The 115,343-nt window shown below is 46.1% G+C and carries 101 protein-coding genes and 3 pseudogenes (2 of these 104 running past the window's edge); 56 read left to right on the top strand and 48 right to left on the bottom strand.

The features are described from left to right. A protein-coding gene (locus OSC7112_RS10580; protein WP_015175891.1) for a Ppx/GppA phosphatase family protein crosses the window boundary here: on the bottom strand, positions 1–295 show its start. The gene continues 1,322 nt to the left of window position 1, outside the view; only the first 295 of its 1,617 coding nucleotides appear in the window; its start codon is at positions 293–295; the stop codon falls past the left edge of the window. A 216-nt stretch (positions 296–511) separates the two neighbouring features. Here OSC7112_RS10580 and OSC7112_RS10575 point away from each other — a divergent pair, with 216 nt between their 5' ends. Beyond that, complete coding sequence (locus OSC7112_RS10575; RefSeq protein WP_015175890.1) at positions 512–1,396, top strand: 4-hydroxybenzoate solanesyltransferase; 885 nt, start codon at positions 512–514, stop codon at positions 1,394–1,396. 124 nt (positions 1,397–1,520) lie between these two features. Here OSC7112_RS10575 and OSC7112_RS10570 read toward each other — a convergent pair whose 3' ends face one another. Then, positions 1,521–2,057 carry a WD40 repeat domain-containing protein gene (locus OSC7112_RS10570; RefSeq protein WP_223300871.1) on the bottom strand — a complete coding sequence of 179 codons (537 nt, stop codon included), beginning with the start codon at positions 2,055–2,057 and terminating at the stop codon, positions 1,521–1,523. A gap of 230 nt (positions 2,058–2,287) precedes the next feature. On the opposite strand from OSC7112_RS10570, the gene OSC7112_RS36970 reads away from it, so the two are divergent. Beyond that, positions 2,288–3,014, top strand: a protein-coding gene (locus OSC7112_RS36970; protein WP_223300806.1) for an IS1 family transposase whose coding sequence is annotated in 2 segments (ribosomal slippage) — positions 2,288–2,668 and positions 2,670–3,014 — 726 coding nt in all. Because the reading frame shifts where the segments join, the coding sequence is not laid out codon by codon here. A gap of 195 nt (positions 3,015–3,209) precedes the next feature. Here the strand turns inward: OSC7112_RS36970 and OSC7112_RS36965 are convergent. Together OSC7112_RS36965 and OSC7112_RS10560 are read right to left on the bottom strand one after the other, a co-directional pair. After that, the gene (locus tag OSC7112_RS36965) at positions 3,210–3,365 is read right to left on the bottom strand and encodes a type II toxin-antitoxin system PemK/MazF family toxin (protein WP_223300805.1); all 156 of its coding nucleotides are present in this window, start codon (positions 3,363–3,365) and stop codon (positions 3,210–3,212) included. Next, a complete protein-coding gene (locus tag OSC7112_RS10560) occupies positions 3,355–3,528 on the bottom strand; it encodes a toxin-antitoxin system, antitoxin component, Xre family protein (RefSeq protein WP_223300804.1) in 174 nt (57 codons plus the stop codon). Before OSC7112_RS10560 ends, OSC7112_RS36965 begins: the two co-directional genes overlap by 11 nt. A gap of 224 nt (positions 3,529–3,752) precedes the next feature. Between OSC7112_RS10560 and OSC7112_RS10555 the strand changes: the two genes are divergently transcribed. The 3 genes from OSC7112_RS10555 to OSC7112_RS40910 all read left to right on the top strand — a co-directional run bounded on the left by OSC7112_RS10555 (position 3,753) and on the right by OSC7112_RS40910 (position 6,448). Beyond that, complete coding sequence (locus OSC7112_RS10555; protein ID WP_015175888.1) at positions 3,753–4,250, top strand: TIGR00725 family protein; 498 nt, start codon at positions 3,753–3,755, stop codon at positions 4,248–4,250. A gap of 8 nt (positions 4,251–4,258) precedes the next feature. After that, positions 4,259–4,780, top strand: coding sequence for a thioredoxin domain-containing protein (locus OSC7112_RS10550; protein WP_015175887.1), 522 nt, complete (start codon positions 4,259–4,261; stop codon positions 4,778–4,780). A gap of 282 nt (positions 4,781–5,062) precedes the next feature. Further along, positions 5,063–6,448 (top strand): TPM domain-containing protein, encoded by a 1,386-nt coding sequence (locus tag OSC7112_RS40910; protein WP_015175886.1) that lies wholly within the window; start codon positions 5,063–5,065, stop codon positions 6,446–6,448. A 109-nt stretch (positions 6,449–6,557) separates the two neighbouring features. Here the strand turns inward: OSC7112_RS40910 and wecB are convergent, their stop codons facing one another. Further along, positions 6,558–7,670: a non-hydrolyzing UDP-N-acetylglucosamine 2-epimerase gene (gene wecB, locus OSC7112_RS10535; protein WP_015175885.1), complete on the bottom strand. Its 1,113-nt coding sequence runs from the start codon at positions 7,668–7,670 to the stop codon at positions 6,558–6,560. 258 nt (positions 7,671–7,928) lie between these two features. On the opposite strand from wecB, the gene OSC7112_RS10530 reads away from it, so the two are divergent. Next, the gene (locus OSC7112_RS10530; protein ID WP_015175884.1) at positions 7,929–8,498 is read left to right on the top strand and encodes a pseudouridine synthase; all 570 of its coding nucleotides are present in this window, start codon (positions 7,929–7,931) and stop codon (positions 8,496–8,498) included. A gap of 47 nt (positions 8,499–8,545) precedes the next feature. On the opposite strand, the gene OSC7112_RS10525 is transcribed toward OSC7112_RS10530, so the two are convergent. After that, a complete protein-coding gene (locus tag OSC7112_RS10525; protein WP_015175883.1) occupies positions 8,546–9,391 on the bottom strand; it encodes a hypothetical protein in 846 nt (281 codons plus the stop codon). 196 nt (positions 9,392–9,587) lie between these two features. Between OSC7112_RS10525 and ctpB the strand changes: the two genes are divergently transcribed. Then, positions 9,588–10,907 (top strand): carboxyl-terminal processing protease CtpB, encoded by a 1,320-nt coding sequence (gene ctpB, locus OSC7112_RS10520; RefSeq protein ID WP_015175882.1) that lies wholly within the window; start codon positions 9,588–9,590, stop codon positions 10,905–10,907. A 92-nt stretch (positions 10,908–10,999) separates the two neighbouring features. Here ctpB and OSC7112_RS10515 read toward each other — a convergent pair whose 3' ends face one another. From OSC7112_RS10515 to OSC7112_RS10500, 4 genes are all read right to left on the bottom strand, one after another. Continuing rightward, positions 11,000–12,304, bottom strand: coding sequence for an Nramp family divalent metal transporter (locus tag OSC7112_RS10515; protein ID WP_015175881.1), 1,305 nt, complete (start codon positions 12,302–12,304; stop codon positions 11,000–11,002). A gap of 196 nt (positions 12,305–12,500) precedes the next feature. Next, complete coding sequence (locus OSC7112_RS10510) at positions 12,501–14,492, bottom strand: heavy metal translocating P-type ATPase (protein WP_015175880.1); 1,992 nt, start codon at positions 14,490–14,492, stop codon at positions 12,501–12,503. A gap of 218 nt (positions 14,493–14,710) precedes the next feature. Further along, complete coding sequence (locus tag OSC7112_RS10505) at positions 14,711–15,145, bottom strand: VOC family protein (RefSeq protein WP_015175879.1); 435 nt, start codon at positions 15,143–15,145, stop codon at positions 14,711–14,713. Between the two features lie 215 nt (positions 15,146–15,360). Next, complete coding sequence (locus tag OSC7112_RS10500) at positions 15,361–15,870, bottom strand: TIGR02652 family protein (RefSeq protein ID WP_015175878.1); 510 nt, start codon at positions 15,868–15,870, stop codon at positions 15,361–15,363. Positions 15,871–15,976: 106 nt separating this feature from the next. On the opposite strand from OSC7112_RS10500, the gene OSC7112_RS10495 reads away from it, so the two are divergent. Both OSC7112_RS10495 and OSC7112_RS10490 read left to right on the top strand, forming a co-directional pair. Further along, positions 15,977–16,522 carry a gamma carbonic anhydrase family protein gene (locus tag OSC7112_RS10495; protein WP_015175877.1) on the top strand — a complete coding sequence of 182 codons (546 nt, stop codon included), beginning with the start codon at positions 15,977–15,979 and terminating at the stop codon, positions 16,520–16,522. A 190-nt stretch (positions 16,523–16,712) separates the two neighbouring features. Then, positions 16,713–17,168, top strand: coding sequence for a Uma2 family endonuclease (locus tag OSC7112_RS10490; RefSeq protein ID WP_510836810.1), 456 nt, complete (start codon positions 16,713–16,715; stop codon positions 17,166–17,168). 356 nt (positions 17,169–17,524) lie between these two features. On the opposite strand, the gene OSC7112_RS10485 is transcribed toward OSC7112_RS10490, so the two are convergent. After that, positions 17,525–18,385 carry a hypothetical protein gene (locus tag OSC7112_RS10485; protein WP_015175876.1) on the bottom strand — a complete coding sequence of 287 codons (861 nt, stop codon included), beginning with the start codon at positions 18,383–18,385 and terminating at the stop codon, positions 17,525–17,527. Positions 18,386–18,505: 120 nt separating this feature from the next. Here OSC7112_RS10485 and OSC7112_RS10480 point away from each other — a divergent pair, with 120 nt between their 5' ends. From OSC7112_RS10480 to OSC7112_RS10460, 5 genes are all read left to right on the top strand, one after another. Next, complete coding sequence (locus OSC7112_RS10480) at positions 18,506–19,078, top strand: hypothetical protein (RefSeq protein WP_015175875.1); 573 nt, start codon at positions 18,506–18,508, stop codon at positions 19,076–19,078. A gap of 114 nt (positions 19,079–19,192) precedes the next feature. Continuing rightward, a complete protein-coding gene (locus OSC7112_RS10475) occupies positions 19,193–22,429 on the top strand; it encodes a CHAT domain-containing protein (RefSeq protein WP_015175874.1) in 3,237 nt (1,078 codons plus the stop codon). Positions 22,430–22,735: 306 nt separating this feature from the next. Continuing rightward, positions 22,736–23,311 carry a Uma2 family endonuclease gene (locus tag OSC7112_RS10470; RefSeq protein WP_015175873.1) on the top strand — a complete coding sequence of 192 codons (576 nt, stop codon included), beginning with the start codon at positions 22,736–22,738 and terminating at the stop codon, positions 23,309–23,311. Between the two features lie 98 nt (positions 23,312–23,409). Further along, positions 23,410–25,839 carry a GH116 family glycosyl hydrolase gene (locus OSC7112_RS10465; RefSeq protein ID WP_015175872.1) on the top strand — a complete coding sequence of 810 codons (2,430 nt, stop codon included), beginning with the start codon at positions 23,410–23,412 and terminating at the stop codon, positions 25,837–25,839. 363 nt (positions 25,840–26,202) lie between these two features. Further along, positions 26,203–27,636: a protein adenylyltransferase SelO gene (locus tag OSC7112_RS10460; protein WP_015175871.1), complete on the top strand. Its 1,434-nt coding sequence runs from the start codon at positions 26,203–26,205 to the stop codon at positions 27,634–27,636. A 187-nt stretch (positions 27,637–27,823) separates the two neighbouring features. Here OSC7112_RS10460 and OSC7112_RS10455 read toward each other — a convergent pair whose 3' ends face one another. Together OSC7112_RS10455 and OSC7112_RS10450 are read right to left on the bottom strand one after the other, a co-directional pair. Beyond that, complete coding sequence (locus OSC7112_RS10455; protein WP_015175870.1) at positions 27,824–30,238, bottom strand: serine/threonine-protein kinase; 2,415 nt, start codon at positions 30,236–30,238, stop codon at positions 27,824–27,826. Then, a complete protein-coding gene (locus OSC7112_RS10450) occupies positions 30,195–32,393 on the bottom strand; it encodes a tetratricopeptide repeat protein (RefSeq protein WP_015175869.1) in 2,199 nt (732 codons plus the stop codon). Before OSC7112_RS10450 ends, OSC7112_RS10455 begins: the two co-directional genes overlap by 44 nt. 506 nt (positions 32,394–32,899) lie before the next feature. Between OSC7112_RS10450 and OSC7112_RS10445 the strand changes: the two genes are divergently transcribed. Then, entirely contained in the window at positions 32,900–33,109 is a 210-nt protein-coding gene (locus OSC7112_RS10445) for a hypothetical protein (RefSeq protein WP_015175868.1), read from the top strand. A gap of 50 nt (positions 33,110–33,159) precedes the next feature. Next, positions 33,160–34,545, top strand: coding sequence for a tRNA uridine-5-carboxymethylaminomethyl(34) synthesis GTPase MnmE (gene mnmE, locus OSC7112_RS10440; RefSeq protein ID WP_015175867.1), 1,386 nt, complete (start codon positions 33,160–33,162; stop codon positions 34,543–34,545). A gap of 351 nt (positions 34,546–34,896) precedes the next feature. Here mnmE and OSC7112_RS10435 read toward each other — a convergent pair whose 3' ends face one another. Beyond that, entirely contained in the window at positions 34,897–36,435 is a 1,539-nt protein-coding gene (locus OSC7112_RS10435; protein WP_015175866.1) for a SagB/ThcOx family dehydrogenase, read from the bottom strand. Positions 36,436–36,662: 227 nt separating this feature from the next. Between OSC7112_RS10435 and OSC7112_RS10430 the strand changes: the two genes are divergently transcribed. The 5 genes from OSC7112_RS10430 to OSC7112_RS10410 all read left to right on the top strand — a co-directional run bounded on the left by OSC7112_RS10430 (position 36,663) and on the right by OSC7112_RS10410 (position 41,792). After that, positions 36,663–37,184 (top strand): pentapeptide repeat-containing protein, encoded by a 522-nt coding sequence (locus OSC7112_RS10430; protein ID WP_015175865.1) that lies wholly within the window; start codon positions 36,663–36,665, stop codon positions 37,182–37,184. Positions 37,185–37,365: 181 nt separating this feature from the next. After that, the gene (locus tag OSC7112_RS10425; RefSeq protein WP_015175864.1) at positions 37,366–37,698 is read left to right on the top strand and encodes a hypothetical protein; all 333 of its coding nucleotides are present in this window, start codon (positions 37,366–37,368) and stop codon (positions 37,696–37,698) included. Between the two features lie 33 nt (positions 37,699–37,731). Next, positions 37,732–39,810 carry a dynamin family protein gene (locus OSC7112_RS10420; RefSeq protein ID WP_015175863.1) on the top strand — a complete coding sequence of 693 codons (2,079 nt, stop codon included), beginning with the start codon at positions 37,732–37,734 and terminating at the stop codon, positions 39,808–39,810. Between the two features lie 14 nt (positions 39,811–39,824). Continuing rightward, positions 39,825–41,495 (top strand): dynamin family protein, encoded by a 1,671-nt coding sequence (locus OSC7112_RS10415; RefSeq protein ID WP_015175862.1) that lies wholly within the window; start codon positions 39,825–39,827, stop codon positions 41,493–41,495. Positions 41,496–41,549: 54 nt separating this feature from the next. Further along, positions 41,550–41,792: a hypothetical protein gene (locus OSC7112_RS10410; RefSeq protein WP_015175861.1), complete on the top strand. Its 243-nt coding sequence runs from the start codon at positions 41,550–41,552 to the stop codon at positions 41,790–41,792. Positions 41,793–41,798: 6 nt separating this feature from the next. Here OSC7112_RS10410 and OSC7112_RS36955 read toward each other — a convergent pair whose 3' ends face one another. Next, positions 41,799–43,091, bottom strand: coding sequence for an endonuclease/exonuclease/phosphatase family protein (locus OSC7112_RS36955; RefSeq protein WP_015175860.1), 1,293 nt, complete (start codon positions 43,089–43,091; stop codon positions 41,799–41,801). A gap of 118 nt (positions 43,092–43,209) precedes the next feature. After that, positions 43,210–43,596 (bottom strand): SMU1112c/YaeR family gloxylase I-like metalloprotein, encoded by a 387-nt coding sequence (gene gloA2, locus OSC7112_RS10395; RefSeq protein WP_015175859.1) that lies wholly within the window; start codon positions 43,594–43,596, stop codon positions 43,210–43,212. Positions 43,597–43,980: 384 nt separating this feature from the next. On the opposite strand from gloA2, the gene ilvC reads away from it, so the two are divergent. Both ilvC and OSC7112_RS10380 read left to right on the top strand, forming a co-directional pair. Then, a complete protein-coding gene (gene ilvC, locus OSC7112_RS10390; RefSeq protein WP_015175858.1) occupies positions 43,981–44,979 on the top strand; it encodes a ketol-acid reductoisomerase in 999 nt (332 codons plus the stop codon). Positions 44,980–45,496: 517 nt separating this feature from the next. After that, positions 45,497–45,703: a hypothetical protein gene (locus OSC7112_RS10380; protein WP_015175856.1), complete on the top strand. Its 207-nt coding sequence runs from the start codon at positions 45,497–45,499 to the stop codon at positions 45,701–45,703. Positions 45,704–45,917: 214 nt separating this feature from the next. On the opposite strand, the gene OSC7112_RS10375 is transcribed toward OSC7112_RS10380, so the two are convergent. The 4 genes and pseudogenes from OSC7112_RS10375 to OSC7112_RS10360 form a co-directional block, all read right to left on the bottom strand. Further along, positions 45,918–47,576, bottom strand: coding sequence for an alpha/beta hydrolase (locus OSC7112_RS10375; RefSeq protein ID WP_015175854.1), 1,659 nt, complete (start codon positions 47,574–47,576; stop codon positions 45,918–45,920). A 930-nt stretch (positions 47,577–48,506) separates the two neighbouring features. Beyond that, a pseudogene (locus OSC7112_RS10370) lies at positions 48,507–50,208 on the bottom strand (IS1634 family transposase). 240 nt (positions 50,209–50,448) lie between these two features. Continuing rightward, positions 50,449–52,452: a cation:proton antiporter domain-containing protein gene (locus tag OSC7112_RS10365; protein WP_051041503.1), complete on the bottom strand. Its 2,004-nt coding sequence runs from the start codon at positions 52,450–52,452 to the stop codon at positions 50,449–50,451. A gap of 269 nt (positions 52,453–52,721) precedes the next feature. Then, the gene (locus OSC7112_RS10360) at positions 52,722–54,119 is read right to left on the bottom strand and encodes an amidase (protein ID WP_015175852.1); all 1,398 of its coding nucleotides are present in this window, start codon (positions 54,117–54,119) and stop codon (positions 52,722–52,724) included. 306 nt (positions 54,120–54,425) lie between these two features. On the opposite strand from OSC7112_RS10360, the gene OSC7112_RS10355 reads away from it, so the two are divergent. Together OSC7112_RS10355 and OSC7112_RS10350 are read left to right on the top strand one after the other, a co-directional pair. After that, positions 54,426–55,694 (top strand): type IV pilus twitching motility protein PilT, encoded by a 1,269-nt coding sequence (locus tag OSC7112_RS10355; RefSeq protein ID WP_015175851.1) that lies wholly within the window; start codon positions 54,426–54,428, stop codon positions 55,692–55,694. Positions 55,695–55,762: 68 nt separating this feature from the next. After that, positions 55,763–56,563, top strand: coding sequence for a circadian clock KaiB family protein (locus tag OSC7112_RS10350; protein WP_015175850.1), 801 nt, complete (start codon positions 55,763–55,765; stop codon positions 56,561–56,563). A gap of 341 nt (positions 56,564–56,904) precedes the next feature. Here the strand turns inward: OSC7112_RS10350 and OSC7112_RS10345 are convergent, their stop codons facing one another. Then, entirely contained in the window at positions 56,905–58,545 is a 1,641-nt protein-coding gene (locus OSC7112_RS10345; RefSeq protein WP_015175849.1) for a thioredoxin-like domain-containing protein, read from the bottom strand. Positions 58,546–58,839: 294 nt separating this feature from the next. Here OSC7112_RS10345 and OSC7112_RS10340 point away from each other — a divergent pair, with 294 nt between their 5' ends. Continuing rightward, entirely contained in the window at positions 58,840–59,520 is a 681-nt protein-coding gene (locus OSC7112_RS10340) for a hypothetical protein (RefSeq protein WP_015175848.1), read from the top strand. Continuing rightward, positions 59,520–59,999 (top strand): DUF2726 domain-containing protein, encoded by a 480-nt coding sequence (locus tag OSC7112_RS10335; RefSeq protein WP_015175847.1) that lies wholly within the window; start codon positions 59,520–59,522, stop codon positions 59,997–59,999. Before OSC7112_RS10340 ends, OSC7112_RS10335 begins: the two co-directional genes overlap by 1 nt. A 150-nt stretch (positions 60,000–60,149) precedes the next feature. Here OSC7112_RS10335 and arsM read toward each other — a convergent pair whose 3' ends face one another. The 3 genes from arsM to OSC7112_RS39570 form a co-directional block, all read right to left on the bottom strand. Continuing rightward, positions 60,150–61,118 carry an arsenosugar biosynthesis arsenite methyltransferase ArsM gene (gene arsM / locus OSC7112_RS10330; RefSeq protein ID WP_015175846.1) on the bottom strand — a complete coding sequence of 323 codons (969 nt, stop codon included), beginning with the start codon at positions 61,116–61,118 and terminating at the stop codon, positions 60,150–60,152. An 83-nt stretch (positions 61,119–61,201) separates the two neighbouring features. Next, the gene (locus OSC7112_RS10325) at positions 61,202–62,833 is read right to left on the bottom strand and encodes a hypothetical protein (protein ID WP_015175845.1); all 1,632 of its coding nucleotides are present in this window, start codon (positions 62,831–62,833) and stop codon (positions 61,202–61,204) included. A 24-nt stretch (positions 62,834–62,857) separates the two neighbouring features. Continuing rightward, positions 62,858–63,004, bottom strand: coding sequence for a hypothetical protein (locus OSC7112_RS39570; RefSeq protein WP_190274361.1), 147 nt, complete (start codon positions 63,002–63,004; stop codon positions 62,858–62,860). Positions 63,005–63,475: 471 nt separating this feature from the next. Here OSC7112_RS39570 and psaA point away from each other — a divergent pair, with 471 nt between their 5' ends. The 6 genes from psaA (at position 63,476) to OSC7112_RS40905 (ending at position 70,424) form a co-directional block, all read left to right on the top strand. Next, positions 63,476–65,770 carry a photosystem I core protein PsaA gene (gene psaA, locus OSC7112_RS10320; RefSeq protein WP_015175844.1) on the top strand — a complete coding sequence of 765 codons (2,295 nt, stop codon included), beginning with the start codon at positions 63,476–63,478 and terminating at the stop codon, positions 65,768–65,770. A 110-nt stretch (positions 65,771–65,880) separates the two neighbouring features. Continuing rightward, a complete protein-coding gene (psaB, locus tag OSC7112_RS10315) occupies positions 65,881–68,106 on the top strand; it encodes a photosystem I core protein PsaB (RefSeq protein ID WP_015175843.1) in 2,226 nt (741 codons plus the stop codon). A 105-nt stretch (positions 68,107–68,211) separates the two neighbouring features. Then, the gene (locus tag OSC7112_RS10310) at positions 68,212–68,544 is read left to right on the top strand and encodes a hypothetical protein (protein WP_015175842.1); all 333 of its coding nucleotides are present in this window, start codon (positions 68,212–68,214) and stop codon (positions 68,542–68,544) included. Further along, a complete protein-coding gene (locus tag OSC7112_RS10305; protein ID WP_015175841.1) occupies positions 68,541–68,750 on the top strand; it encodes a hypothetical protein in 210 nt (69 codons plus the stop codon). The genes OSC7112_RS10310 and OSC7112_RS10305 overlap by 4 nt, the downstream gene beginning before the upstream one ends. 246 nt (positions 68,751–68,996) lie before the next feature. After that, the gene (locus tag OSC7112_RS10300; protein WP_015175840.1) at positions 68,997–69,713 is read left to right on the top strand and encodes a DUF1877 family protein; all 717 of its coding nucleotides are present in this window, start codon (positions 68,997–68,999) and stop codon (positions 69,711–69,713) included. Between the two features lie 369 nt (positions 69,714–70,082). Continuing rightward, entirely contained in the window at positions 70,083–70,424 is a 342-nt protein-coding gene (locus OSC7112_RS40905; RefSeq protein ID WP_015175839.1) for a hypothetical protein, read from the top strand. Positions 70,425–70,595: 171 nt separating this feature from the next. On the opposite strand, the gene OSC7112_RS10290 is transcribed toward OSC7112_RS40905, so the two are convergent. Next, positions 70,596–72,287 carry an IS1634 family transposase gene (locus OSC7112_RS10290; RefSeq protein WP_150111640.1) on the bottom strand — a complete coding sequence of 564 codons (1,692 nt, stop codon included), beginning with the start codon at positions 72,285–72,287 and terminating at the stop codon, positions 70,596–70,598. A 242-nt stretch (positions 72,288–72,529) separates the two neighbouring features. On the opposite strand from OSC7112_RS10290, the gene OSC7112_RS10285 reads away from it, so the two are divergent. Further along, positions 72,530–72,877 carry a group I truncated hemoglobin gene (locus OSC7112_RS10285; protein ID WP_015175838.1) on the top strand — a complete coding sequence of 116 codons (348 nt, stop codon included), beginning with the start codon at positions 72,530–72,532 and terminating at the stop codon, positions 72,875–72,877. Position 72,878: 1 nt separating this feature from the next. Continuing rightward, positions 72,879–73,220, top strand: a complete 342-nt coding sequence (locus tag OSC7112_RS10280) for a hypothetical protein (protein WP_015175837.1) — start codon at positions 72,879–72,881, stop codon at positions 73,218–73,220. Positions 73,221–73,329: 109 nt separating this feature from the next. On the opposite strand, the gene OSC7112_RS10275 is transcribed toward OSC7112_RS10280, so the two are convergent. From OSC7112_RS10275 to OSC7112_RS10250, 6 genes and pseudogenes are all read right to left on the bottom strand, one after another. After that, positions 73,330–73,524: a hypothetical protein gene (locus tag OSC7112_RS10275; protein WP_015175836.1), complete on the bottom strand. Its 195-nt coding sequence runs from the start codon at positions 73,522–73,524 to the stop codon at positions 73,330–73,332. 224 nt (positions 73,525–73,748) lie between these two features. Continuing rightward, complete coding sequence (locus OSC7112_RS10270) at positions 73,749–73,961, bottom strand: helix-turn-helix domain-containing protein (protein WP_006631308.1); 213 nt, start codon at positions 73,959–73,961, stop codon at positions 73,749–73,751. Positions 73,962–74,047: 86 nt separating this feature from the next. Further along, complete coding sequence (locus OSC7112_RS10265) at positions 74,048–74,260, bottom strand: helix-turn-helix domain-containing protein (protein WP_015175835.1); 213 nt, start codon at positions 74,258–74,260, stop codon at positions 74,048–74,050. A gap of 215 nt (positions 74,261–74,475) precedes the next feature. Then, positions 74,476–74,598: pseudogene (locus OSC7112_RS10260) on the bottom strand (helix-turn-helix domain-containing protein); the annotation flags it as partial. A gap of 15 nt (positions 74,599–74,613) precedes the next feature. Beyond that, positions 74,614–75,825, bottom strand: a complete 1,212-nt coding sequence (locus OSC7112_RS10255) for an RNA-guided endonuclease InsQ/TnpB family protein (protein ID WP_015175834.1) — start codon at positions 75,823–75,825, stop codon at positions 74,614–74,616. Between the two features lie 355 nt (positions 75,826–76,180). After that, positions 76,181–76,399 (bottom strand): helix-turn-helix domain-containing protein, encoded by a 219-nt coding sequence (locus tag OSC7112_RS10250; protein WP_015175833.1) that lies wholly within the window; start codon positions 76,397–76,399, stop codon positions 76,181–76,183. Positions 76,400–76,530: 131 nt separating this feature from the next. Between OSC7112_RS10250 and OSC7112_RS10245 the strand changes: the two genes are divergently transcribed. Further along, entirely contained in the window at positions 76,531–77,001 is a 471-nt protein-coding gene (locus tag OSC7112_RS10245; RefSeq protein ID WP_015175832.1) for a hypothetical protein, read from the top strand. 41 nt (positions 77,002–77,042) lie between these two features. On the opposite strand, the gene OSC7112_RS10240 is transcribed toward OSC7112_RS10245, so the two are convergent. From OSC7112_RS10240 to OSC7112_RS10195, 10 genes are all read right to left on the bottom strand, one after another. Further along, positions 77,043–77,249, bottom strand: a complete 207-nt coding sequence (locus tag OSC7112_RS10240) for a hypothetical protein (protein WP_015175831.1) — start codon at positions 77,247–77,249, stop codon at positions 77,043–77,045. 256 nt (positions 77,250–77,505) lie between these two features. Further along, positions 77,506–78,828 carry a CO2 hydration protein CupA gene (locus OSC7112_RS10235; protein ID WP_015175830.1) on the bottom strand — a complete coding sequence of 441 codons (1,323 nt, stop codon included), beginning with the start codon at positions 78,826–78,828 and terminating at the stop codon, positions 77,506–77,508. A gap of 102 nt (positions 78,829–78,930) precedes the next feature. Then, a complete protein-coding gene (locus tag OSC7112_RS10230; RefSeq protein ID WP_015175829.1) occupies positions 78,931–79,317 on the bottom strand; it encodes a hypothetical protein in 387 nt (128 codons plus the stop codon). A 194-nt stretch (positions 79,318–79,511) separates the two neighbouring features. Beyond that, positions 79,512–81,026, bottom strand: coding sequence for an NADH-quinone oxidoreductase subunit M (locus OSC7112_RS10225; protein ID WP_015175828.1), 1,515 nt, complete (start codon positions 81,024–81,026; stop codon positions 79,512–79,514). Positions 81,027–81,130: 104 nt separating this feature from the next. Next, a complete protein-coding gene (locus OSC7112_RS10220) occupies positions 81,131–81,850 on the bottom strand; it encodes a carbonic anhydrase (protein WP_015175827.1) in 720 nt (239 codons plus the stop codon). Positions 81,851–81,954: 104 nt separating this feature from the next. Then, a complete protein-coding gene (locus OSC7112_RS10215; RefSeq protein ID WP_015175826.1) occupies positions 81,955–83,814 on the bottom strand; it encodes an NAD(P)H-quinone oxidoreductase subunit F in 1,860 nt (619 codons plus the stop codon). A gap of 499 nt (positions 83,815–84,313) precedes the next feature. Then, a complete protein-coding gene (locus tag OSC7112_RS10210; RefSeq protein WP_015175825.1) occupies positions 84,314–85,321 on the bottom strand; it encodes a glycosyltransferase family 2 protein in 1,008 nt (335 codons plus the stop codon). 66 nt (positions 85,322–85,387) lie between these two features. Further along, entirely contained in the window at positions 85,388–86,095 is a 708-nt protein-coding gene (locus tag OSC7112_RS10205) for a L,D-transpeptidase family protein (protein ID WP_015175824.1), read from the bottom strand. 175 nt (positions 86,096–86,270) lie between these two features. After that, on the bottom strand, positions 86,271–87,386 hold the full coding sequence (mraY, locus tag OSC7112_RS10200; protein ID WP_015175823.1) for a phospho-N-acetylmuramoyl-pentapeptide-transferase: 1,116 nt from the start codon (positions 87,384–87,386) through the stop codon (positions 86,271–86,273). Between the two features lie 130 nt (positions 87,387–87,516). Next, a complete protein-coding gene (locus OSC7112_RS10195; protein ID WP_006631296.1) occupies positions 87,517–87,756 on the bottom strand; it encodes a DUF3134 domain-containing protein in 240 nt (79 codons plus the stop codon). Between the two features lie 410 nt (positions 87,757–88,166). Between OSC7112_RS10195 and OSC7112_RS10190 the strand changes: the two genes are divergently transcribed. Further along, the gene (locus tag OSC7112_RS10190) at positions 88,167–89,843 is read left to right on the top strand and encodes a glycosyltransferase family 4 protein (RefSeq protein WP_015175822.1); all 1,677 of its coding nucleotides are present in this window, start codon (positions 88,167–88,169) and stop codon (positions 89,841–89,843) included. Between the two features lie 158 nt (positions 89,844–90,001). Continuing rightward, positions 90,002–90,586 carry a PAP/fibrillin family protein gene (locus OSC7112_RS10185; RefSeq protein WP_015175821.1) on the top strand — a complete coding sequence of 195 codons (585 nt, stop codon included), beginning with the start codon at positions 90,002–90,004 and terminating at the stop codon, positions 90,584–90,586. Between the two features lie 117 nt (positions 90,587–90,703). On the opposite strand, the gene OSC7112_RS10180 is transcribed toward OSC7112_RS10185, so the two are convergent. Continuing rightward, the gene (locus OSC7112_RS10180; RefSeq protein WP_015175820.1) at positions 90,704–90,943 is read right to left on the bottom strand and encodes a helix-turn-helix domain-containing protein; all 240 of its coding nucleotides are present in this window, start codon (positions 90,941–90,943) and stop codon (positions 90,704–90,706) included. Positions 90,944–91,107: 164 nt separating this feature from the next. On the opposite strand from OSC7112_RS10180, the gene OSC7112_RS10175 reads away from it, so the two are divergent. The 10 genes from OSC7112_RS10175 (at position 91,108) to OSC7112_RS10125 (ending at position 104,721) form a co-directional block, all read left to right on the top strand. Continuing rightward, entirely contained in the window at positions 91,108–91,368 is a 261-nt protein-coding gene (locus tag OSC7112_RS10175) for a hypothetical protein (protein ID WP_015175819.1), read from the top strand. Positions 91,369–91,530: 162 nt separating this feature from the next. Next, positions 91,531–92,673 (top strand): RNA-guided endonuclease InsQ/TnpB family protein, encoded by a 1,143-nt coding sequence (locus OSC7112_RS10170; protein WP_015175249.1) that lies wholly within the window; start codon positions 91,531–91,533, stop codon positions 92,671–92,673. A gap of 137 nt (positions 92,674–92,810) precedes the next feature. After that, on the top strand, positions 92,811–93,479 hold the full coding sequence (locus OSC7112_RS10165) for a Uma2 family endonuclease (RefSeq protein ID WP_015175818.1): 669 nt from the start codon (positions 92,811–92,813) through the stop codon (positions 93,477–93,479). A gap of 185 nt (positions 93,480–93,664) precedes the next feature. Further along, a complete protein-coding gene (locus tag OSC7112_RS10160; protein WP_015175817.1) occupies positions 93,665–93,919 on the top strand; it encodes a type II toxin-antitoxin system ParD family antitoxin in 255 nt (84 codons plus the stop codon). Beyond that, a complete protein-coding gene (locus tag OSC7112_RS10155; protein ID WP_015175816.1) occupies positions 93,916–94,221 on the top strand; it encodes a type II toxin-antitoxin system RelE/ParE family toxin in 306 nt (101 codons plus the stop codon). The genes OSC7112_RS10160 and OSC7112_RS10155 overlap by 4 nt, the downstream gene beginning before the upstream one ends. 212 nt (positions 94,222–94,433) lie before the next feature. Beyond that, complete coding sequence (locus OSC7112_RS10150) at positions 94,434–95,249, top strand: PD-(D/E)XK nuclease family protein (protein ID WP_015175815.1); 816 nt, start codon at positions 94,434–94,436, stop codon at positions 95,247–95,249. Positions 95,250–95,566: 317 nt separating this feature from the next. Then, positions 95,567–98,122 (top strand): single-stranded-DNA-specific exonuclease RecJ, encoded by a 2,556-nt coding sequence (locus tag OSC7112_RS10145; RefSeq protein ID WP_015175814.1) that lies wholly within the window; start codon positions 95,567–95,569, stop codon positions 98,120–98,122. A gap of 334 nt (positions 98,123–98,456) precedes the next feature. Next, on the top strand, positions 98,457–99,620 hold the full coding sequence (locus OSC7112_RS10140; protein WP_223300745.1) for an NF041680 family putative transposase: 1,164 nt from the start codon (positions 98,457–98,459) through the stop codon (positions 99,618–99,620). Positions 99,621–100,233: 613 nt separating this feature from the next. Next, positions 100,234–102,531 carry a serine/threonine phosphatase gene (locus OSC7112_RS10135; RefSeq protein WP_041623033.1) on the top strand — a complete coding sequence of 766 codons (2,298 nt, stop codon included), beginning with the start codon at positions 100,234–100,236 and terminating at the stop codon, positions 102,529–102,531. Positions 102,532–103,479: 948 nt separating this feature from the next. Further along, a complete protein-coding gene (locus OSC7112_RS10125; RefSeq protein ID WP_015175811.1) occupies positions 103,480–104,721 on the top strand; it encodes a protein kinase domain-containing protein in 1,242 nt (413 codons plus the stop codon). Positions 104,722–104,921: 200 nt separating this feature from the next. Here OSC7112_RS10125 and OSC7112_RS10120 read toward each other — a convergent pair whose 3' ends face one another. Then, the gene (locus tag OSC7112_RS10120) at positions 104,922–105,140 is read right to left on the bottom strand and encodes a DUF4327 family protein (RefSeq protein ID WP_006631282.1); all 219 of its coding nucleotides are present in this window, start codon (positions 105,138–105,140) and stop codon (positions 104,922–104,924) included. Positions 105,141–105,792: 652 nt separating this feature from the next. Between OSC7112_RS10120 and OSC7112_RS10115 the strand changes: the two genes are divergently transcribed. After that, positions 105,793–106,773: an aspartate carbamoyltransferase catalytic subunit gene (locus OSC7112_RS10115; protein WP_015175810.1), complete on the top strand. Its 981-nt coding sequence runs from the start codon at positions 105,793–105,795 to the stop codon at positions 106,771–106,773. A gap of 137 nt (positions 106,774–106,910) precedes the next feature. Here OSC7112_RS10115 and OSC7112_RS10110 read toward each other — a convergent pair whose 3' ends face one another. Next, the gene (locus OSC7112_RS10110; protein ID WP_015175809.1) at positions 106,911–107,303 is read right to left on the bottom strand and encodes an SH3 domain-containing protein; all 393 of its coding nucleotides are present in this window, start codon (positions 107,301–107,303) and stop codon (positions 106,911–106,913) included. A gap of 637 nt (positions 107,304–107,940) precedes the next feature. On the opposite strand from OSC7112_RS10110, the gene OSC7112_RS10105 reads away from it, so the two are divergent. The 3 genes from OSC7112_RS10105 to OSC7112_RS10095 all read left to right on the top strand — a co-directional run bounded on the left by OSC7112_RS10105 (position 107,941) and on the right by OSC7112_RS10095 (position 109,944). Continuing rightward, on the top strand, positions 107,941–108,432 hold the full coding sequence (locus OSC7112_RS10105; protein ID WP_015175808.1) for a molybdenum cofactor biosynthesis protein MoaE: 492 nt from the start codon (positions 107,941–107,943) through the stop codon (positions 108,430–108,432). Between the two features lie 107 nt (positions 108,433–108,539). Beyond that, positions 108,540–109,199, top strand: coding sequence for a sigma-70 family RNA polymerase sigma factor (locus tag OSC7112_RS10100; RefSeq protein WP_041622468.1), 660 nt, complete (start codon positions 108,540–108,542; stop codon positions 109,197–109,199). Positions 109,200–109,338: 139 nt separating this feature from the next. Beyond that, positions 109,339–109,944 carry an anti-sigma factor family protein gene (locus tag OSC7112_RS10095; protein ID WP_015175806.1) on the top strand — a complete coding sequence of 202 codons (606 nt, stop codon included), beginning with the start codon at positions 109,339–109,341 and terminating at the stop codon, positions 109,942–109,944. 236 nt (positions 109,945–110,180) lie between these two features. Here the strand turns inward: OSC7112_RS10095 and OSC7112_RS10090 are convergent. Both OSC7112_RS10090 and OSC7112_RS10085 read right to left on the bottom strand, forming a co-directional pair. Further along, positions 110,181–110,408, bottom strand: a pseudogene (locus OSC7112_RS10090) (NACHT C-terminal helical domain 2-containing protein); the annotation flags it as partial. A 12-nt stretch (positions 110,409–110,420) separates the two neighbouring features. Further along, entirely contained in the window at positions 110,421–110,855 is a 435-nt protein-coding gene (locus OSC7112_RS10085) for a hypothetical protein (protein WP_041622466.1), read from the bottom strand. 572 nt (positions 110,856–111,427) lie between these two features. On the opposite strand from OSC7112_RS10085, the gene OSC7112_RS10075 reads away from it, so the two are divergent. From OSC7112_RS10075 to OSC7112_RS10070, 3 genes are all read left to right on the top strand, one after another. After that, positions 111,428–112,000: an ATP-binding protein gene (locus OSC7112_RS10075; protein ID WP_015175805.1), complete on the top strand. Its 573-nt coding sequence runs from the start codon at positions 111,428–111,430 to the stop codon at positions 111,998–112,000. 81 nt (positions 112,001–112,081) lie between these two features. Further along, complete coding sequence (locus OSC7112_RS41725; RefSeq protein ID WP_263053601.1) at positions 112,082–112,210, top strand: hypothetical protein; 129 nt, start codon at positions 112,082–112,084, stop codon at positions 112,208–112,210. A gap of 3 nt (positions 112,211–112,213) precedes the next feature. Further along, positions 112,214–112,690, top strand: a complete 477-nt coding sequence (locus OSC7112_RS10070) for a response regulator transcription factor (RefSeq protein WP_317623940.1) — start codon at positions 112,214–112,216, stop codon at positions 112,688–112,690. 130 nt (positions 112,691–112,820) lie between these two features. Here the strand turns inward: OSC7112_RS10070 and OSC7112_RS10065 are convergent, their stop codons facing one another. After that, positions 112,821–113,225, bottom strand: coding sequence for a gamma-glutamylcyclotransferase family protein (locus tag OSC7112_RS10065; protein ID WP_015175804.1), 405 nt, complete (start codon positions 113,223–113,225; stop codon positions 112,821–112,823). 120 nt (positions 113,226–113,345) lie between these two features. Between OSC7112_RS10065 and OSC7112_RS10060 the strand changes: the two genes are divergently transcribed. Continuing rightward, a complete protein-coding gene (locus tag OSC7112_RS10060) occupies positions 113,346–113,945 on the top strand; it encodes a VOC family protein (RefSeq protein ID WP_015175803.1) in 600 nt (199 codons plus the stop codon). A gap of 147 nt (positions 113,946–114,092) precedes the next feature. Here the strand turns inward: OSC7112_RS10060 and OSC7112_RS10055 are convergent, their stop codons facing one another. Continuing rightward, positions 114,093–115,343 carry the 3' portion of a bifunctional sterol desaturase/short chain dehydrogenase gene (locus OSC7112_RS10055; RefSeq protein WP_015175802.1) on the bottom strand. The gene runs 27 nt beyond the window's last position, so the window shows 1,251 of its 1,278 coding nt (coding positions 28–1,278); the start codon falls outside the window, past its right edge — the gene reads right to left on this strand; it ends in the stop codon at positions 114,093–114,095.

The following is a 115,343-nucleotide window of genomic DNA, read 5'->3' as shown; positions in this document are numbered from 1 at the left end:
GAGCTTCCCGAACCGCACTCGTAGCCACAGCGATAATTTGTTCGGCATTGAAAGTTTTAGCAATATCTTGAAAACGGTGCAGAGTGGCGATCGCCCTTTCCATAACCTCGGACTTCAAGCACCCTGTCTTAACTTCACAATCGCCCAACCGAACCGTATCTTTTTCTCTAGCAATAATCGTAAACGCGGGTAATTTCGGATCGATGCGCGCCACCACCATGTGAAACGAGTTAGTACCCATATCAATAGCAGCAATAATGCGATTTGACTCCGCAGCAGCAAGTGAATTAACCATTGGAGTGTATGGGGGTTGACAGATATTTATGATTATTTCACGAATCCAGTTAGGCATTCTATTAAATTAGCCTAAATCGGGAAATACTGACTGGGCAAGACTTTCACTTGTTTGCAATTCCTGCTGAAGTGCGATCGCCAGCAGAGATAGTAGGTGATTTTGCTTAAAATTTGATAAAATTTATTTAATGTTAAAAATCTAAAATCTAAAATTAAAATGCTTAAAGAGCTCGATCGCCAACCCGAATCCACATTGCTAACCGTCGTGAGGCTTTTGAGATGGGACAAACCAGCAGGAAGGCTAATTTTAATGATTCCAGCCCTCTGGGCCGTCTTTTTAGCAGCAGACGGGAGGCCGCCCTCCGCATTGGTGGGCGTGATTGTGTTGGGCACCTTAGCCACGAGTGCGGCTGGATGCGTTATCAACGACTTGTGGGATCGCGATATCGATCCCGAAGTAGAAAGAACGCGATCGCGCCCCCTAGCATCCCGCGCCCTCACCGTGCAAACTGGGATAGGAGTTGCATTAATTTCCTTGGTATGCGCGGCAATTCTCGCTTTTTATCTCAATCCTTTAAGCTTCTGGCTGTGCGTCGCCGCCGTACCGGTAATTATCTGCTATCCCCTAGCAAAAAGATTCTTTCCCGTCCCGCAATTAGTGTTATCAATTGCCTGGGGTTTTGCAGTTTTAATTAGTTGGAGCGCCGCCGTTGGAACACTAGAATTAGCGACTTGGTTGCTGTGGGGTGCAGTCGTGTTTTGGACGATGGGATTTGATACAGTTTATGCGATGAGCGATCGGGAAGACGATTTGCGTTTGGGGGTGAATTCCAGCGCGATATTTTTCGGGAATAATGCCGCTAATGCAGTGGGTTTGTTCTTTGTTGGTACAGTCGCTTTGTTAGCAGCAATGGGAATTAATCTGCACTTGCACATTGGTTTTTGGATGGCAATTAGTGCGGCGGGGATTTTGTGGCTTTTGCAGTACAGTCAACTGCGGAAGGCGGATATTCCTAAGCCAATTTACGGTCAAATCTTTCGCCAAAATGTTTGGGTGGGGTTTGTCATACTGGCGGGGATGATTGTTGGGGAGATTTTTTAGCTGACTTGCGCTTGGAAACCGCGAATGGGGCCTCAGAAACCGGGTTTGTTTACGAAAAGACCCGTTGTAACCGAGAGATTAGGTAAAAAACCCGGTTTCTTTGTTGGAGTGGGTAAGTCCTGACTTAAACAGGAACGCGCCAAATTTTTACAGTATCCGCACTCCCGCTGACCAAAGTTTTGCCATCATAGCTGAAAACAACAGACTGGACTGGGCTGAGATGTTCCAGAGTTTCCAACAACTCTCCTGTGTGAAAATTCCAAATCCGAATTGTGTGGTCACCACCGCCGCTGGCGAGAGTTTCACCATCGGGGCTAAAGGCAAGAGTATAAACACTATCTGAGTGTTCTGTGAAGGTACGTAGCAGTCTGCCATTTTCAGTATTCCACAGTTGAATTGGCTGTTGTAAACCGCTAGCTGCGACTATTTTACCATCCGGGCTAATCGCAACACAACAAATTATCCCAACAGAAGAATCGAACCAGGAAGCTACGGCACCGAAAAAATCTACTGGCCGATTGAGAGTGTGCAGCAACTCTTGTTTGTACCAATTCCAGATTTTAACTGCACCATCTAAACCGCCACTAACTAAAATGCGTCCGTCATTGCTAAAGGCAAGAGAATTAACTTCCCAAACGTGTCCCCAAAGAGTTTTTTCTATTTTACTTTTTTTGAGATTCCAGATATCAATTGTAGGGTAGTAATAAATATGTAGTGAAATTTAATTACAGTAATTGAATATATAGGATAATTTTATAACTCACACAATCAAATTTTGTGCTTTTAATATTTCTTTACGCGCTCGAATGTAGATTGAGTTACAGTTATGCTATCATAAGTAACTCTTGCTGGACTCCTTGGTATCTGCCAATATTAGTTTAGTCATATAATATGCTACCCTCACGACCCAACTGCCCTGATTGTGGTTCAAATCACATAGTTAAAAATGGTAGAATTCATAATAAAAAACCAAAATACAAATGTCAAAGTTGCGGTCGCCAAGAAAGTCGAAAATCCGACCAACAAAATAATGAGCTTCGGAAACAATCATATTTAATCGATCGACTTCTTTTGGAGAAGATTTCTTTGGCTGGTATAGCTAGAAGCACGGGTGTTTCTCAAAAATGGTTACAGGATTACGTAAATAATAAATATGCCTCAATCGAACGCAGAGTCAAGGTTAAACCTAAAAAAAAAGTCAGATTGAATGTTGAATGTGATGAACTGTGGTCATTTGTAGATTGCAAAGAAAATAAGCAATGGGTGTGGCGGCGCAATGGATAGAGAGACCAGAGAAATTATTGGTGTTTATATTGGTGTTCGTAGCGAAGAAGGAGCAAAACAATTATGGAACTCTCTAGCTCCTGTATATCGACAATGTGCTGTTTGCTATACAGATTTTTGGGCGGCATATGCTTGTATTTTTCCTTCGATACGCCATCAGCAAGTTGGTAAAGACAGTGGAAAAACTAATCACATTGAAAGATTTAATAATACTTTGCGCCAACGTGTTTCTCGTCTTGTAAGAAAGACTCTTTCATTTTCTAAAAAGTTAGAAAATATTATTGGTGCTATTTGGTATTTTATCCATCATTACAACTATGTTTTGAGCCAATAAATATCTAATCACTACATATTTATTACTACCGTCAGCCAGATATCAATCTCCTTTCTGAACTATCCGAAAAGAGCGAGATCCCTTTCTAAGGATAACTCAGAAGAGCGATCGTTCACTCCTCCCCTATAATTGCGAGCAATCCCTCTTTCAAAGACTGAATATCTACATCTTGAAGCCTTCCCAATTTTTTAACTATCAGTTTTTTTTCAATATACCCATAAGAAGGCGCTCGGGATATTCTGCATTATAAACGTCAAAACTAATCACAACTGCTGGACGTTTTTTATTGGTAGTTTGATCGGTAAAAGGAAACGGAACTAAAACCACATCACCAAAATTATCACTCGTCATACTCCGCGTCCTCTGGGTTATCCCAAATTTTAGCAAAAGCTGCTTCTGAGAGTTTAGTCGCAGCAGAAACGAGAAGACGATCTTCACTTCGCGTTAAAAGGAAATCGATAAAATCTTCTAATACCGTAATTTTATCCGGCGGTAAACTGCGGATTTTTTCCATCAGCTTTGTTTCAAGGTTTTGGGCGACACTCATGTTAGATATCACTTTCTTATTGACGAAATAGCACTCAGAGTAAGTGCTACAAATAAATATAACATGGGGAGGGCGGGTTTTGCAGCAGCAGTAAACTCGCTCCTATTATAGACTGTAGCTCAACCTGCTCCTACTATTTATGAGTGGAGATTATTGTTGTTTGGCGATGACCTACTTGTTCACCGAAAACTATGAAAAAAATCATCATCGGCATCATGGGACCCGGCGAAAGTGCCACATCAACAGACTTAGAAAACGCCTATCAACTCGGACAACTCATCGCCGAAGCAGGATGGATATTGCTAACTGGTGGCAGAAATGTCGGCGTCATGGATGCCGCCAACAAAGGAGCAAAATCAGCTAACGGTTTAACAGTCGGCATCCTTCCGGGAAATGACACTCGCGGCATTTCTGAAGCTGTAGATATTGCGATTGTCACCGATATGGGAAACGCCAGAAATAATATTAACATTCTTTCTTCAGATGTAATAATTGCCTGCGGTATGGGGACGGGCACGGCTTCGGAAATCGCCCTCGCTCTCAAAGCTAACAAACAAGTTATATTGTTAAATCACAGCGCTGAAAGTCAAGTTTTTTTTAAAGGTTTAGCACAATTTAACATCTTTGTGGTAAACAATGCTGTAGAGGCTATGAATCAAGCTCGCAAAATCCTAGCAAATCCAAGATGAAATTCAAGATGAGAGTAAGCAAATTCAACTTTTGTGCGATCGGCATTTTCCTGACTTTGGGGATTTTCGTCACTACCAAAGCAGACGGAAGAATTGCACAGTTCAGTTTCAGCAACAAACCCACTCAAAAATTAGCACAAACCCTCCCTCCTCCTCCCCCTTCCGCACCGCCTGTTACCGAACAAGAAGCGCCACCTATTCGCAGCGAATCCGTGCCGGATCAAATAGCTTTAGCAACCCATTTGCAAACCATCAAAGCTAGAATGTACGGTGCTTACTGGTGTCCTCACTGTCACACGCAACAAGAACTTTTCGGCAAAGAAGCATTTACCGCAATTACTTACATAGAGTGCGATCCTAGAGGCAAAGATGCTCAACCCGATTTGTGCAAAGCTGCCAATATTAAAGCTTATCCCACTTGGGAAATTCGGGGTAAATATTACACGGGCCGGCAATCTTTGGAAAAACTGGCTATTTTATCCGGTTATAAAGGCAGTAGCAATTTTGGGCCACCAGTTCCCTCTCCTTAAAAATATCTAAATTAGTTCGCACTCGCCCACTAAGAAACCGGGTTTTTGAACCGAGATTGACGGTTTTCAGCAATTATTTTGGTTAAAAACCCGGTTTCTCGCCACCCCTGCGTCCTACACTATAAATGTAAAGTGGTGATGGCGCACCTAAAATTATGATTTTTATGAATCCAACTTCTGAATAATATGAATTGACATGACAGTGAGCTGGTTATTGAATTGTAATTAGGCGGACAGATATATGTCAATTTCAGACTAGCCGTTATTCAGGAGACTGAAGCGATGCAGTTACAATTTAGCAACAAACAAATAATCTGGATCGGTTTGCTGTGCTTTTCGGCAATTGCACTTCCCGTAACGAGCCAAGCTATAACAGTACAAGAAGTACCGAATCCCCGTCAAGTAAATAACACTTGGGTAACGGACAATGCCAACATTCTTAGCGATAGCACCGAAACTCAGCTAAATCAAATGATTTCGGATTTAGAGGCCAAAAATGGCTCAGAAATCGCTGTTGTGACAGTGCCTAATACTAAGCCATCGGCGACACCCAAAGCATTTGCTACAGAATTATTTAACGTTTGGGGGATTGGCAAAAAAGGTAAAAATAATGGAGCTTTATTGTTGATTTCGTCGGGGGAACGCCGCGTTCAAATTGAAACAGGTTCTGGCATTCAAAGCATTCTGCCAGATGCGAAGGTAGTGGGTATTATTCAAACCGAAATTACGCCCCGATTTAAACAGCAGGACTTTGACGGGGGTACATTAGCGGGGACAAAGGCGTTAGTAAATGTTTTACAAACTCCGATTGTAAATTCTCAATCTCAAACCACGCTGCCTTTGGCTCCAATCGTACCATCTCAAGGGGTGAAACCGTCACCAATACCTAGTCAATCGCCAGTTATTAGCAATAGTACATCCACAGGTGAAGATTCATCGAATCTAATCTATGGCTTACTTGGGTTGTTATTCATAGCATTCATAGCATTTATACCTTGCTTCATTATCTTCAGGATATTTCGCAGCTTATTTTCTCGGATATCTCGTTACCGCCACCGCCGTTATCCGCGCAATTACAGCAGTCACAATTGCAATTACGGCAGTCACAGTCCCAATTACAGCAGTAACAATCGCAATTACAGCAGTCACAGTCCCAATTACAGCAGTCACAGCGTCTATTACAGTAGCACTAGCGACTACAGCAGTAACAGTAGCAGCGATGATTGCGGTGGGTACTACAGCAGTAATAGCAGCGACTACAGTATTAGCAACAGCGACTGCGGGGGTAGCTTTGGCGGTGGCGACTCCAGCGGTGGCGGTGCGGGTGCCGATTATAGCAGCAGTAGCAGCAGCAGTAGCGACTGCGGGGGTAGCTTTGGCGGTGGCGACTCCAGCGGTGGCGGTGGGGGTGCCGATTACAGCAGCATTAGCAGTAGCGACTGCGGGGGTAGCTTTGGCGGTGGCAACTCCACCGGTGGGGGTGCGGGTGCCGATTACAGCAGCAGTAGCAGCAGCAGTAGCGACTACAGCAGTAGCAGCAGTAGCGGCGACTACAGCAGTAGCAGCAGTAGCAGCGACTACAGCAGTAGCAGCAGTAGCAGCGACTACAGCAGTAGCAGTAGCAGTAGCGACTACAGCAGTAGTGGGGGTGGCGGTGGGGATTGGTAATTGGGGAAGGGAAGCAGAAACTGAGTTTTTTTAACAGGAATTAGTCTCCCTCTGGGGGACGCAAGTTTGTGTAATTGCGGTTGAAACCGCCCAACTCGCAAGGGGATAGCTAACTAAAATACTCTTCAACTATTTTCAAAATCCGCGAGGCGGCTAAACCGTCACCAAAGGGATTAATTGCCATTGCCATTGCGTTGTATGCTTCGGAATTGCTCAGCAATTCTGCCGCTGCTGCTGTAATTATATCAGAATTAGTACCAACCAGTTTAGCAGTACCTGCGGAAATTGCCTCTGGTCTTTCTGTTGTTTCTCGTAATACTAAAACTGGCTTACCTAAACTCGGTGCTTCTTCTTGCAAGCCGCCGGAATCTGTGAGGATTAAATGACATCTCTGAATCGCTCCTACTAATTCTGCGTAATCTAAAGGTTCAGTTAAAAAGACTCTCGGATGGTCGCCCAAAAGAGCTTGCAAAGGTTCTCTGACTGTGGGATTTCGGTGTAGAGGTAAGAGCAAGGCTGTATCGGGAAATTTATCTAAGATTTGGAGAAATGCGCGAGCAATTCCTGCTAAGGGTTCTCCCCAATTTTCGCGGCGGTGAACTGTTGCTAAGATAGTGCGATATTTGCTCCAATCTAATTTAGGAATGTTGCATTTTGGTTCGCGTTTGGCGACAGACAGCAAAGCATCGATTACTGTGTTGCCTGTACGGTGAATTTCTCCTAAAACCCCCGATCGCCCTAAATTCTCTGCAGCCAGCTCTGTCGGGGCAAAATGCAGCCGTGCGAGCTGAGATATCAACCGTCGGTTAGCCTCTTCGGGGTAAGGATTGAACACGTCGTCTGTCCGCAATCCGGCTTCTACGTGACCTACGGGTATTTTCTGGTAAAATGCAGCCAAAGCAGCGGCAAATGCTGTCGTTGTATCGCCCTGAACTAAGACGATGTGGGGCTGCAATTCTTTAAACAATGCTTCCAAACCGTGCAAACTCCGGGATGTAATATCTGTCAAGGTTTGCTGGTGCTGCATAATTGCTAAATCCCGATCGGCTTTTAGATCGAACATTTGCATTACTTGCTCGACCATTTCTCGGTGCTGACCGGTTAAAATTACTTGGGTGTCAAAGGTTGGCGAACTTTTGAAGAGTTGAATTACTGGGGCTAGTTTAATCGCTTCCGGGCGAGTTCCTAAGACGATGCAAACGCGGTGTGTGGCTTCGGGCATGGTAAAATTGGGTAGTTGAGATTTGTGCAGCCTTTAAAGGCTGAAGATTTTATAGGTTTGAATCGTTGGTTAACCAGATTTATTTTTTTAGGAACCGCAGAGGGCGCAGAGGGCGCAGAGGAGAGAAGAGAGATAGAAAGTGGTTTGACGTTGGGTGGGGGCGGGTTTTTGAGATTGTGAGTTTTAGGCAATTATTGTTGGTAAAACCCGCCCCTACAAATTTATTGACATTAGTACATTTTTATTTTTTAATTTGTCATGCCCTATCGTTACATTCTATTTTACAAACCCTACGATGTTTTAACTCAATTCACTGACAACTCTAGCGAAAGTAAACGCAGCACTCTCAAAGACTATATTCCGATTCCTGACATTTATGCAGTAGGAAGGCTCGATCGCGATAGTGAAGGTTTGTTGCTGCTAACCGATGACGGACAAATGCAGCACCGCCTCAGTGACCCGAAATTCGCTCATCCCCGCACTTACTGGGTGCAAGTGGAACGAGTTCCCGATGCAAGTGCGATCGCCGCTTTGCAGACAGGTGTCACAATTCAAGATTATCGGACTCGATCGGCAAAAGTGCAATTATTGTTAGAAGAACCACCTTTGCCGCCCCGCGAACCGCCGATTAGATTTCGCAAAAACGTGCCGACAGCATGGCTGGAAATGACTCTCACAGAAGGCCGCAACCGCCAAGTCCGCAGGATGACCGCAGCAGTAGGGTTTCCGACGCTGCGGCTAGTCAGGTGTGCGATCGGGTATTTGCGTATCGAAGGCCTCAAACCCGGTGAATGGCGCGAACTAACTCAAGCCGATTTGAGATTTTAGATTTGAGATTTTGGATTGGAGAATTACAGTCAACCGTCAACCGTCAACTACTTTCGAGGTGGCAAAATAAAACTCTCGTTTCCATCCTTATCTTTTTGCACCTGAGCTCCCAACTTGACAAGAGCTTGTTTCGCCCTTTGACGCACCAACTTATCAGTTGTTTGAGCATAAACCGTACTCCAAGCAGTAAACCGCACCGGCACGCTATCGGGATCTCGGCGCAAATACTCTGCAGTTGCTCGAAAAATCGGCGTCAATTTCGGCCCTTCCGGGCTTCCTTCCACCCAATCAGCGGCCATTTCGTGGGAGCGAATTGACTCGGGAATATCCCCCAACAGCAGCAACTCATCAAGACCTTTAGTTCGCCACACTATCCACGATTGGGAATGAAGTTGCGGCGAAAGGGAAAGGGCGCTAGTACCCCGCTCTATCAAATTAACAGCAGTTTCAGGCTTTCCCTGATAAAAAGAAATAGCTGTGGAAAGAAACAGGTAGATGTCAGCCCACCTCGGGTCGCGCCGCGTAACTATGTCAAAATAATCTTGGCTCAAATTGTAGCCCGTTACATCTCGGGCTTCGTCGTCGCCAAAATACTGCAAAAATTTGAGAAATGTCCAATCTGCAATTAAATTGTCAAACCCTAAACTAGGGATAGTTTTGAGCATTTTTAGCCGCAGGGCTTCTTGCTGCGCTTCTTGCTGTGCGGCTTGCTTGAACCGGGCAGCAGATATTCCAGAGGGCGGCTTTGGCCCCTGAACGCCAACTGGGGACATTCCCCCCAACTGCCCGCTCGACTGTATGGTGACGACCCCCGCCAGGGCTGCTAGACCGATAGCTCCATTAACGAGCAGGCTCAACCACTTACGCGAAAATTGTTCGATTTTAGCTTCCACGGCACTTTATAAATCCAAGTTTTAAATTAAGTTTATTGAAAGAGAGTAATAATTGGTTGGCGATCGACTATGAATCTCGTTAAACTGTCCAAAGGGATGGTGTAGCCTCCACACAATAGTTTAAGTAGTAGTTTGAGATTTTTTAGCAATATAAAATCTCAAATCAAAAATCTAAAATCGAATTGAGCCAAATTCAATGAATCAAGCCCGCAGACGCTTTTCTAAATTACAGGCAGCCCTGTTCACTGGGGCGATGGCAACAACCGCTTCGATATCTTTACTCGTTCCCGGGCTGAGTCAATCAGTCCGCGCCGAGCTTCAAGATAGCCCCAAAGCTGTCTTAGACGAAGCTTGGCAAATTGTGAACCGAGACTATGTTGATGGCAGCTTTAACAAGACTGACTGGCAAGTGACCCGCCAAGAACTGCTGAGCAAAAATTATACCTCTCGCGAAGCTGCCTACACCGCCCTCCGCAAAGCCCTAGAGAAATTAAACGACCCCTACACGCGCTTCATGGACCCGAAGCAGTACGAAGCGCTGACGAATCAAACCTCTGGGGAACTGACAGGGGTGGGGATGAGGCTGGAAGAAGACGAGAAAACGAAAGCGATTACCGTAGTCGAGCCGATGGAAAATTCCCCGGCCCTGAAGGCAGGGATTCAAGCGGGCGATACGATTTTGGTGATTGACGGCAAACCTACCAAAGGCATGACTGTCTCGGATGCGGCTCAGGTAATTCGGGGTGCTGAAGGCACGAAAGTCACGCTGCGGATTGCTCGCGAGGGCAAAAGCGAATTTGACATCACTCTGACTAGGGCGAGAATTGAGGTAGCAGCGGTTCGCTACAGCCTCAAGAAAGAAGGCGGTCAGAATGTCGGTTACATCCGTTTGCAAGAGTTTAGCTCCCACGCGGGCGAACAAATGCAGGCGGCGATTAAAAAGCTCTCGGATCAGAAAGCTGACGCTTTTGTGTTGGATTTGCGGGGCAATCCCGGCGGTTTGCTGCGAGTGAGCATTGATATCGCTCGGATGTGGATGGATACAGGGGCGATCGTCCGCACAGTCGATCGCGCGGGTGATTCTCAAGAAATGCGCGCCAACCGCACTGCAATCACTAACAAGCCTTTGGTGGTGCTGGTGGACGACAACTCAGCCAGCGCTAGCGAGATTTTGGCCGGTGCTCTGAAGGATAACAAGCGCGCCACTGTGATGGGCGGTCAAACTTTTGGCAAAGCTTTGGTGCAGTCGGTGCATTCTTTGGCTGACGGTTCGGGATTGGCGGTGACGATCGCTCACTACTATACTCCCAACGGTACGGATATCAGCCACAAGGGCGTTACTCCCGATGTTAAAGTCGAAGTCACTAACGAACAAAAGCTGAAATTAGCTAACAAACCGACGTTAGTTGCGACTAAGGACGATCCTTGCTACGCGCAGGCGATCGCACTTTTGAAAACTACGGCTTCCTCTGCCCGTCCCGTGGCCGCTAATGAGGTTATTGTTCCTAAAAAGTAAGTAGTTGAAACCGTCAGCCCTTAACAATTAGCTTTAAGATAAAACCCGCGCCTGCGGGTTTTATTTTTGTAGTTTTATTGAGCTTCAGATTGCTAGAAAATGGTTTGTAATAACAGCCAACAATTTAATCCTACTATAATACTAGCCACTAACCAAGCTAAGGCTTTCAGCCAAAATGGATTCACAAACTCTCCCATTAAGCGTCGGTTTGAGGTAAACATTACCAAGGGAATTACTGCAAAGGGTAATTGCAAACTGAGAATCACTTGACTGAAAACCAGTAAATTAGTTGTACTGCCTTCCCCAAACAACATAATTACGATCAAAGCCGGCACAATTGCAATCAGTCGAGTCAGCAAGCGCCGCAACCAAGGTCGCAGTCGAAAATTTATAAACCCTTCCATCACAATCTGTCCTGCTAGAGTTGCAGTCAAGGTTGAATTCTGCCCCGAAGCCAATAAAGCAAAGGCAAAAATTGCACTAGCCGAACCCACACCCAGCACCGGAGAAAGCAGTGTGTAAGCATCTTGAATTTCTGCTACTTCTTGATAGCCGGAAAAGTGAAAGCTGGCAGCAGACAAAATCAGAATAGCTGAATTAATAAACAAAGCTATGGACAGCGCTACGCTAGAATCTATTGTGCCAAATTTAATTGCTTCCCATTTTTTATCAGCAGTTTCTTGCCAAGAGCGAGTTTGCACGATCGATGAATGCAGGTAGAGATTGTGGGGCATCACAGTTGCACCCAAAATACCAACCGCAATATAAAGCATTGCCTGATTTTGTAAAATCTCTAGCTGGGGAACATAACCGAGTAAAAGTCCTGCGGCATCCGGTTTGGCAAAAATAATTTCGGCAATAAAACAACCGCCAATAATTGCAATAATCGTAATTACTAAAGCTTCGATATAACGAAAGCCTTTCCCTTGTAAAAATAACACCATTATCACATCTAGCGCAGTGATGCACACTCCCCAAACTAAGGGAATGCCAAATAGCAATTGCAGTCCGATCGCACTGCCAACAAGTTCAGCTAAATCGCAAGCAGCAATACCAATTTCACAAAGTATCCACAACAAAAAACTGACTCGCGGACTGAAATAATCTCGACAAGCTTGTGCCAAATCTCGTCCCGTTGCCACTCCCAAACGCACGCAGAGTGATTGCAGCAAAATTGCCATCAAATTAGATAGCAAAATCACACTTAATAGCGCATAGCCAAACTTTGCTCCCCCCGCTAAGTCAGTCGCCCAGTTTCCGGGGTCCATGTAACCCACTGAAACCAAATATCCAGGCCCTGCGTAGGCCAGCATTTTACGCCAGAAACCTTTGCTGTTGGGAACGGCGATGCTGCGGTGGACTTCAGGAAGGCTGGGTCTGTTTTCGGGGTGAGTCATTGGTTTTATCGTTGAATATTTTTCATATTCTTTTCATAATCTCACAAATTCCGCTAAATTCGATCGGTCGTATAGCTCAAAATCCGCCGGAGTCACCGTAGATATTAAGTTGTGTATATTTTGAGGTTGAAGCGAGGTGCGCGCGATCGACTATGATGAGGTCGATCGGCAAAAATCACCCTTATCTGCGAATACTTTATTTCAAAACTCTAGTAGCATTAAAAATAGCTGCTAAAGCCACCCCAACATCGGCAAAAACTGCTTCCCACATTGTCGCTAAACCAAAAGCACCCAAAGCAATAAATATCGCTTTAATTGACAGCGCAAAAATGATATTTTGCCAGACTATATTGTGAGTTTTCCGGGCAATTTGGATGGCTTTAGCCACCTTGGACGGTGCATCTGCCATAATCACAACATCGGCAGTTTCGATCGCCGCATCGGAGCCCAAACCCCCCATCGCTATGCCGACATCAGCCCTAGCAAGCACTGGTGCATCATTAATTCCATCCCCCACAAAGACAATTTTATCGCCTTTTTTAGATTGACCGATAAGTTTTTCGATCGCCTCTACTTTTCCTTCGGGTAATAACTCAGCTAAATAGGAATCTAAACCGAGCTTTCTCGCAACACTATCGGCCACAGCTTGATTATCTCCTGTGAGCATCACGATTCGCTCAACACCTAATTTTTTGAGGTCGCCAATAGCCTGTACTGCGTCTTCCTTAAGCTCGTCAGCAATCAAAATATACCCAGCGTAGCGGTTGTCTACCGCTAAATGCACTACTGTACCTTCAGCATTGCAGACATCGCGAGCAATGTTTTCTCGGTGCAGCAAACGGTCATTTCCCGCAAGCACAATTTGATTATTTAATTTTGCTCGGATGCCGTGTCCCGCTATTTCTTCGTAATCTTTCACATCCGATGAATCTATTTTTCCGCCGTAAGCTTCCAGAATAGATTTCGCGACTGGGTGATTCGATTGAGATTCTACTTTAGCCGCTATTGCCATTAAATCTGTTTGGGAAAAACCATTTTTAGGCACAATTTCTGCTACTTTAAAAACTCCTTTTGTCAGAGTTCCTGTTTTGTCCAAAACAACTGTCTTGACTGCTGTCAGAGTATCTAAAAAAGTCGAGCCTTTCACCAAAATACCGCCCTTGGCTGCACCGCCAATTCCTCCAAAGTATCCCAGAGGAATGCTAATCACCAATCCGCAAGGGCAGGAAATAACTAACAAGACAAGGGCGCGGTAAACCCATAAAAATCTGTCTGCATTAGTTGCTCCTGAAATGAACAAAGGCGGAATTATAGCCACTGCTAGCGATGCAAATACTACAAAAGGCGTGTAGTAACTGGCAAATTTAGTGATAAATTTCTCAGTTTCAGCTTTTTTGCTTCTGGCATTTTCTACTAATTCCAGAATTCGGGAGATTGAAGATTCGCCGAAGAGTTTGGTAACTTTGACGGTGAGAACTCCTGTCTGGTTAATTGTTCCGGCTAAAACTGTTTCTCCAACTTTTACGGTTCGAGGTACTGATTCTCCAGTTAGTGCAGATGTGTCAATCTGAGAGTTGCCGTCTATAATTTCACCGTCTAAGGGGATTTTTTCTCCCGGTTTGACAAGGATGATATCGCCGACGGCTACGGTTTCTGGCGCAACTTTTTTGATGTCGCCGTTGTCCTTGAGGTTGGCATAATCTGGGCGAATTTCTAAAAGCGATTTGATCGATTGACGCGATCGCCCTACGGCAAATTCTTGAAAAAGTTCTCCGATTTTGAAAAACAACATCACCCCGACTGCTTCAGGGAGTTTGTGAATAGCGACAGCGCCGAGTGTTGCTACAGTCATTAAGAAATTTTCATCAAAAAATCGACCTCGCAGAATGTTGCGACCCGCACTGGTTAAAACATTCCATCCGCTTAAAAGATAGGCTGGGATGAAAACCAGATATTCACCTATAGAATAGGGCGTGTTGTGCAGTTTTTCTTCAAAAATTAAACCGCCGACAAATAGTACAACAACCAATATTACAGGAATCAATTCTTGCTTGAGGTTAAAATCTCCGTTCCCGTGGTCGTGGTCGTGGTCGTGGCCGTGGTCGTTGTGGTTATGATTCTCATGGCTGCGATCGTGGTGGTCGTCGTGACTACAGCAGCCGGAATCGCTCGACTTGGCTTTTTGCATGGTTTTTCCTAGGTTTATTATAACACATGATAGTATGAATAGATATTCATATTGTATATTCAAAAATAAAATATAGTAGATTTTGAGTTAAAAAATCTACTATATTTTATAAAAATATTGTTAAGTTGGTAGGGAACGTTACGAGGGATTAAGAGTAATAACTATTCTCAGTTTCCGATTGAGAGAGAGAATGATTATCCATAGTCGTTAGTCATTAACTAATTCATGCGCCGGATAAATTCTAAAGGCAAACCGTCTGTATCGGCAATAAAAGCTACTTCGTAAACATTTTGCCCGATCGCCTGTTGAGTCGGTTCTAATAAAACTTTCAAAGGTTGAACCTGATTGGGTTGGTCTTTAGCAGCTTCCTCAAACCGCTCTTTCAGAGACTGCAACCAGCTAGGCAAGTCAGTTGTCGCCTCAGTTAAATCGAAAGATAAATGATAATATCCAACATAATGCTCGTCTCCGAAAGCATCCGGTGCGGGTTTTGGTTCCGGGATTTGAATTAGTTCGATGCGTCCGTTGAGACCTTCCATCCAACAGGCTAGAGTGTAACCTGTGGTAAAGCGATCGCTCACAGTAAATCCCAACTGTTCGTAAAAGGCGATCGCCCGATGAATGTTAGCAGTGCGAATCGAGGCGTGGTGCATTCGATTTTAGATTTTAGATTTTAGATTTTAGATTTTAGATTTTAGATTTTAGAAGGGAAGTAGGAATTCCAGCTTGGGATTTGAGATTTTAGAGGGTAAATTCGTACTTCGGAATTAAAAACGGTCGCATCTTTAGCGCGAAAGCAATAGAGCCTTCTTCCCTCTTCCCTCTTCCCTCTTCCTTCTTCCTTCTTCCCTATTCCTTCTTCCTTCACTTATTCAAACAACCGAAAATAGGGATATCTAATCGGAACTCCCGGCTCTTTTTCCAAATCAAAATTAATCACTTCCCAGCAAGGGTCTTCTTGAGGCTCGGGGCTAAAATCCACAGGCAAACCGTACAACCTCGGCCGGGGCGATTCCGACTGACCGCGCCAAGGCGTGCTGCGTTCCAAATAAGCGCTGATTAAGTCCCGATAGCGTTGAGCAACGATCACGCGAGTTGCTCGGTAGCCTTGAGTATAGAGTCGATCGAGCGCTTCGTGAATTTCAAACCTAATCCCGTCCGGGTGCGTGTGCTGGCGATACCATTCATTCTCCCAGCGGCGCCAGTGCCGCCCAGACTGAAGGTGAACCAGTTCCCCCGTTTTTGGATCTGCCTCAAATGCCCCGTGACGCGGACACAAATAGGTATCCGTGAGCGTTAGAGCCGGAATTGTTTGGCGACAGTGGGGACACTGAATTTCCGGGCCAAACATCGGGTATTGCAAGGCAACTTCAATCATTTATTTGCGTCCCAGCATATTTTCTCTGCAAAAGTCCCAAATACTTTTATTATATCCCGTATCAACAACCAGCTAATCTGCTAGAAGTATAACGATCGACCAACAAATGAGCAATCTCAACGAACCTCTGCCTGCACTCTCTTCCTATTGGCCCAGCCCCGATCTGTCCCAAGCGGCTTTTGTCGCTGAAGGCGCTGTTGTGATCGGCAGGGTAGAGGTGGCTGCGGGCGCTAGTATCTGGTACGGGGCGGTGGTGCGGGCGGATGTAGAGCGAATTGCCATCGGCTCGAGTACCAATATCCAAGATGGAGCAATTCTGCACGGCGATCCGGGGAAACCGACGGTTTTGGAAGATTTCGTGACAGTGGGACACCGAGCGGTGATTCACTCAGCTTACATTGAACGGGGCTGCCTGATCGGGATTGGGGCGATCGTCCTCGATGGAGTGAGGGTGGGAACAGGCTCGATCGTCGGTGCAGGGGCTGTTGTCACCAAGGACGTTCCCCCTCACACGCTAGTTGCGGGAGTGCCTGCCAAGCGCCTGCGAGATGTCTCCCAGGAGGAAGCTGCGGAGTTGGTGGAACACGCTAAGCGTTACGAAAAGTTGGCTCTGGTTCACGCGGGGAAAGGTTCTGATTTGGGATTTGATTAGTTGATAGAATAAGATTTTCAGCAAAAAACTATTAGTTTCCAATGGCTTACACCGCGCAAAAAATCCTAACTTTTGAAACATTCCTCGATCGATATTGTGACAACTTCCGCTACGAGCTCGCTGACGGAGAATTAGTTGACATGGACCCACGGGCCCGCACGAAACCGTCAGCGGTAAACTAGCAACTCAAATCGGCATCGCCATCGCAGCAGAAAAACTACCTTGGTTCATTCCCCGCACTTGTTTGATCCGTCCATTCTCGGATGCAGCTACTGCCCGCCGTCCCGATATTGTCGTATTAGATGAAACCGCTATTGTCAGCGAGCCCCTTTGGGAAAGAGAACCTGTGATTGCGCTGGGGCGATCTATTAAATTGGTGGTAGAAGTTGTCGGCACTAACTGGGAAACAGATTACGCGCGAAAAGTTGAAGAATACGCTCTTTTAGGAATTTCCGAATATTGGATAGTCGATTATCGCGGATTGGGAGGCGTGGCTTTTATCGGTAAACCGAAACAACCTACTGTCACTGTTTGCGAACTGATTGACCAAGATTACATCCAGCAACTATTTCGCCTCGGTCAACCGATTATTTCTCCTCTGCTAAAGAACTTGCAACTTCGCTTAGATGATATTCTACCGCGATAAAGTGGCGTGTCAAACTACATATATAAATTAGAGATAGGAGTCCATAAACCGATTTTTTTTGAGAAAAATCGCTCGCAGCGCAGAAACATATAAAACCCCTGTTTTTGCGATGGAGTGGGTAATTTCTGAGAATGACTATCTCTTTGGGAATAGGATAAACTTGAAAACATCCGGCTGAGGCTGCCGGATAATTAAACCTGAAAAACATCGATCGCCAAATCTCCCCAAACCCAGTTAACTGATTTAGAGAAAACTGTAACGAATCCAGATGTATTTTTGGAACATAAAAAATTCTGCCTTCGATCGAAGCATTGACTCGCTTTACCACAGCCCTAGGGGCAAGGGGGAATCGCTACTTACCGCTTTTTAGTTGCTTCTGGACTCAGAATCAACAACTGTTTTTCGCTAATTGATAAAACCAGAGGACGTTCTTTAGCAGATGCACTTTTATGTAAAGCTTTAAACACATACAATTGACCGCCGCGATTGATTAATAACCGCCACACTCTGGGATTTTGCGGATCGCTTGTATCGTTTGTTTCCCGCCCCCGCAGTCGATCGAATAAAGCTTTATCTCCAATAATTCGGATATCTTTTAATGGGGGATCTGTTGATAAGTCTGCCAGTTGCCGTCCTAATGCTATATTCTTTTCCGCTGTAAACAATACAGTCACAACAGGCAAATTAGAAGTATTGTCGATCGCATCCAGTCTTGCGTCTGCAATGCCTTGCCACCGGGCAAACCAAAACAAAGCAACCAAAATCCAGATTACTATTATTGTTTCATTGAGGAGCGATCGCTGGTGTTTGGCGGTGAAAAATAACAAGAGCGATCGCACAATTCTACCAACTCTCCGCCTGTTTCGTTGTTGACCGGGTGGCTGGGTCGATGTTACTGACTGATTTGGGTTTTGAGCTAGCTTGGTGGTGAGCCATTTAATAGCACGTAAGGTTAATTGAATCACCAATGCTGTCAGGATAACGGCAAACACCGTGCGGCAGAATGCCGAGAAACTCCCCAGAAATACCTGGATGGGAACGAACAAAAATGACTCAAAGGGTAAGTCCAGGGTAGTGACTTCTAGCTGAAAAAAGCCAAAATATGCCCAGCGGTAAATCCAGCCTGTGAAATACAGCGCCGCACTGAGTAAGCCAAGGATACTGGCAAAGGTTCCTAAAATGCTAGGTTCTGGGTTAGATGGGGGATTTTGGGACACGGAGGATTTCCGAAATAGGGTTCTGTGACTAAAAATTCGTTTCTGAATAGTAAATTTCCGGAATGGAGATTCTATTTAAGTTATAGGAAGTATAGGTCTATACAGAGCGCTGTTAAAAGTATGAACGGATTATTGAAGATATTAGGCGTATTAGCACTCTTGACGGCAATGACTGGTTTAGCTGGGTGTGGCAGCCAACCTCCAAAAGATTCAAACAATCAAACCCGTAAAGAGGTTCTGAATAATCAGCAAACCGTTGCAGTCCTGTTGCCAGATATAGCACAAGTGACGTTGAAGGATGGTAAATCTAAGTCGGGTAGGTTGACGGCATTGACTCAGAAACAAATAGAAATTACTCCCGGTGGCGGTTCTTCGGTATCAATACCGATCGACAAAATTAAGGATAAGAAAGTGACCTTTGAGGGTCAAGTTAAGTTTGTCAGCAATGGAGTGCTAAAAATCCGGGGGGAGGATAAGACAAAACCAGTGCTAGACAATTGGGAACGAATTCCGCTGAGCGATTTTAAACTGCAAAATCCAGATACGGCGGAAGTAAAGATAACGTCCTTGGATAAGACAAAGCAGAAAGGTATCCAGCAAGTCGCGGCGAACAGTGGCTTTAGGTTGGAGGAAATGCAGTTGGATTCTGCTGGGGGAAAGATGACGCTCAAGGTAACAGCGTTTGACAAGTAAAAGTTGCCGGGTTTCTAACCCGGTTTCTTTGTCGTTTTCTGTTGGATAAAATCACTATTTTCTGTATAAACAGAGTTTGTTTGCGTCCGTTTTGCAATTAAATTGGAATAGCTTATGAAACGCATTTTAGGCAGTATTTTAGCGCTAGGGATTGGCTTGTCTCCGCTGACGCTTCCGTTGATGGTTGAACCTAGTTGGGGGCAAACTCAAAATTCCCAGCGTCAGCAATTAGAGCAACTTTTCGTGCAAGCAATGCAACAGTCAAAGCAAGGGCAATCCCTAAAATCGATAGAAACATGGCAGAGAGTTATACCTATTGCCCGACAAGTTAAAGATAGAAAAATTGAAGCGAGGGCACTGCTTATGCTTGGTTTTAACTACAATAAAATCGGGCAACCGCAGAAAGCCTTGGAATATTACAAGCAAGCTTTGCCGATTTTCAAAGTAGTGGGCGATCGCTCATGGGAAGCCATCTCGCTGAATAATATCGGAGAAGTCTACCGTAACATCGGGGAACCGCAGAAAGCCTTGGAATATTACAACCAAGCTTTGCCGATTCTCAAAGCACTGGGCGATCGCGCTGGTGTTGCAACGGCGCTGAATAATATCGGTTGGGTTTACCATAGCATCGGGGAACGGCAGAAAGCCTTGGATTACTTCAACCAAGCTTTGCCGATCAGCAGGGAACTGGGCGATCGCGCTGGTATTGCCACCACGTTGAGTAATATCGGTGGAGTATACGAGAAAATCGGGCAATCCGAGAAAGCCTTAGATTACTACAAACAAGCATTGCCGATCAGCAGGGAAGTAGGCGATCGCGTTGGAGTTGCGGTCACGCTGAATAATATTGGTGCGGTCTACGATAGCATCGGGGAACGGCAGAAAGCCTTGGATTACTACAACCAAGCTTTGCCGATTCGCAAGGAAGTGGGCGATCGCGCAGGGGAAGCGACGACGCTGAATAATATCGGTTTGGTCTACGATAGCATCGGGCAACCGCAGAAAGCCTTGGATTACTACAACCAAGCTTTGTCGATTAGCAAAGCAGTAAATGATCGCGCCGGAGTTGCCAAGAAGCTGAATAATATCGGTGCGGTCTACCGTAGTATCGGGCAACCCCAGGAAGCCTTGAAATCTTACAACCAAGCATTGCCGATCTTCAAAGACATAGGCGATCGCCCCGAAGAAGCCACCACGTTGAATAATATCGGTCTAGTCTACGAAACCACCGGGGAACCCCTGAAAGCCTTGGAATATTACAACCAAGCATTGGCGATTAGCAGAGAAGTGGGCAATCGCGCCGGGGAAGCGACGACCCTGAATAATATTGGTGCAGTCTACTTTAGGATCGGGCAACCGCAGAAAGCCTTGGATTACTTCAACCAAGTATTGCCAATTCTCAAAGCAGTGGGCGATCGCGCCGTGGAAGCGACGACACTGAATAATATCGGTAGGGTCTACCGTAGCATCGGGCAACCGCAGAAAGCCTTGGATTACTACAATCAAGCTTTACCGATCATCAAAGACGTGGGCGATCGCGCAGTAGAAGCTATCACGCTGAATAATATCGGTGTGGTCTACCGAGATACCAAACGACCGACTGAAGCTATCGAAAAGTTAGAAGAATCAGTCGAAATCACCTTAGAAATGCGGGGTGGTTTACAGCGAGAAAATCGACAAAACTTTTTGGAGATTCAAACAGCAAGAGCAGTTGCCCTTGTCGATCTCCTGATCGAGCAAAACCAACCCGATCGAGCCTACGAATGGATTAACCGCGTCACTACTGCCGAACTCGCTGACTATACTCGCCTGATTGATGCCAAAGTTGCCAATCCAGAAGCCCAAAAAGCAATTGACGACTGGAATCAAAAAAACCAGCAACTTCAATTCCTACGGCAACAATTACAACAGAATTTTTCACAAGAGCGTTCCCGACAAATGCGGGACTTAGAAGCCAAAGTCAACAAACAAGCCGAAGACATCTCCCGGAACTTTCCCGTAGTTGCCGAACTCTTTGAAACCAAACCTGCGGATATTGACCAACTGAAAAAAAATATGCCGTCAGGAACCGTGATTATTCACCCCGTCTTGCTGACAGAATTCAATAAAATTGCCATCTTTGTCATCACCAAAGATAAATTGACCGTCACTCAAAAAAACATTAATCTCCTTGAATTAAAGAGATTTATGCAGAAACCAGAATTCAAGAAACTTATCCAGGAAGAAGAATTCAAGAAACGTATCAAGAAATTAGGTTTTGACCCAGACAGGATACCAGACAGGATAAGGGTTTCAAATTCTTTTTCAGAAATTTCTCTTGTACTACTCACTGGATACGGGGTACAACTAGAAAATCGCAATGACACCAACTACCTCGAAACCAGCCAAAAGCTTTACGATATCCTTATTCGTCCAGTTGAAGACAAAATTCTGACTGCATCCCACACTCAGTTGAGTATCATTGCCCCCAATGAACTGCGCTATCTACCCTTTGAAACTCTTTATGACAGCCAAACTGACAACTACCTAATTGAAAAATATCCCGTCAACTATCTCACCCGCATTTCCACTCGTTCCTGGCAAGATCGCACCCAGGTGGAATTAATTTCTCCTCTAAAAAACATCCCATATATTCCAGCGATCGCAGTCATTGCTACGATTGGCGGACTCGGTTTCTTAGTGTTTCGCAAATTCGGTATTGTAGCTGCTGGTGTACTGGTTGTCATCGCAAGTGGAACCACCTTCTGGTTGATATCTAGCCGCACCGCTTCCGTGTTAGCCATCGGAAATCCTAAACCCATTGAACCCTATGCCCTAGAAGGATCGGAAGCCGAAGTCAAAGAGGTCTCTAAAATTATCGCAGGTAGCAAATTCTATATTCGCCAAGATGCCACCCTCGACACATTCAAAACCCAAGCACTCCGCTTTCCGTTCCTGCACCTAGCAACTCACGGTTGTTTCCAACAAGAAGGCTGTAAAAACTTAAACATGAAAGCCAATACGATCCTCTTTGCCGATCAAGAATACGATATTGCCGATGCAGCTTTACTAGGATTGCAAAACACCGAATTACTAGCTCTGAGTGCCTGTCAAACTGCCAAAGAAACCGATCTCAACGGTCAACAAATCTCTGGTGTTGCCTACGTATTTGAACGCGCCGGTGCCAAAGCCGTAATTGCCAGCCTTTGGATTGCGCCAGACACAAAGACTAAAGAAATTGCAATCCAGTTCTATCAAAACATCAAAAAAGGCAAGAGCAAAAGCGAAGCAATGAGGCAAGCGAAACTCAGTCAGATTAAAAGTCATCCCTTTTTCTGGTCGCCTTTAATTTTAATTGGCGATGGGCAGTAAGTACAGAAACCGGGTTTCTCAAGCTGTTGACTGGGTATATTGCACTTGTAGGGTGAGAGTGCGATCGCTATATAAGCTCGATCTATTCAATTTCAGGACTTAGTATGAGACCCAGAAACCGGGTTTTTTCCGAAATCCTCGTCACCACCCGAATCTTCGGTAAAAAACCCGGTTTCTTCGATCGAAGCGCGTCCAGGACTGACAATGCAACCGAAAACGATATGACTTGATATTGATGATTCATATAGTAAAGAAAAGACTGTGACACAATAGAATAGGTAATAGCCGATCGCGAGGCCGCACAATATGCTAAACAACACCATTACCATTCCCCAAACCTTCAAAGTAACTCACGAACAGTTCCAGCAAATTGCTGCCGTCAACCGTGAGTTAAGACTGGAGAGAACAGCTACAGGAGAATTAATTGTTATGCCCCCGACAGGAAGCGATACAGGTAAGCGCAATCTAGATATAGAAGGACAAGTCTGGCTGTGGAACCGCCAAACCAAGCTGGGAGTAGCATTTAACTCTTCTACTGGTTTTCAACTGCCCAATGGGGCCGATCGCTCCCCTGATGCTTCCTGGGTTAAATTAGAACGGTGGCAAACTCTCACAGCCAAAGAACAAGAAGGTTTCGCTCCCATTTGTCCGGACTTTGTTGTAGAATTGCGCTCTAAATCTGATAACATGGAACCATTGCGAGAAAAAATGCGAGAATACATCGCCAATGGAGCGCGTTTGGGATGGTTAATCGATCGCAAAAACAAGAAAGTTGAGATATACAGACACGATCGAGATGTGGAAATATTAGACAATCCCAGCAATTTGTCCGGGGAAGATGTGTTGCCGGGATTTATTTTAGATTTAACTGAGGTTTGGTAACGCGAGGCAAGACGCCCCAAATTGAGATGTCAAATGGGCTTTATACTATTAAAGCTCTGGCGGAATTTGACCGATCGCCCTTGCTGATAAAATAAATTATGAACGATCGCACATCCCATCCAAACATCCCCCCGCACGCCTGGAAACGTCCCATCGGCCTCGGTTGGGAGAATCCCTATACAGTCCGCTACGCAAGCAATCTCGACGACGGTCCCTGGCACGGAATGCCTCTGGGCGGGTTCGGTGCCGGCTGCATCGGGCGATCGTCCCGCGGCGACTTCAACCTCTGGCACATTGACGGCGGCGAGCACATTTTTCGCAGTTTGCCCGCTTGTCAGTTCAGCGTTTTTGAAGAAACTCAAGGCAAGAAACAAGCTTTTGCACTGTCCACTGAACCGCCTACCGATGGCAGTTTATCGAGTTGGAAATGGTATCCATCGGAAGGACGAAGGAAGAAGGAAGAAGGAAGAAGGGAAGAGTCAACTTCGGGGACTTATCATGCTTTGTATCCGCGCAGTTGGTTTGTTTACGAAAATGTATTTCAAGCTCAATTAAGCTGCGAGCAATTTTCGCCAATTTTGCCGAACAATTATCAGGAAAGCAGTTACCCTGTTGCCATGTTTGAATGGGTGGCGCACAATCCTACAGATGCGCCGATTACTCTCAGCATCATGCTGACTTGGGAGAATATTGTCGGTTGGTTTACTAATGCCAATAAGTCGCCGAAAGTGAAGGTGCGAGATGATGGCAGTCCATTTTATGACTATCAACCCCGGTGGGGAGAAAGTGCCGGAAATTTGAATTTGTTGGTGGAAGATTTTCACCGGATCGGTTGCGTGATGACGCGGTTGACTGCTGATGACGAACCGCAAGAGGGGGATGGACAATGGGCGATCGCAACTATTACTAATCCGGCGGTAGAAGTATTCTATCAAACTCGCTGGAACCCGGCGGGGAATGGCGACGATATTTGGCGCAACTTTTCTGCTGAAGGTTTCTTGTTGGATGACAGAGACGAGACAGCTGCAGCAGCCGGAGAACAGTTGGCTTGTGCGATCGCAGTTCGCTTTACTATTCGACCGGGAAAAACTCGCAAAATTCCCTTTATTATAGCTTGGGATTTGCCCGTTACTGAGTTTGCATCGGGAGTTTGGTACTACCGCCGCTATACTGATTTCTTCGGCCGCAACGGCAAAAATGCTTGGCCGATTATTCGCACTGCAATGAAGCATTCCGATACTTGGCGCGAAAATATTGAAGCTTGGCAAAAACCTATTTTAGAACGGCAAGATTTGTCAGACAGTTTTAAAATGGCGCTGTTTAACGAGTTATACGCCCTGACAGATGGCGGTACTCTTTGGAGTGCGGCTGACGAACGCGATCCGAAGGGTCAATTTGCGGTTTTGGAGTGCATTGATTACCGCTGGTACGAAAGTTTGGACGTGCGGCTTTACGGTTCTTTTGCTTTGTTGATGCTGTGGCCGGATTTGGAAAAGTCGGTGGTTTTAGCGTTCGCTAGGGCAATTTCTGCCGGAGACGATACGCCGAGAATTATTGGCTGGAATCAAGCTTCTGCTATTAGAAAAGCTGTCGGGGCGACGCCGCACGATTTGGGTGCTCCTAACGAACATCCTTGGGAGAAAACCAATTATACTAGCTATCAAGATTGCAATTTGTGGAAGGATTTGCCTTGCGATTTTGTGTTGCAGGTTTATCGTGACTTTTTGTTGACTGGCGGCACAGATTGCGAGTTTCTGCAAGAGTGTTGGCCGGCAATTGTTGAGGCTTTGGCTTATCTGAAAACTTTTGATGAGGATGGGGACGGAATTCCAGAGAATTCGGGAGCACCGGATCAGACGTTTGATGACTGGCAAATGCGGGGGATAAGTGCGTATTGCGGGGGTTTGTGGTTGGCGGCGCTGGAGGCTGCGATCGCGATCGGCGAAATCTTGGAAGATGCAGCACCGGAGATAATTCCTAACCCTCAAGCAAAGATAGCATTATATCACAGTTGGCTGCTACAAGCAAGACCGAGCTATCAAGAAAAACTGTGGAACGGTCAATATTACCGTTTGGACAGCGAGAGTAATTCCGAAGTGGTGATGGCCGACCAACTGTGCGGTCAATTTTACGCGAAACTGTTAGGATTACCGGATATTGTGCCGCCGGAATGTGCAGTCAGTGCTTTAGAGACTGTGTACGAATCTTGCTTTTTGAAGTTCAACGATGGCGAGTTCGGTGCGGCAAATGGGGTGATGCTGAATGGTTCGCCGGAAAATCCCAATGCGACTCATCCTTTGGAAGTTTGGACGGGGATTAATTTTGGGTTGGCTGCTTTTTTGGTACAGATGGGGATGGAGGAGAAAGCGTTTAAATTGACGGATGCGGTGGTGAAGCAGATTTATGAAAATGGGTTGCAGTTTCGCACGCCGGAAGCGATTACGGCGGGGGGGACTTTTCGGGCGAGTCACTATTTGCGGGCGATGGCGATTTGGGCGATTTACGGGGTGTTGACAAATTTTAAATAGGGGAAAAGGTATATAGCAATCCTTGCAAATGATGCGAGGATTGCTATATTAGCTGGTCAATCCCACTAAAATTTAAAAAAATTAATCCTTCAACCCCATGTTTCGCAAGGAAAATGGTTAGTTTAACTATCACTAAAATTGACCGTATTTTTTTTATTCGAGGAAGACACTAATGTTTCACACTCAAACTTTAGCTATGCTAAAATTTTAAAATGAAACAGCCCTGCTGGGATGGGAGGGAGCTCAAACTCGGCTGTACACGAGGGATACAAAGGGTCTGAGGCGATTGTTGACACCAATGCAGTCCGCACCTTACCCGTATATAATTTGGAGCGATCGACAATTTCAAGATAAAATAGAAAAATGTCAAATCCCTTACTTTCCCTCAACTACGAACCCGCCATCGAATCTCTCGGTGGCGACTATTTTGATGAAGTCCCAGCAGCCGATTTTCCGCAGCATATTCTCCGCTTCCGCAATTACCAATTATTGCTGAAATTGGGTTTAGACCCCGCACAAGTAACCGATCAGCATTTCATTGAAGCGTTCGGCAAATTTCATTGTGTCCGTCCGTTTCTCGCACTCCGTTACCACGGCTATCAATTCAACGAATACAACCCGAATTTAGGCGACGGTAGAGGCTTTTTGTACGGCCAAGTTCGCGGCACTGATGGCAGACTTTACGACTTCGGCACTAAAGGTTCCGGCCGCACGCCCTACTCGCGGCACGCTGATGGTAGACTCACTCTCAAAGGGGGAATTCGCGAAGTTTTAGCCGCCGAAGCTTTGCACCGGTTGGGAGTTCGGACATCTCGCTGTTTTAGTTTAGTTGAGACGGGCGAGGCTTTGTGGCGGGGGGACGAACCATCTCCCACGCGATCGTCCGTAATGGTGCGTTTCAGTCATTCTCACATCCGGTTTGGAACTTTTGAAAGATTGCACTATATCCGCAGGCCGGATTTAACTAAAAAACTTTTAGATTTTGTTATTGAATATTACTATCCAGAACTGCATTTAGAAGCAAGTAATGCGGGTGTTTCGCCTGCCGAAAAATATGCGCTATTTTATGCAGATTTAGTCAAGCGAGTAGCTGAATTAGTCGCTCAGTGGATGGCAGCAGGATTTTGTCACGCCGTGCTGAATACTGATAATATGTCGATTACTGGAGAAAGTTTCGATTACGGGCCTTTCGCTTTTATCCCAACTTACAAGCCGGAATTTACAGCAGCTTATTTCGACCATTACGGTCTGTATTGTTACGGCAATCAACCGTTGATTTGTAGGGACAATTTAGAGAAACTTCAGCAACCGCTAGCAGCGGCGATTCCTCAAGCTGATATGGATGCGGGTTTGGCAAAGTTCGGCGAGTATTATAATGCAGCTTACCGGCAGTTGATGCTAAATAGATTGGGATTTGAGGATTTGCCAGAGGCGGAGGGAGATGAGTTGTTGAAGGTGACAATTAAAATGCTGGCGGAGTCTCAAGTAGGCTATCACGATTTCTTTTTTGAACTGCGAAGACAGTTCTCTGGCACTTGGCGAGATGATGCCAGTCAAATTTTTGCTGAGGCGGAACCGACGGATTTGATAGCACCTTGGCGGCAGTTTTATTATCACGTTTTGCAAAGTTTGTCGGCGGATGATCTGGACAAAATGGCGGACAGGTTGCGGAGGCACAACCCCGAACAATCGCTGTTGAGACCGACAATTGAGGCTGTTTGGGAACCCATAGCTATTGAGGATAATTGGGAACCGTTTTATGAATTGGTTAAACGACTTCAAGACCCAGAAAATTGATTGATAATAGCTTGAATTAATAGCGCGTAAGGGCTGGTTCACCTGCATTTTCTGTTGGTATTAAAGATTAGGGTGAACCCGCCCCGGAGCAATCGGAGATTATAAAAATCTGCCACATAAGAAATATAACACCGAGAAATAATGACTAATGACAACTGACAACTAACAACTAACAACTGACTAAGGGTTATTTGAGCTTTTCAAGCTCAAATTGTGCATCTTTGTAACCGCCCGTAAGTCCTTGATCGAGATACATTTTGCCGGCTTTTTCTAAATCGCTAATTGCTCCTGCTTTGTCTCCCAAGGAGCGGCGAACTAGGCCTCTACCGTAGTAAGCAGCAGCATAATTCGGACTGATCCGAATAGCTTGCACGTAATCTGCGATCGCACTATTGTAATTCTTTAACTCCTGATAAATCTTAGCCCGATTGGCGTAAGCTTCAGCATTGTTGGGATTGAACCCGATTGCTGCTGTAAAATCTGCGATCGCCCCCTGGGCGTCACCCCCTGCGCTGCGAGCTAAAGCACGATTGTTATAAGCATTATAATCATTCGGATTCACTTTCAGCGCTTGAGTGCAATCGGCAATTGCTTTCGGATAATCCTTCAAATTTAAATAAGCAATGCAGCGATTGTTGTAAGGAACCCCATCCTCATCGCTCAGCGAAATTGCCTGAGTGCAATCGTCAATTGCCGCTTGATGCGCTCCCAAATTCAACTGCGTGCTGCAACGATTAGCGTAAGCATCTGCACTCTTGGGATCGATCGCAATTACCTGAGAATAATCCGCCAAAGCTCCCTGATAATCTCCTAGGTGAAAGCGAGCTCTCCCCCGACTGTAAAAAGCATCAACATTCTTAGCATCAAGTTTAATTGCCTCAGTATAATCTCCAATCCCCCCCTGCAAATCGCCGCTCCCAGCGCGAGCCAACCCCCGCGAATGATAAGCTTTAACAAGGTTCGGCTGCAACCGAATTACTGCGTTAAAATCCTGAATAGCCGTCTTGTAATCTTGCAGTTCTAAATAAGTAACTCCTCTTTCATAATATGTATCAGCATCATTGGGCTGGAGATTCAAAGCTTGAGTGTAATCCTCAATCGCCCCGCGCTTGTCGTTAAAATCGTGACGGGCTAGTCCCCGGTTAAAATAAGCCTGAACATATTTAGGATTGAGAGCGATCGCCTGAGAATAATCCGCAATTGCTTCTTGATATTTTTTTAAATCATAATTAGCATTACCGCGCCAATAAAAACTCTCAGCATTTTTAGGATTCAATTGAATTGACTTATTAAAAGCCTGCAAAGCTGCAGCCGCATCTTGATTGCGAGACTTTTCCACTCCCTTTTCGTAATATTCCTTAGCTTTAATCGGATTCGGGCGGCTCCAATAACTAAACAGAAATATCAGAACTATCGCCGCCCCGACGCCTGCCAAAATCAGCAACCAAAATCGACTTCCCAAACGTGAATAAAAACTATCAGAAGACATTAAGCTGGGAGCAATACTTTTCTTGTGGGCCGTATTCACAGGCTCTTGGCGGTGTCTCAACTTGCTGAGAGCTACCAAAACTTCCTCCGCAGATTGATAGCGCTTGGCAAATTGGTGACAGACCATTTTGTCAATTATATTGGCTAATCCCACAGAACATTGAGCTCGGTTTCGCCAAACAATTTCCCCCGTATGAGAAGGACTCGGATCTTGCAATTTGGGCAAATCCGTACCGGGTAAACCAGTGATAGCTTGGACTGCCATCATCCCGACTGCATAGAGGTCGCTGCTAAATTGCGGGTTGCCTTGAAATTGTTCGATCGGCATATAAGCCGGAGTTCCAGTAGCAATGGTGCGCGGAAATTCTGTATCGTAGTCGCTGACGTGACTCGCAACTTCTTTAACCGAACCGAAGTCAATTAAAACTAATTTGCCGTCTGGTTTGCGGCGGATTAAGTTGGAGGGATTAACATCGCGGTGAATCACTCCCTGAGAGTGTACGAAGGCGAGAACTTGTAGCACTTCTTGCAACAGATCCAGCACTCGTTCTTCCCGCCAAGGTTGACCGGCCACAATTTCCCTATTTAGGGCGTGTCCTGGGACAAACTCTTCGACGAGGTAGAATTGATTTGCTTCTTCAAAATAAGCTAGTAAAAAGGGAATTTGATCGTGTTTTCCCAGCTTTTCTAATATTTCTGCTTCTTGTTTAAATAAGCGGTAAGCTGTTTTGAGAACTGTGGAAGTGTTGCTGGGAGGGCGCAGTTGTTTGACTACACATTGAGGGTGGCCCGGCCGGCGAGTATCGACAGCTAAATAAGTTTGTCCAAAAGCTCCTGAACTGAGAATTTGCACTACGCGATAACGCCTGTCTAAAAGTTGACCAACCATGTTCATATCGGGTATTGCGAATTGGTAACGGGGAGGTGGTAAGGGGGAGGTGGTAAGGGGGAATTGGTAAGGGGGAGTTGGTAATTTGGAATTGGTAATTGGGTCTTCTTCTTTCTTCTTTCTTCCTTCTTCCTTGTGCCTTTTTTCTTCTTTTTTTAACATCTGACGGATGATTAATAGTTTATTTAGGGTCGTTGATTTGTGCTTGTGCGTTTTGGAAACCATCGGCTCTTCCTTGTTCTAGAAAGAGGGTTGCAGCTTTCTGAAAATCCTCGATCGCCCCGGTACGGTCTTTGAGTTGGCGGCGGACGAGGCCTCGGCTGTAAAAAGCGCTAGCATTGTTGGGGTTGAGCCGCAGCGAGTGAGCGAAATCCTCAACCGCTAAAGGGTAATTTTTTAGTTCTGAGTAAATAGTACCGCGATTGCTGTAAGCTACTGCATCGCTGGGATTGAGTCGAATTGCTTGAGTAAAATCTTCTAAAGCTCCCTGCTTGTCTCCCGAAGCCGATCGAGCTAATCCTCGATTGCTGTATGCTTTGGGATTGTTGCCGTTGAGTCCGATCGTCAAACTGCAATCTTCGCTGGCCTTTTGAAATTGTTTTAAATTCAGATAAGCAACGCAGCGGTTGTTGTAAGCTGCTTCATCTTTTGGATCGAGGCGAATTCCTTCGGTGCAATCTGCAATCGCTTTGTCGTAGGTGGCCAAATTCAAGTAAGCGCTGCACCGATTGGTATAAGCATCAGCGAGATCTGGTTGCAATTCGATCGCCTTAGTATAATCTTCCATCGCTCCTTGATAATCTGCCAGATTAAATCTCGCTCGACCGCGACTGTAGTATACGCCAGCTTGTTTGGGGCTAATTTGAAGGGCTTGAGTAAAATCTGCCATTGCCCCTGTTTTGTCGCCGGCCGCCGATCGAGCTAAACCCCGATTGCTGTAAGCTTTAGCATCGTTGGGACTGAGCCGAATTGCTTGAGTGTAGTCTTCAATTGCCGTGCGGTAGTCGCCCAAATCGTAGTAGGCTAAACCCCGCTGAGAGTATGCCTCACCGTCGCTGGGATTCAGTCGCACTACTTGGGTGAAATCTTCCACGGCCCCCCGCTTGTCCCCGATGTCGAGGCGGGCCATACCTCGATTGTAGAGAGCTTTGGTGTGGCTGGGATTGACTTTAATGGCTTGCGTGTAATCCTCTATTGCTTGCTCGGTTGCGCCCGTGTCGTAGCGAGCGTTGGCCCGCTTGTAGTAACTTTCCGCATCGCTGGCATTCAGGGCGATCGCTTGAGTATAATCGGCGATCGCGCCTGTTGTGTCACCTTGCTGCGCCTTGGTAACGCCGCGGGCCAACCATTCTTTTGACCTCGCCGGATTTTGACTCTGCCAAAATGAAATTATGACAGCAGTCAAGATTAAAGCTGCTGCTGTGGCAGCCAACAGCAGGAGTTTGGTTTGGCTTTGTCTTCGCAGTTGGCTCATAGCGTCCGTGATGATTGTGGCTGGCGGCGGCTCAACCTCCAATTTTACGGCGATTTGTTTGAGGTCTGCTAAAACTTCGGCGGCCTCCTGATAACGTTCCTCGCAGTCAGGGCGCACCATTCGATCGATCATATCTGCTAGGGCTGCCGAACAAGTTGCCCGGTTTCGCCAGGCAATTTCGTTTTTGTTGTGTTTTAAGGCACTCAGTTCCTTGGGTGAGAGTCCCGTGACGGCAAGCTGGGCGATCGTACCTAGAGCGTAGATGTCGCTATTGTAACGGGGGTTGCCGCTCAATTGCTCGATCGGCACGTATAACTCCTGGGCCGCCAAATCCTCTGTTTTTGCCTCATGCCATTTAATAGAGTTGGGGGAAGTTTGCGCCAACAAATGGCAATTAGCAAGTTCCGGGTTAATTTCTTTGTCTAAGCTAAAGTCAACCAATACAAATTTGCCGTCTGACTCGCGCCGGATCGCTCTGTCTGGTTGAATTCTGCGGTGAATAAAACCCTTCTCGTGTATGAACACCAAAATTTCTAATATTTCTGATAGCAGACCAATTACTTGGTCTTCATCCCAAGGTTTACCGGGTATTAGTTCTTGACTTAAAGGTGAGCCTGCAATAAATTCTTCAATTAAGTATAAACTTTGATTTTCCTCAAAATACGCCAATAATTCGGGAATTTTGTCGTGTTTTCCCAATTTTTCAATTATTTCTGCGTTTCTTTGAAATATAACTTTGACTAATTCTGGAGTTTGCGAACTTGTGCCGGGGAGTCGCATTTCTCTAACCGTGCATTGCGGATACCCGGGACGGTGAGTATCTGCTGCTAGATAAGTTTTTCCCACCTCACTTGAGTCTGTGACTTTAATGATGCGGTAACGTCTGTCTAGAAGTTGACCAATCATGCTTTGCCCTCTACCCTGTCAATCGATTTGAGATTTGAGATTTGAGATTTTAGATTGAAGCATTGACCCCACAGATAAATGATGGGGTTCCTTTATCGGATACAGGTTTTTTATTTCTGGACGGATGAATCCGGGGGCTGTATCCTGGATGCTTGATTGTCAATGTTCCATTATCGCATGAAATCAGAATAGCCAAAATATTTGGCTGAGTAATTTAAGTTCGATCGAGCCGTGACTCCCACCCAAAAACGGATAGCGGCTTTCCGACAGAAGTCGTTAGCCTCCCCAAATTTTAGACCCGAATTGAAGTTCCCCGATTCATCTGTGGAGTCAATCTCAAATCTCAAATCTCAAATCGACTGACTGAGCAAACGGGCGATCGGATTGGCTCGCCAAGTCCAGCGCTGCTGCCACGCTCTTCTAATATCTTAGAAAAAAAATGCTGAAATTGTTTATCCTCTCAATGAAAACTGTATAATTTAACAACCGGGGCGGAGGTGACTCAAATGAACGTACAACTGGTTGAATCCCTAATTCAAGTTATCCTGTCTCTCCAAGCCGGCGAGCAATTAGCGATCGCAGGAAAAAGATTAAAAAATCTCCTTTGCCCTTTGACTCAGAAACTCGTGCAGCTTGCTCAAAAGGGCGGTAATTTAAATTTTTTGAATGACGAACCAGAACTTTATATCCTCGAATACCGACAAGCAATTGCCTGATACTCAAAAACAGGAGATTGAGAGAAATTTTAAATGTGTGAACAACAAAAATGTCTGAATCATTAACAACAGGAGGAACGATCGCAGCGATCGCCACTGCCATAGTTCCCCAACAAGGCAGCGTCGGCATTGTGCGAGTTTCCGGTTCCGCAGCCTTAAAAATTGCCGAAACTCTGTTTTGCGCCCCAGGACGGCAAATTTGGGAGTCTCACCGCATTCTTTACGGCCACATCCGCCGCCCCCAAACTCAAGAATTAGTCGATGAAGCTTTGCTGCTAATCATGAAAGCACCGCGTTCTTTTACTCGCGAAGATGTGGTCGAATTTCACTGTCACGGCGGTATTATGGCCGTGCAGCAAGTCTTGCAGTTGTGTTTGGAAAATGGGGCGAGATTGGCCGGGCCGGGAGAGTTTTCGCTGCGGGCTTTTTTGAACGGAAGGCTCGATTTAACTCAAGCTGAAAGTATTGCAGATTTGGTGGGAGCAAAATCGCCCGCTGCTGCACAAAGTGCTTTGGCCGGTTTGCAAGGAAAATTAGCGCAGCCAATTCGCCAATTGAGAACAACTTGTTTGGACGTGCTGGCAGAAATTGAGGCAAGAATTGATTTTGAGGAAGATTTGCCGCCTTTAGATGAAGCTAAAACATCTTTGGAAATAAATCATGTTTTGGAGGCATTGTCAACAATTTTGGCAACCGCAGATCGCGGAGAATTGTTGAGAACTGGTTTAAAAGTAGCGATTGTCGGGCGGCCGAATGTGGGAAAATCGAGTTTGTTGAATGCGTGGAGTAAGAGCGATCGCGCGATCGTCACGGATTTGCCCGGTACGACGCGGGACGTGGTAGAATCCCAGCTAGTTGTGGGCGGAATTCCGGTGCAGGTGCTCGATACTGCGGGCATTCGAGAAACCGAAGACAAGGTAGAAAAAATTGGCGTTGAGCGATCGCGCGCCGCAGCAAAACAAGCCGATTTAGTGCTGTTGACAATTGATGCGGAATCTGGTTGGACGGAAGGCGATTCGGAAATTTACGAACAAGTAAAGCACCGCCAGCTAATTATAATTATCAACAAAATTGACTTAGTAAAAACCATCCCCGAACTACCTTTTTCCTCGGAAATTCACCCAATAGTTGCCGCAGCCGCCGCCCTCGATCGAGGCATAGAAGACTTAGAAACAGCAATCTTAGATGCCGTCAGCGGGGGAAATTTGCAAGCAGCAAACTCAGACTTAGCAATCAACCAGCGGCAAGCAGCGGCGTTAACCCGAGCTAAAATTTCTCTGGAACAGTGCACGGATACTATTAGCAATAAATTGCCTTTAGATTTCTGGACAATAGATTTGCGCGGGGCAATTCAAGCATTGGGGGAAGTTACGGGCGAAGAAGTGACAGAATCAGTGCTCGACCGAATATTTAGCAGGTTTTGCATTGGCAAATAGTAATAGGAAAAGAGTAAATTAAATAGGTAAGCTGTCTCGCATTTAAGTTGTATTTTTAGGGCGGGCGGGACACCCCACAAGAATTTCACTGTTTGTGGAACAGGCCGGAAAGCCTGTTCTTGAGAACGGTGTAATATCATGTCCGGTCAATTAACCATGATTCGCGGGACGCCCACCCCACAAAAGTTTCACTCTTTGTGGAACACAGAATTTCACTGTTTGTGGAACAGGCCAGAAAGCCTGTTCTTGAGAATAGTGTAAGATGTTAATTTCCTCAAACTTGACTGTAAAATTTAGATGCGCCTGGGCTTAGTGAAGCAATACTACTGACAAATAACAACTAACTCATTCTCACGATCGAGGTCTTCCCAGACTTGTAATATAAAGCACAGCTTCACCCGCGGGAATACCTAGAACGTCATTGACGCGATCGTCAAAAAAGCCCCCGATACCGCTGACACCCAAACGCAGTTGCATAGCTGCTAAATTCAACCGCTGGCCCAAATGACCCGCGTCCATGTGCAAATAGCGGTAAACTCGATCGCCATATTTTGCTACAGCCCTGTTCAAATCGGCCGTATGAAACAACAGCGCCCCCGCATCTCTGCCCAAGTCTTGCCCCAAACACAAAAAATGCAGTTCCCTGCGGAAATTTTTAAACCGAATTTGCCGCAATTCTTGAGCTTTCGGAGCGTAATAGTAACAGCCTTCTTCTAACCCATGCACTCCCGAAACGGCAATAAAAGTCTCGATCAAACTCAGATCGAAATAGTCTGGATAACCGTCTAATCCTTGGTCGATATAGTGCTGCGGCTGGTAAGTAAAATCCAGCATAGCTAGCAGTTCGCCCAAGCTCAAAGAAGCACCTGTATAAGCACGGGTCGAACGCCTTTTGAGCATAGTGTTTTCTAAAGTTTCCAGGTTTACTCCCCAAGGAATCGAAGGAGTGACCGTCGAAACTTTAGTACAAAATGGAAAGTTGTATTTATCCTCTAGTACCCCTTCACTTTCATCAAGTTTCCAGCCGTCAGATCCGGTAGGGTCTGATTCTAAATGCGTGGCTTTGTGGAGGTATTTTAACAGTTGACCTTCGGAAATTTTCGGGTAATCTGTCGTGGTGTTTCCGGGCAAAGCTGTTTTAAATTTAGGCAAGTTTTGGTCAATATCTAGCAAGTCGGCTAAAGCAACTACACAAATCGCTCCTTCTTGCTCCGAGTCAATGTAAAGTAATTCATTGACAGCTTCGTCGGCGAATCCTCCAATCAGGTGAGGTCGGTAATCGTTGACGGCGCAAGCTAACTCGATATTGCTCAATAAATGACCGGTGTCTAGAAAAATTCGCCGATAAGCTCTGTCTTCGTAACGCCAAGAAGAACGGAAAAAAACAGTGGTAATGGCGATCGCCAATTGGGTATTTTCTAGCGCTGGCGACTGGAAACAAGCTGCTTGCAATGCCGGCCAAACTTGACTGTCCCAAAAATGAACAAGTGAATGAGTTCTGCACTGATAGTTGTAGAGTCCGGCCGGCAACTGGGCAGTGCCACGGGAGATTAAATAAATCTCTGCTGGGTAGAGTCCACCCGCCGACGGTGCAGATCGCAAATACAGGTAGCTGTCGTCTACCGTCTGCACTTTCGCCGTCAACCCGTAGCTGCACAGCAACAAGCTAGATAACCGATGCCACCAAGCGGCATCGGGATCGGCATCGGCATCCTCCGAGAGGTCTTTTAGATAAGGCTTGAGGTCAAAATACGCTCCAATTTTATATTCTTTGAAAGGCACAGGTTGCTCTGTCCAATCTAGCTGTTTACTTTTAGCAGCAATGGTTTCAGGGTCGTATTTTGTCCGTTCGTGGTAGTGCTGAGCAATGGAGAGAGGATGTTCTGGCATATTTCAGTAGAGGATTCGCTTTGGTTTCTCGATCGATCTTGACATTACTAACCGCTTACTGGTCGAGCACGGCAGAAATTTACAAATATAAAAAAAATCTTAGAAAAAATGCGACTGTTGTTACACAAGCTTAACATAATAAGATACCTAAGTATAAATACGCAGAATAATAACCATTAATTACTGTTATGGATTGGCTGCAGTAGCTGTCGTCATGAGGAATGAAAATGCAAAAGCTAAGCGCTGAGGAATTGCTTGCTCAGTATGCTGAGGGCCAGCGAAACTTTAACGCCGTTGACTTAAGTGAAAATAACTTGTTTCAAGCAGAGTTGACAGAAATAAATCTTTCTGGTAGCGTTCTGAGGCGAGCTTATTTGCCCTACGGAAATTTGACTCAAGCCAATCTTTATAAAACTGATTTGCAAGATGCTGAATTGGGCGACATTCAACTTTATCAAGCTAACTTGTCGGAAGCAACTTTATCAAGAGCAAACTTATCAAGAGCAAATTTGCGTCACGCCAATTTGCAAGGTGCTAATTTGCAGAAAGCCAATTTGCAAGGTGCGGATTTGTACAATGCAGATTTGACGAATGCCGATTTGAGATATGCGGATTTGAGCCGAGCTAATTTGGAGAAAGCAAAGTTAAGCAAAGCTCAATTAGCGGGCTGCAACTTATTTCGATCGCGCTTGGTTGATTTGTCGGAAGCGGAGTGCGATCGCACTACCATCGGCCCCGAAGGATATTGATGATTTGCAGCGGCTAGTAAGCGGGCGTAGGGCGATCGGCTTAATTGGTCGAGCGCCATTTTAAAATTTCTTAACATTTCTCGACACGGGGGAAAATGTGAGTTACAGTCGTAGAGAACTTATCGCTCCACAACATTGACAATCAATAACACATTTTTCCGTGGGAAACAGGCTAAAATTTATGAATTCTCCTGACAACAAATCCCGAGAACTCCGGCGCAAAGAACAAGAACTGCGGAAGCGAGAACAAGAAATTCGGCTCCGCGAACTAGAAGCCGAAATTGACCGCTCAGTGCCAGAATATCTAACGAGCAAGTACCAAGAACCAGACAGCCAAGTTAACGGCAAACTCAAACAGTGGCGCCGAAAAATTATAGCAGCCGCTCAATTTACAGGCATTGTCATTGCTGTTATCGTTGCAGTTCGCATAGCATCTTGGCTGGCAGCCGCGCTGATAGTGGGAGGCATTGCTTGGATCGCTTACAAAATGTTTATTGAAGAAGACAGAATTTGAAAATCACAAGCAGGAAACTATCAGGAAACACCCATGAACCTTAAAGTAGAAACTAGCAACTTTCTCAACGATTTAGAGCGAGTAGCCGCCGTCCGCCGAGAAATTGCCGCTCGCCTCAGCAACATCGCGACAGCCATCAACCAATCAGAATTAGCAGGAGGAGAAGCATCGGGAAAACTCGGTTTAGAAACAGACAACGCCGACATTGATGTCGCCAGTAAAAACTTGCGCCAAGGAGTCTTTCGGCTGCTAGTGCTAGGCGACATGAAACGCGGTAAAAGCACTTTTCTCAATGCGTTAATCGGCGAAAACTTACTGCCCAGCGATGTCAATCCCTGTACAGCTTTGCTGACGATTTTGCGCTACGGTTCCGAAAAAAAAGTTACCGTTTATTTTAATGATGGCAAAAGCCCAAAACAGCTAGATTTTAAAAGTTTTAAACAGAATTACACAATTGACCCCGCTGAGGCAAAACGCTTAGAAGAAGAAAAGAAACCAGCATTTCCAGATATCGATTGCGCCGTAGTAGAATATCCCTTACCTTTGCTGGAAAAAGGCATAGAAATAGTAGACAGTCCCGGACTGAACGATACAGAAGCCCGCAATGAATTATCTCTCGGTTACATCAACAACTGCCACGCTATTTTGTTTGTACTCAGGGCAACTCAGCCTTGCACAATGGGTGAAAGACGCTATCTAGAAAATTACATCAAAAATCGCGGCTTGAGCATTTTCTTTCTGATTAATGCTTGGGATCAGGTGCGAGAAAGTTTGATTGACCCGGACGATCCTGAAGAATTAGCAGAAGCAGAAGGGAAACTGCGGCGGGTTTTTCAAGCTAATTTGGCTGAATATTGTTTAACAGAAGGACACGATATTTACGACGAGCGAGTGTTTGCAATTACCTCAATTAAGGCGCTCAGGTTGCGGATGAAAAACCCGGATGCGGACTTGGCAGGAACTGGTTTTCCCGAGTTTATGGCGGCACTGAATACGTTTTTGACCCAGGAAAGGGCGATTTCAGAATTGCGTCCGGCGAGGACTCTGGCGCGTCAAATTTCTGCTCGCGTCCGCGAAGCTGTTGGGCGCAGACTACCATTACTCGATCGCGATGTCAATGAGTTGAAGGAAAAAATTAATTCAGTTGAGCCGGAGTTTAAAAAGCTGACTCAGATTCGCGATGAATTTCAACAAGAAATTATCGAAGTTAGAGATAGTAAATCGCGGGCGATCGCAGATTCTTTCCGCACCTACGTTCTCAAATTAGAAAATACCTTTGAAACAGACTTTTTGCGGTATCAACCGGAACTGAGATTTCTGGATTTCTTCAGCCAAGGCAAGCGAGAAGCTTTTGAAGCATCGCTCAGACAAGCATTAGAACAGTACATCAACGACAAATTAGCAGCTTGGACTCTCACGGCAGAACAAGAGATGAATTCAGCCTTTTCGCAGCTATCGCAAAGTGCGGCAAATTACGGAGCATCTTACACGAAAGTGACTGAAAAAATTACCGAAAAACTAACGGGTCAAAAAATACCAGCAGTAGTCAGTAACTCGAACGAAGATAACTCGCCAGCTTGGGCAAAATGGGCGATGGGATTGTTCTCGTTAACGACCGGAAATCTGGCAGGCGTAGCAATGGCAGGAGCGGGTTTTGACTGGAAAAATATCCTGCTAAATTTAATTACTGTGTTAAGCGTTAGTACGATTCTTGCTAGTTTGACGGGGATTGTTTTAGGGCCGCTGTACTTGGCTTTGTTGGGGTTGGGTGTTGGGGTTTTGCAAGCAGACGGAGCTCGCAAAGAGTTGGTGAAAGCGGCGAAAAAAGAGCTAGTGAAATATCTGCCGCAGGTGGCTCAAGAGCAGTGGCAGCCGATTCACGATGCTGTGAAAGAGTGTTTTGATGTTTACGGGCGAGAAGTGGGCGATCGCATGAATGCTGATATTAATTCTCGGAAAGCTGAGTTAGATAATTTGCTCAAACAAAAGGAATCTCGCGAGATTAATTGTCAGGCTGAATCGCAGCGGTTGAAAAAATTGGAGGCTGATGTTTCTGCCGAGTCGCAGAGTATTGAATCGCTATATCAATGTTTCCTAGCATCCGCTAAATGAAATAAAACAACAATATGCAACGACCCGAAATTTATCAAGACCTGACCGACTATCTCAAATCAGCACTCGGTATTCTCGAACTTGACAAAAACTCCCAACTGTATCGAGATACCACCTCAATCTGCAACTATCTCGCCAAACCAACTTTTCAAATTGCTGTCTTTGGCCCGTTTAATTACGGCAAGTCAACTTTGCTCAATGCAATGCTGGGAAATCGTACTTTGCCGATCGACCTTGTGCCCACTACAGGTGCTGCCATTTATGTCAACTACGGCGAGGAATTGCACGCAAAAATTACCCTGAAAGACGGCACGGAAATTAGCGAACCGGGGACTGATGTTTTGAAACGCTACGCCATCCTTGACGACGCCAGACAAATGCGGGATGATGTGGCCGCCGTGAATGTTTACTGTCCCCATCCATTCCTGCAAACCGGTGTGGAATTGCTGGATTTGCCGGGAACCAATGACCGCGAAGAACAGGATAATTTGGTTCGCGATAAATTGCTAACGGCTGATTTAGTTGTGCAGGTTTTAGATGCTCGGAAATTGATGACTTTAGGCGAACGGGAGAACTTGAGAGATTGGTTGAGCGATCGCAACATCAACACTGTACTCTTTGTTGCCAATTTTCTCAATCTACTCGAACCAGACGAGCAAAAACAAGTTTACAATCGCTTGTTGTTTGTTGCCGAAAGTTTTCGCTCGAACTTGCCGAACAATATCAGCAATATCTACCGCGTCGATGCTTTGCCGGCTTTGAGGGCGAGGCTGAAAGGAGATGTGGCGGCCGCCCAAACTACAGGAATTGCCGCGTTTGAATCGGCTTTGCAAAGTATTGTGGCAGCTCAACAGGAACAACTAACAGTTAAGTTGCCCAGAATTGAAGCTATAGCTACTAAAATTGGCCACTCTCTCCGAGCTAAAGCTGAAACTGTCACCGCAGAAATAGCCGCAGCTCAAAAAAAGCACAAAGACAAAATTGAAATTCAACAAAAAGCTGAAAAACTGATATCAAAAGGCTTTCAAGCCAGCGTTTCCGATTTCGAGATTTGGCTTTACCAGCCGACACTTTTGCAGCGGTATCAATCGGAAATGGCGCTGTCGCTCCAGGAAGGAAGTTTTGATGCGTGGAAGCTAAAATTTCAGCGAGAGGTCTTACATCAGCAGCAAACCATCGCAGAATGGGTAAATAAAGCTTGCGAATTCTTTGAGAAAGAACAGCCGATCGCACTTTTGATTTCCTTTCCTCCATCCCCGCAAGTCACCTTGCCGGAACCGCCGCCACCTCCACCTCAAAAGTCGATCGACAGCGAAGTGGCTCCAGTGGCGATCGCCACCGGCTTAGGTTGGCTGTTGGGCGGGCCTGTGGGAGCCGCAGTAGTCGGCGGTGCTAGCTATATTTTGAATAAAAGAACTGGGAATGAAAAGCCGCCTGAATCGTCCGAAGCTTATCTAAATCAAGTAACGGAAATTTGCAGCGAGGCTGCTAAAAACTATCTCGCTCGCTTTAGCACCGATACTTTTTCCATGCTGCAACACTACAAGGAAATCGCTGGAAAAGTTATCTGTTTTCAAGACAGCAAAGAGCCATTAAATATGAATGTTCAACAGTACCAGTTACAGTTAATAAATAATTTAATCGAGAACTTAGAAGCAGAATTGGACCGAATAAAAGTCATATAATTTTATATTATATATTACTTTCATTGCACTGTCAAATCATCAAGAACAGGCAAGATGCCTGTTCCACAAAAATTCAGCTTTATTGTGGGAAGAACAGGCAAGATGCCTGTTCCACAAAAATTCAGCTTTATTGTGGGAAGAACAGGCAAGATGCCTGTTCCACAAAAATTCAGCTTTATTGTGGGAAGAACAGGCAAGATGCCTGTTCCACAAAAATTCAGTTTTATTGTGGAACGGGCATCTTGCCCGTTCCTAAAAATAATGAAATATCGGATTTCTAATCAGTCACTGCTTTAACTTCCTTCAAATCACCAAATCTGTAATTAACGGCAAATGATCCGAACCGACATTGCGGCCAGTACGCATCTTCAAAACACCAATTTCTTTGCTGACTAGAAAGTGATCGATCGGAATATAAGCCAGCGGCATAAAAGTCGGCCAAGTCGGTAAAATGCCAAAGCCCGATCGCGCATTTCGCAAATTTCCGGTTTTTACCATATTTTTGTAGAATGGCGACCACATTGTGGTATTTAAATCCCCAACCACAATCACGGGATTTTTTAGTTGGGCTGCATACTCGCCGATGGCTGCTAGCTGTTCGTTGCGATTGATAAAACTGTGCTGTTTGATCGGCACAGTGGGATGAGCAAGAATCAAAGAAATGATTTTACCTTGAAATTTAACATCCGCCGACAAGCTCTTTCTTTGATTTGAAAAAGCTTTAACCGAAGAATTTTCTAAAGGCAGCCTGCTGTATATTGCACTGCCAAATCTCTCAGATTCTTGCTGGGTAGAAGAGTAAGGAAAAATTTCGCTTAAAACCGATAACTCTTTTGCCCAAGATGAGTTGACTTCTACAAAAACGGCGATATCCGGTTGTTCTGCTTTAACCAGCGATATCACCTCAGAATATCGCCGATTACTCCTTAAAACATTTGAATGCAAAATCCGCAAGTTGTGTCCGGGCGTTGCTCCTGCAAATGCTGGCCCTGGAAAGTACCAAGGAACAATTTCCGCCAAATTAATGATAATGCAAAATGCGCTCACCAGCAGCCATATTTTTTTTGAGCGCACGAGAGCGAAGAATATAAAAGTAGAGAAACCAACCAGCAGATATTGTAGTTTAAAATGAGAACTCAATTCAAAAAAAATGTTAAATTCTCCCAAATAACCGACTATTGACAATACTGCATTTACAGTTGCTGCGATAATAAACCATTTTAAAATTACGTGCTTTAAGCTAAGGTTTTTGTTGGGGATGCTGTGCATCACCGCCCATTTGAGCTTGATTTTAAGGTCGTTGGTAATCAGCAATTTATCAATTTCTTTTACCAGTTGTTCTGGCTGTTCCAACTCTCGCCGCTTTTGATAAAATCTCACCAGCAAGCTATCTACCACAAAATAACTAAAATAATTGGCAACAAATCCTGCAAATACCAACACACCTAAACCGATCAGCATACCAAAGGAACCGCCGACTTTGACCAAACCCGACCAAACGGCTGCGTCACCTGTTTTACCTGTAGCTAATATGGCTAAAAATAGCATTAAAGCAGGCAATCCGAGCGTGATTGTGTTTCTGATGATATAGTCCATTATACAATTTTAGATTTTAGATTTTAGATTTTAGATTGGGAATGAATCATGCAGTTTTTAGGGCAATGCACACCCCACCTATTGACTTAAAAGCGATTTTACAAAATCGGGCTAGTCCTTAAATTTCATAAATTTCTAACGGTAAATTGTCGGGATCTCGGAAAAATGTAAATCGTTTTTCGGTAATCTCGTCAAGGCGAATTTTTTCTACTTCTACTTGTTGAGATTTTAAGTAAGCAACTGATGCTTCTATGTCTTCAACTGCAAAAGCTAAATGTCTCAAACCGCAAGCTTCAGGATTGTTAACTCTTTCAGGAGGATGGGGAAATGAGAAAAGCTCGATGGTGTCGCCGTTTCCGACTCGCAAATCTAATTTGTAAGAATTCCTCTCGGTTCGGAAAGTTTCTTTGATAATGGAACATCCCAATACTTCTACATAAAAATTTTTCGATGCTTCGTAATCCGAGCAAATAATCGCCACATGATGTATTGCCTTTATTTTCATATTACAAAAGTTAGTTATTTGCGTTTTTCTGAGATGTTGCACCATTCTCAATAAGCTTTTTATGAACAGGCTTTCAGACCTGTGAAGCGAAGAGTGAATTTTCTCGCTTCACAGGCCCGAAAGCCTGTTCTTGAGAATGGTGCCAGATGTGAGGTTTTTTCCAATGCACAGCACGCTATTGACAATTATATTTGACGATCGCAGACTCGGCGAGAAACCCTGCTAAATTCAGCGCGTGAAGCGGAGCTATCCCGAAGGGAATCGCCCTTTATTTTCCCCCGCCAAAATCTTAATCTCAAAATTTCTGTAAAAAAAGTACCCTACTTTGATAAAATGAGAGTTTTGCAGTCAATCCCCCAATTTGCATCTCAGGAGACAAGCACTATGGCCCGTATGTATTACGACACCGACGCGAACCTAGACCTCTTAGCCAACAAAACGATTGCTATCATCGGCTACGGTTCCCAAGGACACGCCCACGCCCTTAACCTCAAAGACAGTGGCATGAATGTCGTTGTCGGTTTGTATCCCGGTAGCAAATCTGCAGCCAAAGCAACCGACGCGGGTTTAACAGTTCACCCGGTAGACAAAGCAGCCGCCGCTGCTGACTTCATCATGATTTTATTGCCCGATGAAGTTCAAAAAACTATTTACAAAGAACAAATCGAACCGAACCTTTCAGAAGGAAATGTTTTAGCATTTGCTCACGGTTTTAACATTCACTTCGGCCAAGTTGTTCCCCCTGCCAATGTAGACGTAGTAATGGTTGCGCCCAAAGGCCCCGGACACTTGGTGCGCCGGACTTACGAACAAGGGGAAGGCGTTCCGAGTTTGTTTGCAGTATATCAAGATGCTTCCGGTCAAGCGCGCGATCGGGCAATGGCCTATGCTAAAGGAATCGGCGGCACCAGAGCCGGCATCCTGGAAACCACTTTCCGCGAAGAAACAGAAACTGATCTTTTTGGCGAACAAGTAGTTTTGTGCGGCGGTTTGAGCGCCTTAATTAAAGCTGGATTTGAAACTTTAGTTGACGCCGGATACCAACCGGAATTAGCTTATTTTGAATGTTTGCACGAAGTTAAACTTATCGTTGACTTAGTAGTAGAAGGAGGCCTCGCCAAAATGCGCGACAGCATCTCCAATACCGCAGAATACGGCGATTTAACTCGCGGCCCCCGCATCGTCACGGATCAAACCCGCGCCGAAATGCGCAAAATTCTCAGCGAAATTCAATCCGGTCAATTTGCCCGCGAATTCGTTCTGGAAAACCAAGCCGGCAAACCGGGCTTTACCTCCATGCGCCGTCAGGAAGCAGAACATCCTATTGAAGAAGTTGGTAAAGATTTGCGAGCTATGTTTAGCTGGTTGAAAAAGCAGGCTTAATCAATTTTAGATTTTAGATTTTAGATTTTAAATGGGAGTACAAATCTAAAACAGTCTGGACGCCTATCCTCTATCTGTAGGGTGTGCAATGCACACCTTACGGCTGGGAGGAAAATCTAAAATCTCAAGTTTAATCGATTTGAGATTGGAGGAAAAATCTCAAATGTACAATCTCAAATCCTCATGTTTGGTTGTGGTTCCCTTAACCCAACCTACAAGAAAATGGCTAGGTGTTATTAGAGAAACCGGGTTTCTCGCGGGTAGCTCAAAACTATCGACTGGGACTAGGACTTTTTTGCAATTTATCAATATCCTGTTGCCTTTTCTCGTTGAAATCTCTCGGTCTCAACCAATCTGGCCACAACCCGACGAAGAACTTTCGACTGGCCACGCTAGTATCTCTTACAGGTTTGGGCAGAAAAGTTAAAGTGTCACCGTAAAGGGTAAACAGGGCTGCAAACAGCAGCAACAGCGGGATAAGATTTTTTTTAGGCATCGCAGTTTGGGAGTAGAGTTTGTGGAAGCAGTTTGTTATATTTTGCCCTTGCACGGACAAAAAATATCAGTAACAGCTTTAGAAGAAAAATACACCCTTCGGGGCGAAGCAGCCGCGCAGAGAAAAGGAAAGGCTGCTAGTCACAATATGATTTCCCGTCGAACTACCACTACAAACACTTTTATTATAGGTGTTCCAGCGGACATCAGATTATTAGCTAATGACTAATAGCGGTAAGGTACGCACTTCGCACCCTACACAATTATCAGTCCTGGACGCAAAAACCCGGTCTCTGCACGTAATTTGGTCACATACGCTCGCTCGCGACAAGGAGAAACCGGGTTTTTTAGGGAAGCGTGCGCCCAGGAATGATTATGTTCTAGGTCGAGAACTGTACAAGATACTATGTTTTTTTAGCGCTTACCTACTTAATGAGTAATGACTACTTATTCCGTTGAATAAAAGTTTGCACTATTGCATTAGTTTCCGGGGAAATTTCTGTTACCAGCCGCACCGGGATTGCCAATGTTGAAGCAAATTGCGCGTATTCTGGCGTAAGAAAAACAGCATATTTGTCAGCTTCGGCAGTTAGTTGAGCGGCCGCGGCCAAAGTTACAGCTTTAATATAATTGCGTATGCTAACAGCTTGGTCGCCCACAACTTCATCGCCGCTAATTACTGTGTTCGGCCTGCGAACTTGGTCTAAAGTTGTACTGGGATCTTTGACGCTTAAGTGGGTGCCTCCTACAAAACCGACTAGCCATTTGGGAGATGGAATCTTTGGGAATCCGGCAATTTGTTCTGCTAAGGCGGGAGTGGTTTTGTCCGCAGAAGATGCTACTATTAATGTGGGAATTTGAATGGAACTCAAACCCGTTTCTCCAAATAGTAATGATGCGATCGGATTCATGGCGATCGCCCTTTTAATCCTCGCATCTCGCAATTGATACCGTTCTTCCGGCAATCCGGCCGCCGCGCACTGAATGCCTTCGCCCAAGCTGAACCCAATCAAATCCCCCTGACACCTTTGTTTGAGTCGGCTCAATTGCAGTTCGGCGCCCGCCAAGGACAAGGCTGTAGCGCCGCCAAAGGAATAACCAACGATCACCGATCGGTCGATCGCGATTTTCCCCTGCAAATTATCATCAGTTTGGTTCAATTTTGTCAGTTCGTCGAGTACAAAACTGATGTCTTTGGGACGGTCTAAAAACTCTTGAGGAGCTAGCAAGGGAGACTTACCCGCGATCGCAGCATTAGTATTCGTTTCATTGCTTCCCGGATGTTCTAAAGCTGCTACCACATAGCCGTGAGACGCCAAATGCTCGGCTAAGTAGCGCAAATCCGTGCGGACAGAACCCAACCCGTGAGAAAAGACGATCGTCGGTTTGTCGGCTGTCGCAGCTTTCGACCAATACACGTCAACTGGAATGCGCCGATTGCGGGCGCTATCGTTCAAATCTAGTGCGAGTACCCGGATGGAATTAGGGCCTGCTTGGGTTGGATCGAAAGGCAGGTTAAACGCGGGTTTAACCGCTGCTAACTGAGGCGCGATCGCCGCCATAAAGCGCTGAGTTTGCCAAAAACTTGCGTTCATATTTCCCAAAACTGCGAAAGCTCGATCGAGATCCACCACCACCGGCGAACTCGGATAAGATTCAAGGAAACTCAATACCGATAAGCCTTCCGGCGCGTTCGCTCCCTGCACCAAAGCCGCTCGCAGCGCTTCCACACCCGCACCGTCGCGCCTGGGTATGACAGTAGTCAAATCCGTCAGGATGGCAGTGCCGATGCCAGTATTTAGCAAGTTGCTCAGGCCGACTACATTTAGGGGAATTTTCGCTTGCAGCGCCCGAAAGATTTTACTGCGCTGTTCGTCAGACAGGAGATTGGCATAAGCTTGCAGTTTGGCGGGGACTTTTCCTGTTTCTGCGAGTTCGCGCAAATCCGCAACCGATATTGACGATTCTAAAATACCTTTGCGGACAACAACCGTTTGTGCAGCTTTTACAGAGGATGTCGCGCCGCTGAAAGGATTAATCGAAATCGAACCCAAAACACTCGCCACTGAAGAAAACCATCTGAAATTTGGTCTGATGCTCATTTTTACCTTATTGAACTATGAGGGGGTAGATCACCATATTCTCAAAATTCTCCCAGATACCGAGATATTGTCCTAGATGCCGAGAAATTGCCTCCATCGGAGTGCGATCGGCAAGGCCTCTACGCATATTTACTTGCCGATCGCACATTCCGTACCTAAGTACACTTCTTGTGCGGGTGCTAATGATGATGAGTTGAAGGATTTTTTAATCTGCAGGTCAACAAATACAAACTTCGCGAGTGAAAAGAGCGATCTAGTGTATTTCCCAACCCCGCCAAAGAGCAGAAATTTAGCTAGCCATTCTGTTGGATTAGGATTAAATATAAGACTTACACAATTGTCACAAATAGGGCTTAAATTTTAGGTATGTAGTTGGGCTTGTCCGCTCTTAAGCTGTCGCGCATTTAAATTGTATATTCTCTGCGGGCTGGACACCTCACAAAACTTGATTTTTTTTAGACATACAATTTAAATGCCGCCACAGCTTAGTTAGAAAAGAAAGAGCGAGTCGAGCGCAAAGACATACCTTTGTTTAAGGTGCCAGTTGGCTTTATTCCTAAAATATTAACCGCAGATGAATGCAGATTCATAACATCATCGGCGGTTAAAATCTTCCTCAACCCACATTCCGCACCCTCAACTGGCACACACGCAGTTGGGGTGCTCCGTCCGAGTCTCTCGTCCGAGATAATAATCAAAAATACCCGCGACCTGTTGGGTCACAATCGCATCGACCTGTTGGGGCAAGTTGAAAATTAACTGCTTTCGGGCAAATCCTAGATTCTCGATATCTAACAACACCTTCATCCGTCATAATTAACTATTAATCGACAGCAGATATTTCCAGCAGCCTGATAATTACACATCACTACTGAATCAAATATTTATGAAATTTCTGTCAGTTTTGCTCATCAAACAAACTGCTCGATCTCAGATTAATAAATAATAAGACTTACAGGAGAGCGGCAGCAAGTTCAATATAGCCATTCGCTCGGCTGTTAAATTAGAAATTTGTTGAATCCCTTGTAGGCTCACCAGATGAATTGATTGAAATATCTGGCAAATCCAACGGAGCGTCGGTCGATTAGTTTGTTTGCCCAACTGATTTTTCAATTGGGAATTAGTGCGTTGCAAACTGTGACGCAGTAACCTTTGACCTAAAGTATAGACTAACAAACACAAACCCATTACCAATGCCAAAGCTTCGATTCTTTCCGGCGACTTGAGAAATACACTGTCCGTAAAAAAACAGCGGATCTTTCAAGAACCCAAACCCTCTTTCTGCTGACTGCTGTTCTTTGTATTTCACAATCATATCGTCAGGCTCTAATTGCTGAGTTTCCAGCACATTAGTGGCGAGAATAAACCTGCCACAGGCTTTGGTTTCTTTGGCGATCGCACCTGTATCTGGTTCCAGTTTTGCTTGAACTTTAAATCTCTGTTTCGAGCTGGATTTCTCGCGAGCATTTGGATCGTTAGTATTAGTCTTTACTGTAATTTCTTTGCTACTAACTTGGGTGATATTGTAAAATTTTAGTTGTTTGGATAAGCGATGAGCTGCGGCGGCAGCGTCGGCGGCACAAGCAAATTCAATTTTTGAGAGTTCTTGCAGTTTATTCTCAGCTTCAGCCTGGGCTTTTTTGAGTTTTTTTTCGAGTTTTTGTCGGTCTGAATCGCGTCGCAAACTGCTCTCTACTACTAGCCATCTTTGTTCAATTCCACCATAATTACTTTTGTGTTCTGACCAGCTATATCCACTCACAGAACTGGGGGTAAATTCTGCTTCATTTAACTGAGATACCAGTTGCTGCGCTTGCTTGATACTCAACGGTACGCGGGTTAACCATCTTAAATTGGTTAACATTTCTAAGTTAGGAGCTGAATATAATGCACTATCTGCAACCATTAAACTGTCAAGGTTTAACTGTTGTTTAAACTCCTGACAAATTGATGCGAATATGGCTCGATCTGATTCATTTCCCGAACCCACCCGTAAAAATAGCGGTACATCTCCATCGCTACTACAAATTAAATCTAAAATGAATTGTTTTAAGTCGGGTCTGCGATCGCGGGAGTAGCCGTAGGTAATCTTAATTGGCACGGCAGATGACACGGGTTTAGTTGACTCGCTATCTTCGCTATCTTCGCTATCTAGCGCCGTTTCTGGCTCGATAACAGATACAGATGGTAGCTCGGATTCGTATTTGCCATGCAGGTGAAAGGAAGTTGAATCTAAATGGGATGTCTCTGTATCGAGCTCAAATTTTTGAGCTGCTGAAGCGGCAATAGTTGTAAATATTTGGCTGCTGCCTGCTAAATATAGCTTGTCTAATACTCTACCTAAACGGTATTCATTCAGGTGTGATGCTTGAATACCTTCACCCATTAAATGTTCGAGCGCTTTGCCTTCAAAAAATTTAGGAAATAAGTATAATGGAGCGGAAACAAGCCCTAACCCATTGATAATCATTGCTTTGACTGCTAGACCTGGACTGACAATCTCACCCGGTTGTTCCCCTACTAACTCATTGATTTTTTGGACAATTTCTATTTCATCAACTAGACCTGCTATTAAACCAAGATGGTCGAGGTTAGAGACGGCGAGTTCAGTTGCTTGATGCACGGGTTTCATTCGATCGAGCGAATTGTTTGCTACTTGAGTTTAGACTATTTTTATCCTCCGCGTCGCACGGGGGATAATTGGTTTTTGTTGTTAATTTACACGCTCGTACATTTTCCAACTGAATCGATCGCTTGCTCGATCACCTGACACGGCAGGCGAGAGTATTTCTACTCATCTAGAGCCGACTGATCGACTCGGACGGGGCACCCCAACTGCGTGTGTGCCAGTTGAGGGTGCGGAATGTGGGCCTCAAGATACAGGAAAATAAACAACAAGCATCGAAATATTTTGGTGAGTCCTGGCGATCGCTTCCGGTTCCTTGAGAGTTCCCGGTTTTTCCCACAAATTTTGTTGCTGAGAAATTGTTGTTAAAATCAGCAAATCGTGTTCTAACAAATTCTGGGAAACTAGCTTGATAAAATTTCCCCGCACCCGATTTACTGGTATCTCAGAAAGAATTTCCACCTCCGCCGCACTTTTGTTGCTTTGTTCCCGTTTTGTCGCCACCAACAACACTTGCAAACTCGCCTTGAGTTCCTCGGCTAAACTCTTAGCAATATCCACGGTTTCCTGAAATCCAAACTGCGTCAACTCGCCCTCAGTTACTGCCACAATAACTCTGGCTGTATTCTGGAGAGGATTGGGAAATCGAGCAATCAGTACGGGTACGGGCGATCGCCTTACCACATTGTCAATGATGCTGCCAAAAAAATTGTCGCGAGTCGTGGAAAATCCCTTCCAACCGCAAACTATTAAACTAGCCTCGCGTTCGGTTGCACTCCGCAGGATTCCGCGATCGATCGCATCATCTATCCTCGCGATCGGTTCAACCGCACAAGCAGCCGCATGGGCGACAGTTTCCGCAGCCGTCAAAAGTTGAGTTTGCTGCATTTTATCTGCGGGCGAAATTGCTTCGCCGCGATCGGACAAAATATGCAGCGGCAGCAAAGTTCCCTGAGATGTTTTTGCTAAAATCAAAGCCAAACGCAGCAAATTATCTTCCGTATTCGGATTGGCAACAGGCACTAAAACTCGCTCTCCCCCTAAATGCTTTCTCGAAGTAGCAGCCGGCAAACTCGACCCCGGCTGCTGCATTTCTTGACCCCACCGAGATACAATCCAAGGAGAAGCCACACAAGTTACTAAAATCATGGCAATGATGCCGTTCACCGTTACGCGATCGACCAATTTAATGTCAAAAGCAACCGTAATCGCCGCCAAAGTAGAAGCAGCTTGAGCAACAGAAAGACCGAACATTACCATAATGCTGGGAAACTCAAAACGAAATAATTTCCCCGGTAGCCAAGCTGCCAAAAACTTGCTCACCACCTCAGCTAAAATCATCACCGCCGCCACCAACAAAGACTGCGGCTGCTTTACCAAAATTAGCGGGTCAATTAACATCCCCACAGAAATCAGAAAAAACGGCACAAACAGCGTATTGCCAATAAACTCAATTCGATTCATCAGGGGACTCATTTTGGGAATCAGTTGAGTAATGGCAATTCCCGATAAAAATGCACCAATAATTGCCTCGATTTCAATTATTTCTGCTGCATAAGAAACTAGAAACAGGGTGGCCAATACAAATATAAATTCGGCATTTTCGTCGTGTCCGAATTTCTTAAAAAACCAGCGACCGATTTTGGGAACCCCCCACAAAGTAGCAAAAGTGTAGATAGCAAGAGATGGAATGAGAAACAGCCAAAATTCGAGAGTGAGATTTCCTTTGTAAGCTTTGACAACAATTGCCAGCACCAACAGTCCCAACACATTCGTAATTAAAGTCCCGCCCAAAGTTGCAGTAACAGTCTGAGTTCGCATCAAGCCCAATTTTGTGAGAATTGGCAGCGCTAAAAGCGTGTGCGTAGCGAAACAAGAAGCGACTAAAATTGCAGCCAGCCAGCTATACCCCAACAGCAGCATCGCTCCCGTCCCCAATATCATCGGCAGCGAAAAAGTAGCCAGCCCAAATACAACAGCTTTGTCCGCATTGAGTTTTAGGTCGTCGAGGCTAGTTTCCAGTCCCGCTAGGAACATCAAAAACAGCAATCCTACAGTACCTAACAAAACAATAGTAGCGTCCCGTTGCAGCAAATTGAGACCGTTGGGCCCGACAATTACGCCAGCAATAATTAAACCGACTATTCCCGGTAGTCGCAAGCGCTCAAATACCAGCGGCGCGATTAGCATGATTGCTAAAAGAACTAGAAAAACGGGAACGGGAGCGGTAATCGGGCCGGAAGTTAACATGAATTTCACCATAAATATTGGCAGCGAACTGCTATTATTTTTAAAATAAAATAATCAAAATATCTATCAATCTAAAGAGGTATTCTCAATTAATTACAGCGTAATTGGTAATAAGTAGGACTGGGCGGTAGCAACTCGGTTTATTGGTAAAATATGGGTTGAATGACTAGAAATTTCTGCAAAAAACCGGATTTCTAGTTCCCCGCGCACAAGTCCTGATTTGACATACCCCTAAAAAAGGAAGACGTGCTTTTATCCCTTGCTCTTCCCTATTTAAAATCTAAAACCGGGAAAGGTTTCGCCGCTTCCATCTGCGCCGCTAAAGCAATTAAACTTGCTTCCGCAGCCGGTCGCCCGATAATTTGAATTCCCACGGGCAAACCGTTGTTATCTAAAATAGCAGGCAGTGCGATCGCAGGCAAGCCGCTAGCATTAAACGGCGGACAAGGAGCAATCCAATTAACGATCCGCTGCAAAGTTTCTTCAAAACTCAAATCCGCCCACTCCCCAACCCGGATTGGCGAGTGCATATAAGTGGGCAAAACTAACACATCAAATTTTTCAAAGAATCCTACAATCCGCCGTGAAATCACCTGCATTTGATTTACCGCCCGCAAATATTCCCCAGCCGAAATAGTTCTTTCTAACAGCCAGCGATTCATCGGTTCCAAAGCAGGGCCTGGAATGCCGCTTGCAGCCGCCCCCGACTGCCAAATTGCGATAAACGGTTCGATTAAACCCGTAAAATCCGGGCATCCAGGTTCGACATCATGACCCAAATCTGTCAATAATTTTACTGTTTCGAGTACCGCTTGCTGACAGGTAGCCGAAGCCTCGCCCACAGGGGAAATAGTCGTAGAAAACGCAATTCGCAGTTTGCCCGACTCTTGACGGGAAGCCTCTAAAAACGTCGGATTTGAATCTGGTAGCCAGTACGGATCGCCTGTTGTGTAGCCTGACATCACGTCCAAAAGTGCGGCGGCGTCAGCTACAGTCCGCGCCAAGGGGCCGTTTGCCGAAATGCCGCTGAGGTAATCTCCGACAGGTGCCCAGGAAACTCGCCCCCGCGACGGTTTAATGCCCACTAAACCGCAGCAGGAAGCTGGGCCTCGAATCGAACCGCCGCCGTCTGAACCTTGGGCGATCGCGCACAAACCCGCTGCTACAGCGGCCGCTGAGCCTCCGCTGGAACCTCCGGGCGTATAGTCTAAATTCCAGGGATTGCGGGCTGGCGGGAAACCTTCTGGTTCGGTGTAAGGTAATGAGCCAATTTGAGAGGTGGCTGTTTTGCCCAGAATGTTAAATCCCGCTGCTTTGATCCGCCATACTACTGACTCGTCGTAGGCAGAGATGTTACCCAGCAAAGCCTGAGTGCCGTAAGTACAGGGAAGGCCGGTAACTGGTGTCAAGTCTTTAATGGCGATCGGCACTCCGAAAAAAGGTGGCAATTCCTGTGGCTTGTTTAAGCCAGCTAGTTTTTCGGTTTGAGATTTAGCCAGGGCGATCGCCCGCTCGGCCGTTACAGTAAAATAACTGCCAAGCTCGGGGTTTAATCGCTCGATCCGTTCCAAGTAGAGATTGACAATTTCTAAAGGCGACACTTCCAGGGTGCGGATCGACTCCGCCAACTCCAAAGCTGGAGTAAAAGCCCGATCGACAAAATTCATCCGTTTAAGTCCTTAATCTTTGGCTAAAGTAGCAATTTATACTGCTTGCTTGCGGAAAACTCTTTTCCTTAAAAAAAATTATACAAAAATGTGGAGAATCCATATTAGGGGGTATATCGAGAGCGATCGCATCCTCCAATTGGCAGAATATTTCCTTAGTATTGCAGCACTACGACCCCCTCTTAGGATAGACTTAGTACAACAGTTAAGCTATTGTGCAAGAGGCGCACAATAGCGATCGGCATTGTTCAACTCCCACAAATCATCTGTTCGAGTCAGCCTTCTCACCAACTTAAGGTAGCGCATATGACACAACAGCATCCGCCAGCTCCTCGCCCGCCCGTACCCGGAGCCCCCCCACCGCCAGGAATGCCCCGCCCTCCAGCTCCCGGAATGCCCCCCAGAGCAGCAGGAATGCCACCAGCACCGCCCCCGGCACCAGCACCAGCAGCGCCACCGGCACCAGCGCCACAATCCTTCGCCACACCTAAAGGCCCGAGCACTAGCAGCGGCGGGGCTCCCACTTTGAAAGAGCTAGTCCTCCGAGCCAAAGATGAAGGAGTATCCGACCTTCACCTCGGAGTAAACGAAGTTCCCCGCTTCCGCACCCGTGGCGAGATTGCCGACATCGGCTATCCACCGACGGATTTAGATACGTTTTTTGGCTGGCTGCGCGAGTGCATGAGCGATGAAGAAATTGAAATTTTCCAAAAAACCCTAGACTTTGACGGCGCTTTCGACTTCGGGTTCGTCCGGATTCGGATCAGTTGCATGGACTCCTTGGCCGGGCCGGCAATGGTGCTGCGGCTAATTCCTTCCAAAATAATGACACTGGAGGAATTGAAACTGCCGGAGGTCTTTAAGAAAATATGCGGCTACCACAAAGGGCTGATTTTGGTGACTGGCCCGACAGGTTCGGGTAAGTCTACCACCTTGGCTGCCATGATCGACTACATCAATAAGCATAAAGCCTACAATATCATCACGATCGAAGACCCGGTAGAATTCGTACACGAAAGCAAAAAATCCTTGATCAAGCACCGGGAAGTCGGCAGGCACACCCTCAAGTTTATGAACGCTCTCAAAGGCGCTCTGCGGCAAGACCCGGACATGATGCTAGTAGGAGAAATTCGGGACAGAGAGACGGTGGAAATTGCCCTCAAAGCCTCTCAAACCGGTCACTTAGTTGCAGGAACCCTGCACACCAACAGTGCGATTAAAACCCTGAACCGGATTCTTGATATGTTCGGGCCCGAAGAACAGGAAGCCATACGGGTTTCCATTTCCGAATCCCTAGTGGCGATTATTGCTCAACTGCTGTGCAAAACCACAGACGGGAAGCGGGCTGCTTTCCACGACGTTTTGATCAATACCGACGTGGTTAAGGAATACATTCTGAAGGGCCAGAATGAGGAAATCAATCAAATTATGATCAAAGATACTTATGAAGGCATGACGACGATGAATAAGTCGCTCTACGGTCTTTATCAAGAAGGTCGGATTACTGAAGAACTTTGTGTAGAGAACTCGCCGTTCCCGAACGAAATGGCTCAGATGCTCCGAGGTCGAGTTTAAAGGTCGAGTGTTAACAGTTAGCAGTTAAAAGTTAACTGTTAACTGTTAACTTTTATTGGTGTACTGAATTGAAAGTCGATCGCCCGATTTTGCCAGAAATTTTCAAAGGCATTGCGCTGTTTACGCCAGGGGGAGACTTAATCTATTGCATAGATCCCCGCAAGCAAACTCGGTGGCATTTGCAGTTGTGCGTAGCTCTACAGGAGATCCTCGGTTTGTCGGAACCCCCGCATTTTCTGATACCTTGCTACACGGCAACCGTTGACTGCTGGCTCGATCCAGGCGATCGGCAGGTGCGGCTTGCTGCCGAGGCTTACCCCCCCGTGCTGCGACATCAAACGCTGCTGAACGCCATTTTTGGGACGGGCGACTTAGTGTGGCATCCCCGGAGCGAAGAAATGTGCGAACCGATGGCGATTGCTACTTATCACGAACAATTCCCCGAACTTTGGGAAAATCACGACTTAGTTGTACAGTATGCCAGTCCCGAAGCTCGATCGGACTGGAGCAGTTCGATATTACCTCCCTTGGGCTTTCCGCAATCGCAGCAGACTCGGCTTCCCAAACCAACAGCACTAACCCCGCCGCCACAAACTCAAGGCTACGTTTTGCGTCTGTTTGTTTCCGGCAGCAACCCCAGCACCGAACGCACCCTCGAAACTTTACACCAGTTCTTAGAGAAATGCCTCGATCGTCCCTACACTTTAAAAGTAATTGATGTTTTGAAACATCCAGACCAAGCTGAGGCAGATCAGATTTCAGCAACTCCTACTTTGATCAAAATCTGGCCGAAACCCGTGCGGCGAATTGTCGGCGAATTGAATGATGATGAAAAAATAGTGCGGTTGCTGAGCTATTCGGAATTTTAGATGGGGGCGAGGATTTTTGCCATTATTTAATACGGGCGATCGCGGTTTTAGTAGCGATGGAATTAACAACATTTAGTAATTCAGTCCGGGACGCAAAAAGTGGTTTGAAGTTCTACTTATATCGGTCAGGTGTTCTTGGGCCGTACACGTAAATATAGAAGTTCTCCATCCAGGAGGGAATTGCGGGTGAGGCACTGCACTCACCGCGAATAATAATTAGGGTAACTTACTTGGCTTGAAAATTGTGGTAAGGTGCGCCCAAGAGCACCCTACCTTCCCGCAATTAATCTGGCAATCAGTAGAATTGATAACCCTGGCTAATGGGAAAAAGGTCGATCGGCTCAATCAGGAAGACAAACCTCCGGAGGGCACAAACTGGGGAAATTCAAAGTTGTGACTTCCAGCGTATCCAACTCAACTCGCCGAATTACATGATTGTTCGTATCAGCAACAAACAAATGAGGCCCGATCGCACTCAACCCTGAAGGTTCAAAAAATCGAGCCTTGAGACCTTTAGCATCAACCAAACCCGCTGTACCGTCTCCAATCATTGTTCTGCACGTACCGCCCCGGTGGTCGATCCGCTTAATTTTATGATTGTAAGTATCAGCCACCCAGAGGTAATTTTGAGCGTATTCAACACCCAAACAGTGCTGCAACCTTACCTGATCGGCGCGACCATCTTTATCCCCAAAACCAAACAATTCACCGCTACCGCAGACAGTCCGCACCTTCGGGTCTTCATCAATACCAACAGCGCGAATCGAACTAATTTCGCTGTCGGCAACAAACAACTCCGATCGATCCGTAGCCAGCCCGCTGGGCTGAGAAAAAGCAGATTCTGCAAGATTCCCGTCCACACAGGATTCTCGACCAATACCCGCATAAGTGCCGATCGTACCAGTGTCTAACTGCATTTCCCAAATTTGGTGGGAACCCGCCATTGCAATAAAAAGTCTATTTCCAACTCTTTCTAAATCCCAAGGCGAATTCAATTGCGTTTCTAAACCCTTGCCGCTGCGGGGTGAAATTTCGTGACTTTGTTCGCCGGTACCAGCAACAGTTTCCACCCGTTGAGTCGTAAAATCAATCTTTCTGAGAGCATGATTTTCCGTATCAGCCACATATAGAATTTGACTTTCTGCATCAAAAGCCATACCTTGAGGTGCAAAAAACTCAGCCTCTTCAAAGTCCCCATCAGTTAAACCCGGTTTGCCGCTACCGATGACGTGCAGCACCTCACCTTCGAGGGTGCTGACAACAATCCTATTGTGGCCAGAATCGGCAATAAACAAGCAAGAACCGACTAAGTTTTGTATGACTGAATTAGCAGGCCCGGGCAATACAGTTTCATCTACAAATTCATTTTCCTGACTCATTTCGCCCAAAAGCGCGACCTGTTGGTGAAGATGTTTTGCCTCCGTTGCAGCGATCGCAAATGCCAGCACTTTACCGGGAAAAGCCAGCGGTGTTGATACAGGTTTGCGCTGTTTTTCTAAGCTAAAACTGAGTTGTTTAAACTTGAGTGCATTTTTATCTTTGTATTCAGCAATTAACTTGCCAACTAACTCGTCAAGTGCTTCTCTATTGCCTTCGCCGGAAACAAAGCCAACGACATAACTTTCAGGATCGATCACCATTAAAGTCGGCCAAGCGCGAACCGCGTAGCTTTGCCAAACTTTCATGCCGCTGTCAACAATTACAGGATGTTCGATATCGTAGCGCAGGATAGCTTGGCGGATGTTTTCTACTTCTTTTTCGTTTTCAAATTTAGCCGAGTGAACGCCGATAACCGTGAGGGAATCTTTATATTTTTGTTCGAGGTATTTTAAGTCGGGCAGGACGTGCAAGCAGTTGATGCAGCAGTACGTCCAGAAGTCGAGGAGGACGACGCGCCCTTTTAAGGATTCAATGGATAAAGGTTTTTCGGTATTCAGCCAGGGGTAGTTTCCGGGGAATTCTGGTGCTCTGACGCGGGGCATGGCATCTCCTGGGTAGGATGTGAATGATTTTTTTACTTCTTTAATTTAGCGGGAAGTTTAGCGGCATGGGGAAAAAGCGGGTTAAACAATGGCTTGTGGTACAGGTCGGAGTGCCTGTACCACAAGAGGGGGCGAGGGGTGCGATCGGGTCTCACTGTCCTTGTTGCGTATAAATACTCAAATAATCCCTCGGTAAGTAACATCTAAAAATCTTAGCCAAGATGCTTGACATCTCTGGCTGGCCAGTTTAAGCTATGTCTATTAATCTTAGCCAAGGTTTTTAGGAAGCAGCCCATGTCTAAAATTATCTACGATATTATTCAGCGTTTTGAGGTAGAAGACGGCGTACCCCGCCTGATTTCAACCAATATTCAAGTGATTGAAGGTGGCGAAGATTTAATGTCTTCGGCTGCAACTTTACTCAAGCAAATGGGCTTCTATGACAAGTTTGAGGAAAAGCGAACATCTCAATATATAGGGTACAGACTTAAAAATCCCGGGAAAGGAGATAAGCGTTATCAACTTGTTTTAGCTCAGCGGAAAGAGGATTTGTGTATTTGTGTACCTCAAAAAATTTTAGAAAAACACATCTTAGAAATAAACTTCTATAACTTTGTGGGTAACTACAGTGATATCGATTATGAAATGATAGTTGTGTGTCGTTTGTGGGTTTTACCTAGTCAAAAAGAAAAATTTTTAAACACCATCAAATATAGAAATGAATTAAGCCACATGATTTCTACCAATAAAGTAGCAGGAAATACAGGTTTAAAACATCCCTATAAAAGTAGCGAATACATTCAATATCTCGCCGATTTTAGCATAGATACTGCTAATTTAGCCGACAATAAAACTTATGTCTTGTTAAGTAGCGATAAACTGTTTCCTTATACATGGCAAGCATCTATAAATTGTCCCGAAGTTCTTAAAGAATTCATCAGTTACTTTGGTAAAGTCATAATGGAGCAAAACTAATGTCTGTAAAAGCCAAAAGACTTGTCAACCCTTACGAAGAAAGAATGCTCGAATTTCTTCATACCTGTGTAGACAACAACTATAAAATTCATACACAGGTTAGCTTGTCCCAAATTTGCGAACAAGTCAGCAACCTTGACTGGGAACTCAAAAAGTTTTTATTTAGCCCCAGTGCTGTGGATGCTCTAATCACAGACTTGAACTACAATCCTTGCCTAGTAGTAGAGTTTCAGTCTCAATACCACGATAGCCCAGAAGCGAGAGAGCGCGATCGCAAAAAAGCCACTTTACTTGAGTTTGCCAAAGTTCCCTTAATTTACTCGCGGGTAAAAGACTGTGGTTTATTATATCTCTCCTCTCAAAATGAGGAAGTAGTTTACAATTTATACACAGGACTAAACAGGGAAAAGGCCCAAGCGCTAATCAGACAGTATTCCAAGGAATCAGCCGCGCCTCAAGTTCAGCTTATAGGTTGGTAACATACCTTATGAGAATTTTGATTCTGCTCAAATCTACCGGGCGATTGGAAATCGCGACTACACACACAAAACCCGCCTGCGCGCGTTCTCAAGAGTCGGCGCAGGCGGACTTCGTTTGTGTAGGCGCAGTTTAAACCGCCGTTTTTTCTCCTAACAGCAACCGCCGCCGTTATAATGCCAAGTCGAATCAGTAATCAACACCCGATCCGGCATTAATCCCCCCAACTTCCCAGCAGTTTTATCGCACACCGCCGCCGGCACGCCCCGCTGCAAAACGTGACCCGCCCCGTCATCAAACAGCTCTTCAGACCCCGTATAAATCGCCGTCTTGCCAGTGAAAATGCAAGCTCCGTCATCCGGTACATCCACTTTGAAAGACACCGAATCCAGGCTTTCTAACAGCAAATCTGCATCCAATTGATAATTGTGTTTGTCCAGCAATCGGTAAGGACGGCGCGCCCGCACTTCGACTTGCCCAAAACCTACGTCTACAAGGTGTTGAACGTATTCTGCGTATGTCAGAGCACCGGACAAACACAGCGCCCGCAAGCGTTCGTCTTGCTTCAAATGTTGGGGAACTGGCCGAGTTGCGATCGGATCGCTCATCAACAATCTGCCACCCGGTTTTAACACCCGATAAGTCTCTTTTAATGCTTTAGCTAAATCCGCTGGTTCAAAGATATTAAACAAGCAGTTTTGGGCGACAACATCTACAGAAGCATCCGGCACCGGCAACGCAAAAGCATCGCCTTCACAAATTTCTACAAAACTCGCATCAAACCAATCATTTTCGTGGGCGGCAATTTGCAAGTTTCGTGCAGCCGCCTCTCGCATTGCTGGAACCGGATCGACGGCAATAATCGCTCCTTCGTGTCTAGAAAAATATGCAAATTGTAGTGCTTCCAAGCCGCCGCCGACGCCTACATAAAGCACGAAGGGATTGCCGACGAGTTCGGCGGCGTGAACGGTTGTGCCGCAGCCGTAATTCATTTCTTGCATTTGTTGGGGAATTTTTAATCCTGGCAATTGCAAGGGACTGCTTTGGACGCAGCAAAGTCCGAGTTGGGGTGTTTCGGCAACATCGCTGTAGAATTTGGCTGCTGTTTCGAGGTAGGTCATTTTTTAGTGTCCTAATTTTTGATTTTTGACCGCAGATGGAGCACGGGCGTCCCGCCCGTGCCACGAAGCCCAGAAGGTTTTTGTTAGGTGGCAAATTCGACTTTTTGTTCGGATTTGGGCTGATTTTCTGGTTCGGAAACTGTTGTTTCGGGAGGGGCTAATTCGCTGGTTGGTTGGCTAGGAGTTTCAGTGGCAACTGGTGGCGTTGGCGGTACAAGATTGGGAGACGGTTCTGCTGGGTTCGCGGGAGCGATTACTTTTGGTACTGGAGCTTTTTCTGTTATTTCTGGCAGGGTTGGTGACTCTGAAGGATTAGCAGGTTCGGCAACTTGACGCAAAAAGTTGCGGAACCGATTGTAGTATCCTTTATATTCCTGTTTTTTTGCTTCAGGAGATGCTGTTGGGGTCGGTTCTATTATTTTAACGGGTGCAACAACTTTCGGGGTTTCTAACTGTGGAGTTGCTGTCGGTGTGGGTTCTATTACTTGAACGGGTTCTACAATTTTCGGCGCTTCGAGTTGGGGGGTTGCTGTCGGTGTCGGTTCTACTGCTTGAACGGGTTCTACAATTTTCGGCGCTTCGAGTTGGGGGGTTGCTGTCGGTGTCGGTTCTATTACTTGTGTGGGAGCAACTTCGGGAGCAACTGTTGGCTCTAAGCTGGGTAGGGTAACAGGGGTTTCTGGAACCGCTGGTGAGGGTGGGACAACTGGTGTTTTTTCTAATGCAGGTGTCGGTGTCGGTTCGGGGGTTGGGGTTGGTGTCGGTTCGGGGGCTTGGTAGGTGCGATCGACTATACCGCGAGTTTCTGCTACTGTTAGTTCGCCCCGCACTAATTTTGAAAGAGTGTCTTGGCCGAGCGGTTGGAAATTTATCAGTCTGACTGTATTATTAAAGGCGTTTTTGACGATATTTCCCCGTTCGTCAATTAATTCTAGCTGTACCCAGTTTTTCCCTGGTTTGAATCCTTTAAGATATATAGGTTGCCACTGGTCGATCGCAAAGCTTTCGCCGTTCACTGTGGCTCGAATTTTCCAATCGAGTATTTCATCTTGGGAATTTTCTTGCGCCACTTCGTGCGGGGGGGCATTTGTCAAGTAAAAGTCGAGCAGGATGGGTTGTGCCCCGTAGCTGCCTTGGGGGCTGTTGTACGTTAATAGGGGCAATGTTCGATCGGGATTATTGTCGTCTGTTTTAGTAAAAACGTGAAAGGTGGTTTGAGCCGCGGCACCTTCGTTTTTAAAGCTTTCTTCCCAAGGGCGAGCGGCGAACACCCGCAGGGTATGGGTTCCGGGTTCTAAGTCGGAGAGCGTTAAAGGTTGGTTGATGTCGTAAACTGCTGCATAAGGTTGGTTGTCTAATAAAACTTGCAGATGGGGGCCCAAACCCAAGTTTGCATCTTTGAAAATGGGCAAGTCCTTCACTTGGAACTGAACAGACACATTTATATCCTGAAGCACTTCGTCAGGTTTTGGATTCAAAATACTAACTTGAGGCTGGTAGATTTCTAGAGCCTGACGCAGTTTTTGAATGGCTTCTGGGGGAGAAACCTCTGAGATTCTGTTTACTGGGGCGGTAGCTGAGCCGTTCTTGTTCCCTGGTTTGGGCAATTCGGGATGGCCCGCGCCACAACTTGCTAAACCCAAAATTAATATTGCTGCTGCGAACAATGCCAGCAGCCTGCCCGCAACCGTTCTGTGCCAATTGATCCCTATCACGCAACCATACTCCTAGAAGCGTTGTCATAGGGAACTATAGCCCAAAAATGAATTGAGTATTGGGGAATTGCTGCTGGGGAATTCCAAAGCCGTGTAGGAACCCGGATTGAGCCAGCAGCAGGCAACCCATCCTCTCGCACTCTTAATTCCAGCAGCCTTTTTCCAAAACATATATCTACAAATGAGTATTCCTAAATTACTTTATCTTTGAGTTTTGTAAAGTTAATGGCAGTACCCCTTGACTTTTTCGAGGGACTGTGGAATTTAAAGGCGTTATTACATCAAGAATTGAGCCTTTTTTAAGTATTGTTAACAAGCGATTAATACTCCTCTAGCAAGCTTATAATTCATAAAACTCCCTCAAAAGGAGCAGCCGTATCAAGTCTGAATCAAGGGGCGATCGGCGGCTCATCTGGCGAGAAGAGTTGGCAGTACCCAGTCACATTGTTAGCGACACTGGGAAACTGGCTTCTTCAAAGAAGCAAAATGCTTGGGGAGACGATGCACCTGCGTCTAACTCTGCAAAGAGTAAAGTGTATTGCAGTGTCGGCTTTTTCGAGAATCCCCCGCCTAATCAAGCGCGGGGAGTGTCCGGTACAGTATTCAGTTCTCGTTCCTTGTCTTACCGAGAGGAGAGTCTTCATGACCATTAGTCCTCCAGAGCGAGAGGTAAAAGCTAGGGTAGTAGTCGATAAGAATCCGGTTCCAACTTCTTTCGAGAAGTGGTCAAAACCCGGTCATTTCGATCGCACTCTAGCTAAGGGACCAAAAACCACCACTTGGATTTGGAACCTCCACGCTAACGCTCACGACTTTGACAGTCATACAAGTGACTTAGAAGACGTTTCGCGCAAAATCTTTAGCGCTCACTTCGGCCACTTGGCAGTAATCTTCGTATGGTTGAGCGGCGCATATTTCCACGGCGCTAAATTTTCCAATTACGAAGCTTGGCTGACAAATCCTACAGCCATCAAGCCCAGCGCTCAAGTGGTCTGGCCGATTTTTGGTCAAGAAATTTTAAATGCAGATGTAGGCGGCGGCTTTCACGGGATTCAGATCACCTCTGGTCTATTCCAACTGTGGCGCGCCAACGGCATCACTAACTCATACCAGCTATATTGCACTGCGATCGGCGCCCTGGTAATGGCAGCTTTGATGCTGTTTGCCGGTTGGTTCCACTATCACGTCCGCGCTCCGAAACTGGAATGGTTCCAGAACGTGGAATCGATGATGAACCACCACTTGGCAGGTTTGCTGGGCTGCGGTTGCTTGGGCTACGCCGGACAGCAGATCCACGTTTCGCTGCCGATCAACGCTTGCATGGACGCGATCGATGCAGGCGCACCTCTGACAGTAGGCGGCAAGCTGATCAAAACAGTTGCCGATATCCCGCTGCCACACGAGTGGATTTTGACACCGAGCTTGATGGCAGACATCTACCCAAGCTTCGCTAAAGGTCTAACGCCCTTCTTCACCCTCAACTGGGGCGCTTATGCCGACTTCCTGACATTCAAAGGCGGTCTGAACCCCACCACAGGCGGTTTGTGGCTGACAGATACAGCGCACCACCACTTAGCGTTGGCAGTGCTGTTCATCGTCGCCGGTCACTTCTACCGCACTAACTGGGGCATCGGCCACAGCTTTAAAGAAGTTCTGGAAGCTCACAAAGGCCCCTTCACAGGCGAAGGCCACAAGGGGATGTACGAAATCTTCACGCAGTCTTGGCACTGCCAACTGTCGTGGAACTTGGCCTGGATGGGCTCTCTGAGCATCATCGTGGCTCACCACATGTACTCGATGCCTCCGTATCCGTACATCGCGACCGACTATCCGACTCAGCTATCGCTGTTCACCCACCACATGTGGATTGGCGGATTCCTGATCGTCGGTGCAGCCGCTCACGCAGCAATCTTTATGGTGCGGGACTACGATCCGGCGCAGCACGTTAATAACTTGCTCGACCGCGTACTCCGTCACAGAGATGCAATCATCTCTCACCTAAACTGGGTTTGTATATTCTTGGGCTTCCACAGCTTCGGTTTGTACGTTCACAACGACACGATGCGGGCTTTCGGTCGTCCTCAAGATTTGTTCTCGGATACCGGGATTCAGTTGCGTCCGATATTTGCCCAGTGGGTGCAAAACATCCACGCCTTGGCTCCTGGCACAACAGCGCCTAACGCTACGGAAATCGTCAGCCACGCTTTTGGCGGCGGTGCAGTAGCAGTCGCCGGCAAAGTAGCAATGATGCCGATCGAGTTGGGTACGGCGGATTTCATGATCCACCACATCCACGCTTTCACCATTCACGTTACAGTCCTGATTCTCTTGAAGGGCGTGTTGTTTGCACGCAGTTCTCGCTTGATTCCTGACAAAGGCAACTTGGGCTTCCGGTTCCCTTGCGACGGCCCCGGCCGTGGCGGCACCTGCCAAGTTTCGGGTTGGGATCACGTGTTCCTAGGCTTGTTCTGGATGTACAACAGTATCTCGATCGTGATTTTCCACTTTAGCTGGAAAATGCAGTCGGACGTGTGGGGAACAGTATCGCCAGACGGCACGATTTCTCACATCACTGGCGGCAACTTCGCACAAAGTGCGATCACGATTAACGGCTGGCTGCGGGACTTCCTTTGGGCGCAAGCTTCTCAGGTGATTCAGTCCTACGGTTCGGCACTGTCGGCCTACGGTCTGATGTTCCTAGCCGGACACTTCGTCTTCGCCTTCAGCTTGATGTTCCTGTTCAGCGGCCGCGGCTACTGGCAAGAACTTATTGAGTCGATTGTTTGGGCTCACAACAAGCTCAAGGTAGCTCCGTCGATTCAGCCTCGCGCTCTGAGCATTACTCAGGGTCGGGCTGTGGGTGTAGCTCACTACCTCCTAGGAGGAATTGTCACTACGTGGGCATTTTTCCTAGCGCGAATCATTTCGGTAGGGTAAACTACCCCTAGGTTTTGGATTATCGATTTGGGAGGAATCTCAAATCGAGAATCCAAACTCGGAACCGAATCCCTTCAACTTTGTTCAGGATTCAGGATTAATCAAGGCTTATGGCAACGAAATTTCCAAAATTTAGCCAAGACCTTGCCCAAGACCCGACCACACGGCGGATCTGGTACGGGATTGCCACAGCACACGACTTTGAAAGCCACGATGGCATGACCGAAGAAAATCTTTACCAAAAGATTTTTGCTTCTCACTTCGGCCACCTAGCAATCATTTTCTTGTGGACTTCGGGCAGCCTGTTCCACGTAGCATGGCAAGGTAACTTTGAACAGTGGATTAAAGACCCCCTAAACGTCCGCCCGATCGCTCACGCGATTTGGGACCCGCAATTCGGCGCTCCTGCTGTAGAAGCTTTCACTCAAGGGGGCGCTTCTAACCCGGTGGATATCTCTTACTCCGGTGTCTACCATTGGTGGTTCACCCAAGGGATTCGGACAAACGCCGACCTGTATCAAGGAGCTATCTTCTTGCTACTACTGGCGGCTGTCTTCCTGTTCGCAGGTTGGTTGCACCTCCAGCCCAAGTACCGCCCCAGCTTGTCTTGGTTCAAAAATGCTGAATCTCGCCTCAACCACCACTTGGCTGGTTTGTTCGGTGTCAGCTCTTTGGCTTGGACTGGTCACATGGTTCACGTTGCTATCCCCGAATCTCGCGGACAGCACGTAGGTTGGGACAACTTCTTGTCTACGCCGCCTCACCCGGCCGGTTTGGCTCCTTTCTTCACTGGTAACTGGGGCGTATACGCCGAGAATCCAGATGCAGCGAGCCATGTCTTCGGTACTTCCGAAGGCGCTGGAACCGCAATTCTGACTTTCTTGGGTGGCTTCCACCCTCAAACAGAATCCCTGTGGCTGACAGACATCGCTCACCACCACTTGGCGATCGCAGTTCTGTTTATCGTTGCCGGTCATATGTACCGGACTAACTTCGGTATCGGTCACAGCATCAAAGAAATGTGCGATGCTAAAGACTTCTTTGGCAAGAAGGTTGAAGGCCCCTTCAATATGCCTCACCAAGGCATTTACGAGACCTACAACAACTCGCTGCACTTCCAATTGGGCTGGCACCTCGCCGCTTTGGGCGTAATCACCTCCCTGGTAGCGCAGCATATGTACGCGATGCCTCCCTACGCTTTCATAGCGCAGGATCACACAACGATGGCTGCGTTGTACACGCACCACCAGTACATCGCTGGATTCATCATGGTCGGCGCTTTCGCCCACGGAGCTATCTTCTTGGTGCGGGACTACGATCCTGAAGCAAATAAAGGCAACGTGCTAGATCGCGTGTTGCAGCACAAAGAAGCGATTATCTCTCACTTGAGCTGGGTGTCGCTGTTCTTGGGCTTCCACACTCTCGGCTTGTACGTTCACAATGACGTTGTAGTCGCTTTCGGAACTCCTGAAAAGCAAATCTTGATTGAACCAGTGTTCGCACAGTTCATCCAAGCTGCTCACGGGAAGGCTCTCTACGGCATGGACGTGCTGTTGTCGAACCCTGACAGCATTGCTTCTACCGCTTGGCCGAACTACGGTAACGTATGGCTCCCAGGCTGGTTGGACGCGATTAACAGCGGTACTAACTCTCTGTTCTTGGCGATCGGACCTGGCGATTTCTTGGTTCACCACGCGATCGCACTAGGCTTGCACACCACCACCTTGATCTTGGTCAAGGGCGCTCTGGATGCACGCGGTTCTAAGCTGATGCCGGACAAAAAAGACTTCGGTTATGCTTTCCCTTGCGACGGCCCCGGCCGTGGCGGTACTTGCGACATCTCTGCTTGGGACGCGATGTACCTGTCTGTCTTCTGGATGCTGAACACCCTAGCTTGGGTAACGTTCTACTGGCACTGGAAGCACCTGGGCATCTGGCAAGGTAACGTGGCTCAGTTCAATGAGTCTTCTACCTACCTGATGGGCTGGTTCCGCGATTACCTCTGGCTGTATTCTTCTCAGTTGATCAACGGTTACAACCCGTATGGTACTAACAACTTGTCAGTCTGGGCTTGGATGTTCTTATTCGGACACCTTGTTTGGGCAACTGGTTTCATGTTCCTGATCTCTTGGAGAGGTTACTGGCAAGAGTTGATCGAGACTTTGGTTTGGGCTCACGAGCGCACTCCTTTGGCTAACTTGGTTCGCTGGAAAGACAAGCCTGTTGCTTTGTCGATCGTCCAAGGTCGTTTGGTTGGCTTAGTTCACTTCTCGGTGGGCAACGTCCTCACTTACGCGGCCTTTGTAATTGCCTCGACGGCTGGGAAATTCGGGTAACTCTGAACTCTGGTTTCTAGGTAATTAAATGAAATCCCCTGCCTTCTGGCGGGGGATTTTTTTGTATTTGGGTTAAGGTAAAAAAGAGGAGAGGCGCAAGTTTTCATGACTAGGTTGCCAGATGAAACTATCGCAAGTGCATTGAATTTACAGCGGAGGCTGTTGGAAGGAATTGATACAGCCAAAGCAGCAGAATCTGCAATTTTTGAGCAATTTGGAGAGACAGATACAACAGCTACAGTTTTAGAACAACTGCAAAACGCTGCTGAACGTCTAAGAGAACCTTACTCTCGTCTGTGTACTGTGTTGCTGCGGATTGCTGAGGCTCAGCCAGCCTCCTCTGCTTTACTGTATCGGAGCATTGAGCAAGGACAAGCTGCGCTTGATGCGTCAGCAGCAAGTGTTCAAGAAGCTAAAAGGGATTGGAACATACTATGAGCCAGCAAAGACAACTTCCAGATCCAGAGAAAGTCAAGAAAACTGTTGCCATGCTTCGGGACAGCAACCGAATGCTTGAAGCTTGGACTCAAACACTAGATGAACTAATTGCGATAGTAGAAGCGGATATTCGCAACAGTCCGATTAATGTTCACCGCCGGGAGAAAGCGAAGCAGTTGGCTGAGTCTGTTAAACAGGAATCATAGGGCGATTGCATTCCCTATCTTTAACATGAGCCTGTAGGTAATTCACAGTGCATGAATACTTGCAATACCAAAAACAATGTATGTTTTATTTCTGGGATTTTGGATTCGGATAAAAGTTTGGCTGTAATGCGCACGGTAATTGGAGTGGCTTGAGATGCTCGCGCTTTATGGAATACAATCCTTGACAGCCACACAACAATTCTGTGGCAGCGGACTCAATCGTATTACCCTTAGCCTCGTCAAAATATGGGAATTACAAGTCAGCTTAAAGAAATATCGTTAGCGACGTTTGAGAGGCTGAAAAAAGAGCCAGCCCTCGTTGAGGCTTTTCTTAGCGCAAAGTGGTTGCCTGAATCCACTTTTTGGGCAACGGCAACCCATTGGCCTGCTGCATCTGCCGAACTGATAAAGCGAAATTGTGAGACAGCATTTTTCAGAATACCTTCCCTGCGAGAACAGTTCGTTTCTGAGTGGGAAACACCAGACCTAGACTTGAACAAAAACTTTCAACAACTTACATTCTTATTAGCTGGATACATCCCAGGCTACATTTTCGATCGAGCAACTATTCCAGAGATCAAAGCAAACACATATCTTATGGCAAAAGCCAAAGGGGAAGATTTTTTCCCTTTTCTGGTAATTGACAATTCGAGATGGGATGGTTTGCCTTTGGTGAATGCTATCGGTGCTGGTGCAGAGATTGGTTACAGTACGGGATCTGGAGCGGTGCGGTATCTTCTGCCCGATGAAATTACACGGATATTGAACGGTTTGGTCGCGCTGGGAGAACAAGGGTTTCAAAGTCGCTATCTTCGAGAAGCCGATCGAGATGAACCGATCTCGTGGATTGATTGGGCAGAAGAAGAAATCTTGGAGTGGTTGACCGACTACTACAATGAAATGTTGAATTACTATCAAAAAGTTTCCGCCGATCGAAATGCTATGTTACTTTACTTGAGCTAGGCTTTTCATCTAACATAATATCGATCGCTTCGATCGAATCTTAGCACTTTGCACCCGATCTTTTAGCTGTGGCGAAAAATGCTTAAGCGCGTCTTGACAACAGGCAACACAATGTGAATGTGAAGTCAATCAGCAAATACTGACTTAATTAAGAAATATCAAGAAATATACCATAAGATAATTAGATGGTAAAGTTATCCAATTGATGTGACGAGCGCTCGCTTTTTACCATCACACGAATAGAAAGACTAAGTTTAATTGGGCTTATACTTCGGCTTCTGGCTTCTTAAGCCTATGTATCTGTAAATGACTTAGTGCTGAAGATTCAATTAACCATGTTACGTTACCATCACAATTGGAGATTTTTCAATGAAACTCAGTAAATCTTTGGCAACGTTGTTGACATTAATTTGTATCACAGTCATAGTTGTGACTACTTTCAGACTAAGCCCTAGTTTCGCTCGTTCTACGCCGGTGATGTCAGCAGAAGTATCAGCAGAGAAAGTAACTACAGACCTGATTGCACAAGTTCCCGGAGGAAATTCTCTCTACACTAGGCTGGGAGGCTACAACCCACATTCCGCACCCTCAACTGGCACACACGCAGTTGGGGTGCTCCGTCCGAGTCTCTCGTCCGAGATAATAATCAAAAATACCCGCGACCTGTTGGGTCACAATCGCATCGACCTGTTGGGGCAAGTTGAAAATTAACTGCTTTCGGGCAAATCCTAGATTCTCGATATCTAACAACACCTTCATCCGTCATAATTAACTATTAATCGACAGCAGATATTTCCAGCAGCCTGATAATTACACATCACTACTGAATCAAATATTTATGAAATTTCTGTCAGTTTTGCTCATCAAACAAACTGCTCGATCTCAGATTAATAAATAATAAGACTTACAGGAGAGCGGCAGCAAGTTCAATATAGCCATTCGCTCGGCTGTTAAATTAGAAATTTGTTGAATCCCTTGTAGGCTCACCAGATGAATTGATTGAAATATCTGGCAAATCCAACGGAGCGTCGGTCGATTAGTTTGTTTGCCCAACTGATTTTTCAATTGGGAATTAGTGCGTTGCAAACTGTGACGCAGTAACCTTTGACCTAAAGTATAGACTAACAAACACAAACCCATTACCAATGCCAAAGCTTCGATTCTTTCCGGCGACTTGAGAAATACACTGTCCGTAAAAAACAGCGGATCTTTCAAGAACCCAAACCCTCTTTCTGCTGACTGCTGTTCTTTGTATTTCACAATCATATCGTCAGGCTCTAATTGCTGAGTTTCCAGCACATTAGTGGCGAGAATAAACCTGCCACAGGCTTTGGTTTCTTTGGCGATCGCACCTGTATCTGGTTCCAGTTTTGCTTGAACTTTAAATCTCTGTTTCGAGCTGGATTTCTCGCGAGCATTTGGATCGTTAGTATTAGTCTTTACTGTAATTTCTTTGCTACTAACTTGGGTGATATTGTAAAATTTTAGTTGTTTGGATAAGCGATGAGCTGCGGCGGCAGCGTCGGCGGCACAAGCAAATTCAATTTTTGAGAGTTCTTGCAGTTTATTCTCAGCTTCAGCCTGGGCTTTTTTGAGTTTTTTTTCGAGTTTTTGTCGGTCTGAATCGCGTCGCAAACTGCTCTCTACTACTAGCCATCTTTGTTCAATTCCACCATAATTACTTTTGTGTTCTGACCAGCTATATCCACTCACAGAACTGGGGGTAAATTCTGCTTCATTTAACTGAGATACCAGTTGCTGCGCTTGCTTGATACTCAACGGTACGCGGGTTAACCATCTTAAATTGGTTAACATTTCTAAGTTAGGAGCTGAATATAATGCACTATCTGCAACCATTAAACTGTCAAGGTTTAACTGTTGTTTAAACTCCTGACAAATTGATGCGAATATGGCTCGATCTGATTCATTTCCCGAACCCACCCGTAAAAATAGCGGTACATCTCCATCGCTACTACAAATTAAATCTAAAATGAATTGTTTTAAGTCGGGTCTGCGATCGCGGGAGTAGCCGTAGGTAATCTTAATTGGCACGGCAGATGACACGGGTTTAGTTGACTCGCTATCTTCGCTATCTTCGCTATCTAGCGCCGTTTCTGGCTCGATAACAGATACAGATGGTAGCTCGGATTCGTATTTGCCATGCAGGTGAAAGGAAGTTGAATCTAAATGGGATGTCTCTGTATCGAGCTCAAATTTTTGAGCTGCTGAAGCGGCAATAGTTGTAAATATTTGGCTGCTGCCTGCTAAATATAGCTTGTCTAATACTCTACCTAAACGGTATTCATTCAGGTGTGATGCTTGAATACCTTCACCCATTAAATGTTCGAGCGCTTTGCCTTCAAAAAATTTGGGAAATAAGTATAATGGAGCGGAAACAAGCCCTAACCCATTGATAATCATTGCTTTGACTGCTAGACCTGGACTGACAATCTCACCCGGTTGTTCCCCTACTAACTCATTGATTTTTTGGACAATTTCTATTTCATCAACTAGACCTGCTATTAAACCAAGATGGTCGAGGTTAGAGACGGCGAGTTCAGTTGCTTGATGCACGGGTTTCATTCGATCGAGCGAATTGTTTGCTACTTGAGTTTAGACTATTTTTATCCTCCGCGTCGCACGGGGGATAATTGGTTTTTGTTGTTAATTTACACGCTCGTACATTTTCCAACTGAATCGATCGCTTGCTCGATCACCTGACACGGCAGGCGAGAGTATTTCTACTCATCTAGAGCCGACTGATCGACTCGGACGGGGCACCCCAACTGCGTGTGTGCCAGTTGAGGGTGCGGAATGTGGGCTACAACGCGATCGCAGCCGTAATTGATGATTCAGCAACTTTCATATTCGCTGACCCAGTAATTGGTAAATACTTTATTGGCTTGAGCACAAACTCACAACAGAGGCTGCGTCAGTTGTTAGTGGATCAATTCTGCCAAGCTGCAGGGGGGCCTTGTGTTTATACAGGGCGGACTATGAAGCTTTCCCATAGTGGAATGGATGGAGGTCTCACGAACAATGAATTTAACGCTTTTGCTAATGATGTGTCCCAAGCTCTCGATAAAAATAGGGTCAATCCACCAGAGAAAGCCGAAGTCCTGGCATTTGTTAATAGTCTCAGAAGCAAGATTGTCGAAAAGTAATATGAAACGCTCCAATCTCCTCCTGCTTTCGGTGGCATTTCTGCTGCTTTCAGGAATGGTAAAGGCCGACGCAGCCCGTGCAAAACCCTCAGAGCAAACCACCGAGATGAAAGTTCCAGTATCCCCAATGCCGAGGCAGTCTTCTGAGCGCTTTTCCATGCCTGCTACTTTTGCTCCACCCAATGCTCAATCCAACGATCCACCTTTGTGTTTTTATCAGCGCTCGGATAGCACCATAGTCGATTTGAGCAAACTGTGTGGGGCTAAGAGTACCGCCATGGGTACAAATACTAGATGGGAGAACGCTCCTGTTGAGGAGAAGAAGACCCCAATTTATTGGTAGAAAAATGAGAATTTGTTTCAGTAGACGAATTCCCTAGGAGCGCCCTTGCCTGACTTCACCCGAAGTACGCGCCTGCGTAGCTATACCGTAGGGAATCGCCCTCAACCCTTCAAATCTCGCCATTCACCTGCATCTGATGCACCTTGTCAGCCAATTCTTGCAAGCGCTTTTCGTCCAACTCCTCAATCGCCAGCATCCCGACATAGATGATTTCCTTCAGCGTTAGTCGGGTTGCTAGCGCCTTTTTCTGCACGAGTTCCTTGATGATGGGGCTAACCCCAATGGCGGTACTGGCTCTAGTCATCCAATTTTAGATTTTAGATTTTAGATTTTAGATTAATCCCACAGATGAATCCGAGGCCCCGAACCAAATTGCTTGATTGTCACAAAGGTAACGGGAGATTAACAACTTCGATTAAATCTTAGCACCTTTAAGCTGAGCTTTTAGCTGCGATGCAAAATGCTTAAGCGCGTCTTGACAAAACGCAACAAAAAACTTTATAGTGGAAACGTGGAAAGGCCGATCGCCTACTCCTCAATAATCTCCACCAAGTCCTCAATCATCACATCAAACGCCCGCGCTAACTTGTACAGGGCGGTAAAGTCAACCATTGATATTTCTGAACGACGAGCATAGCTGGTTATGGTGCTGTAGATCACGCCCGATCGCTCAGCCACCTCCTTGAATGTCCAGCCCCTCTCGGCCGCTAACTCTCGCACTTTAACTCTGACTAAACCCATGCTTGACAAATAATGCAGTTGCGTTTTAAGATAATTGCATCGGAAAAAGCGATCGCCCCCAGTCTAGACAACTAAAGGTCGATCGGCTATTCCTCCAAAACCTCAACCAAATCCTCAATCATCACATCAAAAGTCCGAGCTAATTTCAGCAGCAAAGTAAAGTCAACCGTTGTCAGCCCTGGACAGCGGGCATAATGCTTGACAGTGTTGTACATTACCCCAGAACGTTCTGAAACTTCCTTGAATGTCCAACCTTTCTCGGCGGCTAGTTCTCTGACTTTAATTCTTACTAAACCCATGTTTGACAATGGGTGCTATAACACCTTAGAATAAATTCATCTAAAAAGCCGATCGCCCCCCGGGCTGGAAAACTAAAGGGCGATCGTCTATTAAACCTAATCAGGACAGATAATCTCAGTCCTGCACATCTACACCAAAAAGATGTACACACCTACAATCAAGAGATGCGTCTATTATGATATCAGAAACTACGGCAAAATCGAGGACGATCGACCTATTCCTCCAAAACCTCAACCAAATCCTCAATCATCACATCAAAAGTGCGAGCTAATTTCCGCAGGCAAGTAAAGTCAACCATTGCCATTTCAGGACGACGAGCATAGCTTCTGACAGTGCTTTGACACTCTCCTGGCTAAAGCCGAGGAGATTCTTGATTCGCAGAATCAACTTGCCGGTGCAGAATTACTTCAACATCGGTAGCGGTCAATTCTCCACAAGCGTTCGGATCTAAGATCCAAGTTCCGACGTGCCCCGCCGTACTCAATCCCCGACTCAGGATATTTTTAGCTGCGTTCCAGTCACGATCTAATACGCATCCACACCGACAAGCGTGGGTTCGCGTTGAGAGACTTTTCTTAACAATTGTTCCGCAACTAGAGCATTCTTGACTTGTTCCGTTAGCTGGTACGGCAATCGTAATTCTTCCGAATACTTTGCCAAAATATTCCAGCCAAATTCGGAACATATACCAAGAAGCGTCGTTAATCGATTTTGCCAGACAGTGATTCTTCACCATATTTTTGATCCTCAAGTCTTCGTAGACTACGCAGTCGTTAGACTGGATGACGCATCTTGCCAACTTCACGGCAAAATCTTTACGCTGTCTGCTTATTTTGAGGTGGCGCTTCCCTAGAATCGCTCTAGCTTTTTTTCTGTTTTGTGAACCCTTGACTCGTTTTGAAACTCGTTTTTGGGATTTCTTCAACCTGCGTTCTCCCTTGCGGAGGAAACGCGGGTTATCAACTGCAACGCCATTTGAGTCAGTGTAAAACTCTTTAAGTCCTACATCTAACCCGATGGTGTTACCCGTGATTTCAATCTTTTCAGAACGGTCAACTTGAATGCAAAACTGGACATAATATCCGTCTGCCCGTCTCACCAAACGTACTCGTTTGATTTGACTGCGCTGAGAGAAATGTAAGTCGCGCGTTCCTTTTAACTTGAGCTTTCCGATTCCTTGCTTGTCGGTAAAAGTAATGGATTTTCTGTCGTCTGCCAGACGCCAGCCCGTAGTCTTGTACTCGACGGAGCGGTTGTGTTTCTGGAATTGCGGGAATCCTTTTTTTCCTGGGACTTTCTTTTTACAGTTGTCGTAAAATCGTGAAATCGCCGACCACGCTCTTTCTGAGCTAGATTGTCGAGCCATGCTGTTCAATTCGTCGCAAAACGGAAATTCCTTAGCTAAAACAGCGCTATACTTGTTCAATGCGTATTTATCAACTTTTTCGTTTTCCATCCAAAACCGCAGTGCTTTGTTTCGGATGAACTGCACCGTTCTAATTGCTTCGTCTACAGCGTCAAATTGCTGCTTTTTACCCGATGCTTTCAACTCAAAAACTAACATGACTTCGACCTCATCACGATAGTCTTATGCTACCAGAGTCGGCTTAATATTCCTCTAGTTGTTCACAAAGATTTACATGGTTTTACTTGACAGCGCCATCCTGAGAGCTCAGAAAATAGACTGGGAGGCTAAAGCCTCCTTGTCCCTTTCATCACCGGACTAAAGTCGCGGGGTTTTCAGGGTATTATTTATAAATTACCCCTGAACGATCGGATACTTCCTTAAGCGTCCAGCCCTTCTCCGTCGCTAGTTCCAGAATTTTTAGCCTGACTAAACCCATGCTTGAGAGTTGATGCAATTCTTAGGTTGACTCACCATGATATCTGAAAATCAGTCAATATCGTGGCCGACCGACCTACTCCTCTAAAATCTCCACCAAATCCTCAATCATAATATCGAAAATGCGAGCCAGCCTGTGCAAGTAGGTAAAATTAACGGTTGTCATACCTTGACATTGGGCGTAGTTTCTAATGGTGCTGTAACCAACACCCGATCGATCTGAAACTTCCTTAAGTGTCCAGCCGTTCTGGTCTGCAAACTCCCGAATCCGCAACCTCACCAAGCCTTTGCTCATACTTACTTGACAAATGACAATCTGCTGTCGTTTAATATTAGATGTCTGAAAAAGCGATCGCCTCACGTCTGGACAACTAAGGGCGATCGCCTTCAAAAATTAAATAGACAGTTACTAGCTGTCTACCAGCCATGATAGCATCATCCCAGCTAAAATCAAGCACCCTCACCTGCTCAAAAATTCTCCACAAATCTCCAATCCTGCATCCGCTGGCGAGATTCGTTAACGAAGAAACAGTTGCACTCTTGTTCAATATCTCAGCAGACGAGATTTACCGCATAGAATGCTGTCGCTACATGGTTTACGTACACGCCAAAGGCATTAGTCGGTTTGTCAGCTACGCCGATTTTCCCCCTATTTTACAAGTAAAGCCGATCGCACTTCAAGATTTTGGCAGATGGTACAAACGCTGGAAAAGCAAGCTAGCACCAGCATTTTGGACTAAATTCTACACGTACAAGTTCAAAAAAGCTGTTTCAGTTGACAGCTTGCTGGAGTGGGGGCAACTCGTAGCTACTGTTAAATCGGTCATTTCTGGGGCGGCGCTGCAACAGCTACGAGATGTCTACGCCCTAGAAAAAGATTTGATGGAAAAATTTTAAAGTGCGATCGACTTAATCCTAGTTGAACTTTCAATTAAATTTTAAAACACTTCATCCTCGATTCCCAGCCACCATTCCCCCAGATTCATTAAATCTTTGTGAATGTCGGTAAGTTCTGTCATATACTCTTCAGCAGAAATGTCCGATCGCCTTTCTTGCAATTTTTTCAGCCGCAGTTGCACCAACAGCCAAGGTTTGGATATCCCGTCCTTTGCTTCGATATATTTGGCTAGATCTTTGCTGTCCATAGTTATTGGTTATTTTTTAGATCGGAATGATTAAACCGCAGAGAACGCAGAGAACGCAGAGGAAGAGAAGAGAGAGAGAGATGAATAATTACGATCCGAATTAATCTAATATTATACTACTTTTGAAACTGATTAAACAGCTCTCATTTTTTCCAGTCGCTTGAAACCGACTTGAGCTTTGAGCCAGGGGTTTCAACCCCTGGCGGACTAACGGACTGGCGGACTTTTCAGGTAAGATGTCTACCGCCAACATCTTTTACCTGTAATCCGAAGTCTGAATATTCTTGAGCTTCGCCGCATATTTCATGCCGTATTCCGGGCGACAGAAGCGATCGAGCTGAGCCTCAAAGAAAGCCCGATTTGCCTTCAAATGCTTCGGATTCGGGTCGTCTAAAGGATACAAAAGAGCAGTCCGCAAAGCTTGAATTACCGCCGAAGTTACGCAGTACATCGATCGCTGAAATGTCACGCCAATTTGATTGAGGATATCATCTTCGCCCCGACAGCGCTGTTTGTAGAAATCCATCAAATAAGGTGGCAGGAAATGCAGCATATCTTGTGCTAGCAAAGTCGGCGGAATCCCCGCCGTACCTACAGGGAATTTGTCTGCATAAAGCACTCCGTAGTGGAAGTCTTTTTGATCCTCAGGAACTTCCTTAGCTTGAGCGTTGTAAGATTTGGTGCCTCGGAAAGGTGAAGTGCGGTAAAATACAGCTTCCACGTAAGGTAACGCTGCTTCGTAAAGCCAAGTAAAACCCTTAGATTTGGGGATGATTTCGTACTTCTCGCCGTCGATGTAAACGTGGTGGTAAATCGGACGACCGGCGATCGCAAATATGCCATTTACTATGAAATCCATCGCCTGCGGGACTGTGGTAACTTTCCCTTCGTCGTACAAGTCGGAAACCTCAAAAAACACCGGCGCCATGACTTCCCAGAATAAACCGAGATTGCTGTAATAAGACATTTGGCGGCACTGTTCTAAAAACATTTCTGGAAATGCTTTGTGCAGTGCCAGCATGAACGGGTCTTTTTTGAAGTAAGCTTTAATTGCCCGATCGGCATTAGCCTTATATTCGTCACTGTCCAAATAAGGATCGAATTGATTGGTCGGCACGTACAAGCCCCGGTGCCAAAGCATTGACCTCATGCACTCTTCGGCAAATTCCATGTTAATGCGATCGTGCCACAAATGGTGCAGAAATCGAGGGAGTTTACCAGTTTCTCCCTTTTCCATGAACTCCAAAAGTTCCGGGTGAACACTTCCCGTCCCGCGCCAGATCCGCAAATCTGCACCGTCGCCTGCATAGTGATTTTGCAAGTCTAAATACTCCTGGGGCAAAAAGTATTTAAAGAAGGGAAGCGGGTGTAAAAATACCCGTTCGGCGATGTAAAGCAAATCCCGCCAGTAGAAATCCATCGGCACCGCGTAAGCTTTCCAGATAGCTATGATTTGCATCAGATTTTCCGGCGTATCTGGAATCATCGCACCGCCAGCTTCTAGCCTGTGAATTACTTCGGCAAATTCGTGTTTGGAAGGAGGTAGTTTAGTTGCCGATCTCGTAGGAGTTTGTACCATTGTTTGTTCTTTTTTTTTGAATTAATTTGCCTATTTATCAATTCCCGAATAAGCTTTTCCCAAATCTCAGGCTTTTCGGAAAGATAGCGCTGCTTTTTACAGTTATTTTCCCTCTTTTCCAGCCCAAGGCGGCGGGCCTTGTGGAGATCGGATGTTGATAATTGAGCCGTTCGACAGAGTAATCGAAAAAGCATCAAATTCGCCGTCATCCATCTCGCCAACAACGGTAATTGTTTCCCCTTCTGATAGATTAATATTGCGCCACCTGCGCGGGCCGGCATCGACTCTAACTTGACCGCTGCCATCATTTAAAATCCACTCATTTTCATCAGATTCTCCAAAACCGACTACTCGGCCAGAGATAGTAATTCCTGTTTTCAACGCTGGCAAATCACGAATTCGAGTTATAGCTTGTGCAAAAGCAGAAGTTGCCACTACTAAAAGAAGGGTTGTAACTGCGGATACACTGAAAAGTTTTTTCGGTTTCATGAGCGCTCATCTCCTGGTATTTATCTGGAGGCTCTGCGTCCAAAATATTTCATGAAAATTGGATACAGAGCCTAGTAACGAGTAGATATTTGTGAGTCCGCACAGGCGGAAGCAAGGGAAGTGCAGAACCTATTTTAATCGCTGAGCTATCTTAGTCTCGCGTTGCGCGGAAGAAAGTTTGTGTAGACGCGATTTCAAGATCCGAGTTTTCCAAGTATAGCTATTTTAGCAACTTGGGTATTTCTGTCAGCCGGCAGAGTAGCAACGATCGCATTTGTAGTAGATTCGCTCCATTTTAGCAGCCAAGCAGGTTGAATTCCCAACACAAATATGACGCCCGCCAAAACCAGCGCCGGCATATTTTCAGCAAAGGTAACTGGAGGGTAGTAAGCCGTGGCATTGTCCAACTTCCCAAAACAGGTGCGGTTGAGCAGAATCACAAAGTAAACTGCTGTTAAACCCGAAGCTAAAATGCAGACTAAAGTTGGAATTGGAAAGATTGAAAAACTGCCTTGAAACACTAAAAATTCGGCAATAAAACCAACCAAACCGGGAATTCCGGCGCTTGCCATGCCGCCCAAAACTAACAGGGAACTGGCAGTGGGTAAACCCCGCATCGGGTTCATCAAACCGTTGAGTACGTCCAAATCCCGCGTGCCAACTTTGGTTTCGATGATGCCTACCAAATAAAACAGCAAAGCTAAAATCAAGCCGTGGCTTACCATTTGCCCGACAGCGCCGATTAATGCCAGCTTCGTACCCGCAGCGCAGGCAACGAGGATGTAGCCCATATGCCCGATCGAACTATAGGCTACCATGCGCTTGATGTCTTTTTGGGCGATCGCGCTCAAAGCACCGTACATCACGCTCACAGTCCCGATAATCGCCAAACCCGGAGCTACAATTGACCAAGTTTCGGGAAACAACTGCAAGCAGAACCGCACTAAACCGTAAGTTCCCAACTTCGCCAAAATCCCTCCCAGCAGAATTGCTGTTGCTGGCGAAGCTTCGACGTAAGCATCCGGCAGCCAAGTGTGGAGCGGCACTAAAGGAATTTTAATTCCCAACCCAATTAGTACAATTGTTAGCAGGATCAATTGCGTGTTCAAGGGCAATTCTTGAGTGGTAATCGCAGTGTAATCGAAATTTAAAGACCCACTCAGCCAAGCAACACCCAAAAATCCCGCTAAAACTAAAAGTCCCGAAACTGCCGTGTAAATCAAAAACTTCATGGCAGCGTATTCCCGCTGCTTTCCGCCCCAAATCGCAATCAACAGGTAAAAAGGAATTAATTCTACTTCGTAAAACAGTACAAACAGCAGCAAATTTTGAGACATCAAAGCTCCGGCAATACCAGCATTGATTAGCAAAATCAAAGCGTAGTAAAGCTGGGGGCGCTCCATCTTTTCGCCAGTGCCGTAAATAACTAATAGCGTCAGCAAAGCACTTAAAACCAGCAGCGGCAAGGACAAGCCGTCTATGCCCAAATTGTAGCTCAAACCTAATTGTGGAATCCAAGGCAAATATTCTTGAAATTGCAGTCCCGAATTGGCTGTATCGAATTGAGTCAGCAGCCAGATATTCAACAGGAAAATAGCAGAAGCAAAAGCCGAGGCTATTGAACGCAGACGCATCCCATTGATATTTCCGGGCAGGAATCCGACTACCGCAGCGCCCAACGCGGGCAACCAGAGCAAGGCACTAAGCATAATGTGTGAAGTGAATAGTGAACAATTAATTTTGCAGTCTCTTGTCTTCGATAATTTGAGAGTTTAGATGTTAAGTTTTCCCAAATTATCAATCCCAAATTGCATCACGACTCAGGAATAATAGTGACGGTTCCCGTGTCTAAATCGTAGTATCCACCAACAACTTTCAGTTTATTCTCTTGAATTAACTTAGAGATAACTGGAGAGGCTTTCAGCCTGCTAGCTTGCAACATAACATTCGCTTTTACGGCATTTTCTAGACTATCGCCAGGTTGGTTTTTCGAGCTTTCTACAGCCGGCTTAATGGCGTCGATCAAACTGCCAATTTGACCGGGAACTTGAGCTCCTTTGATTGTTGCGTCTACCGCACCGCACCTTTCATGCCCTACTACCACAAGCACTTTTGCTCCCAGTACCAGCGTGCCAAATTCCAGGCTGCCCATTTCTTCTGAGGTAACAACATTTCCGGCCACCCGACAGACAAATAAATCTCCCAATCCTTGATCGAAGATAATCTCGGAAGGAAAGCGGGAATCTGCACAGCCGAGAATAGCAGCAAAGGGTTTTTGAGTTTGGGCAACTTCGGTGAGGCGCCCAAAGTCTTGGTGGGGATTTTGGCGTTTGCTCTCAACAAACCGTTTGTTCCCGTCCATTAACTGTTTCAGAGCTGCATCGGGAGTCAAGTCATTTTGAGCAATTGCCGGTTCGGGTGCTGCCAAATCAGCGCCTGCTCCTGCCGCGAGTATCCCTGTACCAATGGCTCCTGCGACAAATTTGAGGGAATTGCGCCGGGAAAGATTGAATGGTCTGTGGTTTGAGTTCATTGATGTTGCCTTGTTGCATCTCGTTTGAAATCTTTGTTCAAGACTTCAGGTTTTTAAGATTTTAGATTAAAACGGTCACCTAAAATCTTCAACCTTATATTTCTTTACCCGCCCACAATCAGCGACAGGCGAACTAGCAACGGCCAGCTTATGAGCAGTCCCAAAAGTGCAACTCCGAAAAGAATTGTTAGGGCATAAAACTGAGTTTGACCGTTAACGTTATACTTGAGGCTTTGACCACCAAAAACTGTTACAAAACCGATTAAGTTCGCGAATCCGTCAACTATATTGCGATCGAACCAGGAGATGATTTGAGCAACTAAACCGACTGCAAATATCACTGTCACCCGGTAAAGTTTGGCAGTGTAAAAGTCGTAGGCAAAAAAGTCTTGCAAAGCTTGAGAACCAATTCGCACAGGTTTTTCCCATTTCTCGTTCAGGTAAACAAATGCTCCTGCACCGATGCCGATCGCCGTTGACAAAACGAGCAATCCAGTTGCGGTATAATTCAAACTTGCCCCCGGCAATAAATGCCACACCGCCAGCAAGTGCGGAACGTGCAAAGTAAAGCCCATTAAAACAGTCATCGGCAAGATAAAAGGCCAGTGAACTTCCGGCGCGCGTTCAGTCATTTGCTTTGGTTTGCCGCCGAAAACTAAACCGAAGACGCGCATCAACCCAAAAGCAGTGACGCCGTTTACAAACAGCACTATTCCTAACAAGAAAGGGTGAGTTTGCGAAAGCCCGGATGTGAAGTCTTCTAAAGCCCAGAAGCAGCCGAAGGGCGGCAGTCCAACCAATCCAGCGCTACCGACAATAAAGGCTATTGCCGATATTGGCCGCTTTCCCCACAAACCGCCGAGAGAGCGGACATCCTGAGTGATGCTGTTCCAAACTACCGAACCGATGCTCATCACCAGCAAACCCATTGCCAAGCTGTAGGCAAATATCAATGTCAGGGCTGTCTGGGCTTGTCCGGTGCCGACGGCGATAAATACTAAGCCCATGTAAGCGCTGACTATATACGAAAGCGTGCGCTTGATGTCAATTTGGGCGATCGCAATTAATGAAGCACCAACCGCCGTCGCAGCACCTACAATAATAGTTATCGTCATCCCCATCGGCGACAAAGCAATCACCGGCTGCAACTTAATCAAAATCCAAGCACCAGTTTCCACAACTACGGTGTTCCGCAAAATCGTCGCTGGCAGCGGGCCTTCCATCGCCTCATCCAGCCACAGGTGCAAGGGAAACTGAGCGCACTTACCCATCGGGCCGGCAATCAAAGCTAAAGTCAGCAGCGTCGCTACAGTGGGGTCAAGCTTTGCAGTCTGGGCCCAAACAGCCAACTCGTCAAAATTCCAAGTTCCAGCCAGCGGCAGAATTGCGACTACTCCCATCAGCAGGAATAAATCACCCACCCGCTTCGTTAAGAAAGCGTCGCGGGCACCTGTCACCACCAAAGACTGATTGAACCACAGCCCGACTAGCAGGTAAGTACCCAAAGTCAGAACTTCCAAAATCATGTAGCTGAAGAACAGGGAATTGCACAGTACCAAGCCGCACATCCCCGCTTCAAACAGCCCCATCAGAGAAAAGAACCGAGCCCAGCCCCAGTCCATTTCCATGTAACCGAAAGCATAAATCTGCGCCAGCAAGTTCAGTCCGGTAACCAAAACTGTCGCGCCGACGGTGACAGCAGAGATTTCTACGGGAATGGTTAAGTCTAAACCTGCTACATTCAGCCAGGGAATTAACTGGTGCTGTGCCGGTTGGTTCCAGATAGCTGTCAGGGCTATGACGCCGTGTAAGAAAGCGAACAAGGTTAATATAGCGTTCACGTAACCGGATGGTCTTGGCCCCGTGCGGCGGGTAACTGCCGGAAACCACAGCATCGACAGAACTCCGCCGATGAGTGGATAGCAAGGTATAAACCAAACGGTCTGGAGTAAGATTTGAGCCATTGGCATTACATCTAAAGGTTACAAAAATTTAAAAATCTGAGAATAATTCCGATCGCGCTGACGACAGCACTAAAAAGCCAGAATGCAGAAGTAAAGAAAATTTGGCGGTTTGCCTGTGAGTTCGTTCCGGTCGTCAAACCGAGCGCTTCAGAATCGACTTATTAATTTTATATTAAGGATTACCTTAAATTCTCATATTTCTGATTCAGCATATCTATATGCACCAATAAACTGCACTTATAGGTATTTATAGACAGGGATTGTATACAAACGAATATTTGTCAATGGCACATCTTGCACCATTTTGAGGAACAGGCCCGAAAGCCTGTTCCACTCATAGTTCAATTTTTTTGTGGGGAGTAGGTTGGGCATCCTCCCTGCCCGTGAAAGGCTTATTTAGAACAGGCTTTCGGGGCTGTTCCACTTATAGTTCAATTTTTTTGTGGGGAGTAGGAGTTAAGCATCCTACCCGCCCGTGAAAGGCTTATGGTCTAAAATATTAAAATCGCTCAATCTCCCAAGCTGCTAAAGGAAGTTTGGCTTGGCGCTGCCCCATCGACCTTGCCCTAACATTCAAAAGACCGATCGGCGTATCGAACAAGTCTACCAGATCCGAAGAGCCGATCCTCTTCGAGGGCTTCGCCAACGCACTTTTGGCAGCAGCAACCGGAAATTCCTTTAACAGCCACCTAGCCAGCCGGTAAAAATATTCCCCTGTTGTGAATTCTCGCATCAAATCGACACCGTGGAGTTCGTGCAAATATTTATTAGATTCGCCGTACCGATACCATTGACTTTGCAACTGTTTTAGTGTAGAACGGTGGCGGTGTCGGACGATCGCATTTTCGGCAAAATACATTTTATAGGATGTTTCCCGCAAAATCCGCCAGCACAAGTCAGCATCGCCGCCGCTGGTGAGGTAAGGGCGAAACAAACCTACTGTTTCTAAAACTTGTTTGCGTACAGCTAAGTTGGCGGTTTGGCCGTAAGCACAAAAAGGGTGAGCGAGAGTATGTTTTTGAGATAAAGTATTTTGGCGATCGGCGTGTTGTTCTAAGATAGTTTTACCGGGCAATGCCAGTATTTCCCCAGCGCTAATTCCTACTTCTAAGTCAACAAATGGCTTAACTAAATTTTCCAGCCAGTCAGATTCCGGGCGACAGTCTGCATCGGTAAATCCAATAATTTCGCCTGTGGATGCGCGAATTCCTTGATTGCGGGCGGCGTAAGAACTTTGAATCTGGTTTTCGGTGAGGTGGCGAATAGTTATTCGATTAAAATTGCTTCCCCCACTTACTGAGGGGGGGACTGAGGGGGGGTTAGAGGCTGCTGTTTGGAGGATGGTTGAAGTGCGATCGCGGCTGTTGTTGTCTACTATGAGATATTCTACTCTGTGTGGCGGATAAGTTTGCGATCGCAGGCACTCAATTAAATCCGGCAAATCCCCCTCGCCGTTGTAAACTGGCACTACCACCGAAACTTGCGGGAAAAACACATCACTGTTCATTAAGTTCTTGTGGAACAGGCCGAAAAGCCTGTTGCTTCAGAAAAACAAGTTTTATACCAGCTTAACTTATCGAATAATTTCTACTTCTGTGCCTTTCTCCACAAACTGATACAACTCCTCAACATCTTTATTTTCCAGCGAAACGCAGCCCAAAGTCCAGTTCGATCGATTTTTTATAATATTAGCCGAATTAGCAGGAACGCCGTGAATCCCGACTTCGCTGCCTATACTGTCGCCCCACCCAATTGTACCATCTTGCTTAGCTTTTATATGTTTGCGCCAAGATTGTTTGGTTGGATAATCAAGCCACAGAAACTTTGACCAACTTTCGTGAGGGTACATATCTTTAATACTAAAAACACCTTCCGGCGTCCGCAAATCCCCTGCTTTTAATTTATCACCTGCGGGATTGCCACCAAATACTACAGGATAAGATTTTACTGGCTTTTTGCTATCGTATACAGTCAGCCTGTATTTGGATTTTTCAACTAGGATGGAAATTCTGTTTTTATCTAACTTATCTGGTTCGCCTAAAATTTGTATTAGCGACTTGTCGTAGTTTAATAAATTATCGGGCGGGAATTGGGTATGCAAAATATTTAAATCATCAGCCGGACAGTTATTTAAGCAGAAAACGTCTAAAATGTAGGGAATTGGAACAGCATAACCGAGCCTAACGAGGTTCCAGTAAAAAACTGAGCTAGCAGCTAGCAAGAGAAGGCTTGCAGATGAAACCGTTATCCAAATATTGACCCTGATTTTTTTGAGTTCCATTGCATTAACTGGGGATATCAATTCTCAAAATTATAACTTCGGAGCATTAAACAGGCTTTCCGGCCTGTTCCACAACTGCATTCAGTTCTTGTGGAACAGGCCGGAAAGCCTGTTGCTTTCAAATAGTAGAAAATATCTCTTACATCCCCTGTGCAATCCGTAACGCAATCCGTTCTCAACTATTGCTAGTCAACATCAAAATCATTAACACTAACACCCCGTTAGTTATATAAAAAATGCCAACAACCTGAGTTTCCAACCAGCCGCACAACTCTAAATGATGGTGCAGCGGAGCCATTCTTAACAGACGCTTGCCGATTCCATCAGGCCCTTTTGTAGCTTTGTAATAACCTACTTGAGCAATTACTGACAGCGTTTCAATAAAGAAAATCCCGCTGATAATTAATAATATCCAAAGGCTATTTGTTAATAAAGCTACCGCACCCAACGCACCGCCCAAAGCTAAAGCACCTGTATCGCCCATAAACACCTTGGCTGGATTGCGGTTGTGAGCTAAGAAACCGAAACAACTGCCGCTGATGCAAGCGCAAAATATCATTAATTCTGGCGAAGTTGAGGCTACAGATGCGCCCAATCCCAAAAGTGCGATCGCCCCCAAACCTCCCATCAACCCGTCAACACCATCGGTAAGATTAGTAGCATTGCTTTCGGCAACTAGCACAAAACCCGCCAGCGGCCAGAACAGCAAACCTAAGGGCAATACCCAACCGAAAGGCAAAGCAACATTCGTAGAAATAGCTGGTTGATGAAACATCAGCCACAGACAAAATAGAGCAGCAAAACTTATTTGCAAAGCCAATTTCATCCGAGGTGAAATACCTTTGTTCGACTTGCGTCGCAGAATTTGCCAGTCATCGAGCCAGCCAATGAAACCGTAAGCTAAAGTTAAAGCCGATACGGCAACAACATCTGAGTTAAACTTAGACCAAAGTAAAGCGACTGCTACTCCTGCAGGTACAAAAAAGATGCCTCCCATTGTCGGCGTTCCCGCTTTTTTCAAATGGGCTTGGGGGCCGTCTTCGCGAATTATTTGTCCTGCTTTTAGTTGCTGGAGTACGGGTACAACTGCATAGCCCAACCCCGACGCAACTAAAGCACAAACAATTAGCGGCATAAATAGCGATGCAGGTAAATTTAAAAATCTACCCGCTGCTAAATCTAAACCGATCGCTAAAGTACCGAGCCCCAAACCCAGCAGCAGGAATAAATTCCGGCCTGTAAGTTTGAAAGGCAGACTAAAAGGGATTTTCTCATCCAAAAAGTTATCCATAACACTCCTCACCACACACTATTTGAGAATAAGCAATTGACAATGGGGGAATAGGGTGCGATACAGGAGATTGAGAAATCTCTTAGTTTTTCTTCCCTGTTTCCGGTTGATTTCTTCACCCTTCTACCCGTTATTCTTCGCCTACACTCACATCCTCTTCTACTTCCTCTTCTAAATCATCGTAAGGACTGTCGTCAACTGCCATAAGTTCAGAAATTTCTTCTTCGTGCAGATAGTCGGGTTCTTGGACATCCCTTGCTAACAAGCGATTGTTAGATTCCAACCAGTCTAAAAGAGAAGATTGCTGTTTTAATGGAATTACATCCGCAGGTAAATGGCGAGGAATTTGACGCAGAGATGGGTTGTACATGATTATCGGTTTTTAAAGACAAAGACGCGATCGAATAGAGGTAACGTTTTGCCGACGAACTGCTGCTTTGATCGAGAACTTGCAAATCGGGCATTTAGCAAGGCTAAAGCATTATACCACAGGCACTGTTTGGTTCCGGATCGGGATAAGATGGGAGACCCAAAAGGCGATCGCCCCCAAGCATGGGCATGAGGATAACACTAAAATCCGCTCTTGCCAATCCTTTTTTAGCCGTAAATATTGTAATCTGAGACGATCGTCTTTAAGATGTCGCGACACGCGGCGATGTTTTCTGCAAGCCTCGCTAACGGCAACCAGTTGATTCACAACAATATCTTATTTTTCGCTCAAAGCCTTGCCCCAAAAGCCATCTGGCTTATTCAGTCAACTCTTGTGCAATAAATTTCAGAATGGATACAACGGCAGCGGTTTTATACAACAAAGAGGGATACCACACCGGAGGGCAAAAACTTCTGGGGCGTCATTCAGCCGGAGAAGGGTTTCTCAAAAGCTTAGTCCAACACGGAACCGCAGACTCTCTCTACTGTTGCGCCGATAGCAAAACAACCTTTAAGGAGTTTTGTTCGCACATCCAACCTTGGCTGCAAAAACCTCGGAAAGTCCGCTGGATTCCGACGGAACGACCGGATTTGCTATCTCAACCGGGCACAATTTACCGACCCGATCCGGTTCTGTCGCAGATGGTGTGGGCGCGCAGATTTTTCGATCAGCGGGCCTACAGCGTTTGCGGCGTTACTCACACGATCGGTACAAAATACATCATGGAGGCGATCGGCGATTTGATCGCCGCACCCATGCAGCCTTGGGACGCCCTGATCTGCACCTCTGCCGCCGTGAAAACAGCAGTAGAAGGAGTGATGAGGGAGTGGTCTGAATATTTAGCCCAGCGCAACGGCGGTAAACCCGAAATTTTGGTCAAATTCCCCGTTATTCCCCTAGGAGTGGATTGCAGCGCGTTTCCGCAGGGTGTGGAAGCAGTTAACAGTCGCCGCCAACTGCGGCAAGAACTCGGCATTTCTCCCGAAGATATTGTTGTGTTATTTGTCGGTCGATTGACTTTTTCTGCAAAAGCTCATCCGGTACCCATGTACATCGCCCTAGAACGGGCCGCACAACAGACAAAAGCCAAAATCCACTTAATTCAAGCCGGTTGGATAGAAGATCCCAGAGAAGAGCCCGACTTTAAAAATAGCGCGCAAATATTTTGTCCCTCGGTGAATGCTATTTTTTTAGATGGGAGACAGCCGGAAATTAGAATAAATATTTGGTCGGCGGCCGACATTTTCATTTCGCTGTCCGACAACATTCAAGAATCCTTCGGACTGACACCAATAGAAGCCATGGCGAACGGACTGCCGGCCATAGTCTCCGATTGGAACGGATACAAAGAATCTGTACGCCACGAAATAGACGGCTTCCGCATTCCCACACTCATCCCGCCCCCGGAATCTTGTTTAGATTTAGCCCTAAATTATCTTGACGGCAGCTTAAATTGGCCGACTTATATGGGCCACACTTCCCTCGCCACAGCAGTAGACATTGATGCTTGCACCTTGGCGTTGTGCCAATTAATTGAAAACCCCGAATTGAGAAAGCGGATGGGGGAAAATGCCAGACAAAGGGCGAGGGAAATTTATGATTGGAAAGTAGTAATTGCTGCTTACGAACAATTGTGGCGGGAATTAGCAGAAATTCGCCTGACGGCACCGGAGTCAGCACCTTTAAAACCCGGGAAGCCGCCTTATCCCCTAGGCGACGATCCGTTTCGGGTATTGGGTAATTATGCGACTAGAAGTTTAAGCAATGAGATGATGCTGAGTCTGGGTGCGATCGCCACACCAGAACTTCTGAGAGAGTTGCAAACAATTTGGTTTACCAGCTTCGGTCAGGACAGAAGAATCTCTGTTAACATTCAGATGGAGATATTGGATGCGATCGAGCAAAAGGGTGCTCTCAGTGTCGGTGAAGTTCTCAGGCGTTATACCAAAAACGAGCAAGAATTAGCATCCCTGTATCGGACTCTGCTCTATCTGGTGAAATTTGGTATCTTAGTTATTAGTTGTTAATACTCTGCGGACTCGGCGATTAAAATCGCTACTACACAAAATTTCCTCCCTCTCGCTTGAGACAGAAGAAAAGAGCGATCTGACTTTTGCCTCACCTTCGATAATTAATTCGTGTATTCGTGTCAAAATCCTCGTCGTGCCTTCCTTCTTAAAAAATCATGCTTAGAAAATCTGCACTATTAGAGATAATTGCTGGTAAGAATCGAGGTTTGCTGGCTACCCCTAGTGACAAACAAGCGATTTTAAGCGCGATCGCCCAATTGGAAGATTACAACCCCACACCACGCCCTGTAGAAGCCGCAGAGCTTTTAAATGGTGATTGGCGGTTATTGTACACTACCAGCCGCGAACTGCTGAATCTTGACGCTTTTCCCTTGATAAAATTGGGTCAAATTTATCAATCTATCCGCGTCAAAGAATCTAAAATTTACAACATTGGCGAACTTTACGGCTTGCCTTACTTAGAAGGAATTGTCAGTGTAGCGGCAAGATTTGAGCCAACTTCCGAACGGCGAGTGCAGGTGAAGTTTGAGCGGTCGATTTTCGGTTTAAGCAGGTTGATTGGCTATGAATATCCGGAAAAGTTTATCAATGAGATTGAGTCGGGTAAAAAGTTCGCTGCTGTAGATTTCGCGCTGGATACTCGCGAACAGCAGGGATGGCTGGATATTACTTATTTGGATAAAGATTTGCGGATTGGACGGGGGAATAAAGACAGTGTTTTTGTCTTGACAAAAGAGTGATTTTGTGCTGTGTGATTAAGTGCGATCGCAATTTCATCCGCCTCTATCCGCGTTCATCTGCGGTTAAAAATCAAAAATCTATTACTTTCGCAAAAATTCAAGACTGCATAAGTATTGTTACTCCGTCAGTTTTGTTTGTTCTTTCTTTTCCGCCGGCATTGACTTTCTGACAGCTAGCACCAACTCCGCTTCGCTACATCGATACAAATCTCGCATTCGGAATACTTGCCAAACTTCCATCTTTGGCAAGGTTCGGCTTTTTTCCCAGTTGCGAATTGAAGACTCCGCGCATTCTAGTTCCCGTGCTACGTCTAAGATTGTCAGCCCTGCACGTTCTCTCAAGGCTCTCAAATCCATAGCGGAATAAACCTTTCAACATAGCAAGTGTGAATATTTAGCGCCAAGTATTGACACATGAGGTGAGTTTGGTGTTTAATCATAGTTGTAGAGGCGTTAGTCGATTTCCGGCAAGAGACTTACTAACGCCCTTTCCTGTAGTCCATAGAGGATACTAAACCATCATGCCACAAAACGGTTATCAAGAGGGATGCGCTGCGAATCCTGGGGCGATCGCGTACCAAAAACGCCTTTACCCTTGGGCGATCGCCAAACTCATGCCCAGTATGCAGCGGGCGATTGTGGGGCGATTTCGCAGTCGATCGGATGCTGACGGGCACTTGCTGTGTCTGCGTCAACTGATGCCTCAAGCAACGCTTGTCGTAGTCTTTGACTTGCAACCAGACTTAGAAGTACCAATTGCGGCGCCCACAGCAATTCGATAAGCACAAAGATCTGATCCCCCCCTTAAAAAAGGGGGGCTATAAAAATTGACCAAGAAATGGGGATACAAGCCCCGTCTTTCAAGACGGCATTAATTCTCTTTGAAGTCTCTTAATTTTGTTGGTAAAGCCTAGTATAATAAAGCAAGTAAGTAACGGAAAATAATGAAAGCAAGGTATCAATACAGAATTTATCCGACTCATCAGCAACAGCAGAGTTTAGCTCAGTTGTTTGGATGCTGTCGAGTAGTCTGGAATGATGCCCTAGCGCTCTGCAAACAGTTTGAGAAAAAGCCAAGCTCTGCTGAACTTCAGAAAATAGTAATAACCCAAGCCAAAAAGACCGAAGAAAGAGCTTGGTTAAGTGAAGTTTCTAATATCCCCTTACAGCAGTCTCTAGCTGATTTGGAAACAGCTTTCCAGAACTTTTTCAACTCCTGTAAGGGAAAGCGGAAAGGTCGTAAAGTTCAGTATCCTAAATTAAAAAAAAGAACAAATAGGCAATCAGCGCGATTTAGGATGGGAGGGTTTTCCTTCAAAAATGGGGGTGTCTATTTAGCTAAAATTGGTATTGTCAATCCAGTATGGTCGAGAAATCTACCTTCAGAACCTAGCTCTGTCACAGTAATCAAAGATTGTGCAAACCGTTATTTTTTAAGTTTTGTTGTAGAGGTTCAACCAATTCAAGTCGAAGCTAAAAACCCAAGTATCGGAATTGACTTGGGAATCAAAACCTTTGCAGTAATGAGTAACAGCGAAAAAGCCGAAAGTCCTAGCTACAAAAAGTTAGACCGGAAAGTTCGCAAACTCCAACGCAAGTTAGCCCGCCAGCCCAAAGATTCCAAAAGGAGAAATATAACTCGAATCAAGCTCGCCACACTACACAATCGTATTACGGACACCCGTAAAGATTTCCTGCATAAATTATCAACCAAAATCGTCAACGAAAACCAAGTGATTATTCTGGAAGATTTGAACGTGTCAGGAATGCTGAAGAATCGGAAACTCTCAAGGGCGATTAGCCAACAAGGATGGAGAGAATTTAGAACTCTCTGTGAATCCAAATCCGAAAAATTTGGCAGAGAGTTTCAAGTAATTAGTAGGTGGGAACCTACTAGCCAAGTCTGTGCGGACTGTGGCTTTAAGTGGGGAAAAATTGATTTGTCTATTCGTTCAGTGGTTTGCATGAGTTGTGGTACTGAGCAAGACAGAGATGAGAATGCGGCTAAAATTATAGAGAAAGTCGGGATGGGGAATCGCCACGACTCTAAACGGGCGCAGAGGGTTTGTCAGGCTAGCAACGGTTAGCAGAACTCTATGAAGCGTCAAGAATCACCGCACCTTCAGGTCGGTGAGTATTTCAAAAATTACTAACTACCAATTACCCCAGCAGATAAATATCAACCTAAGTTAGGATAATTTTATCCTCAATTTGCTTTTAAATCATGACTTCTACAACTGCCAAATTCATCGTGTCTCAAGTGGGAGAAATTCCCCAATGGCAAGCCGCCACATGGGAAGATTATGTAGCAGCCTGCGAAGATCCATCTTTGGAGGAAGCCAGAATATTTTTTTATGAAGGATATCTTTGGATAGACATGGGTAATGAAGGGCCTCAGCACGCCAGATTTAACAACCTCTTGACGCTGGTATTTTACGCCTGGTTTGTCAGCAAAGGAGGACAAGCTTTCGATGATTTGGGTGGATGTGTAATTGAGAAACCAAAGGTGGGAGGAGGTGCGCCCGATCGCATTTTATATGTCGGTGGAGAATTCATCCAGTGGCAAAAAGGGGAACCGCGCCGACTTAATCTAAATAAATCGCGCATTCCCGATTTAGTAATAGAAACTTCCGATACGACTTTGGCCAGCGATTTAGATGAAAAAAAGCGGTTGTATGCTGCTTTAGGAATTCCTGAGTATTGGGTAGTAGATATTAAGGGCGAGAGAGTTTTGGCATTTCGGTTGCAGGAAAACGGGAAATATCAGGAATGCGAAATTTCCGGAGCTCTTGAGGGATTGCCAATTGCTTTGCTATCGGAGACTTTGAAACTTTTAAATGAGGGAAATGGGACGGCGGCGATGTGGTTTGCTCAACAAATTGGGAAGTTGTAGAGAGGTTGGCGAAAAGTGCGTTAGCGAAGCCCTCGAAGAGGATCGCACGAGATTCACAATAAATTTTTCAAGCTCGACTCTAGGGCTGCCACAATCTCTGAGAATGTTGATATTTGTGCTAAGCTAATCTACAAAAGATGTCACGATCGTGCAGTAACCTTTCTATGATTTAAAGGAGCAAGTCAATGAATATTGTCTTAAAGCCGGAATACGAAGAGTTTATTCAAGCGCAAATTCAAAGCGGAAAATATGGCAGCGCTGAAGAACTAATTGGAGAAGCGATCGCACTTTTAAGAGAACGAAAACAACGCATCGAAGAACTCCGCCACAAAATAGCAGTGGGAACGGCACAAATTGCCAAGGGACAAGTGACAGATGGAGAACTTGTGTTTGCCAAAATTCAAGAAAAGATCGATCGAAGAGAACAGTCAGGGGCATGAAAAGTTATACATTTTCAGATGAAGCCGTCCGAGACTTGAATGAGATTTGTGAGTACATTGCTGGCAATAGTTCCAGGGCAGCCAGCGAGCTTTTTGATGCAATTCGTCAAAAATGTAAACTTGTCGCCGAATTTCCCAATATGGGAAAACGCTATGAGAGGTTATCCCCCAACTTGCGCGGATTTATTGTTAGGGATTATTTAATTTTTTATTACCCCAGAGCGGACGGGATTGATATTGCTCGCGTGCTGCGGGGCGATCGAGACTTGGAATTATTGTTTTTAGAGTTAGGGGAAGATTAATTAGCGTTGGATCGATCTGAACGGGCGATCGCACTTGGGAAAGCAAAGGGCGATTCCCTACGGGATAGCTACGCTTCACGCACTCTCCTCCAAAAACGCGATCGCCCTAATTTATCTGCGTCCATCTGCGTCCATCTGCCGACATCTGCGGTTAAAAAAATATCTATACCCCTTACAATCATAAAAAATATAAAATATAAAATCCTAAAAAAATGCTCCGACTCTCCCAAACCCAACTCAAAATCCTCGAAGAATGCCCCCGGAAATTCCAACACAGCTACCTCGAACTACTCGCCACCACCGCCTCCCCAGAACAAAAAGAAAAACTCACATGGGGAAGCCACTTTCACCTATTAATGCAGCAGCGAGAACTCGGACTTCCCCTTGAATTTATCATCCAACAAGACCCCGAACTGGGACGCTGCGTGGCAGCATTTATCAACACCGCACCCGAACTTTTCGCCAATTCAGAAAATAGCGACAAAATTTTCCGCCAAGCCGAACACCCTCGCACCCTAATTTTCCAAGACTACCTATTCACCGTTATCTATGACTTGCTAATAGCCGAACCAAACGCCGCCCAAATTCTCGACTGGAAAACCTATCCCCGCCCTCAAAAATCAAAATGGATAGCCGAAAGTTGGCAAACTCGCCTTTATTTATACGTCTTAGTAGAAACCAGCGACTATTCCCCCGAACAAGTTTCCATGACATACTGGTTCGTACAATTGCAAGGAGAAGAACCGCCCAAAAAACTCACATTTGATTACAACCAAACAGAACACGATCGCACAAAACAAGATTTAACCCACCTCTTGCAGCAGCTAACCGACTGGCGACAGCGCTATACCGAAGGCGGCGAATTCTTACCCCAAGTAGAAATTAGTTCCAATCTTTGCGATTCCTGTCAATTTGCCACTCGCTGCAACCGCACAACAGACAACACAGATTCCTCACCCGATCTTCTCGCAGCAACTCCCACAGATTGGCTGCCAAATCTTGCTATCATTGAGGAAATATCTATTTAATTCAAATTTTTTACTGTGCCAACTATTAGTCACCCGGTGGGGGCGGGTTTATAGATATTGTGGATGTGAATGAAAGATTGTTGGCTCACGGGCCCCTACAGGAATTTACTCGTTACTAGGCTCTGTTTGGTAACGCCAATACGGAGGATCGGCCTCCAATTTTCCCGATCGCAAGCGAGGCAGAGCAAGACTAAAATGGGTTTCCAGGCAGAGCCGGGGAACCAGTGACTAGCTTAAGTTTTATTTAACATACAAACAAGCCCCTAGATTCCTCTGCGGTCAAAATCTAAAATCTAAAATCTAAAATCTAAAATCGAATGACAGAACTACTTCAAAATTTGCCAAATCAACCCCTATCTCAGCCCCCAGCTTGGCTAATTCAAGCTGTCAGGAACCACGCACCCGAACTCCCCGGAAACTATGCCGCCGCACTTCTGTGGTATAGAGGAATTCAAAACCCCGAACAAATACCCGGTTTCTTAAATCCCAAACTTTACCAACCAGCAAGTCCCTTTGAATTCGGACTAGAAATGAATTGGGCAATAGAAAGAATTCAGCAAGCAAGAAATAGCGGAGAAAAAGTCGCAATTTGGGGAGACTTCGACGCCGACGGCATTACCTCAACTTCCGTACTTTGGGATGGACTGGGAGAATTTTTTACTCAAAACGACCAACTAATTTATTACATTCCCAACCGCTTAACCGAATCTCACGGACTCAATATCCCGGGAATAGATGCCTTAGCCAAATCTGGAATTAGCTTAATTATTACCTGCGATACCGGCAGTACAAACATCGCCGAAATCGAATATGCAACTAGCTTAAACATCGATACAATTGTCACCGACCATCATACATTACCGGACGATCGCCCCCCAGCTACAGCTATTATCAATCCCCGCTACTTTCCCCCAAACCACCAACTATTTAACCTTTCAGGAGTGGGAGTAGCTTACAAATTAGTTGAAGCATTATATCACACATTACCCAATATTCCGCAGCGCCCGATCGCAGATTTATTAGAATTAGTAGCGATCGGCTTAATTGCCGATTTAGTCCAACTTACAGGAGACAGCCGCTACCTAGCACAAATCGGCATCCAACAACTGCAAAAACAAATCGCAAATCCCACCCGCCCGGGAGTTGCAAAATTGCTCGAACTGTGCAAAAGATCGGGCGATCGCCCAACCGACATTTCCTTCGGCCTCGGCCCCCGAATCAACGCCGTCAGCCGCATTCAAGGCGACGCCAGCTTCTGCGTAGAACTCCTCACCAGCCGCGACAAAAAACGCTGCGATGAACTAGCAAATTTAACCGAAATTGCCAACACTAGGCGCAAATCTTTACAAAAAGATGTTGCTAAAGATGCCGCCCACAAATTAGCCAAACTCGACCTCTCAACTACTAGCGTCATCGTCCTCAGCGACCCCCAATGGCCCGTAGGAGTATTAGGATTAGTAGCGGGACAAATCGCCCAAGAATACGGCCGCCCCGTGATTTTATTCAGCACAGAAGGAAGCGAAGAAATTAACGAAAATTCCCCGGAAACGGAATTTACCTCTTTCTTCGATTCACAATCACCAACACTTTCCCTATCTAAAATTGCCAGGGGTTCCGCCCGTTCCGCCAATCAAATCGACCTTTACCAATTAGTCAAAGACCAAGCGCATTTATTGCACAGATTTGGCGGTCATCCCTTCGCTGCCGGATTGAGTCTCCCCGTTGAAAATATCCCCCTATTTACCGATGCAGTAAATCAGCAACTGCGGCAACAATACAGTACAGATAGTTTAACAGCCACCCCCGTTCAAGCCGACCTAAAAATTACTGTCTCCGAATTAGGCAAAGACTTATTTCAAGAACTAAAATTGCTCGAACCGTGCGGCATGGGCAACCCCGCACCAAAATTGCTGATTGAAAACTGCTGGTTTGACAATCTCTGGAATCAAAAAATCAAGGATTTGAAAGGGCAAAAAGTAGAATATATCAAAACAGAATTTACAATTAGGGACGAATCTAGCGATACGGGATTTCCCGGCATTTGGTGGGGACACAATCAAAATGAAGTTCCCCAAGGCCGCTGCGATGTCACCGTTGAACTCGATTTTAATACTTACAAATCGCGGTATGAAGTGCGCCTCGTAGCAGTGCGGGAACGCACGGAAGAAAACCAAATCAATTCCCAGACTAAAATAGATTGGATCGTAGACTGGCGCAATACAAATAACGATGAAGAGTTGTTAGCAGCCAGCACAAACTTAGAATCTCCAAGACCGATCGACAATCTAGTTTACAATTCCGAAAAGGTCGATCGCGAAAACTCGATCGTCCTCAAAGAATGCCCCGCAAGCTGGGACGAACTGCGGATCTGGTTTCGGCAAGCACAGCACACTCAGAAAAAACTGGCGATCGCCTACACATTACCCCCACTCGTACCCCCACAGCAAATCTGCCAACAGCTAATCGGCATCGCCAAATACCTCAGCCGCACCAACAAACCCGTCACCAGACAGCAACTCCGCCAAAAACTCGGCATCAGCGACACATCCCTGCAACTGGGGTTTAAAACCCTAACATATCTCGGTTTTAAAATCAATTATCGCGATCGAGCTTTCCACATCACGAGACAACCCGAAACCGCACAGCAGGAAGACGCGCCCGATCGAATCCCCCAACCCTTATTAGATAGCAAATCCCTTCAATTCTCAGTGCCAAATTCCCCCATCGCCGCCCGTTTGGCAGGGCAATTCCTAGCAGCAGTCTCCGAAGAACAATTCCGGCGGAAATATTTCTGTGAAGTACCTCTGTCAACCATTCAATCGATCGCCCGAGAGACCGTTTTCCAAGAAGATTCTACAGAAAATCCCTTCTAACTGAGATATTGCACTATTGTCAAGAACGGGCAAGATGCCCGTTCCACAAACAAGGAATTTTCTCGCTTCAGGGGCCGAAAAGCCTGTTCCTAAACAATTGGAGTTTAGACTAAGCAGGTCAAAAAGTACGATCGCTGTGAGACTAGCGAACAGTTCTCAAGAACGGCAACGGTTGCTGGCGCTCAGCTATCAGGTTCAACAATAAGATAGATGCCAGCGACCGTTGACGTTCTCGGAGACTTGCAATTTGAAAAAAACTGCCTGCGATAGTTTCAACAGACAGCATCAGGGTAGAAGATTGAGTATTCAGCTAAAAATCTCAAATCTACCTGCCATGAAGTTAGAACAATTACAGGAATTTCGTCAACTAGCTTATGAATGCCTCGGCCAGGCAAAAGATGCCACCTTTGAGCTGGCAGATGCAGCGATGACGACCCGCCACGTCTCATGTTTAGGAGATTTTGCCCTCAGTCCTTTATTTCGACGTGAATGGTCAAGCGTCTACGAAGCCCTGCAAGATTGCAGCCCAGACCGAGAAAAGTTGATGCAACTGTACATCCAACAGATGTCACAAGTAGAACGTCCAGTATTGGCGATCGATCATACAGCGTGGTTAAGACCCCATGCACGTACCCTCAAAGAACGCACCTATGAACATCAACCCACGGCCTTACCTCACGGCATACCTGTCGGCATCGGTCAAGGATATAGTACGATTGCCTGGATACCTGAAAGTAGTGGCAGTTGGGCGCTGCCCTTGAGACACGAACGTATTACGAGTTGGGACAACCCAATCGATAAAGGCGCTCAACAATTGGCGCAACTGTGCCAATATCTTCAGAATAGACCGATTGTTTTATTTGACAGTGAGTATGGGTGTGCGCCTCTAGTTAAAGCAACCGCAGCCATCGCCGCCGATCAAGTGATGCGTATTCGTTCTAATCGTTGTTTGTGGTCAGCACCTCTATCTTATAGTGGTAAAGGAAGACCAAGAATTCATGGGAACCAGTTTAAACTTAACGACCCTCAAAGCTGGTGGGAACCAGAACAAACTCTGGAATGTGTTGAGCCAAAACTCGGAAAAATTCGGTTAAGAAAATGGGATGACTTGCACTTTCGAGGCAGTCCCAAACATCCAATGACTCTAATTTTAGTCGAACGTTTAGAAACTGTAACGGGTCGATTAAATAGTCAACCTTTATGGTTAGTGTGGGTTGGTATCCAAATGCCATCTCTGGCTGAAATTTGGCAACTATATCTGCGTCGTTTTACCATCGAGCATTGGTATCGGTTAGTTAAACAAACCTTACATTGGACTGTGCCGAAGTTGAGTACCCCAGAACAGTGCGAACGATGGAGTGATTTGATGCCTTTACTAACCTGGCAATTATGGTTAGCTAAAGATGTCGTCAGAGAAATTCGTTTGCCCACAGCAATTGGCTCTGCCGGAATTGACCCCTGGAAGGGTTGCACAATCAATGCTTCCACTTTTAATTAAGATTGGGACTCCCACTGTTGCTCCCAAACGTCGAGGAAACTCGGATGGATGGCAAACGGGAAAACCTCGCACCCGAAGATGCCGATATCCTGTGGTCAAAAAGGGTAAAGGTCGGTTCCAAAAATCCACAAAATTCGTAAGTTAACCTTGAGAACCTCTCGCTAATTAACCATTTTTTCCACTCAGCTCATGCTGAGTCAATTTGTGCTTAGTCTAAACTCCAATAAACAAGTAATTGAGAATGGTGCAACACATGAGTTCTAACTGAGATATTGCACCATTGTTAAGCACAGGCGGGATGCCAGTTCCAGTCATCAGATAACTTTTCTTGCGGGGCCCGCACTCGCGAACGCCGATGGGGCTGGCTTTTGGGCCCCTGAAGCGAGAGAAATTTTTGTCGGTTGGGCTGAAGAGGCCTATTCCTGACACGGATGCAACATCTCAGTTCTAAGAAATATCTTACTTCTGAATTCATCCCGATAAAATAAGGCATAGGGCAATGAGAGTTATCGGTTGCGAGTCAGCCCCCAAACTCATAACTCCTAACTCACAAGCCAAAACCCAAAACTCCCCACCGCCAAACTCGATCGCCCATCTCCAATTTAAAACCCCTATGCTTCTCTGTCCCCGCTGCCAATTTGAAAATCCCAATCCAAACAAGTTTTGTCAACAATGCGGAAATTCCCTAATTTACAAACCTTGCCACGAATGCGGTGCCCAAGTCGCTTTTAGCGCCGCATTATGTCAGAATTGCGGCGTCGCAACAGGTCAAGTGTGGCGGGCTATTATCTGCGGTCGATCGAATTTTCCAGCAGTCGAGCCAGACGAGTCCACCCTACCCCCACCCGAGTTTCCCCAAACACCAGACATCATTCCACAAACTGCATCGCCCCAAAACTCTGCTGAACCAATCACAGACAGCATTAAAACAGAAATAACCACTGACGCACCCGCAATAACCGTCGAACCAACTTCTCCACAGCCAAGCGACGGCGAATTCAGCAGCAGAGAAATTGAGCCTGTGGTAGCCGTGGGGGCGATCGCACCAGCATCCTTTCAAACAACAGAAAAAAGCTCGAATACAGCACTAGAGCGCGAAATAACCGCATCTGAGCCTAATTTTACAACCGCACCGCAGCCTCAACAAATCCAGGAAGCAACCGAGAACCCCGACAGCCCAAACATAGCTGACACCTCCCCTCCATCTCCAGAATTCCCCATCCCCAATTCAGAATATTTAATCCCTTCCCAGCCAGCCGGAGCATATTTAGACACTCAGCAGCGCTACCAACTCCTAGAAACCGTGCCGCCGAGAAAACGCTCAGACACAGTAGCAGTAAAAGTATTGGACTGTCAGCCGCTGGAAATGTCACCCCTCAAAGCCATGCTAGCAGCCAACTCTGCCAGCGTCGCCAGACGAACATCCCCCTATAGCGCAGCAATCAGCGGAGAAAATTCAACCAATCCCGCCTTAGCAGAGCTTTGCCAAGGCATAGCTGAACCTTATCTGGCACTCCGGTGGCAATTCTCTCAAAACCTGCCAGTCATTCACGATAGCTGGTCAGACAACGAACAGGCAGTCCTGCTGCTAGAAGACTGCTCCCAATGGCCGCTGCTGGTAGAACGCTGGAGTCAACCCGAAACTTCCACCCAGCAAATTTTATACTGGCTGCACGAAATGACAGAACTCTGGGCTGCCCTAGAACCTTGGCGCTGTCGGCAAAGCTTGTTGGAACTGACAAATTTGCGAGTCAACCCCGACTCTTCCTTTTCCTTGGCTTCTTTGCGGCTGCAATACCTCTATCCCGAACCCGCGGGATCAAACCTGCAACTGGTAGATTTGGGGCAATTGTGGCAGGTGATATTTAGCCAGTCCGAGCATCGCACTCAGTTTGGCGCCTTGCTCGACTTGCTGCAACAAATGTACAGAGGCGAGATTAACACAATCGAAGAATTGCGATCGCGCCTAGAAACAGTTCCCCTCGAACTCCAACCCCCACCTTCACCAAGCTCAACCCCGACGCGCAGGCATTACCGTAGCCCCGACGAGTCGCCCCCCGACGTTGGCGAGGTCTTAACCCAGCCGATGCCACTCCAGATTTACAGCTTAGAAGACGCAGGCCTCACCGATGTTGGCCGCACGCGGGACCACAACGAAGACTTCTTCAGCATCTGGACTCAGCTCAACAAAATCGAAAGCTCCTTCGGTCGCATCTTTCAAACCAAAGGGCTTTACATTCTCTGCGACGGCATGGGCGGACACGACAGCGGAGAAATAGCCAGCCAACTAGCGGCTGAAACCCTCAGAGAATTCTTTCAAACCCGTTGGGAAAATCAACTACCTCCGGCAGAAACCATCCGCGAGGGAGTGCTGCTAGCCAACAAAGCCATCTTTGAAATCAATCAAAAGGACGGACGCTCCGGCAGCGCCCGCATGGGTACAACTCTAGTCGCAGTCTTAGTTCAAGACACCCAATTCGCCGTTGCCCACGTCGGCGACAGCCGCCTCTACCGACTGAGAAAGGGACAAACCCTAGAAAAAATCACCTCAGACCACGAAGTAGGCCAGCGCGAAATTAAGCGCGGGGTTGACCCGGAAACTGCTTATGCCCGTCCCGACGCCTATCAACTAACTCAAGCCATCGGCCCGCGAGACAGTAATTTTCTCAAGCCTGACGTGCAGTTTTTAGACTTGTGCGAAGATACTTTGTTGATTTTGGCTTCCGACGGCCTGACAGATAATGATTTGTTGGAAACTCACTGGCAAAACACTCTCGAACCCCTTTTCAATCCCCAAGCCGATCTCGACCAGGGAGTTGCCCAGTTGATTGAACTCGGCAACCAACGCAACGGTCACGACAATATCACGGCAATTATCATTCGGGCCCAGGTAGGCGCATTTCGATTTTAGAATTTCGATGCTGCCAACTTTTTCAAAGGTGGCGCCTTTCCCCCGTGACGGTCTGGGTTAAACCTGCAATTTTTGCAGAGAAAAAAAACAGCTTCTGCCGTTTCCGGGCAAGGCTTTACTGCTCGCTCTGTTCTTAGGTATCCGGTGTTAAAACAGCTTCGGTTTGAGCGATCGAAAACTGATTGCAGAGCCATACTATGGCAGACAAGCTGTGGAGTACCAACCATTTATCCGTAGCTTGAATTTTGAGACTCTGTTCAGGGAATCTACCGGAAAAAGTGGCTTGATAGTAAGTGGATTCATCATAGTTGAAAGAGCTTTAACTTACAAAAATACTTAGTCTAATGAAAAAAAATCAACTAAAATGAAGTGAGTCTGCAGGCGGGATGATGCGAAATCGGTTTGATACCCGATCGCTATGGGAGCAAGGTGGGCATAGGTGGGAAGTGTCCGCCCTACATCATATATATGTGGGGCTTAAATCACAATCTGCTGCTACATCAAATTTACGTAAAAGTTTAGCCATTGTTTACCTAGTTTTTGTCGTGGCAATTGTTAAATCGATCGACTGTGTTTTAAGGAGCGATCGACCCCTCTGAATTTTTACGGATAATTGTTCCCAAAAAACTATTTATAACTTAATTGTTTGTGGAATCTTTAATCACAATCAGGATATTATAAAATTTTAGTGAAACTCACCTGTGAAGCTCGTAAGGAATGAGAATTAAATAAAATCCACTTTTCATGACTGTTGTGGGATGGGCTCTTATAGCCCGTCCCTGATAGACGGGCTATAAGAGCCCATCCCACAAGAAAAAAGGGAAATTATTTAATTGACGATCCTAAGTAATTTTTAATTGCTAATTTTTCAAAGCCCTACGCCCCGAATCTGTAAATTCCCGCCAACTCTCACTGCCACATCAGGGAGTTCAACCACATCAATCGAAAATGCTGCTGACTCTTTTAGATCCAGAAAAACAGACCCCCCTGCAACAGTGGAGTTTCGAGAGCGAATCCATTGTTCGCATCGGCCGCTCTCCAGAAAATCACGTTGTGATCCCCAATGCTCTAGTGTCGCGGCAGCATCTGGAATTGCAAAGAGTTAATAGCGGGAGCTCCAGTCAGTGGTACTTAGTCAATTCCGGGACAAATGGCACTTTGGTTAACGGTATTCTCATGTCTCAGGGTTGGATATCCGACGGTGCTCTGATCCAGTTGGCGCGGGGCGGCCCAATTCTGCATTTCCAAGTTATTACTATTGAACTCGGCGGCAAAATTAAGGCGAACCCCAGCGTCAATGTCGCCGCCCCGCGGTGTAGCCACGCGGGAAACCCGCCGGGGAATTTATTTTGCATCCACTGCGGCGAACCGATTAAAGTCGAGCGCACGGTGCGCCACTACCAAGTGCTGCGAACTTTGGGCCAAGGCGGTATGGGGACAACGACTTTAGCCTGGGATCGAGATAAAGCGAAAGCTCAACAACCCGGAAGTTCCCCTGCAGCTTCTCTGGTAGTTCTCAAGGAAATGAATGCTGACATGGCTCAAATAGTCAAAGCTCAAGAACTGTTTGAACGTGAAGCTAAAACTCTCAAGGCCCTCCACCATCCGGGAATTCCTCAGTTTTTTGACTTTTTTGTGGAAGGGGGCAAAAAATACTTGGTGATGGAAATGCTCCACGGCGAGGATTTAGAAAAACGCATCTACAACCGCGGGCCAGTTGCTCCCCAACAAGCAATAGAGTGGATGATCCAAACCTGTGAGGTTTTGGACTACATTCACTCTCAAAAACCCCCGATCGTCCACCGGGATATTAAACCTGCTAATTTGCTGGTGCGCCACCGCGACAATCGCATTACAGTGCTGGATTTTGGTGCCGTTAAAGAAATCGGCACTCCTCCAGGGACTCGCATCGGCGTTGAAGGCTACACCGCACCAGAACAAGACCGGGGACAGCCTCTCCCTCAGTCGGATTTATATGCTATTGGGCCTACTTTAATTTTTTTGCTGACGGCCCAAAGCCCTCAAAACTTTTACGGGAAAATACCTGGAGGTTACGGGTTTAAGCTCGAAAATATTCCGACGATCGCCCCCAAGCTGCGAGAGACCATTTTGCGAACCACGGCAGCCAAGCCTGGGGATCGCTTTCAAACTGCTCAACAATTAGCTCGATCTTTAGCAGCTTCCCTTTAATAGAAGTCAGAAGTCATTAGTCATCGGTCATTAGTCATTAGTCAGAAGGAAAAAGTCCGCGGTCATTCGTCATTCGTCACTAGCAAGAGGGAAGAGGGAACAAGGAAGAGGGAAGAAGTTAACAAGGGAAAATTTATTGAGAAAATTTACCCGATCGCCTCGGAATTTCTCTCCAACACCCAAGTCCTCCGTCTCCTCTGTTATTCTTCGTCCCAAGCTTCTACAGCTATCAACTCGCTCACGGGGTCTTGCATAGAAAAATCAAACTCTAGCAATTGCTGTTTCCAGTACGGCCATTCGTCGCCGTAAAGCAGGGCAATTTTCCAAATACTGTCTGTCGGCTTGATAATGTCAGATGTGACGAGAGAATGCACCTGACGCTGGAACTTAACCATCGGCTGTATAACCTGCTGGCTCATAATACCTCTTGAATTGTTTAAATCTTGTGTAATTACCACTTCCCAGCTCTCACTTTTTACCGCAGTTTCGCCAAGAACAGTCTCGCCAAGATACGTGTAGATTTTTGTCGGGAAGCTACATATTCAACTTGTATCTTAAGAGAGTTCGTTTTGACAAGGGCCTATAAGCAGGACTGAAGAGTCAAGACCGACTTCAAAGAATTAATCATCTTTGAACTGTCCCGCTATATGCTGTCGATCGACAGTGGGAGCTTTGCCGCCTCGATTGTTTCCACCGATTGTTTCCACATAGTGGCAGATGCAAGGGCTGCGTTCGGCTTGTTCTTGACAAGGCTGAGTTTGCGTAGGAAAAACTGCAACTACTGCGCTTTGGCTGCTAGAGCGTAATTTCCGCTTTCCTGCGGGTAAACCACACCTGTTTCACCTTCGACACTGGGTTCGCTGTGAGAGTGGGGTCTGAGCTACATAAACCGATTATAACTCTACTCACCGCAAAAGCGATCGAAAATTGTTGGATACTGTTGATCGCCACCTCTAAATGTCGATCGAACATTCAAAGGCGACAGCAGAGCGGGCGTACAAGCAAATTTCCAACCCATCGTCCGTCCTGATTGAGTCAATCTAAAATCTAAAATCTAAAATCTAAAATTGTATGACTTGGACAAGGCGACACATTCTCACTCTGGCTGATTTTACCTCGGACGAATACGATACGGTGCTGCAAACAGCAGCCAGTTTTCGGGAGGTGCTCGGCCGCCGCACGAAGAAAGTGCCGGCCCTGCAGGGTCAAGTGGTCGCGAATTTGTTTTTTGAACCTTCTACCCGGACTCGCAATAGTTTTGAGTTGGCGGCGAAGCGGCTGTCGGCTGACACGCTGAATTTTACTCCGGGAAGTTCTTCTCTGACGAAAGGGGAGACTATTCTGGATACGGCTAAGACTTATCTGGCGATGGGAACGGATTTGATGGTGATCCGGCACGAACAAGCTGGAGTTCCCAGCACGATTGCTTCGGAAATGGATCGCTTGGGTTCGAGAGTCAGCGTTCTCAATGCAGGAGACGGTCAGCACGAACACCCGTCGCAAGGTTTGCTAGACTTATTTACTATTTGTTCTCTGTTAGATACCGAACGTCCGCGGCTGGAACTGTTAGCGGGCAAAAAAATTGCTGTGGTGGGGGATATCTTGCATTCGCGGGTGGCTAGGTCTAATATTTGGAGTCTAACGGCTTCTGGGGCAGAGGTTCATTTGGCCGGGCCGCCGACTTTGCTACCGCTGTTGTTTGCTGAGTGTGGCGATGGTAGGGAAGGCAAGTTATTTTTGCACTGGCAGCTTGAACCTGCTTTAGCCGATGCTGATTTTGTGATGACTTTGCGGCTGCAAAAGGAACGGATGAGCGACCATTTGCTCCCGAGTTTACGAGAGTACCATTCTTTGTACGGGATTACGCGCGATCGGCTCAAACTCTGCAAGCCGGATGTGAAGGTGTTGCACCCGGGCCCGGTCAACCGCGGCGTGGAAATTAGTTCGGATTTGATGGACGATGCCCAGTTTAGCCTGATATCTCAGCAAGTTACCAGCGGCGTGGCGGTGCGGATGGCATTACTTTATCTGATCGGCGGCGGTAAAGTTTAGGCTGTTAGTTGTTAGTCATGAATTTCGGATATTCCATGATTTTCAGGATCGATCCCATATTTAAAATAATCGTTACCCAGTATTGCCGGGTAACGATTAGAACTCTTTCTAGAAATGTAAAGCGATCTAGTTAAGAGTTAGGAGAGCCAGGAAGTAGACACCCAGCCGCCGCCTTTGAGTTGGGCCCAGCCGTTTCTGTAACGACCGGTCAATGCCACATTGTCTCCGTTGTATAACTTGCCGATGACATGAGAACAGCCATTGGGGCGGTGGCGGATATTCAGTCTGCCACCGTTGGTTGCCACTTCGGCGTAGGTGTGATGGCTGCGATGACCACAGCGTTGTCTGTAGCAACCGGCCTGCGCTTCACCGGGGGTACCCAGAACAGATAGAGCTACTGCAATACCTGCAACGCCTATCCATGCAGAATTAGGAATTTTCAAGCCCAGTTGGTCTAACGACTTGACTTGGAGTTCGGACTCTGGAGATTCATAAGCAACAAAAGAGTGGCTCAATGCTAGTGCTTCCATAGTTTCCTCGTGATTGTTGTTAACATTTGTTGGTGCAGACTCAGGTCAAAGCCTCAATTAACAGCCCAAACCATTAACTTATGTTTCAGAAAAGGCACAAGAGGGCGTTACGGTCTTGCTTTGGCCGAGTAGTCGCCAATTTTCCTGAATCCTGCACAGGTATATCATGCCATCTAAGTAGCTTTCCGGAACAAAAAAATAAATAAAGTTTACATCTGCTGCTAAAGATTTGGGCGACGCGGATTAAGTAGGAGGGCGGAATTCAACTTAACTGTGTCATTCAAAAGGGAACGAAGTTATCGATTGGGGTGGGAAATTGCTTGTACTGAGTTGCAAATAACACTACTTATTTTGGTGCTTATTTATTGAATTGCTACAGCAATATCGGCAGTTAATTCGATCGAACAAGCATCCTACTCGTCTTCAAGCACGGTATTAGTTTGGTTCGGGCGAGTTACATTGTAGCCGATCGCACTGGTGCAGAAGTTCGGGCCGATGGCTTCGGGCCAGGAGCCCGTGCTACGAGATTGGTCTCAAGATTAGCCTCCCAGTGTCCCCGACAAGAATGCAAGACAAATCCATCGCGACTTGATTTGTGTCAAGATCGATTAACATATCCAGCACCACTTCTTTGGCAATGAACTCCTTCGCTGCACTTTCGATCGGCACAATTCCTCAACGCCATGAATCAGACAGCTTCGCCATTACCTTAGCGCCGTTGTCTATAGAGGAAATATACGCTTTGGCAGATGACCCCGCGAACGGAGCCGTGGTAATCATGAGCGGTACAGTCCGCAACCAAACTGACGGTCAAGCTGTAGTTTCCCTGGAATATCAAGCCTACGAACCGATGGCCGTGCGAGTATTCCAGCAAATTGCTACGGAAATCCGCCGCCAGTGGGCCGATGTCAATCGGGTCGCCATTCACCACCGCGTCGGACACTTGCAGGTGGGCGAAATCAGCGTATTGGTGGCTGTTGGCTGTCCCCACCGGGACTCGGCCTTTGCAGCTTGCCAGTACGCCATAGATACGCTCAAACACAATGTACCGATTTGGAAAAAGGAACATTGGGCAGACGGTTCTAGCAGTTGGGTTAGTATTGGAGCGTGCGAGGTTGTCGGGCATTAGTCAATCGATTTGAGGTTTGAGATTTGAGATTTGAGATTGAAGAGGGGAACTTGTTACGCTCTCCTAACGTCAAAAAGTGTGGAATGTTCGATGAGCCAATTCCACCGATGAGCGACTTTATTTCCGTGTCCTGGTCTGCGGTTGTGGCGACCGTTCAAAGAGTGCAATTGCCAGCCGAAAAACTCTCTAATTATGACTTGGTGTTGCGGTGTCAGGAAGGAAATCGACCTGAGACCACTGCCTTTTCAGAACTGTTGAAGCGGTATCAGTCCCACGTAGACAGGGTTCTCTATCACTTGGCCCCTGACTGGCAAGACCGAGCAGACTTGGCTCAGGAAGTGTGGATTCGGGTATACCGCAATATTAACCGCTTGCAAGAGCCTGTTAAATTTCGGGGCTGGCTGAGCCGCATCGCCACTAATTTGTTTTACGATGAGTTGCGCAAGCGCAAACGGGTGCGAACTCCGCTGTCGCTGGACGTACCCCGTACTCTGGAAGATGGCGAGGTTGATTGGGAAATTCCGGCCGACAGTCCGGGGCCTGATGAAGATTTGACGACGAGAGAATTTTACGACCAGTTGCGGGTGGCGATCGCAGATTTGCCGGAAGTATTCCGCACGACAATTGTTTTGAGAGAAATTGAAGGTTTAGCCTATGAGGAAATAGCCGAAATGACCGGAGTTTCTCTGGGAACTGTCAAGTCGAGAATTGCTAGGGCTCGCCAAAGATTGCAGTTGGAATTGCAAAAATATCTCGATGGTAATTAGCAATAGTGCTTTTAGAGGCGGGTTAAGAAGATTTGGTGATATTTGCTGTGACATCAAAACTTCTCTTTTAAAATATAAATAAGCAGTAAATCATTCTAATAGCGAGTGCGTGATTCCCCAATTAGAGTAAGTGTGAAATATGAATGGTAACTTTGAATCCGATAAAAATCAGAATCAGCAAGGCGTCGGGGATTCACTCGCTGAAACTGAAGTTAACAACAATTATGCCCAGGGCAATGTAACTACTATGATGCGCGATCGCTTTGAATTACTTAGTGCCTACCTCGACGGCGAAGTGACGGCTGCAGAACGCCGCCAAGTTGAGGACTGGCTGACAAATGACCCGACTACGAAGCGTTTGTACTCGCGACTGCTGATGATGCAGCAGAGTTTTCAGGCAATGCCGGTGCCTGCTGCAGAACAATCGGCCGAGGAGTTGGCGACGAAGGTTTTACAGCGAGTGGAAGGCAAGACGAAACGAAATTTGGTTTGGCGGGGAGGGGCAATCGCAGCTTTGTTGGTTGCGGTGGTGGCTGGTGTCGGTGGCGGCCGCCAATTGTTTGCTCCTCAGTTTGCTCGATCGCCCGTTCCTGCTGAATCTGACGGTTTGATTGTGGCTTTGAACGAGCCTCTGGTGGAGATTGTTAATCCCAACGATTTGATGCTTGGGGTGAATGCACCGATCGTGGATATTCCCAAAGTGGGTGTACCAACCCCTCAAAAGTCCTTGCCAAAGGCGCAGTAGGATTTCTGTTTAGAGCAATAACGGAAGTTGCTAAGCTCCCTAAAAAAGGGGGCTTTTTGCTGTTTTTTCCAGTTTTTCAAGGTGGATAGATCCTTTGAAAACCTCCCGGCTTTGAATGGCTAATTGCCTAAATCTTTGATTGATAGGGAAACCGCAGATAAACGCAGATAATTTCAAGATAGTTAGCAACTTTTGCAATCTTGTCTAATGACGAATTGTGGGGCGCTCGATCGCGCTTAATTGCGATCGCACTTGCCACGTGTTTTTTGGAGATTTGCGATCGGCAACAGCAATGTCTCCTCAATTTCCTGCCGCACAGCAGGAGAGACATTACAACCGCTATTGAGGCAATCTACCAGCAATTTATTAGCATCGTAATAATTCTTCAGCAATGACTTCTGCTGTTGGCTAAATTGCCAAACGCGACCCATATCGGGATACAAAATCATCATTTGTCTTAATCGCCGATCCCAAGCCTAACCGTTATCTTGCCACCATTTTGCAAATATCTCTTTGTCACTTTTTGGATCTGTAGTTTTACCAGAACCAGGTTTGCCAAGTACCATGAGTTTAGAGTGAGATTTCACCGCATCCAATCCTGGTACTCGTTTCTGGCATACTTTACCTAATCCCAAGCGGTTAAATTTATCCGCATCTGGGTTGAAGTCTCTGAGTAAATCGCTAATTTCTCCCGGCTGCCAACTGGTAATTTCCTCCAAAATGTTGACTTCAACGTAGAGGTTGCTGAAATCAACGGGCTGTGCAGTATCCAACAGTTGCTTTGTGCTGTAAAGCAGTTGGATTTTGCTGTGGCATTTTTGCCGTATCTCTTCCACTACCGAATCAATGTCTAAATTCGGTGGCTGCGGATTTTCGGGTGGAGGACGATCGACAATTTCTTCCCAATCCAAATGCAAAACCGTGCAGAAAGCCTTGAAAGCATTAGCTTTAATGGGTGCTCTTCCTCCTAAAAAGCGCCTCCAAGTTGGCAGCGAGAGGCCATCGGCATAGGGCCCGACTTCTGTCCAAGTTCGATCGGGCTCTAATCTTTTACTAGCTTCTAAGCTGTTCGGGATTTAAATTGTATGTCAAAAAACAATAAAACAATGAGTGGGGTGGGCCTATGATCCCGCCCCGAATATGCAATTTAAATGCGCGACAGCTTACTAGCCATCTGGGGTCTTCTACAGTCAAGCCCCTTTCTTTTCTAGCTTGCTTAATTTTTACTAATCCCTCGTCAGAGGCTTTGAGGGCTGTCACTATATAATTGACTTATCTAATTGTCAATCTCAGTTTTCGCTCAGTTTAGCGATCGCAAACTGAGTTTGTCAAGACCCCAGCAAAAAAGAGAAAACGATCGGGACAACAACTGCACGGCCTACGGGAAAACTCAGGCATAAATCATGCAAACTTAATCGTTCTGAATGCCACTCTCTTTTTTAGGTAAAAAAGTACAGATTAAATGATGACAAAGGATAGCACCATGAGAGATAACATAGATGAAATTCCGTCAGGTGGGATAGGTATAAAAATTATTGGCAAAATTGCCGATGAGCTAAGTTATACTCGCACTTCTGACGGTCGAAACTGTCTGTTTATTGTAAAATCTTATCAGCAGCCCGGTCTAGTACCATCACAACAAAGCATTCAAGATGGTTTTTTTAAGCGGGCGATCGATGTTTTAACTAGCTTTGATTTCGGGTTGCCAAAGCAACGAGTTCCCCAACCCGATCCAATTTCTAACCAGCTAGTTCAAAAAATCTGCCTTCAAATAAATACTGATATCAAGGCTGTTGCTCGAGTTTTATCGTGGGCTGAACAGTTAGATCCTCTACCAATTCCCCTAGTCGTTGTGCATCAGTGTAAACTTGCTGTGATTGAAGGGTTTACGAATGCTGTTCGCCACGCTCACAAAAATCTGCCATTAGAAACTCCGATAGAGCTGGAAATAATGGTATTTAAGGAACACCTAGAAGTAAAAATTTGGGATTGGGGAGAGCCTTTTGACATTCAAGCGAAGTTGAAAGAAGAATTCTCCCAAAAAAGTCTGTATTAGTTGGAACGACCTGGGATTTAGCTGCACTAAAGCTGTTCTGTAATTGCCAGCTTTAAATAGACGCTAGGAAGAAACTTTGTTGTGATGATTACTGATACTATTCCCAAGATTATCGTTGTGGATGATGACTCATCAATCCGCAATCTAGTTCATCGTTTTTTAAATCAGAAATATCAAGTAGATTCGGCAGCAGATGGCGAGACGGCTTGAGAATTGTTTGATAAATTCAAGCCACTGCTAGTAGTTCTTGATTGGAATTTGCCGGATACTACAGGCTATCACCTCTGCCAGGAAATGCAGCGCCGTACTAATGTTTTTGTGATTGTACTAAGCAGCCGCACAGACGAAGCCGATCGACTTAAAGTCCTGTCCGCAGGTGCTGATGACTATATCTGCAAACCCTGTGGTTTGGCAGAGTTGGCAATTCGTATAGAAGTTGTGTTGAGACGCATGAGGTGCGTGACTCCATCACGGATTGTATTCGATCGATTCGCGATCGATTCAGTGCGTCGAGAAGCAACACTCAACGACAAAATTATCAAGTTAACAGCCTTGGAATTTAAGATATTGCATTTTTTGGCAATCCATTCCGGTCAATCTTGGAGTCGCCAAAAGCTAATCGAAAAAATCTGGGGGTTGAACTGCAACGACACAGGAGAAGACCAAGTTGTTAGCGTGCATATCGGTTAGATTCGCAAGAAAATGATTGAAGTTGATGCTACTGGGTCGCAGTTTATTAAAACTATTCGGGGTTACGGTTACAGGTTCGATCCGAACCCACAGCAATGGCTATTTCCTAAGCTCATCGTCATTAAACACCTTATTTGGTGAAAAACCGATTTTCCCACCTGCCGTCGGGCAGCCAGATGCCTCCTAGGGAACGAACGCGATCGGGTAACATGAAGTAAGCCCAAGCCGTGCCTAAAGGTTTGAGATGTCGATCGAAGATTTCGATTTCCTGCCGCTGATATTCGTTTTGTTTCGGTTCCCGCAGCGGATGATAGTCTTCCAATCGGTCTAAATCGTCCAAAATAGCCGAGGAAGCGAAACAGAGGAGAAAACCGCAGACTGTGCCGTCTCCGACCACCATCGCAGGATAGCCGATCGGCAGGGCAAAAAGTTGACCGCGGGCGATCGCGGGGCAAGCATCCACAACTTTTCCTTCGCAGTAGCGGAGGTAGTTGGACTCCCCGGGTTTGAGAGTGCCGTAGACAAAGACTTTCATCGGGTAAGGCCTAACCGCTAGTTTTTGCTAACATAGATGGCTAAGCTAATAGTTTAAGTCTCGCGGGCGATCGCGACTGCAATCTTCCTAAATTTCGTTGTTTACCCTTTCTTATAATTCATGACTCTAGCAGTTAGTTTTATTGCTTTTGGACTTCGGCCTTTGTACTTGAGCTCTTTTTTGCCGTCCCTGCCCCTGGACAGCTTGTTTTCGACTCAAGGGATTATGGTAATGTTGCTGGCCGCCTATGCGGGGGCGATGTGGATGTTTCTCACCAGTGCTCCGAAGGTGCACACGGTGATGGTATCGGATCTCGGACAAGCGAGGGAGTTCTATGAAGGTATGCTAAACCTGCCCGTAGCAGAAGTGCCGCTGCACTACTACTACAATTACGAGCAAACTTTGGGCACAACAGGTATCGATCCGCTGTATTTGTCGCCGAATGTCGGGAGGGCAACGACCTCTCAAACAATGGGGAGTCCCGAGGGTTTGTGGTATCAGTTGATGAAAAATACCCAACTGCACATTATTAGCGGGGCCGGTGTAGGGGAAAAAAATCGCCAGCGTCACGTTTGTTTCGATCGCGATTGTTTGGATCAGCTATTGATGAGGGTACAAACTCGCGGCATTAGTTATAAAATTCGCCGGGAAAAGCCGCTGAATTTTTTGGTCAAGGATTATGACGGCCGCGTCATTGAAATGGCTGAGGTTAGTAATTAGATAAAACTCAACGGTTAAAACCGATCTTAGACAAACTTTGGTCTCTGCTGAGAGCGACTAAAGCATAAAAGGGGTATTAAAGCCGAATTTGGTATTACATCCCCAGTTAGAAACCCGGTTTATCTAAAAAACCGGGTTTCTTGTTTGTCAATTAATCTTAGATTCAACGCTAGATTTTTCCGATGCCGCCGATGCTTTAATCTCTGAAATCGCTTTCCGGCTGAAAATTTGGAAGTAAAGAGAAACAAAAAACTCTTTGATTGGAAAAACTATAAAAGTCAAAGGATTAATTGTCACGATGATATTGCGAACATCAGCTTTAGCTTGTTTGACAATTTGCTGCGCTACCCAGTCGGGAGACATGATGCCGATCGGGTTTAAGTTGCTTTTAAACGGCCCTAAAATCAGTTTGCGAACGATGCAGGGCGCGTCCAGCCGCCGCAGGGTGACTAAATCTCCCAGGGCGCGTTTGCTGAGTTCGTAGAGGGGACTGACAGCGGGAATTACTTCTGCTTCTGAAGTGTTGATCCAGACTTCTTTGCAAGCGATGTTTTCGTTAGTGCGGACTGTTAAGAAAAAGAGTTCCATCAGCCGCCACGCGGAAAAAGTGTTAATTTCGTAGGAGTTTGCGATCGCTTCTCCTGTTCTTTCTCCGTGTACGTTAATCCCGTGATTGATGACGAGAATATCGATTTTTTCTAACAATAGGGCTAAGTCTGCCTCTTGGCCAGTTTGCCAAGTTATGGTTTTTACAGGTAAACTTTCGCCCTCTAAATTCAAAGTAATTTCCTCATTTCCAGAGGTGAGGGCGATAACTTTTGCACCAGCTTTGTGCAGGTTTTTGAGAAGCGATCGCCCTAAAGTTCCCGATGCACCGGTGACGGCTACAGTTTTGCCTTTGAGAGAAAGTGCTGTACCCATAAGTTTATCTATTAAGGTGAAAGTACCGCAATAGTAAGCATTTTGATTGTCGAAGTGGTGCCGCCAGTGATAAGGTTTATTAACTAACCACTTGCCAGGGGGAGTCAGGAAGTCTCCCGGTTGGTGGGTGATGTCGGTTAATTTGTCTGCACCTTTGATACCGATCCCGCGGGCGATCGCGCTCAACAAAAAGCCTAAAGTATAAATACAACCGGCTGCTGCGCCCCAGTGGTATTCCGGCAGCCCAAAATAAGCTACAACCCACAGCAACAAGCCCAAAACCATCATCGCCGCAGCTTCGGGCACGTCGTGACGCCAGTGTGCTTGCTTGTAAATTGTCTCGCTGACGGGGGTCAAATTCGGGCGGAAAACGCGGTGATGCCAAGTGTGCAGCTTTTGCAGGGGTGCCCAATAATGGGACGCGACGTGATAAAAGTCTCGTATTATTTCTGCCCAGCAGACAGAACCTATTGCCAC

Origin of the sequence: Oscillatoria nigro-viridis PCC 7112 (assembly GCF_000317475.1) — a bacterium.
Classification (GTDB): domain Bacteria; phylum Cyanobacteriota; class Cyanobacteriia; order Cyanobacteriales; family Microcoleaceae; genus Microcoleus; species Microcoleus nigroviridis.
The sequence above is the reverse complement of the archived record's forward strand: the minus strand, read 5'-3'. Positions and strand labels throughout refer to the sequence as shown.

Coding starts and splice junctions, on each gene's coding strand:
- OSC7112_RS10505 (WP_015175879.1), bottom strand. CDS start 15,145: ATGCACCACGCCTCGATTCGCACTGCTAACATTCATCGGGCGATCGCC.
- OSC7112_RS10060 (WP_015175803.1), top strand. CDS start 113,346: ATGACTCTAGCAGTTAGTTTTATTGCTTTTGGACTTCGGCCTTTGTAC.
- OSC7112_RS10410 (WP_015175861.1), top strand. CDS start 41,550: ATGCCTGTTCCACAAAAATTCAGCTTTATTGTGGGAAGAACAGGCAAG.
- OSC7112_RS36965 (WP_223300805.1), bottom strand. CDS start 3,365: ATGACGAGTGATAATTTTGGTGATGTGGTTTTAGTTCCGTTTCCTTTT.
- OSC7112_RS10105 (WP_015175808.1), top strand. CDS start 107,941: ATGAACTCCTTCGCTGCACTTTCGATCGGCACAATTCCTCAACGCCAT.
- OSC7112_RS10335 (WP_015175847.1), top strand. CDS start 59,520: ATGTCTGTAAAAGCCAAAAGACTTGTCAACCCTTACGAAGAAAGAATG.
- OSC7112_RS10140 (WP_223300745.1), top strand. CDS start 98,457: ATGAAGTTAGAACAATTACAGGAATTTCGTCAACTAGCTTATGAATGC.
- OSC7112_RS10355 (WP_015175851.1), top strand. CDS start 54,426: ATGACACAACAGCATCCGCCAGCTCCTCGCCCGCCCGTACCCGGAGCC.
- OSC7112_RS10205 (WP_015175824.1), bottom strand. CDS start 86,095: ATGGAACTCAAAAAAATCAGGGTCAATATTTGGATAACGGTTTCATCT.
- OSC7112_RS10460 (WP_015175871.1), top strand. CDS start 26,203: ATGTCAAATCCCTTACTTTCCCTCAACTACGAACCCGCCATCGAATCT.
- OSC7112_RS10500 (WP_015175878.1), bottom strand. CDS start 15,870: ATGATTGAAGTTGCCTTGCAATACCCGATGTTTGGCCCGGAAATTCAG.
- psaB (WP_015175843.1), top strand. CDS start 65,881: ATGGCAACGAAATTTCCAAAATTTAGCCAAGACCTTGCCCAAGACCCG.
- OSC7112_RS10435 (WP_015175866.1), bottom strand. CDS start 36,435: ATGCCAGAACATCCTCTCTCCATTGCTCAGCACTACCACGAACGGACA.
- ctpB (WP_015175882.1), top strand. CDS start 9,588: ATGAATCAAGCCCGCAGACGCTTTTCTAAATTACAGGCAGCCCTGTTC.
- OSC7112_RS10250 (WP_015175833.1), bottom strand. CDS start 76,399: ATGAGCAAAGGCTTGGTGAGGTTGCGGATTCGGGAGTTTGCAGACCAG.
- OSC7112_RS10165 (WP_015175818.1), top strand. CDS start 92,811: ATGACTTCTACAACTGCCAAATTCATCGTGTCTCAAGTGGGAGAAATT.
- OSC7112_RS10550 (WP_015175887.1), top strand. CDS start 4,259: ATGAGAGTAAGCAAATTCAACTTTTGTGCGATCGGCATTTTCCTGACT.
- OSC7112_RS10125 (WP_015175811.1), top strand. CDS start 103,480: ATGCTGCTGACTCTTTTAGATCCAGAAAAACAGACCCCCCTGCAACAG.
- OSC7112_RS10210 (WP_015175825.1), bottom strand. CDS start 85,321: ATGAACAGTGATGTGTTTTTCCCGCAAGTTTCGGTGGTAGTGCCAGTT.
- OSC7112_RS10280 (WP_015175837.1), top strand. CDS start 72,879: ATGAAACGCTCCAATCTCCTCCTGCTTTCGGTGGCATTTCTGCTGCTT.
- OSC7112_RS10235 (WP_015175830.1), bottom strand. CDS start 78,828: ATGGTACAAACTCCTACGAGATCGGCAACTAAACTACCTCCTTCCAAA.
- OSC7112_RS10065 (WP_015175804.1), bottom strand. CDS start 113,225: ATGAAAGTCTTTGTCTACGGCACTCTCAAACCCGGGGAGTCCAACTAC.
- OSC7112_RS10215 (WP_015175826.1), bottom strand. CDS start 83,814: ATGGCTCAAATCTTACTCCAGACCGTTTGGTTTATACCTTGCTATCCA.
- OSC7112_RS10270 (WP_006631308.1), bottom strand. CDS start 73,961: ATGGGTTTAGTCAGAGTTAAAGTGCGAGAGTTAGCGGCCGAGAGGGGC.
- OSC7112_RS10575 (WP_015175890.1), top strand. CDS start 512: ATGCTTAAAGAGCTCGATCGCCAACCCGAATCCACATTGCTAACCGTC.
- OSC7112_RS40910 (WP_015175886.1), top strand. CDS start 5,063: ATGCAGTTACAATTTAGCAACAAACAAATAATCTGGATCGGTTTGCTG.
- OSC7112_RS10300 (WP_015175840.1), top strand. CDS start 68,997: ATGGGAATTACAAGTCAGCTTAAAGAAATATCGTTAGCGACGTTTGAG.
- OSC7112_RS10455 (WP_015175870.1), bottom strand. CDS start 30,238: ATGGTTTCCAAAACGCACAAGCACAAATCAACGACCCTAAATAAACTA.
- OSC7112_RS10450 (WP_015175869.1), bottom strand. CDS start 32,393: ATGATTGGTCAACTTCTAGACAGACGTTACCGCATCATTAAAGTCACA.
- OSC7112_RS10375 (WP_015175854.1), bottom strand. CDS start 47,576: ATGAGCATCAGACCAAATTTCAGATGGTTTTCTTCAGTGGCGAGTGTT.
- OSC7112_RS10185 (WP_015175821.1), top strand. CDS start 90,002: ATGCTTAGAAAATCTGCACTATTAGAGATAATTGCTGGTAAGAATCGA.
- arsM (WP_015175846.1), bottom strand. CDS start 61,118: ATGACCTACCTCGAAACAGCAGCCAAATTCTACAGCGATGTTGCCGAA.
- ilvC (WP_015175858.1), top strand. CDS start 43,981: ATGGCCCGTATGTATTACGACACCGACGCGAACCTAGACCTCTTAGCC.
- OSC7112_RS10470 (WP_015175873.1), top strand. CDS start 22,736: ATGCTAAACAACACCATTACCATTCCCCAAACCTTCAAAGTAACTCAC.
- OSC7112_RS10150 (WP_015175815.1), top strand. CDS start 94,434: ATGCTCCGACTCTCCCAAACCCAACTCAAAATCCTCGAAGAATGCCCC.
- OSC7112_RS10255 (WP_015175834.1), bottom strand. CDS start 75,825: ATGTTAGTTTTTGAGTTGAAAGCATCGGGTAAAAAGCAGCAATTTGAC.
- OSC7112_RS10555 (WP_015175888.1), top strand. CDS start 3,753: ATGAAAAAAATCATCATCGGCATCATGGGACCCGGCGAAAGTGCCACA.
- OSC7112_RS10415 (WP_015175862.1), top strand. CDS start 39,825: ATGCAACGACCCGAAATTTATCAAGACCTGACCGACTATCTCAAATCA.
- OSC7112_RS10560 (WP_223300804.1), bottom strand. CDS start 3,528: ATGGAAAAAATCCGCAGTTTACCGCCGGATAAAATTACGGTATTAGAA.
- OSC7112_RS10175 (WP_015175819.1), top strand. CDS start 91,108: ATGCCACAAAACGGTTATCAAGAGGGATGCGCTGCGAATCCTGGGGCG.
- OSC7112_RS10075 (WP_015175805.1), top strand. CDS start 111,428: ATGAGAGATAACATAGATGAAATTCCGTCAGGTGGGATAGGTATAAAA.
- OSC7112_RS10515 (WP_015175881.1), bottom strand. CDS start 12,304: ATGACTCACCCCGAAAACAGACCCAGCCTTCCTGAAGTCCACCGCAGC.
- OSC7112_RS10190 (WP_015175822.1), top strand. CDS start 88,167: ATGGATACAACGGCAGCGGTTTTATACAACAAAGAGGGATACCACACC.
- OSC7112_RS10360 (WP_015175852.1), bottom strand. CDS start 54,119: ATGAATTTTGTCGATCGGGCTTTTACTCCAGCTTTGGAGTTGGCGGAG.
- OSC7112_RS10095 (WP_015175806.1), top strand. CDS start 109,339: ATGAATGGTAACTTTGAATCCGATAAAAATCAGAATCAGCAAGGCGTC.
- OSC7112_RS10345 (WP_015175849.1), bottom strand. CDS start 58,545: ATGCCCCGCGTCAGAGCACCAGAATTCCCCGGAAACTACCCCTGGCTG.
- OSC7112_RS10240 (WP_015175831.1), bottom strand. CDS start 77,249: ATGGACAGCAAAGATCTAGCCAAATATATCGAAGCAAAGGACGGGATA.
- wecB (WP_015175885.1), bottom strand. CDS start 7,670: ATGCCCGAAGCCACACACCGCGTTTGCATCGTCTTAGGAACTCGCCCG.
- OSC7112_RS10305 (WP_015175841.1), top strand. CDS start 68,541: ATGAGCCAGCAAAGACAACTTCCAGATCCAGAGAAAGTCAAGAAAACT.
- OSC7112_RS10495 (WP_015175877.1), top strand. CDS start 15,977: ATGAGCAATCTCAACGAACCTCTGCCTGCACTCTCTTCCTATTGGCCC.
- OSC7112_RS10510 (WP_015175880.1), bottom strand. CDS start 14,492: ATGCAAAAAGCCAAGTCGAGCGATTCCGGCTGCTGTAGTCACGACGAC.
- OSC7112_RS39570 (WP_190274361.1), bottom strand. CDS start 63,004: ATGTTTTGGAAAAAGGCTGCTGGAATTAAGAGTGCGAGAGGATGGGTT.
- OSC7112_RS10100 (WP_041622468.1), top strand. CDS start 108,540: ATGAGCGACTTTATTTCCGTGTCCTGGTCTGCGGTTGTGGCGACCGTT.
- OSC7112_RS36955 (WP_015175860.1), bottom strand. CDS start 43,091: ATGGACTATATCATCAGAAACACAATCACGCTCGGATTGCCTGCTTTA.
- OSC7112_RS10180 (WP_015175820.1), bottom strand. CDS start 90,943: ATGGATTTGAGAGCCTTGAGAGAACGTGCAGGGCTGACAATCTTAGAC.
- OSC7112_RS10480 (WP_015175875.1), top strand. CDS start 18,506: ATGAACGGATTATTGAAGATATTAGGCGTATTAGCACTCTTGACGGCA.
- OSC7112_RS10110 (WP_015175809.1), bottom strand. CDS start 107,303: ATGGAAGCACTAGCATTGAGCCACTCTTTTGTTGCTTATGAATCTCCA.
- OSC7112_RS10445 (WP_015175868.1), top strand. CDS start 32,900: ATGAACGTACAACTGGTTGAATCCCTAATTCAAGTTATCCTGTCTCTC.
- OSC7112_RS10340 (WP_015175848.1), top strand. CDS start 58,840: ATGTCTAAAATTATCTACGATATTATTCAGCGTTTTGAGGTAGAAGAC.
- OSC7112_RS10420 (WP_015175863.1), top strand. CDS start 37,732: ATGAACCTTAAAGTAGAAACTAGCAACTTTCTCAACGATTTAGAGCGA.
- OSC7112_RS10230 (WP_015175829.1), bottom strand. CDS start 79,317: ATGAAACCGAAAAAACTTTTCAGTGTATCCGCAGTTACAACCCTTCTT.
- OSC7112_RS10120 (WP_006631282.1), bottom strand. CDS start 105,140: ATGAGCCAGCAGGTTATACAGCCGATGGTTAAGTTCCAGCGTCAGGTG.
- gloA2 (WP_015175859.1), bottom strand. CDS start 43,596: ATGAAAATAAAGGCAATACATCATGTGGCGATTATTTGCTCGGATTAC.
- OSC7112_RS10220 (WP_015175827.1), bottom strand. CDS start 81,850: ATGAACTCAAACCACAGACCATTCAATCTTTCCCGGCGCAATTCCCTC.
- OSC7112_RS10225 (WP_015175828.1), bottom strand. CDS start 81,026: ATGCTTAGTGCCTTGCTCTGGTTGCCCGCGTTGGGCGCTGCGGTAGTC.
- OSC7112_RS10145 (WP_015175814.1), top strand. CDS start 95,567: ATGACAGAACTACTTCAAAATTTGCCAAATCAACCCCTATCTCAGCCC.
- OSC7112_RS10425 (WP_015175864.1), top strand. CDS start 37,366: ATGAATTCTCCTGACAACAAATCCCGAGAACTCCGGCGCAAAGAACAA.
- mraY (WP_015175823.1), bottom strand. CDS start 87,386: ATGGATAACTTTTTGGATGAGAAAATCCCTTTTAGTCTGCCTTTCAAA.
- OSC7112_RS10160 (WP_015175817.1), top strand. CDS start 93,665: ATGAATATTGTCTTAAAGCCGGAATACGAAGAGTTTATTCAAGCGCAA.
- OSC7112_RS10265 (WP_015175835.1), bottom strand. CDS start 74,260: ATGGGTTTAGTAAGAATTAAAGTCAGAGAACTAGCCGCCGAGAAAGGT.
- OSC7112_RS10465 (WP_015175872.1), top strand. CDS start 23,410: ATGAACGATCGCACATCCCATCCAAACATCCCCCCGCACGCCTGGAAA.
- OSC7112_RS10310 (WP_015175842.1), top strand. CDS start 68,212: ATGACTAGGTTGCCAGATGAAACTATCGCAAGTGCATTGAATTTACAG.
- OSC7112_RS10195 (WP_006631296.1), bottom strand. CDS start 87,756: ATGTACAACCCATCTCTGCGTCAAATTCCTCGCCATTTACCTGCGGAT.
- OSC7112_RS10135 (WP_041623033.1), top strand. CDS start 100,234: ATGCTTCTCTGTCCCCGCTGCCAATTTGAAAATCCCAATCCAAACAAG.
- OSC7112_RS10115 (WP_015175810.1), top strand. CDS start 105,793: ATGACTTGGACAAGGCGACACATTCTCACTCTGGCTGATTTTACCTCG.
- OSC7112_RS10365 (WP_051041503.1), bottom strand. CDS start 52,452: ATGTTAACTTCCGGCCCGATTACCGCTCCCGTTCCCGTTTTTCTAGTT.
- OSC7112_RS10245 (WP_015175832.1), top strand. CDS start 76,531: ATGATAGCATCATCCCAGCTAAAATCAAGCACCCTCACCTGCTCAAAA.
- OSC7112_RS10530 (WP_015175884.1), top strand. CDS start 7,929: ATGCCCTATCGTTACATTCTATTTTACAAACCCTACGATGTTTTAACT.
- OSC7112_RS10275 (WP_015175836.1), bottom strand. CDS start 73,524: ATGACTAGAGCCAGTACCGCCATTGGGGTTAGCCCCATCATCAAGGAA.
- OSC7112_RS10475 (WP_015175874.1), top strand. CDS start 19,193: ATGAAACGCATTTTAGGCAGTATTTTAGCGCTAGGGATTGGCTTGTCT.
- OSC7112_RS10170 (WP_015175249.1), top strand. CDS start 91,531: ATGAAAGCAAGGTATCAATACAGAATTTATCCGACTCATCAGCAACAG.
- OSC7112_RS10430 (WP_015175865.1), top strand. CDS start 36,663: ATGCAAAAGCTAAGCGCTGAGGAATTGCTTGCTCAGTATGCTGAGGGC.
- mnmE (WP_015175867.1), top strand. CDS start 33,160: ATGTCTGAATCATTAACAACAGGAGGAACGATCGCAGCGATCGCCACT.
- OSC7112_RS10155 (WP_015175816.1), top strand. CDS start 93,916: ATGAAAAGTTATACATTTTCAGATGAAGCCGTCCGAGACTTGAATGAG.
- OSC7112_RS40905 (WP_015175839.1), top strand. CDS start 70,083: ATGAAACTCAGTAAATCTTTGGCAACGTTGTTGACATTAATTTGTATC.
- psaA (WP_015175844.1), top strand. CDS start 63,476: ATGACCATTAGTCCTCCAGAGCGAGAGGTAAAAGCTAGGGTAGTAGTC.